Annotated in this window: 88 protein-coding genes, 1 pseudogene and 1 riboswitch (1 of these 90 running past the window's edge); of the genes and pseudogenes, 62 read left to right on the forward strand and 27 right to left on the reverse strand. The window is 72.3% G+C overall.

What is annotated here, in order from left to right; all coding sequences use genetic code 11:
• Window positions 1-187: 187 nt before the first annotated feature.
• Window positions 188-1,186, reverse strand: coding sequence for a TAXI family TRAP transporter solute-binding subunit (locus JXZ78_RS15425; protein ID WP_030020345.1), 999 nt, complete (start codon window positions 1,184-1,186; stop codon window positions 188-190).
• Between the two features lie 78 nt (window positions 1,187-1,264).
• Between JXZ78_RS15425 and miaB the strand changes: the two genes are divergently transcribed.
• Together miaB and JXZ78_RS15435 are read left to right on the forward strand one after the other, a co-directional pair.
• A complete protein-coding gene (miaB, locus tag JXZ78_RS15430; protein WP_030020346.1) occupies window positions 1,265-2,749 on the forward strand; it encodes a tRNA (N6-isopentenyl adenosine(37)-C2)-methylthiotransferase MiaB in 1,485 nt (494 codons plus the stop codon).
• A 106-nt stretch (window positions 2,750-2,855) separates the two neighbouring features.
• Window positions 2,856-3,566 carry a class III extradiol dioxygenase subunit B-like domain-containing protein gene (locus JXZ78_RS15435; protein ID WP_030020347.1) on the forward strand — a complete coding sequence of 237 codons (711 nt, stop codon included), beginning with the start codon at window positions 2,856-2,858 and terminating at the stop codon, window positions 3,564-3,566.
• 322 nt (window positions 3,567-3,888) lie between these two features.
• Here the strand turns inward: JXZ78_RS15435 and JXZ78_RS15440 are convergent, their stop codons facing one another.
• On the reverse strand, window positions 3,889-4,155 hold the full coding sequence (locus tag JXZ78_RS15440; protein ID WP_030020348.1) for an antitoxin: 267 nt from the start codon (window positions 4,153-4,155) through the stop codon (window positions 3,889-3,891).
• Window positions 4,156-4,193: 38 nt separating this feature from the next.
• Window positions 4,194-4,484 (reverse strand): hypothetical protein, encoded by a 291-nt coding sequence (locus JXZ78_RS15445; RefSeq protein ID WP_030020349.1) that lies wholly within the window; start codon window positions 4,482-4,484, stop codon window positions 4,194-4,196.
• 184 nt (window positions 4,485-4,668) lie between these two features.
• On the opposite strand from JXZ78_RS15445, the gene miaA reads away from it, so the two are divergent.
• The 6 genes from miaA (at window position 4,669) to hflX (ending at window position 13,792) form a co-directional block, all read left to right on the forward strand.
• Window positions 4,669-5,607, forward strand: coding sequence for a tRNA (adenosine(37)-N6)-dimethylallyltransferase MiaA (gene miaA, locus JXZ78_RS15450; protein WP_030020350.1), 939 nt, complete (start codon window positions 4,669-4,671; stop codon window positions 5,605-5,607).
• A 107-nt stretch (window positions 5,608-5,714) separates the two neighbouring features.
• Window positions 5,715-6,284, forward strand: a complete 570-nt coding sequence (locus JXZ78_RS15455) for a hypothetical protein (protein WP_030020351.1) — start codon at window positions 5,715-5,717, stop codon at window positions 6,282-6,284.
• 213 nt (window positions 6,285-6,497) lie between these two features.
• The gene (gene dapF / locus JXZ78_RS15460) at window positions 6,498-7,439 is read left to right on the forward strand and encodes a diaminopimelate epimerase (protein ID WP_078624280.1); all 942 of its coding nucleotides are present in this window, start codon (window positions 6,498-6,500) and stop codon (window positions 7,437-7,439) included.
• A 193-nt stretch (window positions 7,440-7,632) separates the two neighbouring features.
• A complete protein-coding gene (locus JXZ78_RS15465) occupies window positions 7,633-9,933 on the forward strand; it encodes a RelA/SpoT family protein (protein WP_030020353.1) in 2,301 nt (766 codons plus the stop codon).
• Between the two features lie 260 nt (window positions 9,934-10,193).
• On the forward strand, window positions 10,194-12,020 hold the full coding sequence (locus tag JXZ78_RS15470; protein WP_078624281.1) for a M1 family metallopeptidase: 1,827 nt from the start codon (window positions 10,194-10,196) through the stop codon (window positions 12,018-12,020).
• A gap of 284 nt (window positions 12,021-12,304) precedes the next feature.
• Window positions 12,305-13,792: a GTPase HflX gene (gene hflX / locus JXZ78_RS15475; protein WP_030020355.1), complete on the forward strand. Its 1,488-nt coding sequence runs from the start codon at window positions 12,305-12,307 to the stop codon at window positions 13,790-13,792.
• Window positions 13,793-14,053: 261 nt separating this feature from the next.
• Here the strand turns inward: hflX and JXZ78_RS15480 are convergent, their stop codons facing one another.
• A complete protein-coding gene (locus JXZ78_RS15480) occupies window positions 14,054-15,241 on the reverse strand; it encodes a trypsin-like serine peptidase (protein ID WP_030020356.1) in 1,188 nt (395 codons plus the stop codon).
• 738 nt (window positions 15,242-15,979) lie between these two features.
• Between JXZ78_RS15480 and JXZ78_RS15485 the strand changes: the two genes are divergently transcribed.
• From JXZ78_RS15485 to JXZ78_RS15505, 5 genes are all read left to right on the forward strand, one after another.
• The gene (locus tag JXZ78_RS15485) at window positions 15,980-17,347 is read left to right on the forward strand and encodes a diaminobutyrate--2-oxoglutarate transaminase family protein (RefSeq protein WP_030020357.1); all 1,368 of its coding nucleotides are present in this window, start codon (window positions 15,980-15,982) and stop codon (window positions 17,345-17,347) included.
• A 424-nt stretch (window positions 17,348-17,771) separates the two neighbouring features.
• The gene (locus tag JXZ78_RS15490; protein WP_238783133.1) at window positions 17,772-20,180 is read left to right on the forward strand and encodes an IucA/IucC family protein; all 2,409 of its coding nucleotides are present in this window, start codon (window positions 17,772-17,774) and stop codon (window positions 20,178-20,180) included.
• Window positions 20,181-20,405: 225 nt separating this feature from the next.
• Complete coding sequence (locus JXZ78_RS15495) at window positions 20,406-21,161, forward strand: GNAT family N-acetyltransferase (RefSeq protein WP_030020359.1); 756 nt, start codon at window positions 20,406-20,408, stop codon at window positions 21,159-21,161.
• A gap of 685 nt (window positions 21,162-21,846) precedes the next feature.
• Window positions 21,847-23,709: an IucA/IucC family protein gene (locus JXZ78_RS15500; RefSeq protein WP_050502512.1), complete on the forward strand. Its 1,863-nt coding sequence runs from the start codon at window positions 21,847-21,849 to the stop codon at window positions 23,707-23,709.
• A 41-nt stretch (window positions 23,710-23,750) separates the two neighbouring features.
• Window positions 23,751-25,724 carry an ATP-dependent DNA helicase gene (locus JXZ78_RS15505; protein WP_030020361.1) on the forward strand — a complete coding sequence of 658 codons (1,974 nt, stop codon included), beginning with the start codon at window positions 23,751-23,753 and terminating at the stop codon, window positions 25,722-25,724.
• Window positions 25,725-25,834: 110 nt separating this feature from the next.
• Here JXZ78_RS15505 and JXZ78_RS15510 read toward each other — a convergent pair whose 3' ends face one another.
• Both JXZ78_RS15510 and lexA read right to left on the reverse strand, forming a co-directional pair.
• Complete coding sequence (locus JXZ78_RS15510) at window positions 25,835-26,137, reverse strand: hypothetical protein (protein ID WP_157851598.1); 303 nt, start codon at window positions 26,135-26,137, stop codon at window positions 25,835-25,837.
• A gap of 292 nt (window positions 26,138-26,429) precedes the next feature.
• Entirely contained in the window at window positions 26,430-27,218 is a 789-nt protein-coding gene (gene lexA / locus JXZ78_RS15515; RefSeq protein WP_030020363.1) for a transcriptional repressor LexA, read from the reverse strand.
• A gap of 543 nt (window positions 27,219-27,761) precedes the next feature.
• Here lexA and nrdR point away from each other — a divergent pair.
• Window positions 27,762-28,292 carry a transcriptional regulator NrdR gene (gene nrdR / locus JXZ78_RS15520; protein WP_030020364.1) on the forward strand — a complete coding sequence of 177 codons (531 nt, stop codon included), beginning with the start codon at window positions 27,762-27,764 and terminating at the stop codon, window positions 28,290-28,292.
• A 118-nt stretch (window positions 28,293-28,410) separates the two neighbouring features.
• Entirely contained in the window at window positions 28,411-31,284 is a 2,874-nt protein-coding gene (locus JXZ78_RS15525) for a vitamin B12-dependent ribonucleotide reductase (RefSeq protein WP_030020365.1), read from the forward strand.
• A 246-nt stretch (window positions 31,285-31,530) separates the two neighbouring features.
• Here the strand turns inward: JXZ78_RS15525 and JXZ78_RS15530 are convergent, their stop codons facing one another.
• Window positions 31,531-32,052: a TerD family protein gene (locus JXZ78_RS15530; RefSeq protein ID WP_030020366.1), complete on the reverse strand. Its 522-nt coding sequence runs from the start codon at window positions 32,050-32,052 to the stop codon at window positions 31,531-31,533.
• 331 nt (window positions 32,053-32,383) lie between these two features.
• Complete coding sequence (locus JXZ78_RS15535; protein ID WP_030020367.1) at window positions 32,384-32,971, reverse strand: TetR/AcrR family transcriptional regulator; 588 nt, start codon at window positions 32,969-32,971, stop codon at window positions 32,384-32,386.
• Window positions 32,972-33,093: 122 nt separating this feature from the next.
• Here JXZ78_RS15535 and JXZ78_RS15540 point away from each other — a divergent pair, with 122 nt between their 5' ends.
• Window positions 33,094-34,518: an amidase gene (locus JXZ78_RS15540; RefSeq protein WP_030020368.1), complete on the forward strand. Its 1,425-nt coding sequence runs from the start codon at window positions 33,094-33,096 to the stop codon at window positions 34,516-34,518.
• 68 nt (window positions 34,519-34,586) lie between these two features.
• The gene (locus JXZ78_RS15545; protein WP_030020369.1) at window positions 34,587-35,192 is read left to right on the forward strand and encodes a YdbC family protein; all 606 of its coding nucleotides are present in this window, start codon (window positions 34,587-34,589) and stop codon (window positions 35,190-35,192) included.
• Between the two features lie 213 nt (window positions 35,193-35,405).
• Here JXZ78_RS15545 and JXZ78_RS15550 read toward each other — a convergent pair whose 3' ends face one another.
• Window positions 35,406-36,110 (reverse strand): TetR/AcrR family transcriptional regulator, encoded by a 705-nt coding sequence (locus tag JXZ78_RS15550; protein ID WP_033037907.1) that lies wholly within the window; start codon window positions 36,108-36,110, stop codon window positions 35,406-35,408.
• A 111-nt stretch (window positions 36,111-36,221) separates the two neighbouring features.
• Between JXZ78_RS15550 and abc-f the strand changes: the two genes are divergently transcribed.
• The 5 genes from abc-f to JXZ78_RS15575 all read left to right on the forward strand — a co-directional run bounded on the left by abc-f (window position 36,222) and on the right by JXZ78_RS15575 (window position 41,282).
• Complete coding sequence (abc-f, locus tag JXZ78_RS15555; RefSeq protein WP_030020371.1) at window positions 36,222-37,841, forward strand: ribosomal protection-like ABC-F family protein; 1,620 nt, start codon at window positions 36,222-36,224, stop codon at window positions 37,839-37,841.
• A 106-nt stretch (window positions 37,842-37,947) separates the two neighbouring features.
• Window positions 37,948-38,607, forward strand: coding sequence for a histidine phosphatase family protein (locus JXZ78_RS15560; protein ID WP_030020372.1), 660 nt, complete (start codon window positions 37,948-37,950; stop codon window positions 38,605-38,607).
• An 11-nt stretch (window positions 38,608-38,618) separates the two neighbouring features.
• Window positions 38,619-39,524 carry an ADP-ribosylglycohydrolase family protein gene (locus JXZ78_RS15565; protein WP_030020373.1) on the forward strand — a complete coding sequence of 302 codons (906 nt, stop codon included), beginning with the start codon at window positions 38,619-38,621 and terminating at the stop codon, window positions 39,522-39,524.
• Window positions 39,525-39,857: 333 nt separating this feature from the next.
• On the forward strand, window positions 39,858-40,559 hold the full coding sequence (gene rnhB, locus JXZ78_RS15570; RefSeq protein WP_030020374.1) for a ribonuclease HII: 702 nt from the start codon (window positions 39,858-39,860) through the stop codon (window positions 40,557-40,559).
• Between the two features lie 66 nt (window positions 40,560-40,625).
• Window positions 40,626-41,282: a hypothetical protein gene (locus JXZ78_RS15575; RefSeq protein ID WP_030020375.1), complete on the forward strand. Its 657-nt coding sequence runs from the start codon at window positions 40,626-40,628 to the stop codon at window positions 41,280-41,282.
• Between the two features lie 451 nt (window positions 41,283-41,733).
• On the opposite strand, the pseudogene JXZ78_RS15580 reads toward JXZ78_RS15575, so the two are convergent.
• Together JXZ78_RS15580 and JXZ78_RS15585 are read right to left on the reverse strand one after the other, a co-directional pair.
• Window positions 41,734-42,253 (reverse strand): annotated as a pseudogene (locus JXZ78_RS15580) (hypothetical protein); the annotation flags it as partial.
• Window positions 42,254-42,486: 233 nt separating this feature from the next.
• The gene (locus JXZ78_RS15585) at window positions 42,487-44,652 is read right to left on the reverse strand and encodes a RecQ family ATP-dependent DNA helicase (RefSeq protein WP_030020377.1); all 2,166 of its coding nucleotides are present in this window, start codon (window positions 44,650-44,652) and stop codon (window positions 42,487-42,489) included.
• Window positions 44,653-44,778: 126 nt separating this feature from the next.
• Here JXZ78_RS15585 and JXZ78_RS15590 point away from each other — a divergent pair, with 126 nt between their 5' ends.
• The 7 genes from JXZ78_RS15590 to JXZ78_RS15620 all read left to right on the forward strand — a co-directional run bounded on the left by JXZ78_RS15590 (window position 44,779) and on the right by JXZ78_RS15620 (window position 56,414).
• Window positions 44,779-46,479: a DUF4192 domain-containing protein gene (locus tag JXZ78_RS15590; RefSeq protein ID WP_030020378.1), complete on the forward strand. Its 1,701-nt coding sequence runs from the start codon at window positions 44,779-44,781 to the stop codon at window positions 46,477-46,479.
• A 215-nt stretch (window positions 46,480-46,694) separates the two neighbouring features.
• Window positions 46,695-48,677, forward strand: a complete 1,983-nt coding sequence (locus tag JXZ78_RS15595) for a glycogen debranching N-terminal domain-containing protein (RefSeq protein ID WP_030020379.1) — start codon at window positions 46,695-46,697, stop codon at window positions 48,675-48,677.
• Window positions 48,678-48,725: 48 nt separating this feature from the next.
• Window positions 48,726-49,490, forward strand: coding sequence for an NUDIX hydrolase (locus JXZ78_RS15600; protein ID WP_030020380.1), 765 nt, complete (start codon window positions 48,726-48,728; stop codon window positions 49,488-49,490).
• Window positions 49,491-49,804: 314 nt separating this feature from the next.
• Window positions 49,805-52,165: an ABC transporter ATP-binding protein gene (locus tag JXZ78_RS15605; RefSeq protein WP_238783134.1), complete on the forward strand. Its 2,361-nt coding sequence runs from the start codon at window positions 49,805-49,807 to the stop codon at window positions 52,163-52,165.
• A 192-nt stretch (window positions 52,166-52,357) separates the two neighbouring features.
• Window positions 52,358-53,290, forward strand: coding sequence for a FadR/GntR family transcriptional regulator (locus JXZ78_RS15610; RefSeq protein WP_030021190.1), 933 nt, complete (start codon window positions 52,358-52,360; stop codon window positions 53,288-53,290).
• Between the two features lie 600 nt (window positions 53,291-53,890).
• The gene (locus tag JXZ78_RS15615; protein WP_275127819.1) at window positions 53,891-55,450 is read left to right on the forward strand and encodes an RNA polymerase sigma factor; all 1,560 of its coding nucleotides are present in this window, start codon (window positions 53,891-53,893) and stop codon (window positions 55,448-55,450) included.
• A 151-nt stretch (window positions 55,451-55,601) separates the two neighbouring features.
• The gene (locus JXZ78_RS15620; protein WP_030021192.1) at window positions 55,602-56,414 is read left to right on the forward strand and encodes a S1 family peptidase; all 813 of its coding nucleotides are present in this window, start codon (window positions 55,602-55,604) and stop codon (window positions 56,412-56,414) included.
• Window positions 56,415-56,643: 229 nt separating this feature from the next.
• Here JXZ78_RS15620 and JXZ78_RS15625 read toward each other — a convergent pair whose 3' ends face one another.
• Window positions 56,644-56,874 carry a DUF7455 domain-containing protein gene (locus JXZ78_RS15625; RefSeq protein WP_003981845.1) on the reverse strand — a complete coding sequence of 77 codons (231 nt, stop codon included), beginning with the start codon at window positions 56,872-56,874 and terminating at the stop codon, window positions 56,644-56,646.
• Window positions 56,875-57,320: 446 nt separating this feature from the next.
• On the opposite strand from JXZ78_RS15625, the gene JXZ78_RS15630 reads away from it, so the two are divergent.
• From JXZ78_RS15630 to JXZ78_RS15645, 4 genes are all read left to right on the forward strand, one after another.
• A complete protein-coding gene (locus tag JXZ78_RS15630) occupies window positions 57,321-59,441 on the forward strand; it encodes a DNA gyrase/topoisomerase IV subunit B (protein ID WP_030021193.1) in 2,121 nt (706 codons plus the stop codon).
• Window positions 59,442-59,623: 182 nt separating this feature from the next.
• Complete coding sequence (locus tag JXZ78_RS15635; RefSeq protein ID WP_030021194.1) at window positions 59,624-60,112, forward strand: hypothetical protein; 489 nt, start codon at window positions 59,624-59,626, stop codon at window positions 60,110-60,112.
• Between the two features lie 73 nt (window positions 60,113-60,185).
• Window positions 60,186-61,376, forward strand: coding sequence for a sensor histidine kinase (locus tag JXZ78_RS15640; protein WP_030021195.1), 1,191 nt, complete (start codon window positions 60,186-60,188; stop codon window positions 61,374-61,376).
• Window positions 61,373-62,050, forward strand: coding sequence for a response regulator transcription factor (locus JXZ78_RS15645; protein ID WP_030021196.1), 678 nt, complete (start codon window positions 61,373-61,375; stop codon window positions 62,048-62,050). The genes JXZ78_RS15640 and JXZ78_RS15645 overlap by 4 nt, the downstream gene beginning before the upstream one ends.
• A 35-nt stretch (window positions 62,051-62,085) precedes the next feature.
• Here JXZ78_RS15645 and JXZ78_RS15650 read toward each other — a convergent pair whose 3' ends face one another.
• The 5 genes from JXZ78_RS15650 to JXZ78_RS15670 all read right to left on the reverse strand — a co-directional run bounded on the left by JXZ78_RS15650 (window position 62,086) and on the right by JXZ78_RS15670 (window position 68,808).
• Window positions 62,086-62,760, reverse strand: a complete 675-nt coding sequence (locus JXZ78_RS15650; protein ID WP_030021197.1) for a DUF7342 family protein — start codon at window positions 62,758-62,760, stop codon at window positions 62,086-62,088.
• Window positions 62,757-64,397 carry an ATP-binding protein gene (locus tag JXZ78_RS15655; protein WP_078624377.1) on the reverse strand — a complete coding sequence of 547 codons (1,641 nt, stop codon included), beginning with the start codon at window positions 64,395-64,397 and terminating at the stop codon, window positions 62,757-62,759. Before JXZ78_RS15655 ends, JXZ78_RS15650 begins: the two co-directional genes overlap by 4 nt.
• A 472-nt stretch (window positions 64,398-64,869) precedes the next feature.
• The gene (locus tag JXZ78_RS15660) at window positions 64,870-65,886 is read right to left on the reverse strand and encodes a ferredoxin family protein (protein ID WP_030021199.1); all 1,017 of its coding nucleotides are present in this window, start codon (window positions 65,884-65,886) and stop codon (window positions 64,870-64,872) included.
• 762 nt (window positions 65,887-66,648) lie between these two features.
• A complete protein-coding gene (locus JXZ78_RS15665; protein ID WP_030021200.1) occupies window positions 66,649-67,278 on the reverse strand; it encodes a GNAT family N-acetyltransferase in 630 nt (209 codons plus the stop codon).
• A 270-nt stretch (window positions 67,279-67,548) separates the two neighbouring features.
• Complete coding sequence (locus tag JXZ78_RS15670; protein WP_030021201.1) at window positions 67,549-68,808, reverse strand: citrate synthase; 1,260 nt, start codon at window positions 68,806-68,808, stop codon at window positions 67,549-67,551.
• A gap of 472 nt (window positions 68,809-69,280) precedes the next feature.
• Between JXZ78_RS15670 and JXZ78_RS15675 the strand changes: the two genes are divergently transcribed.
• Both JXZ78_RS15675 and JXZ78_RS15680 read left to right on the forward strand, forming a co-directional pair.
• Window positions 69,281-70,447 carry a citrate synthase/methylcitrate synthase gene (locus JXZ78_RS15675; RefSeq protein WP_030021202.1) on the forward strand — a complete coding sequence of 389 codons (1,167 nt, stop codon included), beginning with the start codon at window positions 69,281-69,283 and terminating at the stop codon, window positions 70,445-70,447.
• Between the two features lie 59 nt (window positions 70,448-70,506).
• The gene (locus tag JXZ78_RS15680; protein ID WP_238783136.1) at window positions 70,507-71,757 is read left to right on the forward strand and encodes a CobW family GTP-binding protein; all 1,251 of its coding nucleotides are present in this window, start codon (window positions 70,507-70,509) and stop codon (window positions 71,755-71,757) included.
• 211 nt (window positions 71,758-71,968) lie between these two features.
• Here the strand turns inward: JXZ78_RS15680 and JXZ78_RS15685 are convergent, their stop codons facing one another.
• Window positions 71,969-74,416: a DNA gyrase/topoisomerase IV subunit A gene (locus JXZ78_RS15685; RefSeq protein WP_030021204.1), complete on the reverse strand. Its 2,448-nt coding sequence runs from the start codon at window positions 74,414-74,416 to the stop codon at window positions 71,969-71,971.
• Between the two features lie 247 nt (window positions 74,417-74,663).
• Here JXZ78_RS15685 and JXZ78_RS15690 point away from each other — a divergent pair, with 247 nt between their 5' ends.
• The 4 genes from JXZ78_RS15690 (at window position 74,664) to JXZ78_RS15705 (ending at window position 79,572) form a co-directional block, all read left to right on the forward strand.
• Window positions 74,664-76,001 carry a M16 family metallopeptidase gene (locus tag JXZ78_RS15690; RefSeq protein WP_030021205.1) on the forward strand — a complete coding sequence of 446 codons (1,338 nt, stop codon included), beginning with the start codon at window positions 74,664-74,666 and terminating at the stop codon, window positions 75,999-76,001.
• Between the two features lie 20 nt (window positions 76,002-76,021).
• A complete protein-coding gene (locus JXZ78_RS15695; protein ID WP_033038306.1) occupies window positions 76,022-77,389 on the forward strand; it encodes a M16 family metallopeptidase in 1,368 nt (455 codons plus the stop codon).
• 292 nt (window positions 77,390-77,681) lie between these two features.
• Window positions 77,682-77,836, forward strand: a riboswitch (cyclic di-AMP (ydaO/yuaA leader).
• Between the two features lie 13 nt (window positions 77,837-77,849).
• On the forward strand, window positions 77,850-78,647 hold the full coding sequence (locus tag JXZ78_RS15700; RefSeq protein WP_030021207.1) for a M23 family metallopeptidase: 798 nt from the start codon (window positions 77,850-77,852) through the stop codon (window positions 78,645-78,647).
• Window positions 78,648-78,906: 259 nt separating this feature from the next.
• Window positions 78,907-79,572 (forward strand): GntR family transcriptional regulator, encoded by a 666-nt coding sequence (locus JXZ78_RS15705; RefSeq protein WP_372498427.1) that lies wholly within the window; start codon window positions 78,907-78,909, stop codon window positions 79,570-79,572.
• Between the two features lie 308 nt (window positions 79,573-79,880).
• Here JXZ78_RS15705 and JXZ78_RS15710 read toward each other — a convergent pair whose 3' ends face one another.
• Window positions 79,881-80,162, reverse strand: a complete 282-nt coding sequence (locus tag JXZ78_RS15710; RefSeq protein ID WP_030021209.1) for an HPr family phosphocarrier protein — start codon at window positions 80,160-80,162, stop codon at window positions 79,881-79,883.
• A 481-nt stretch (window positions 80,163-80,643) separates the two neighbouring features.
• On the opposite strand from JXZ78_RS15710, the gene JXZ78_RS15715 reads away from it, so the two are divergent.
• From JXZ78_RS15715 to JXZ78_RS15730, 4 genes are all read left to right on the forward strand, one after another.
• On the forward strand, window positions 80,644-83,655 hold the full coding sequence (locus JXZ78_RS15715; RefSeq protein ID WP_238783137.1) for a bifunctional acetate--CoA ligase family protein/GNAT family N-acetyltransferase: 3,012 nt from the start codon (window positions 80,644-80,646) through the stop codon (window positions 83,653-83,655).
• A gap of 90 nt (window positions 83,656-83,745) precedes the next feature.
• Complete coding sequence (locus JXZ78_RS15720) at window positions 83,746-84,333, forward strand: DUF5998 family protein (protein ID WP_003981824.1); 588 nt, start codon at window positions 83,746-83,748, stop codon at window positions 84,331-84,333.
• Window positions 84,333-85,541 carry an alkaline phosphatase family protein gene (locus tag JXZ78_RS15725; RefSeq protein WP_030021211.1) on the forward strand — a complete coding sequence of 403 codons (1,209 nt, stop codon included), beginning with the start codon at window positions 84,333-84,335 and terminating at the stop codon, window positions 85,539-85,541. The genes JXZ78_RS15720 and JXZ78_RS15725 overlap by 1 nt, the downstream gene beginning before the upstream one ends.
• Before the next feature lie 153 nt (window positions 85,542-85,694).
• A complete protein-coding gene (locus JXZ78_RS15730; protein ID WP_030021212.1) occupies window positions 85,695-86,348 on the forward strand; it encodes a thymidine kinase in 654 nt (217 codons plus the stop codon).
• Between the two features lie 144 nt (window positions 86,349-86,492).
• Here JXZ78_RS15730 and JXZ78_RS15735 read toward each other — a convergent pair whose 3' ends face one another.
• Window positions 86,493-87,266: a VOC family protein gene (locus JXZ78_RS15735; RefSeq protein WP_030021213.1), complete on the reverse strand. Its 774-nt coding sequence runs from the start codon at window positions 87,264-87,266 to the stop codon at window positions 86,493-86,495.
• 340 nt (window positions 87,267-87,606) lie between these two features.
• Here JXZ78_RS15735 and JXZ78_RS15740 point away from each other — a divergent pair, with 340 nt between their 5' ends.
• Window positions 87,607-88,443: a sulfurtransferase gene (locus JXZ78_RS15740; RefSeq protein ID WP_030021214.1), complete on the forward strand. Its 837-nt coding sequence runs from the start codon at window positions 87,607-87,609 to the stop codon at window positions 88,441-88,443.
• 113 nt (window positions 88,444-88,556) lie between these two features.
• On the opposite strand, the gene sepH is transcribed toward JXZ78_RS15740, so the two are convergent.
• Window positions 88,557-89,642, reverse strand: coding sequence for a septation protein SepH (gene sepH / locus JXZ78_RS15745; protein WP_030021215.1), 1,086 nt, complete (start codon window positions 89,640-89,642; stop codon window positions 88,557-88,559).
• A 496-nt stretch (window positions 89,643-90,138) separates the two neighbouring features.
• On the opposite strand from sepH, the gene JXZ78_RS15750 reads away from it, so the two are divergent.
• Complete coding sequence (locus JXZ78_RS15750) at window positions 90,139-91,278, forward strand: hypothetical protein (RefSeq protein WP_030021216.1); 1,140 nt, start codon at window positions 90,139-90,141, stop codon at window positions 91,276-91,278.
• Between the two features lie 296 nt (window positions 91,279-91,574).
• Here JXZ78_RS15750 and JXZ78_RS15755 read toward each other — a convergent pair whose 3' ends face one another.
• Together JXZ78_RS15755 and JXZ78_RS15760 are read right to left on the reverse strand one after the other, a co-directional pair.
• A complete protein-coding gene (locus tag JXZ78_RS15755) occupies window positions 91,575-92,963 on the reverse strand; it encodes a D-arabinono-1,4-lactone oxidase (protein WP_078624375.1) in 1,389 nt (462 codons plus the stop codon).
• A complete protein-coding gene (locus tag JXZ78_RS15760; RefSeq protein WP_030021218.1) occupies window positions 92,854-94,167 on the reverse strand; it encodes an MFS transporter in 1,314 nt (437 codons plus the stop codon). Before JXZ78_RS15760 ends, JXZ78_RS15755 begins: the two co-directional genes overlap by 110 nt.
• Window positions 94,168-94,311: 144 nt before the next feature.
• On the opposite strand from JXZ78_RS15760, the gene JXZ78_RS15765 reads away from it, so the two are divergent.
• The gene (locus JXZ78_RS15765) at window positions 94,312-95,493 is read left to right on the forward strand and encodes a ferrochelatase (RefSeq protein WP_030021219.1); all 1,182 of its coding nucleotides are present in this window, start codon (window positions 94,312-94,314) and stop codon (window positions 95,491-95,493) included.
• 102 nt (window positions 95,494-95,595) lie between these two features.
• The gene (locus JXZ78_RS15770; RefSeq protein ID WP_030021220.1) at window positions 95,596-96,396 is read left to right on the forward strand and encodes an inositol monophosphatase family protein; all 801 of its coding nucleotides are present in this window, start codon (window positions 95,596-95,598) and stop codon (window positions 96,394-96,396) included.
• Window positions 96,397-96,497: 101 nt separating this feature from the next.
• Here the strand turns inward: JXZ78_RS15770 and JXZ78_RS15775 are convergent, their stop codons facing one another.
• The gene (locus tag JXZ78_RS15775; RefSeq protein ID WP_167745437.1) at window positions 96,498-96,671 is read right to left on the reverse strand and encodes a hypothetical protein; all 174 of its coding nucleotides are present in this window, start codon (window positions 96,669-96,671) and stop codon (window positions 96,498-96,500) included.
• A gap of 429 nt (window positions 96,672-97,100) precedes the next feature.
• Between JXZ78_RS15775 and JXZ78_RS15780 the strand changes: the two genes are divergently transcribed.
• The 4 genes from JXZ78_RS15780 to JXZ78_RS15795 all read left to right on the forward strand — a co-directional run bounded on the left by JXZ78_RS15780 (window position 97,101) and on the right by JXZ78_RS15795 (window position 100,707).
• Entirely contained in the window at window positions 97,101-97,754 is a 654-nt protein-coding gene (locus JXZ78_RS15780) for a response regulator transcription factor (protein WP_030021221.1), read from the forward strand.
• A gap of 6 nt (window positions 97,755-97,760) precedes the next feature.
• Window positions 97,761-99,014 carry a sensor histidine kinase gene (locus tag JXZ78_RS15785; RefSeq protein ID WP_030021222.1) on the forward strand — a complete coding sequence of 418 codons (1,254 nt, stop codon included), beginning with the start codon at window positions 97,761-97,763 and terminating at the stop codon, window positions 99,012-99,014.
• Window positions 99,015-99,558: 544 nt separating this feature from the next.
• The gene (locus JXZ78_RS15790) at window positions 99,559-99,861 is read left to right on the forward strand and encodes a DUF4193 domain-containing protein (RefSeq protein WP_003982531.1); all 303 of its coding nucleotides are present in this window, start codon (window positions 99,559-99,561) and stop codon (window positions 99,859-99,861) included.
• Window positions 99,862-99,876: 15 nt separating this feature from the next.
• Complete coding sequence (locus JXZ78_RS15795; RefSeq protein WP_030021223.1) at window positions 99,877-100,707, forward strand: hypothetical protein; 831 nt, start codon at window positions 99,877-99,879, stop codon at window positions 100,705-100,707.
• Between the two features lie 123 nt (window positions 100,708-100,830).
• Here the strand turns inward: JXZ78_RS15795 and JXZ78_RS15800 are convergent, their stop codons facing one another.
• Window positions 100,831-101,274: a DUF3093 domain-containing protein gene (locus JXZ78_RS15800; RefSeq protein ID WP_030021224.1), complete on the reverse strand. Its 444-nt coding sequence runs from the start codon at window positions 101,272-101,274 to the stop codon at window positions 100,831-100,833.
• A gap of 58 nt (window positions 101,275-101,332) precedes the next feature.
• Here JXZ78_RS15800 and JXZ78_RS15805 point away from each other — a divergent pair, with 58 nt between their 5' ends.
• From JXZ78_RS15805 to JXZ78_RS15845, 9 genes are all read left to right on the forward strand, one after another.
• A complete protein-coding gene (locus JXZ78_RS15805; protein WP_030021225.1) occupies window positions 101,333-101,926 on the forward strand; it encodes a PaaI family thioesterase in 594 nt (197 codons plus the stop codon).
• Window positions 101,923-102,444: a dUTP diphosphatase gene (gene dut / locus JXZ78_RS15810; protein ID WP_030021226.1), complete on the forward strand. Its 522-nt coding sequence runs from the start codon at window positions 101,923-101,925 to the stop codon at window positions 102,442-102,444. The genes JXZ78_RS15805 and dut overlap by 4 nt, the downstream gene beginning before the upstream one ends.
• Window position 102,445: 1 nt before the next feature.
• Entirely contained in the window at window positions 102,446-103,225 is a 780-nt protein-coding gene (locus JXZ78_RS15815; protein ID WP_030021227.1) for a DUF3710 domain-containing protein, read from the forward strand.
• Window positions 103,226-103,412: 187 nt separating this feature from the next.
• Complete coding sequence (locus tag JXZ78_RS15820) at window positions 103,413-104,444, forward strand: hypothetical protein (RefSeq protein ID WP_238783138.1); 1,032 nt, start codon at window positions 103,413-103,415, stop codon at window positions 104,442-104,444.
• Window positions 104,445-104,768: 324 nt separating this feature from the next.
• Window positions 104,769-104,858, forward strand: coding sequence for a K(+)-transporting ATPase subunit F (kdpF, locus tag JXZ78_RS15825; protein ID WP_032928585.1), 90 nt, complete (start codon window positions 104,769-104,771; stop codon window positions 104,856-104,858).
• Window positions 104,859-104,866: 8 nt separating this feature from the next.
• The gene (gene kdpA / locus JXZ78_RS15830; RefSeq protein WP_030021229.1) at window positions 104,867-106,543 is read left to right on the forward strand and encodes a potassium-transporting ATPase subunit KdpA; all 1,677 of its coding nucleotides are present in this window, start codon (window positions 104,867-104,869) and stop codon (window positions 106,541-106,543) included.
• Entirely contained in the window at window positions 106,540-108,705 is a 2,166-nt protein-coding gene (gene kdpB, locus JXZ78_RS15835) for a potassium-transporting ATPase subunit KdpB (protein WP_030021230.1), read from the forward strand. Before kdpA ends, kdpB begins: the two co-directional genes overlap by 4 nt.
• A gap of 7 nt (window positions 108,706-108,712) precedes the next feature.
• Window positions 108,713-109,372, forward strand: a complete 660-nt coding sequence (gene kdpC, locus JXZ78_RS15840; RefSeq protein WP_030021231.1) for a potassium-transporting ATPase subunit KdpC — start codon at window positions 108,713-108,715, stop codon at window positions 109,370-109,372.
• Window positions 109,373-109,938: 566 nt separating this feature from the next.
• A complete protein-coding gene (locus tag JXZ78_RS15845; protein ID WP_157851623.1) occupies window positions 109,939-111,249 on the forward strand; it encodes a hypothetical protein in 1,311 nt (436 codons plus the stop codon).
• A 104-nt stretch (window positions 111,250-111,353) separates the two neighbouring features.
• Here the strand turns inward: JXZ78_RS15845 and JXZ78_RS15850 are convergent, their stop codons facing one another.
• Both JXZ78_RS15850 and JXZ78_RS15855 read right to left on the reverse strand, forming a co-directional pair.
• Window positions 111,354-111,893, reverse strand: a complete 540-nt coding sequence (locus JXZ78_RS15850; RefSeq protein ID WP_030021233.1) for a GNAT family N-acetyltransferase — start codon at window positions 111,891-111,893, stop codon at window positions 111,354-111,356.
• 297 nt (window positions 111,894-112,190) lie between these two features.
• Window positions 112,191-113,126 (reverse strand): GlxA family transcriptional regulator, encoded by a 936-nt coding sequence (locus JXZ78_RS15855; RefSeq protein ID WP_030021234.1) that lies wholly within the window; start codon window positions 113,124-113,126, stop codon window positions 112,191-112,193.
• A gap of 71 nt (window positions 113,127-113,197) precedes the next feature.
• Between JXZ78_RS15855 and JXZ78_RS15860 the strand changes: the two genes are divergently transcribed.
• Both JXZ78_RS15860 and JXZ78_RS15865 read left to right on the forward strand, forming a co-directional pair.
• The gene (locus JXZ78_RS15860; RefSeq protein ID WP_030021235.1) at window positions 113,198-113,533 is read left to right on the forward strand and encodes a cupin domain-containing protein; all 336 of its coding nucleotides are present in this window, start codon (window positions 113,198-113,200) and stop codon (window positions 113,531-113,533) included.
• A gap of 442 nt (window positions 113,534-113,975) precedes the next feature.
• A protein-coding gene (locus JXZ78_RS15865; protein ID WP_030021236.1) for a DUF4118 domain-containing protein crosses the window boundary here: on the forward strand, window positions 113,976-115,343 show its 5' portion. Its footprint extends 1,200 nt past the window's final position; the window shows 1,368 of its 2,568 coding nt (coding positions 1-1,368); it begins with the start codon at window positions 113,976-113,978; the stop codon falls past the right edge of the window.

Here is a 115,343-nt window from a genome sequence, read left to right on the forward strand (position 1 = left end):
CTCGGCAGGCGCCGGCACCGGCGCGTCGGGCGGCGGCCGTCCGTCCCGGCGCCCCTCCCGCGCCCCCAAGGGGCCGCGCACCCCGCGGGCGCCCAAGGCGTGACGCGCGCCGGGGCGTGCACGGAGTTCCGCGCACGCCCCGGCGCCTCCGGGCCTTCGGAAGCCGCCTCTCCCTGGAAGCGGCCCGCTACGGCTTCTCCGACACGTAGTACCGCCGCGCACCCTCGTGCAGCGGCAGCGGGTCGGTGAACACCGCGGTCCGCAGATCCACCTTCTGCGCGGCGTGCACCTCGGTACCGATCCGGTCCCGGCTCCGTATGACGGTCCGGGTGATCGCCTCCGTCAGCACCGGGTCCTGCCCCTCGGTGGTCACCAGAAGATTCGCGACCGCGATCGTCCTGACCGCCTGCCCCTTCTGGACCAGCGGATAGGCGTCGGCCGGCATCACGGCCGCCCGGTAGTACCGGCTCCGCTCGCCCTGCCGGTGCAGCGCCGGAATCAGGTCCCCGAGCTGGACGAGCCGTATCGGCGTCCGCCGGGCCACCTGCTGCACGGCCGAGGTCGGCAGCCCGCCCGACCAGAAGAAGGCGTCCAGCTTCCCCTCCTCCAGCAGCTTCGGCATCCGGTCGATGCCCACCCGTACCGCCTCGATGTCCTGGTCGAAATCCAGCCCCGCCGCCGCGACCAGCCGCCGGGTGGTCAGCTGGACGCCGGAGCCGTCCGCCCCCACACCGACGCGCAGCTGCCCGAGATCCCTGGCCGAGCCGACCGGTGAGTCGGCGGGGACGATCAGCTGCAGGTAGTCGTCGTACAGCCGCGCGCAGGCCCGCAGCCCGGCCGCCTGCCGCGAATGCAGACGCTGCCGCTCGGCCACCGCGTCCGCCGTCGCGATCGCGAACTGCGCCTTCCCGCTCGCCAGGTGCTCCAGATTGTCCAGCGACCCCGCGCTGTTCATCAGCCGTGCGTCCACCCGCGGCAGGTCCCGGCGCAGATCCTGCTTGAGGAGTTCCCCGTAACGCGCGTACACCCCGGAGCGCACGCCGGTGGACAGCGTGAACTGCCCGCCGGGCGCGGGCGGCCCGGACAACGCGGACGGCAGCCACCACAGCAGACCGAGGACGACCAGCACCGCGGCGACCGCGAGAAGCGCCCGGCGGCCGCCGGAGCGGGGAAGTGCGGAAACCATGGGCGGGATCCTGCCAGCCCGCCACCGGGAAAGGGAGGGGCGAGGCGGCGGCGGGAGCACGTACCCTGGTCGATTGAGATGAGTGCGAAGACATACGAGGTGCGCACCTACGGGTGCCAGATGAACGTCCACGACTCCGAGCGGCTGTCGGGCCTGCTGGAGGACGCCGGATACGTCCCCGCGCCGCAGGGCGCCGACGGGGCCGATGTCGTCGTCTTCAACACCTGTGCGGTGCGGGAGAACGCCGACAACCGGCTCTACGGCAACCTCGGCCAGCTCGCGCCCAAGAAGGCCGCGCGGCCCGGGATGCAGATCGCCGTCGGCGGCTGCCTGGCCCAGAAGGACCGCGACACCATCGTCAAGAAGGCCCCCTGGGTCGACGTGGTCTTCGGGACGCACAACATCGGCAAGCTGCCGGTGCTCCTGGAGCGGGCCCGCGTCCAGGAGGAGGCCCAGGTCGAGATCGCGGAGTCGCTGGAGGCGTTCCCCTCCACGCTGCCCACCCGCCGCGAGAGCGCGTACGCGGCCTGGGTCTCGATCTCCGTGGGCTGCAACAACACCTGCACCTTCTGCATCGTCCCGGCCCTGCGCGGCAAGGAGAAGGACCGCCGCCCCGGCGACATCCTCGCCGAGATCGAGGCACTGGTCGGCGAAGGCGTCTCCGAGATCACCCTGCTCGGCCAGAACGTCAACGCGTACGGCTCGGACATCGGCGACCGTGAGGCGTTCAGCAAGCTGCTGCGCGCCTGCGGGAAGATCGAGGGCCTGGAGCGGGTGCGCTTCACCTCGCCGCACCCCCGCGACTTCACCGACGACGTCATCACCGCCATGGCCGAGACGCCGAACGTGATGCCGCAGCTGCACATGCCGCTGCAGTCCGGCTCGGACACGGTCCTCAAGGCGATGCGCCGCTCGTACCGCCAGGAGCGCTTCCTCGGCATCATCGAGAAGGTGCGCGTCGCGATGCCGGACGCCGCCATCTCCACGGACATCATCGTCGGCTTCCCGGGCGAGACCGAGGAGGACTTCGAGCAGACCCTGCACACGGTCCGTGAGTCCCGCTTCGCGCAGGCCTTCACCTTCCAGTACTCCAAGCGCCCCGGGACCCCGGCCGCCACGATGGACGGCCAGATCCCCAAGGAGGTCGTCCAGGCGCGCTACGAGCGGCTGGTGGCCCTCCAGGAGGAGATCTCCTGGGAGGAGAACAAGAAGCAGGTCGGCCGCGTCCTGGAGGTCATGGTCGCCGAGGGCGAGGGGCGCAAGGACGACGCCACGCGCCGCCTGTCCGGCCGCGCGCCCGACAACCGCCTGGTGCACTTCACCCGCCCCGAGGAGCCGGTCCGCCCCGGCGACATGGTGACCGTCGAGATCACCTACGCCGCGCCGCACCACCTGCTCGCCGAGGGGCCGTCCCAGGCCGTCCGCCGTACGCGCGCGGGCGACGCCTGGGAGAAGCGCAACGCCGCCCCGGCCGACAAGCCGGCCGGCGTCATGCTCGGCCTGCCGACGATCGGCGCCCCGGCGCCCGCCCCGGCCCCGGCCGCGGGCTGCGGGTGCGACTGACGGCCTGAGGGCGGCGCGGCCGCCCCGTACGACCGGCGCCGGAAGCGTCGCGGACCCGCGCCCGGGACCGCGGGCCCGGCGCCGCGGCCTTGCTAGGGTTCCAGCCATGCTTGTCGCCGCCGCCGTCTGCCCGTGTCCGCCGGTGCTCGTCCCGGAGGTCGCCTCCGGAGCCGCACCCGAGCTGGATGGCCTGCGGGCCGCCGCCCTCGACGCGATCGGCGTGCTCGCGGCGGCCCGGCCGGACCGGCTGGTCGTCGTGGGCCCCGCCGAAGAGGCCGGCCGCGGGTGGCACGACCAGGGCGCGGTGGGATCGTTCCGCGGTTTCGGCGTGGATCTGGACGTGCGCCTGGGCGCCGCCGCGACCACCCCGGAACGGTCGCTTCCGCCGTCGTTGTCGGTCGGCGCCTGGCTGCTGGCCCGTACGGACTGGGCCGACGCGCCGGTGGCAGGGCTGGGCGTCGGCGAACCGCTGGCCACCGACCGCTGCGTCCAGGCAGGCCGGGACATCGCGGCATCGGCGGAGCGGGTCGCCCTGCTGGTCATGGGCGACGGCAGCGCGTGCCGCACGGTGAAGGCGCCGGGCTACTACGACGAGCGGGCCGAGGACTTCGACGCCGCCGTGGGGCGCGCCCTGGGAGCCGCCGACACCGAGGCGCTGACCGGGCTGGACGCGGGGCCGGCGGAGGAGCTGAAGGCCTCGGGCCGGTCCTGCTGGCAGGTCCTGGCGGGCGCCGCACAGGACGCGGGCCTGCACGGCGAGCTGCTGCGCGAGGAGGCGCCGTACGGGGTGGGGTACTTCGTGGCGGCTTGGTCGTGAGGGCGTGGGGCCTGTGGGAGCGGCCTGAGGTTTACGGGAGCGGCTTGGGGCTCATGGGAGCGGACTGAGACGTACGGAAGCGGCTTGAGGCTTACGGGCGGCGGCCTGAGGCGTGCGGGAGCGGACTGAGAACGTACGGGAGGCTGCGAGCGCCGGGTTCCGAGCTGTACGGGAGCGGCGGTCGCCGGGGGCCTGAGCTGTACGGACGGAAGCCGCGCCCGCCGGAGCCCTCGGGGACCGCGTGCGACGGCCGCGGAGCGGGTCGCTCCGCGGCCGTGGTGCCGTCCGTCCGGGCCGCCCCGCCGCGGGCCCGGCAGGCAGGTCAGGAGGCCGGCGCCTGCGGGCCGGATCCGCCGGAACCCTGGCCCCCGGAGCGGCGGGACTCCTCGGACAGCCAGCCGAGGGCCTCTTTCGCCTTGCCGGCGCCGGTGCCGATCTGGCTGCTGTACTTGCCCTTGGTCCTCTCGTCGACCGCCCGCGCGGCCCGGTCGAGCCCCTGCTCGATCTTGTCCCCGTGCTGCTGCGCGAGGTCACCGGCCTTGCTCTTCAGAGGACCGATCTTGGCCTTGAGGTCGTCCAGCAGACCCATGGGCACCTTCCTTCACTTTCCTTCGTACGGCGTGCGTCCTACTTGCGGGCGCCTTCCCCGGCTTCCCGGTCCGCAGCCTCCTCGGCCGACTGCTGCTTGGGAATCTCGACCCCCTCGGCGGCCGTCGCCTCGCCGGCCTCCTCCGCGGGCGGCGTCCCGTCCGCCGCTGCCGCCCCGCCCTGCTCCGCCGTGCCGGCGGTCTCGGCGGACCGCCCGGTGGCGGGCTCCCCGCCCTCCGGAGCCGACGGCTCCGCCGTCAGCGTGGCGGCGGCGGCTTCCTCCGTCGATGCCTCTGCTGCCTTGCGACGAAACCGTGAAAACACGCCCATAACTACTCTCCATAGCCTACTCGTGCGGGCGAAATCCCGGGGCGCCCGGAGCGTCCCATTGCGCCGCCCGCGGGCCCCGGTCCGTGAACCGGCGGCCGGAACCTCGCAACAGGCAACGAACACGGAGGCGAGCCGTCACGTCGCTCGTTCGAGATGCGGCCCGCAGGTTTGCGAGACTGGGCCGGTGAACACCGCAGTTCCCGCACCCCGGGTCATCGCCGTCGTCGGTCCCACCGCGGCCGGAAAGTCCGATCTGGGCGTTGCGCTCGCCCGCCATCTCGGTGGCGAAGTCGTCAACGCCGACTCCATGCAGCTCTACCGGGGAATGGACATCGGCACCGCCAAGCTGACGGTTCCCGAACGCCAGGGCGTCCCGCACCACCTCCTGGACCTCTGGGACGTCACCCGGGCCGCGAACGTCGCCGAGTACCAGCGGCTGGCCCGCGCCGAGATCGACCGGCTGCTCGCCGCGGGCCGCACCCCCGTCCTCGTCGGCGGCTCCGGCCTCTACGTACGCGGCGCCATCGACGCCCTCGACTTCCCCGGTACGGACCCGGACGTACGGGCCCGGCTGGAGGCCGAGCTCGCCGAGCAGGGCAGCGGCGCCCTGCACGCCCGGCTTGCCGCCGCCGACCCGGAGGCAGCCCGCGCCATCCTGGCGAGCAACGGGCGCCGCATCGTACGGGCCCTGGAGGTCATCGAGATCACCGGCCGCCCCTTCACCGCCAACCTTCCCGGGCACGAGGCGGTCTACGACACCGTGCAGATCGGCGTCGACGTGGCACGCCCCGAACTGGACGACCGGATCGCCCGCAGGGTGGACCGGATGTGGGAGGAAGGGCTCGTCGACGAGGTGCGGCGGCTGGAGGGCGAAGGGCTGCGCGAGGGGCGTACCGCCTCCCGCGCCCTCGGCTACCAGCAGGTGCTCGCCCAGCTCGCGGGGGAGTGCACGGAGGAGCAGGCGCGGGCCGAGACGGTCCGCGCCACCAAGCGCTTCGCACGCCGCCAGGACTCCTGGTTCCGCCGGGACCCCCGGGTCCACTGGCTCAGCGGCGCCGCCGCGGACCGCACGGAACTCCCGGGGCGGGCGCTGGCGTTGGTCGAACGACCGGTCACAGCCTGATCACGTCCTGGCATCGGGACGCTCCGCCCGTCATCCGGGCCCCCGGGAGCGTGTCATCATCGACCTTCGATCGAGGCGTGCAGTCGGAGTGGGGAGGGCGCGTGGCGATGGAGGCCGGCCCTCGCAACAGACCGCAGCAACCGGACGGGCCGAGAGACGGACAGCGGGACGCGACCGAGTCGCTGACCCAGGACGGGCCCGGGGCCGTGGGCCCGGACGGGGCTGCCCTGGACCACGCGGCGGCGGTCGGGCCCGACGGCCCGGACGCTCTGGGAGAACCGGTTCGCCCGGCGCCCCTGAGTACCGGGGACGGGCCCGCTGAGGCGGCCGAGGGCGGTGAGTCCTTCCGGGAACTGCGCCCGCCGCGCCGGCTGCGCATCTGGCAGCTCGCGCCGATCGTGGGCCTGGCCATCCTCGGCTCGCTGATGTTCGCCTTCCCGCTGGCCTTCGAGTTCGGCGGTGACGGCGGCGCGGTGATCTCCATGCTCGGCCTGCTGCTCTTCGGCTGTGCCGCGGGCTGGGGCATGATGGCCGCCCGCCGGGTCGGCCACACCTGGCCCGGCCTGCCCGCCCGCGGCTCCGGCCGCCGCCCGGACTGGCGCGTCGTCCTGGCGTACGCCGCGGTCGTGGCCGTGCTGGCGCTGCTCGCCGTGTGGCGCGTCGCCCGGTTGCACTGACCGCCGGACGCGCCGGAGCCCGGGGCCCGGGGCGATACCGGTCGCAGACCGCGCGGGACAGGGGGCGGCACTGATCGCCGGACGCCCCGGAGCCGGGGGCGGCGCTGACCGCCGTCCGTGCCGGGGCCCGGACCTGGGGTCTGGGCTGGCGTCGAAACAGGCCCTGACCGGGGCGGGACACGCACTGTCACTGCCGCGCCGTACGATGCAGACATGACCAACGCACAGGGGACCGCAGAGGCCACGGAGGCCGCCGTGAGCGCCGCCACGACCGCCGCGGGCGGCCCCGGCCGGGGCATCGCCTTCCTCAAGGGGCACGGCACGGAGAACGACTTCGTGATCGTCCCCGACCCGGACGGCGTCCTGGAGCTGTCCGCCGCCGCCGTCGCCCGGATATGCGACCGCCGGGCCGGTATCGGCGGTGACGGCCTGCTGCGCGTGGTGCGCTCCGCCGCCGACCCCGCGGCCCGCGCCATGGCCGGCGAGGCCGAATGGTTCATGGACTACCGCAACGGCGACGGTTCCGTCGCCGAGATGTGCGGCAACGGCGTCCGCGTCTTCGCCCGCTACCTCCAGCACGCCGGCCTGGCCGCCGAGGGCGAGCTGGCCATCGCCACCCGCGCCGGTGTCCGTACGGCACGCCTGGCCGCGTCCGGCGAGGTCACGGTCTCCATGGGCCGCGCCGAGCTGCTCCCGGACGGCGTGACGGTCACCGTGGGCGACCGCAGCTGGCCCGCCCGCAACGTGAACATGGGCAATCCGCACGCCGTCGCCTTCGTCGAGGACCTCGACCACGCCGGTGAGCTGCGCGAGGTCCCGCCGTTCGGCCCAGCCGCCGTCTATCCCGACGGCGTGAACATCGAGTTCGTCGCCGACCGCGGCCCGCGCCATGTCGCGATGCGGGTCCACGAGCGCGGCTCCGGCGAGACCCGTTCCTGCGGCACGGGCGCCTGCGCCGTCGCCGTCGCCACCGCCCGCCGGGACGGCGCCGACCCGGCGGCCACCGGCAGCCCCGTCACGTACACGGTCGACGTGCTGGGCGGCAGCCTGACGATCACCGAGCTGCCGGACGGCACGGTCGAGATGACCGGCCCCGCGGTCATCGTAGGCCAGGGCACGCTGGACCCCGCCTGGCTGGTCACGGCCCTGGCCTGAGGCTTGGAGCCAGTGTCATGACCCCGGGCGCCCGGCCGGGGGCATGACACAGGCTCTTACCTCGAATGGGTGATCCGTTTCACGCTGGGCGAGAGCGGGACAGCGCTGCGTGATGGGCTCGGTAGCATCAAGCACCGGCCCGGGCGACTGACTGCGGGAGCCCCACCGCCGGTCGACGCCGCCGGAGGTGCCCATGAGCGCAGAGGCCACGAACCCTGGTAACCCCGTCGCGCCTGCCCAGGCCGGTCCGCCCGACCTGGGGGAAGCCTCTCAGCGCAGACGCGGCCGCCCCCGTCTGGAACTGCGCGGGCTGCGCCGCATCGGCCGGGCCGCACTGCTCGGGCCGGCCCCCCGCGACGGCCTGCCGGACGCCCTGGAGCACGTCGCGAAGGTGCACCGTGCCCACCACCCGGACGCCGACCTGGACACCCTCAGCCGGGCCTACGCGCTCGCGGAGTCCTCGCACCGCGGACAGATGCGCAAGAGCGGCGAGCCGTACATCACCCACCCGCTCGCGGTGACCCTGATCCTGGCCGAACTGGGCGCCGAGACCACGACCTTGACCGCCTCCCTCCTCCACGACACCGTCGAGGACACGGAAGTGACGCTCGATCAGGTGAGCCGGGAGTTCGGCAAGGAGGTCTGCTACCTGGTCGACGGCGTGACCAAGCTGGAGAAGGTCGACTACGGCGCCGCCGCCGAGCCCGAGACCTTCCGCAAGATGCTGGTTGCCACCGGCAACGACGTCCGCGTGATGTCCATCAAGCTGGCCGACCGGCTGCACAACATGCGCACCCTCGGCGTGATGCGCCCCGAGAAGCAGGCCAGGATCGCCAAGGTGACGCGGGACGTGCTGATCCCGCTCGCCGAACGGCTGGGCGTGCAGGCGCTCAAGAGCGAGCTGGAGGACCTGGTCTTCGCGATCCTGCACCCGGAGGAGTACGCCACCACCCGCGCGCTCGTCCTCGGCCACGCCGGCCGTCCGGGCCCGCTCGACTCCATCGCGGAGCGGGTGCGCGCCGTCCTGGACGAGGCCGACATCGACGCCGAAGTCCTCATCCGCCCGCGGCACTTCGTCTCCGTGCACCGGGTGCGCCTGGCGCGCGGCGCGGTCACCGGCGCGGACCTCGGCCGGCTGCTCGTGCTCGTCGCCGAGGACGCCGACTGCTACGCGGTCCTCGGCGAGCTGCACACCTGCTTCACCCCGGTGGTCTCGGAGTTCAAGGACTTCATCGCCGCGCCGAAGTTCAACCTCTACCAGTCGCTGCACACCGCCGTCTCGGACGCGGACGGCGCCATTGCCGAAACGCTCATCCGGACCCATCGGATGCACCGGGTCGCGGAAGCCGGGGTGATCGCGCTGGGCAACCCGTACGCCCCCGCGGACGGCTCGGACCCGTCCGAAGCGGTGGCGGGCGGCGCGGCGGGGGTGCCGGCGGCCGAGGACGGTGAGCGCGTCGACCCCACCCAGCCCGGCTGGCTGTGCCGCCTCCTGGAGTGGCAGCGCGCCACTCCCGACCCGGACACGTTCTGGACCTCGCTGCGCGACGACCTCGCCCAGGACCGGGAGATCACGGTCTTCTGCGCGGAGGGCGGCTTCGACGACGGGAGCGGCACGGTCGCGACGGACCCCGCCGGTACGGGCACGGCGTGCACCGGCACCGTCGGCCTGCCCGCAGGCGCGAGCTGTGTGGACGCCGCGTACGCGCTGTATGGAGAGGGGGCTCACCACTGCATCGGCGCGCGCGTCAACGGACGCCTGGCGACGCTCTCCACGATCCTGTGCGACGGCGACAGCGTGCACCTGCTCATGGCCCCCGACTCCGCCGCCGGGCCCTCCCCGGACTGGCTCGACCACACCCGTACCCCGGCGGCCCGGCTCGCCATCTCGCGCTGGCTGGCCGCTCACCCCGGCGCGGAGGCGGGGGAGGGCCCGGTGGGCGCGGGCACACCGAGCGGAACCGGTGAGACGCGGGGTGCCGGGGCCGCCGCGGCGCCCGGGCGTCACGGCGGTGACACCGCCGACCTGTCCACCGATCTGCCCGGCGCGACCGTACGGCTCGCGGGCTGCTGCACTCCCGTACCGCCGGACCACGTCACCGGCTTCGCCGTCCGCGGCGGCATCGTCACCGTGCACCGCGCGCTGTGTCCCGTGGTGGCTCGGATGGCTGCGTCCGGCCGGCAGCCGGTCGGCGCACGCTGGCGCGGCGCGGGAAACCGCGTACAAGGCTGCCGGGTCACGCTTCTCGCGGAGGCGTTCACCAGGCCGCACCTGCTCGCCGACCTCACGGAGGCGATCGCGGCCGAAGGCGCCGCCGTGGTCGCCGCGGCCGTCGAACCGCCCCGCGAGCAGCGCGTACGGCACACCTACACCCTCCACCTTCCGGACGCGGCCAAACTGCCGTCCCTGATGCGGGCGATGCGGCAGGTGCCGGGCGTCTTCGACGTGCTGCGGGCGGGGCGGGCGCAGTCGACGGTGGTGGCGCGTTCTTGAGGGCGCCCGGCGCGTGCGCGCAGCGCCCTGCCCGGCCCCCGGCGCGTGCGCGGGGTCGTGGCGGAGGCGTGCGCCGGAGCGGCGTCCGGGCGCGCGGGGGCCGGGGCTCGCGGGGCCGGTGCTCCGCGCGGTGCGATCCCCCCGCGACTCGGTGTCCACACCCGCCCCGCCAGTTTCGACGGGCGCACGGATCCCCCCGTTCGGGTGCCGTACTGTCGCGTCGGCCACGGGCGGGCGCACCGCGCTGATAGCGGTTTGTCATGCCGCTTTCCTCGTCCCACCCCGCTCCCGGCCCCGGTTCCGCCCCCGGGCGGGGCCCCGAAGGCGCCACACCCGGCCCGCGTCCGCGCCGCCGCCCCGGTGCCGCCGTCCGCCGCCGCAGCGCCCTCGGCCTGCTCGCCGCCGCCTCACTGGTCGCCGCCGGTCTGCCGGACGCCACGCCGCTGGGTGTCGGCGACCGGCTCTATCCGCACCTCGGCAATCCGGGCTACGACGTCCGGTCGTACGACATCGCCCTGACGTACTCCGGCCGCAACGACCGGCCGCTGGACGCCGTCACGAAGATCACCGCACGGGCCACCGCCCGCCTCAAGCGCATCAACCTCGACTTCGCACACGGCACCGTACGGTCCGTCGAGGTCGACGGCCGGCCCGCGCCCCATGTCAGCCGCGGCGAGGACCTGATCGTCACACCGCACCGCACCGTCCGCGCCGGCACCCCGGTGCGGATCGTCGTCCGGCACACCAGCGACCCGCGTCCCCCCAAGGGCGGCAAGGACAAGGAGGTCGGCTGGCTGCGCACGAAGGACGGGCTGGTGATGGCCAACCAGGTCGACGCCGCGCACCGTGTCTTCCCGGGCAACGACCACCCCTCGGACAAGGCCCTCTACACCTTCCGCGTCACCGCACCCGAGAATCTGACGGTCGTCGCCAACGGAACGCGCGTGGCACGCTACCCGGGCGCTCCGCCGAGGCCGGGGAAGAGCGCGACCCGTACGGGACCGGACGTACGGCAGGAGCGGGCGGCCCCCGCCATGACCACCTGGGTCTACCGTTCCGCCCACCCCATGGCCACCGAAGTGGCGCAGGTGTCCATCGGGCGCTCCGCCGTCGTCCGGCGCACCGGGCCGCGCGGTCTGCCGCTCCGTGACGTTGTCCCGGCCGCCGACCGCAAGCGTCTGGAACCCTGGCTGGCCAAGACGCCCGGCCAGCTCGCCTGGATGGAGAGCAAGGTCGGCCACTACCCCTTCGAGACGTACGGCGTGCTGCTCGCCCAGGCCGAGACCGGTTTCGAGCTGGAGACCCAGACGCTGTCCCTCTTCGAGGAGCGGCTGTTCACCACGGGGCAGTACCCCCGCTGGTACGTCGAAGCGATCATGGTGCACGAGCTGGCGCACCAGTGGTTCGGCGACAGCGTCACCCCGCGCACCTGGTCGGACGCCTGGCTCAACGAGTCGCACGCCACCTGGTACGAGGAGCTGTACGCGCACGAGCACTCCAAGATGTCCATGGACGAGCGGACCCGGCGTGCCTACAGCGTCTCGGACCGGATGCGCGCCGAAGGCGGCCCGCCCGGGGCCCCGAAGGTCCCGGCACCCGGCAACAAGACCGGCATCTTCCGGCCGGTCATGTACGACGGCAGCGCCCTCGTGCTGTACGCGCTGCGCGCCAAGATCGGACACGCCGCCTTCGACCGGCTGGAGCGCGCCTGGGTGACCCGGCACCGCGACGGCGTCGCGGGCACCGCCGACTTCGTCGCGCTGGCCTCCCGGATCTCGGGCCAGGACCTCGGCGGCTTCTTCCGCAGCTGGCTGTACGACGCGAAGACGCCGCCGATGCCGGGCCACCCGGACTGGAAGAGCCATCACCGCACCCCGCAGCCACCGGCACGGAAGCCGGGGGCGAAGCCGGCGGGGCAGCCGGCTGCGAAGCCCGCGGGGAAGCCCGGGGACAGGCCCGGTGCGAAGCCTGCGGGGCAAGGGGCCGGTAAGCCGGGGGCGAAGCCTGCGGGGCAGCCGGCCGGGAAACCCGCGGGGAAGCCCGCCGGGAAGCCGGTGGGCGGGCCGGGCGCGAGGCCGCGCGGGTGAGCCCGTCGTCTGGCCAGGGGAGACCCGGCCAGGGGTGGCCGGGTCCGGGGTGGCCCGGCCCAAGGCGGCCCGGTCCGCCCCCACACGCCCCTCGCATCCCTCCCGCCCCTCCCGCCTCCCGCACGGAAAATCCGTGTGACGGTGACCATCGGTCGTGCGACCATCGTCTGGCCGATGACGGGGCCGGCACCGGGAATCTCCCGGGCGGCCCGGACGTTGTCACGATCGAGAGTCCCGGGGCCGCAGGGCCCCGTACGGGACGTCCCAACGACGCGAAGGATCAAATGACCTCCTCTTCTTCCCTTCCACAGGACCGACAGCGCCTCCCCGAGAGCCGCCGGGCCGACGCCCTGATGGAAGAGGACGTCGCCTGGAGTTACGAGATCGACGGGGAGCGTGACGGCGCACAGTACGACCGCACCGAGCGGGCCGCCCTGCGCCGCGTGGCCGGGCTGTCCACCGAGCTCGAAGACGTCACCGAGGTCGAGTACCGCCAGCTGCGCCTGGAGCGTGTGGTGCTGGTCGGTGTCTGGACCACGGGCACGGTGCAGGACGCGGACAACTCGCTCGCCGAGCTGGCCGCGCTGGCGGAGACCGCCGGCGCGCTGGTGCTCGACGGCGTGGTCCAGCGCCGCGACAAGCCCGACCCCGCCACGTACATCGGCTCCGGCAAGGCCCTGGAGCTGCGCGACATCGTCCTGGAGTCCGGCGCCGACACGGTGGTCTGCGACGGTGAGCTGAGCCCCGGCCAGCTGATCCACCTGGAGGACGTCGTCAAGGTCAAGGTCGTCGACCGTACGGCCCTGATCCTCGACATCTTCGCCCAGCACGCCAAGTCCCGTGAGGGCAAGGCGCAGGTCTCGCTGGCGCAGATGCAGTACATGCTGCCCAGGCTGCGCGGCTGGGGCCAGTCGCTGTCCCGGCAGATGGGTGGCGGTGGCTCCGGCTCCGCGGGCGGCGGTATGGCCACGCGTGGTCCCGGTGAGACCAAGATCGAGACGGACCGCCGGCGGATCCGCGAGAAGATGGCGAAGATGCGCCGGGAGATCGCGGAGATGAAGACCGGCCGGGACATCAAGCGGCAGGAACGCCGTCGCCACAAGGTCCCCTCGGTGGCCATCGCCGGTTACACCAACGCGGGCAAGTCCTCCCTGCTCAACCGCCTGACCGGGGCCGGCGTCCTGGTGGAGAACGCGCTGTTCGCCACCCTGGACCCGACCGTGCGCCGGGCCGAGACGCCCAGCGGGCGGCTCTACACCCTCGCCGACACCGTCGGCTTCGTCCGCCACCTGCCGCACCACCTCGTCGAGGCGTTCCGTTCCACGATGGAGGAGGTCGGCGACTCCGACCTCATCCTGCACGTGGTCGACGGCTCGCACCCGGTCCCGGAGGAGCAGCTGGCCGCCGTGCGCGAGGTGATCCGTGACGTGGGCGCCACCCACGTACCGGAGATCGTCGTCGTCAACAAGGCGGACGCCGCCGACCCGCTGGTCCTCCAGCGGCTGCTGCGCAACGAGAAGCACGCGCTGCTGGTCTCGGCCCGCACGGGCCAGGGCATCGACGAACTGCTCGCGCTGATCGACGAGGAGCTGCCGCGGCCGCAGGTCGAGATCGAGGCCCTGGTGCCGTACACGCAGGGCGCGCTGGTCTCCCGGGCGCACGCCGAGGGCGAGGTGATCTCCGAGGAGCATGTCGCGGAGGGCACCGTCCTCAAGGCGCGGGTCCACGAGGAGCTGGCCGCCGAGTTCCGGCCGTACGTCCCCGCCGCGTGACGCGGCAGCCGTAGGCACCGCACCGCACGCAGTACGGCGAAGGCCCGCCCCCGATCCGGGGCGGGCCTTCGCCGTACACTGCCGCGGGACTGCCCGCGGGGGCGCCCGCGGACAAGGCCGCCGGGCGGTTCGCGGGAGGCTCGCGGTGGCCACGCCCCCGTACCGGTGGTGACCGGCCGAAACCAGTCACCACGGTCGTACGGGTACGCGGCCGTCCACCCGCTCACCCGGCGCGTGCCGGGTGCCCGCCGATCGGGCCGCCTACTTCGACGCGAACTTCTTGCTCATCGCGTTGTACAGGCTCTTGGCCTCCGGGCCGAGGTGTGGGCCCGCCAGCCAGCCGGCCGGACGCGGGCCGATCGAGGTGTTGGACACCAGCGCCGGCTTGCCGTCCGAGCCCTTGGCGAACCAGGGGCCACCGGAGGAACCGGCGGTCATCAGGCAGCCGATGCGGTACATGGTCGGCTTCTTGGCGTCCAGCGACAGCCGGCCCGGCTTGTCGGTGCACTGCTGAAGGGTCGCACCGTCGAACGGCGCCTCGGCCGGGTAGCCCTGGGCGGTGATGCTGTTGATGTCCGGGACCGCGGAGGCGTTGAAGTCGACCGAGTAGGCGCCGCCGGCGACCTCTTCGAGGGACTTGCTGCCCGCGCCCTTCTCCGGCGTGACGTGCATGATCGCGAAGTCGTACGGCGCCATCGGCACGCTGTTGCCCTGCGGGCCGCCCTGGCCGATCCACTGGCTGGAGGTCGACGCGCCGTCGGCCCACCACACGCCCTTGGGGAACATCTGCTCACGCGAGGCGGTCTCCAGCTGGGCCGCGGTCTTGCCGGTGTCGTTGAACGACGGGGCGAAGATCATGTTGCGGTACCAGCCACCGGTCTTGCCGGCGTGCACGCAGTGGCCCGCGGTCCAGACCAGGTTCGACTTGCCCGGGTGCGCCGGGTCCTTGACCACCGCGCCGGAGCAGACCGCGTGGCCTTCGGGCGTGTCGAAGAAGATCTTGCCGAGGCCGGGCGCGTTCTGGCCGAACGGCGGCTTGACGGCCTTGGCCTGGACCGGCCGCGGGTCCGGGTCGGTCCGCCCCTGGTCGCCCGAGATGTCCTTGGGCGTCGGCTCCTTCGGCGGCTTGGCCTTGCTCGCCCGGTCCGGGTCCCACAGCCCCTTGATGATCGGGTTGATGAACTCACTGGCCTCGCGGAGCCACTTGTCCTTGTCCCAGTTCTTCCACTCGCCGTTCTTCCACTTGTCCAGGTCGACGCCGTGTTCCTTGAGCTTGTCCTGGATGTCCTTGGGGATCGTGAAGCCACCCCCGCCCGCACTGCCCTGTTCCGCGGACTGGCTGGGCTTGCCGTCCGCCTGGTTGCCCTCGGGCCCGCAGCCGGTGGCGGTCAGCGCCACCACGGCGGTGAGGGCGGCCGTGGCCAGGACCGGCCGACGTATGGATCGCATGGGTGAACTCCCCCTGGTTTGTTCAGGCTTGCCGTGGGCGCGCGTCCGGCCCCGGGCGGCCGTGCCGCGCCGTGGGTGATCGTGCCGGTCTTGCCCCGGACGTGCCCGCATCTGCTGTTTTGTCATGCACCGGAAAGCCGGGCGCAGGTCCCCACTATGCCGGTGCCGTTGGGGACGGCGGTGAGCGGGTCCCCGGTTCCGGTCCGGTGGGGATCATTCCGTGGGGGGTGGCGCGGAGGTGGTGCGGGGGTTGGGGCGAGGGCGGTACCGGGGCGGCGCGGGGGGAGTTCCTGGGTGGTGCGGGGACGGTATCGGGGTGGTGCGGGAGTGTGCGCGGGGCGCTGTACGGGGCAGGGCGCGCGGGTGGTGCGCCGGTGGGCGCCCCGTCGTCCCGGCGCCCGGACACGGCAAGGATCTTGCGGGAGGCCGTGTTCTCCCGCGGGCACCGTCGTTGATACGTACGGGGGACGGCTGAGCCGTGTCCGGCGGCAGGAAAAGCGGTCCGTCCACCGACCAGGCCCGGCGACCTGCCGGCAGCGGATCAGGCCCGGAGCGCGACGGAAGCGGCCCGGCGGGACGCGGCCGGCGCGCGGCGGGTCCGCCCGCAGTGCACCCGCAGTGCGTTCGGAGCAGATCCGGAGCGCATTCGTGAGCGCATCGGGAGCCCCCCCCGCACGGCATCCGCCGGTGCATCCGCAGTTCAACAGAAGAGTCCAGCAGCAGGAGGACCGAACCGCCGTGGCCTTGACCCAGCCTCTGCCGATGGCACCCCCTCCCGCCCACGAGGGCATCCTGCGGCGGCAGTCGCTTCGCGAGTCCGCCGCCCGTACGTACGCGCGCTCGCTCCCCATCGTCCCGGTGCGTGCCCGCGGGCTGACCATCGAGGGCGCCGACGGCCGCCGCTACCTGGACTGTCTCTCCGGGGCGGGCACCCTGGCGCTCGGCCACAACCACCCCGTCGTCCTGGAGGCGATCCGCTCCGTCCTGGACTCCGGCGCCCCGCTGCACGTCCTCGACCTGGCCACCCCGGTCAAGGACGCCTTCGTCACCGAACTCTTCGCCACCCTGCCGCCCGAGTTGGCCGACCACGGCCGCATCCAGTTCTGCGGGCCGGCCGGCACGGACGCCGTCGAGGCCGCCTTCAAGCTCGTACGGACCGCGACCGGCCGGGACGGGCTCGCGGCCTTCACCGGCGCGTACCACGGCATGACGGCGGGGGCGTTCGCGGCGTCCGGGGGCGCGCGCGACACCTCCGTGATCCGTCTTCCGTATCCGTACGCCTACCGCTGCCCCTTCGGCACCGGCGGCGAACAGGGCGCCGAACTGGCGGCGCGCTGGACCGCGAACGTGCTCGACGACGACAAGAGCGGCGTCGCCAGACCGGCCGGAATGATCCTCGAACCGGTCCAGGGCGAGGGCGGGGTGATCCCCGCCCCCGACAGCTGGCTGCGCCGGATGCGCGAGATCACGGCCGCGCGCGGCATCCCCCTCATCGTGGACGAGGTGCAGACCGGTGTCGGCCGCACCGGCGCGTTCTGGGCCGTCGGACACAGCGGAGTGGTGCCCGACGTTCTCGTCCTCTCCAAGGCGATCGGCGGCAGCCTGCCGCTCGCGGTCATCGTCTACCGCGAGGAACTGGACACCTGGCGGCCCGGCGCGCACGCGGGCACCTTCCGCGGCAACCAGCTCGCGATGGCGGCCGGCGCGGCCACCCTCGCGTACGTCAGGGAGAACGACCTGGCACGGCGCGCGGGCGAACTGGGTGCCCGGATGACGTCCCGGCTGGACGCGCTGGCCGCCGAGCACGGCTGCATCGGTGACGTACGCGGCCGGGGCCTGATGCTCGGCCTGGAACTGGTCGACCCGGACGCCGCCCCGGACCTGTCGGGAGCCCGCCCGGCCGCTCCCGCACTGGCCGCGGCCGTCCAGCGGGAGTGCCTCGACCGAGGCCTGATCGTCGAACTGGGCGGCCGCCACGGGTCGGTGGTCCGGCTGCTGCCCCCGCTCACCATCACCGACGAGCAGGCGGATGCGGTCCTCGACCGCCTCGCCGACGCGCTGGCGGCGGCCGGGACAGCCGGAGCGTCCTCCGGGGGGACATCGTGAGCGGGGGGAGCGGGGTGTTCGGGGGGAGTGAGGGGAGCGGGGGTTCGCTTCGCTCCGGGCGCGCGGAAGCACGGTGCCGGGCGCGCTGTTGCGCGTCGGCGCCCGGTTGCGCACCGGCGCGCCGCCGCGGACCAGCGCTCCGGTCCTTACGCCTCCAACGCGCCGCGCCTCTTCGTACGCGTACCGGTACTCGTGATCGTGATCGTGGTGGCGTGCGCGCTCGCGATCGGGTGCGTGGGTCTTCGGCGGCAGGCGGGCCCGAAAGCCCTGACCAGCCCGGATGTGGAAACCCCTACGGCCGCACCGCTCCTCGTGCGCGCACGGCCGCTCCCCGGCGCGCGCCCGCCCCCTGCTCAACGTCCTCTCATCGCTCCACCACCGTCCAGACCGCGTCGACCGCGCCGACCCTGCGAGGCACACCCCGATGAACGAACGCCCCGGCCCCGACGGGACTCCGGCCGACGAGCGACGTCTGCCCCGTGAACCCCTGGCCCGGCTGCGGGAACCGGCCGTGCCGCGGCAGAACCGGCGCGCCGGCGCCCACGACAGCGGCGAGAACGGCGAGCACGGCGGCCACACCGGCTGTGCCGTACGGCTCGGACACCACGAGCGGCACGGCCTCGAGGACTGCCACGGACTCGGCGCCACCCGGGTCGTCACGGTGTACGGGGACGACGAGACCGACACCGAGATCGACGCCGAGCCCCCGGCCGGGGGCGCCCATGAGAACGCCGCCCGTCAGAGCCCCGCACACGACGGTCCCGCGCCCGAGGGCACCGACCCGGTGCGAGCCCCCGCACAGGACCGGCTGGAACATCAGGACCCGGCCGTCGCCGCCGACGCCGCCGGTGCCGAGAGCCTGCTCCGCTGCTGGATCCGTGAGAGCGGTACGCCCCGCCCGGCCGGCAACCGGCTGCGCCTCCCTCTCGACGCCAGCGCGGCAATTCTGCACGTACCCGTCCTGTACTGGTCGGAGACCGGCTGGCACCGTCTCGGCGCACCCACCTTGGAAGGCACACCCGCCGACGCCGCGCCCCTGGACGCCGTGACCCTCGCCGCCCTGCTGCGCCGCGAGGCCGTACGCGGGGGCGCAGGCGACAGCACCGACAGCGCTCCCGGCAGTACGGACAGGGGCAGCAGTGCCCCCGCCAGTACGGACAGGGGCAGCAGTGCCCCCGCCAGTACGGACAGGGGCAGCAGTGCCCCCGCCAGTACGGACAGCGTCAGCAGCGGCCCCGCCAGTACGGACACCGTCACCCGCGCCCTGACCAGTACGGACGACACCGGCACCGCCTCGCTGCCCACCCCGTTGCCCTCCCCGCGGCGGACCACCCCCCACCGAACCGCCCCCGGTCACCCCGGCGGAACACCGGACAGCGAGAGCGCCGACCTGGTCGGCCGCGTCGCCGACTCCGTACGGCACACCGCGGTGTTCCTCGCCGACCGGCGCGCCGCCCCGGCCGACGACCTCGACACCTCCCGCTTCCTCGCCGCCGAACAGGCCCTGCTCCTCGGCCACCCCATGCACCCGACCCCCAAGAGCCGGGAGGGCCTGACCGACGCGGAGACACGCGCCTACTCCCCGGAACTGCGCGGCGCGTTCCGCCTGCACTGGACGGCCGTCCACCAGGACGTGTTCGCCGCGGCCTCGGCCTGGACCGAGCGCGGCCGGACCGTCCCCGCTGAACAGCTGGCCGCCCGGCTCGCCGAAGGAGCACCCCAGGCGCCCGCCGGCACCCTGCCGCTGCCGATGCACCCGTGGCAGGCACACCAGCTCGGCCACCGCCCGGACATCGCCGAGATGTACGAGACGGGCCACCTCCACGACCTGGGCCCCGGCGGCCCCGCCTGGCACCCCACCTCCTCCGTACGCACCGTCTTCCGGCCCGGCCGCGACGCCATGCTCAAGCTCTCCCTGGGCGTGCGCATCACCAACTCCCGCCGTGACAACCTCCGCAAGGAACTGGAACGCGGCGTCGAGGTGCACCGGCTGCTGCGCACCGGCCTGGCCGCACAGTGGCGGGCGGCCTTCCCCGGCCCCCCGGGCTTCGACATCGTCCGCGACCCGGCCTGGTTCGGTGTCACCGGAGCCGGCGGCGAGCCGGTGCACGGCCTGGACGTGGTCGTCCGGCACAACCCCTTCGACGCCGCCGACGACGCCGTCTGCATCGCCGCGCTCACCTCGCCCCGCCCCTGGCCCGGCCGCACCGGCCTGCGTTCCCGTCTGGCCGACGTCATCGGCAGGCTCACCGCCCGCACCGGGCGGCCCGCGGGCGCCGTCGCCACCGAGTGGTTCCTGCGCTACCTCGAAGCGGTGGTACGGCCCGTCCTCTGGCTCGACGGCACCGCGGGCGTCGCGCTCGAAGCACACCAGCAGAACACCCTGGTGCTGCTGGACCGGGACGGCTGGCCCGCCGGCGGCCGCTACCGGGACAACCAGGGCTACTACTTCCGCGAGTCGCGCCGTACGGAGCTGGAACGGCGACTGCCCGGCATCGGCTCCACCAGCGACACCTTCGTCACCGACGAGGTCACCGACGAACGCTTCGCCTACTACCTCGGCATCAACAACGTCCTCGGCCTCATCGGCGCTTTCGGCTCCCAGCGCCTGGCCGCCGAGAAGGTGCTCCTCGCGGCCTTCCGGCGGTTCCTCACCGACGCCGCCACCGGGCCGGCGGAACACCGTTCGCCGCTGCCCGGCCGGCTCCTGGAAGCCCGCACCCTGCGCTGCAAGGCCAACCTGCTGACCCGGCTGCGCGGCCTCGACGAACTCGTCGGCCCCGTCGACACCCAGTCCGTCTACGTCACCATCCCCAACCCCCTGCACCCCTGACCCCCGTCCGGTCCCGGCCCTGTCCCGCTCCCGACACCTGTCCCAGCCCCCGTCCTGACCGAACCCCGGGCCCGCCTTCAGCCCCTGCTCCACCCGTCCCCGGCCCGGCGCACGGCTGTACCGGGCCCTCCACCCTCCCCACCCCTCAGTCCCGCCCATTCCCCGACTCCCCGTCCGCCCACCCCGTGACCTCGTGAGGAGGCCCGGAAAGGAGAGAGCGCCACCGTGCCCCCCACCGAATCCGGCATCGATCCAGGATCCGAAGAAGCCTTCGACCACCCCCTCGAAACCTCTCCGGACGACGCGCTCGACGACACCCTCGACCTGCACCTGCCGCCCGACATCACGGCGCTCTTCAGCGAAGCGCCCCTCTCCGCCCCCACCGGCCCGGCCGACAGCCCGGGCCGCGGAGTCCTGCTCGACCACGTCGCCGACTGGGGGCCGGCGGCCACCGTCGCCGGGCCGTTCCAACTCGTACCGGTACGCCTCGAACGCGATCTGCCGCTGATCTCCGCCTGGATGAACGACCCCGCCGTCGCGGCGTTCTGGGAACTGGCCGGGCCCCAGACGATCACCGCCGCCCACCTGCGCGCCCAGCTCGACGGTGACGGACGCAGCGTGCCCTGCCTCGGCGTACTCAGCGGTGTCCCCATGAGCTACTGGGAGGTCTACCGCGCCGACCTGGACCCGATCGCCCGCCACTACCCGGCCCGTCCGCACGACACGGGGCTGCACCTGCTGATCGGGGGCGTCGCCGACCGGGGCCGCGGCATCGGGACCACGCTGCTGCGGGCCGCCGCCGATCTCGTACTGGACCACCGCCCGCGGTGCGGCCGGGTCGTCGCCGAGCCCGACCTGCGCAATGTCCCGTCCGTCGCCGCCTTCCTCGGCGCCGGATTCCGCTACGGCGACGAGATCGACCTGCCCGACAAACGCGCGGCCCTCATGGTCCGCGACCGTGTCCACCGCCACCTCCTATGACCGCCCCCGCCCCACGCGCCCGCCGCCGACGTTCCCCCGCCGGCGGTTCCCGCCTGCCCACGTGCCGCCTCTCGGCCTCCAGCTGCCTGCCCTCCAACCCGCCGCCTCCGCCCCTCGCCCGCTCCGTCCCCTCCGCCCGCACCTTTCGCACTGCCCGCGTCTCCACACCTGACCCCACTTCTCCGCGCACTGTCCGTGTCGCTCAGGTCTCGTCCCCAGGAGTCCCGCCTTGCGTCCTTCTTCCGAACCCCTCCATAGCCCCGCTTCCGGTGCCGGCGACTCCGGCGGCGACAGCGCGGGCCCCCGCCACCCCGGCGGCGAAGGCCCCGAGGTCACCGCTCCCGGCGGCAGCCACCACAGCCGCCCCGGAGTAGGCGACCCCGACCCTGACTCCCTCCCCGATCCCGACTTCACTCCCGATCCCGAGGTCACCCCCGACCCCGTTTCCGCCCCCGATCCCGTCTCCGCCTCCGATCCCCTTTCCGCCCCCGCCTCCGTACCCGAGCCCGCCCCCGCACCCGCCTCCAGCCCCCCGAGCGCCGCCGACCCCACGACCGTCGCGCCCACGGCCACCGGCCACGCCTTCCCCACCCCCGGAGCTTCCACCACGTCCGAAGCCCCAGGGGGCGAACCGCCCGGCGACGAGGCGGACAGCCACCGTGCATGGCAGAGAGCCGCTCGCCGGCTGCTCGCCAAGATCCTGGCGGAGTTCGCCTACGAGGAGATCATCACCCCGGAACCCGACCCGAGCATCGCCTCCGTCCCCGGCTGGCGCGACGGACACGGCGCCCCCGGCGGCACCTCCGACAGCACCCCCGGCAGCACCACGGGCAGTCCCCCCGGCCGTACCGCCGGCAGCGCCCCGCATCACGCCCCGCACGCCGGCGCCACTCCCGAGCCCACCACCGACGGCTCCCGCTCCTACCGGCTGCGGCTGAGTGACGACGTCACTTACCGCTTCCGGGCCCGGCGCGGCGCGTACGGGCACTGGCGTATCGACCCCGACTCCATCACCCCCACAGGCGACCCCCTTCACTTCCTCTTCCACGCCCACGACAACGTCCTGAGCCTGTCCGGCGACACGACCGGCCACCTCATCCGCGAGCTGACCGCCACGCTCGCCGCCGACACGCGCCTGGACGCCACGGCCCTCAGCGCGGCGGAACTCGCCGACCTCGACTACGCCGCCCTGGAAGGCCACCAGACCGGCCACCCCTGGCTCGTCGCCAACAAGGGGCGGCTGGGCTTCTCGGCGACCGACGCCGCCGTGTGGTCACCCGAGGCCCGCACCCCGCAGCGGCTGCCCTGGATCGCCGCACACCGCCGGCTGGCCGTCTACCGGGGTGTGCCGGCCCTGGCCACCCCTGATCGTCTCTACGCCGATGAACTCACCCCCGCCGTTCGTGCCGCCTTCGCCCGCACCCTCTCCTCGCAGGGCCTCGACCCCGCCGACTACCTCTACCTCCCCGTCCACCCCTGGCAGTGGGACGAGACCGTCGCGCCCCTCTTCGCCCCCCAACTCGCCGACAAATCCATCGTCCCACTCACCACTGACAACGACCTGCGACTGCCCCAGCAGTCCATCCGCACCTTCCTCAACACCAGCCGCCCCAGGGCCCGTACGGTCAAGCTCCCGCTCTCCGTCCTCAACACCCTGGTCTGGCGCGGCCTGCCGACCGAACGCACCATCGCCGCCCCCGCCGTCACCGCCTGGGTCCACGGCCTGCGCGACGCCGACCCGTACCTGCGCGACGAGACCCGGGTGATCCTGCTCGGCGAGATCGCGTCCGTCACCGTCGAACACCCCCTGTACGACCGGCTACCCGGCGTCCCGTACCAGTACAAGGAACTGCTGGGCTGCATCTGGCGGGAGCCGATCAGCCGCTGTCTGGACCCGGGGGAGCGGGCCCGGACCCTGGCCGCGCTCCTGCAGACCGACCCGCACGGGCGGGCTTTAACCGCCGAGCTGGTGCACCGTTCCGGCCTGGCGCCCCGCGTCTGGCTGCGCCACCTCTTCGCCGCCCTGCTGCCGCCCCTGCTGCACTTCCTCTACCAGTACGGCACGGTCTTCTCCCCGCACGGCGAGAACGCCATCGTCGTCTTCGACCAGCAGGACGTCCCCACCCGCCTCGCGGTCAAGGACTTCGTCGACGACGTCAACACCAGCGCGGAGCCGCTGCCGGAGCACGCCACGATGCCCGCCGACGTCCGCGCGGTCCTGCTCACCGAAGCGCCGGACTTCCTCACCCAGTTCATCCATTCCGGTCTCTTCGTCGGGGTCTTCCGCTACCTGGCCCCGCTCTGCGAGGAGCAACTCGCGGTCCCGGAAGCCGAGTTCTGGTCCCTCGTGCGGGCGGAGATCCTGCGCCACCAGGGACGCTTCCCGCACCTGAAGAAACGCCACGAGACCTTCGACCTGCTCACGCCCCGGATCGCCCGGCTCTGCCTGAACCGCAACCGGCTCCACCTCGACGGATACCGCGACCGTGCCCAGCGCCCGCACGCCGCCGTCCACGGCACCGTGCCGAACCCCCTCCACCACCCGTGACCGAGCAGACTGTCAGTGGGCCCGCGTAGGGTGGCAACGCTATGACGAAGCCCTCCCTCCCCGATCTGCTGCACGCCGCCGTCACCGCTGTCGGCGGCACCGAGCGCCCCGGCCAGGTCGCCATGGCCGAAGCCGTCGCCGAAGCGGTCGAAGACAGCTCCCACCTGCTCGTACAGGCCGGCACCGGCACCGGGAAGTCGCTCGGCTACCTGGTGCCGGCGCTGGCCCACGGCGACCGTGTGGTGGTGGCCACAGCCACCCTCGCGCTCCAGCGCCAGCTGGTCGAGCGCGACCTGCCGCGCACGGTCGAGGCCCTGCATCCGCAGCTGCGCCGCCGTCCGCAGTTCGCCATGCTCAAGGGCCGCTCCAACTATGTCTGCCTGCACCGTCTGCACGAGGGCGTCCCGCAGGAGGAGGAAGAGGGCCTCTTCGACCCCTTCGAGCACGCGACGCCCACCAGCAAGCTGGGCAAGGACCTGCTGCGGCTGCGCGACTGGGCTGACGAGACCGAGACCGGCGACCGCGACGATCTCACCCCCGGTGTCTCCGACCGCGCCTGGGGACAGGTGTCGGTCTCCTCCCGGGAGTGCCTGGGCGCCTCGAAGTGCGCGTACGGCGCGGAGTGCTTCGCCGAGGCGGCCCGCGAGCGCGCCAAGCTCGCCGACGTGATCGTCACCAACCACGCCCTGCTGGCCATCGACGCCATCGAAGGCGCCCCGGTGCTGCCCCAGCACGACGTACTGATCGTCGACGAGGCCCACGAGCTGGTCTCCCGGGTCACCGGCGTGGCCACCGGGGAACTCACCCCCGGCCAGGTCAACCGGGCCGTCAAGCGCGCGGCGAAGCTGGTCAACGAGAAGGCCGCCGACCAGCTCCAGACCGCTTCGGAGACGTTCGAGCGCCTGATGGAGCTGGCCCTGCCCGGCCGCCTGGAGGAGATCCCCGAGGATCTCGGGTACTGCCTGATGGCGCTGCGGGACGCGTCCCGTACGGTGATCTCGGCCCTCGGCTCGACCCGCGACAAGTCCGTCCAGGACGAGGACGCCGTGCGCAAGCAGGCCCTCGCCTCCGTCGAGAACGTCCACGCGGTCGCCGAGCGGATCGCCAACGGTTCCGAGTACGACGTCGTCTGGTACGAGCGCCACGACCGCTTCGGCGCCTCGCTGCGCGTCGCGCCCCTGTCGGTCTCCGGCCTGCTGCGCGAGAAGCTCTTCGCCGACCGCTCCGTCGTGCTCACGTCAGCCACCCTGAAGCTGGGCGGGGACTTCAACGGCGTCGGCGCCTCCCTGGGCCTGGCACCGGAGGGCACGGAGGGTGAGGACGTCCCGCAGTGGAAGGGCCTGGACGTCGGCTCGCCGTTCGACTACGGCAAGCAGGGCATCCTGTACGTCGCCAAGCACCTGGCCCAGCCGGGCCGCGAGGGCAGCCGTACGGACATGCTCGACGAGCTGGCCGAACTGATCGAGGCGGCCGGCGGCCGGACGCTCGGCCTGTTCTCCTCCATGCGCGCGGCCCAGGCCGCCGCCGAGAACCTCCGTGGACGGCTGGACATGCCGATCCTCCTCCAGGGCGAGGAGACCTTGGGCGAACTGATCCGCAACTTCGCCGCGGACGCCCGTACGTGTTTGTTCGGCACGCTTTCCCTGTGGCAGGGCGTAGACGTGCCGGGCCCGAACTGCCAGCTGGTCGTCATGGACCGGGTGCCGTTCCCGCGCCCCGACGATCCCCTGATGAGCGCCCGGCAGAAGGCCGTGGAGGAGGCCGGAGGCAACGGTTTCATGGCGGTCGCGGCGACCCACGCCGCCCTGCTCATGGCCCAGGGAGCAGGCCGTCTCGTACGCGCCACGGGCGACCGCGGCGTCGTCGCCGTGCTGGACCCGCGCGTCGAGCGTGCCCGCTACGGCTCGTTCCTGCGCCGGTCCATGCCCGAGTTCTGGTACACCACCGACCGCAACCAGGTCCGCCGCTCCCTGGCCGCCATCGACGCGGCAGCCAAAGCCGCGGAAGAGGCGTGACCGGCCCTGCGGCCGCCAAACGGAACCTCACCCTCCACCCGGCTCCCCCGAGAGGCATAGCGGCATCACAGGCGCCTCCAGCCGCCGCCCTCAGCCCCCGGCGCAGCTCCTCACGGGATCCGCGCCGGGGATACGTCGGCCACTCCGCGTTCGGCCAGCCACCGCGTCAGCCCGTGTGGACGGAGCAGGGGGCGTTCGCCGCCCCAGCGGTGCCATTCCACTCCTCCGCCGAGGTGGTGGGTCAGCTCGCCGAGGATCTTGCCCATCTCCCCGCGGACGGTGAAGCGCACGTCGCCGGTGCACATGCAAACAAAGGCGGAGTTCGTCGGGACGACTTCCAGCAGACCGGCCAGCTCCGCGATGTCCGCCGCATCGCCCACCAGCACCCCCCGCCGCCCGGACTCCGGTCTCATTAAGCAAGCCTCGACGGAACGGGCACCCGCCCACACCCCGTCGATCCCCCGCAGCCCCACCCAGCCCACCCAGCTCTCCCTCCGCCCCGAGCCCCGACGCCTGAACCTTCAGGCAACTCGCCAACAGCAGCTCTATCAAGCCCGGCCCCCGTCCCACCCCGCAGTAACCCCCACCATCAATTGAGCAACCCCCACGACGCCCAGCCCTCTCCGCGAAAGCGGCGCCGGTTTAGGCGCAAAACAGAGCCCCGGGACCGGCGCAGTGGTCCCGGGGCTCGGTCGAGGGAAGGGGTCAGACCCGCCGCAGCACCGCCACCACCTTGCCGAGGATCGTGGCCTCGTCACCGGGGATGGGCTGGTACGCGGCGTTGTGCGGGAGCAGCCAGACGTGGCCGTCCTCGCGCTTGAAGCGTTTGACCGTGGCCTCGCCGTCCAGCATGGCGGCGACGATGTCGCCGTTCTCCGCCACGGGCTGGCGACGCACCGTGACCCAGTCGCCGTCGCAGATCGCGGCCTCGATCATCGAGTCACCGACGACCTTCAGGACGAACAGCTCGCCGTCGCCGACCAGCTGCCGGGGCAGCGGGAAGACGTCCTCGACCGACTCCTCGGCGAGGATGGGACCGCCCGCGGCGATCCGGCCGACGAGCGGGACGTAGGACGCGGCGGGCTTGCCGGCCGTGTCGGTGGGCGCGCTGCTCGGCTGGTCGGAGCCGCGGACCTCGTACGCCCGGGGGCGGTGCGGGTCACGGCGCAGGAAACCCTTGCGCTCCAGAGCCATGAGCTGGTGGGCGACGGACGAGGTGCTGGACAGCCCGACCGCCTGGCCGATCTCGCGCATGGACGGCGGGTAGCCGCGGCGCTGGACGGAATCCCGGATGACCTCGATGACCCTGCGCTGCCGGTCGGTGAGTCCCGAACTGTCGGCGCGGATGCCTGGAGGACGGCCGGGCAGTGAGCGGGCTGGCTTCTGCCCCTCGGGATTCATGGCGTCGTCCATCGGCGGTTTCCGGGTCGGATCGAATCGGCTCTGGGAGTGGCTCTGGGCGGTGATGGTGGCGCTGTCTGCGGTGGTGGTCACGTCGGCCCCTCTCGGAATGTGCTCCCTAGTTAGCCAACGGTAGTTGCTTTCGAAAGGTTGCGCCAAACACACGTTCGAGTGAAAATTTCCGGATTAGCTGACCTGATCACGGGCTTAGGTGTATAGCCGAAAGGCAATTCGGGTCATTGCGGTACTCTTCGCCCCGAGCTGACGGCCGGGAGGGTGAGCCGTCCCGCCGGGTACGCTCCGGGCGCCGCGACGTGCCGATTCTGTCATCCCCGCCCCGCCGGGCCCGCCCCCGGGTCCTGTCCCGTACCCTCGTCGGCGGCCCCGCGAGTGGCCCCCGACGGCCCGCCCCGCCACGACACGCTGGGGACGCGGATGACCTCCCGACACCACATGTAGTGCTTTGATGACTACAGCCACCTAGAAGTTGTGGTGGTGGTGTCTTTCGGGGCTCCGGGGATCGCCTATGCTTGGGGTCGCTCCGAGGGGCCCGTGAGGGCGGCCCGGAGGTCATCAGCCGTACGCCGGGACCATGGGCGTACGACCGTAATTTTCGAGGGTGAGGAGGGTGAGTTCATGCATTGCCCCTTCTGCAGGCACCCCGACAGCCGGGTGGTCGACAGCCGCACCACCGACGACGGCACTTCGATCCGCCGGCGCCGCCAGTGCCCGGACTGCTCCCGCCGCTTCACGACCATCGAGACGGCGTCCCTGATGGTGATCAAGCGGAGCGGCGTGACCGAGCCCTTCAGCCGCAACAAGGTGATCGCCGGGGTGCGCAAGGCGTGCCAGGGCCGGCCGGTCACCGAGGACGCCCTCGCCAAGCTGGGGCAGCGGGTCGAGGAGGCCGTGCGCGCCACCGGCAGCGCCGAGCTGTCCACCCACGACGTCGGGCTGGCCATACTGGGCCCGCTGCAGGAACTCGACCTCGTCGCGTTTCTGCGCTTCGCGAGCGTCTACCGGGCCTTCGACTCGTTGGAAGACTTCGAGGCGGCCATCGCCGAGCTGCGGGAGCAGAGCGAGCAGGGCCCGCCCGCGCGGGAGTGCGGATGCGAAGGGGGCGCCGGGCAGCCGGCGGTCCCGGTGCCCGCCACCGCCGCCGACTGAGATCGGCACATCACAGACCTGACCAGGGCAAATGCAAGCGCTCTGGTGCCAGACAGACACACACCGTGCCACGGAACAAGTGCGCACATATGGGCGTTTGCCCGTACAGGGAGGCGGAATGACAGAGACGACGAGCGGCCCGGCACGAGGCTCCCGCGCCAAGGGCAGCAAGGCGAGCAAGGGTCTGCGTATCGAGCGCATCCACACCACTCCCGGCGTGCATCCGTACGACGAGGTGGCGTGGGAGCGCCGTGACGTCGTCATGACCAACTGGCGCGACGGCTCGATCAACTTCGAGCAGCGTGGCGTCGAGTTCCCCGAGTTCTGGTCGGTGAACGCGGTCAACATCGTCACGAGCAAGTACTTCCGCGGCGCGGTGGGCTCCGACACCCGGGAGTCGAGCCTGAAGCAGCTCATCGACCGGGTCGTCAAGACGTACACGAAGGCCGGCGAGGAGAACGGATACTTCGCCTCCCCGGCGGACGCCGAGATCTTCGAGCACGAGCTGGCGTACGCCCTGCTCCACCAGGTCTTCAGCTTCAACTCCCCGGTGTGGTTCAACGTCGGCACGAAGCAGCCGCAGCAGGTCAGCGCGTGCTTCATCCTCTCCGTCGACGACTCCATGGACTCGATCCTGGACTGGTACAAGGAAGAGGGGATGATCTTCAAGGGCGGCTCCGGTGCCGGCCTGAACCTCTCCCGCATCCGTTCCTCCAAGGAGCTGCTGTCCTCCGGCGGCAACGCCTCGGGTCCGGTCTCCTTCATGCGCGGCGCCGACGCGTCCGCCGGAACGATCAAGTCGGGCGGCGCCACCCGCCGCGCGGCCAAGATGGTCGTCCTGGACGTGGACCACCCGGACGTCGAGGCCTTCATCGACACCAAGGTGAAGGAGGAGGAGAAGGTCCGTGCCCTGCGCGACGCGGGCTTCGACATGGACCTGGGCGGCGACGACATCACGTCCGTCCAGTACCAGAACGCCAACAACTCGGTCCGCGTGAACGACGAGTTCATGAAGGCTGTCGAGACCGGCTCGAAGTTCGGCCTGCGCGGCCGGATGAACGGCGAGGTCATCGAGGAGATCGACGCCAAGGGCCTGTTCCGCAAGATGGCGGAGGCGGCCTGGGCGTGCGCCGACCCCGGCATCCAGTACGACGACACGATCAACCACTGGCACACCTCGCCGGAGTCGGGCCGGATCACCGCCTCGAACCCGTGCAGCGAGTACATGCACCTGGACAACTCCTCGTGCAACCTGGCCTCGCTGAACCTGATGAAGTTCCTGCGCGACGACGACAAGGGCAACCAGTCGTTCGACGCCGAGCGCTTCGCGAAGGTCGTCGAGCTGGTCATCACCGCGATGGACATCTCCATCTGCTTCGCGGACTTCCCCACCGAGAAGATCGGTGAGACCACCCGCGCCTTCCGCCAGCTGGGCATCGGCTACGCCAACCTCGGCGCCCTGCTGATGGCCACCGGTCACGCGTACGACTCGGACGGCGGCCGCGCCCTGGCCGGTGCCATCACCTCGCTGATGACCGGCACCTCCTACAAGCGCTCCGCCGAGCTGGCCGCGGTCGTCGGCCCGTACGACGGTTACGCCCGCAACGCCGACGCCCACAAGCGCGTCATGAAGCAGCACTCGGACGCCAACGGCACCGCCAAGCGCATGGACGACCTGGACACCCCGGTCTGGGCCGCGGCCACCGAGGCCTGGCAGGACGTCATCCGCCTCGGCGACAAGAACGGCTTCCGCAACGCGCAGGCCTCCGTGCTGGCCCCCACCGGCACCATCGGCCTGATGATGGACTGCGACACCACGGGCGTCGAGCCGGACCTGGCCCTGGTCAAGTTCAAGAAGCTGGTCGGCGGCGGCTCCATGCAGATCGTGAACAACACGGTCCCCAAGGCGCTCAAGCGGCTCGGCTACCAGCCGGAGCAGGTCGAGGCGATCGTCGCCCACATCGCCGACAACGGCAATGTGATCGACGCCCCCGGCCTGGACCCCGCGCACTACGAGGTCTTCGACTGCGCCATGGGCGAGCGCTCCATCTCGGCCATGGGTCACGTACGGATGATGGCGGCGGCCCAGCCGTTCCTGTCCGGCGCGATCTCCAAGACCGTCAACCTCCCCGAGTCGGCCACCGTCGAAGAGGTCGAGGAGGTCTACTTCGAGGGCTGGAAGCTCGGCCTGAAGGCCCTGGCGATCTACCGCGACAACTGCAAGGTCGGCCAGCCGCTCTCCGCCAAGAAGAAGGAGGAGGAGAAGAAGGCCGAGGAGAAGCCGGCCGAGAAGGTCGTCGAGTACCGTCCGGTCCGCAAGCGTCTGCCCAAGGGCCGCCCCGGGATCACCACCTCCTTCACGGTCGGCGGCGCCGAGGGCTACATGACCGCCAATTCCTACCCGGACGACGGCCTGGGCGAGGTCTTCCTGAAGATGTCCAAGCAGGGCTCGACCCTCGCGGGCATGATGGACGCCTTCTCCATCGCCGTCTCGGTGGGCCTCCAGTACGGCGTGCCGCTGGAGACGTACGTCTCGAAGTTCACCAACATGCGCTTCGAGCCGGCCGGCATGACGGACGACCCGGACGTGCGGATGGCGCAGTCGATCGTCGACTACATCTTCCGCCGCCTGGCGCTGGACTTCCTGCCCTTCGAGACCCGCTCCGCGCTCGGCATCCACTCCGTCGAGGAGCGTCAGCGCCACCTGGAGACCGGTTCGTACGAGCCGGTCGACGAGGAGGAGCTGGACGTCGAGAGCCTGGCCCAGTCGGCGCCGCGCCGCCCGGAGTCGGCGGCGTCCTCGACGGCCGAGGTCGTCGAGGAGACCGCTGCCCCGGCCCCCAAGCAGGCGCACACCAACGCGGAACTGGTGGAGATGCAGCTCGGCATCAACGCCGACGCTCCGCTGTGCTTCTCCTGCGGCACGAAGATGCAGCGCGCGGGCAGCTGCTACCTGTGCGAGGGCTGCGGCTCGACCAGTGGGTGCAGCTGACACCGGCACCCTCGGGTGACTGATTGACGCGGGGTGGGGAACCGGAATTCCGGTTCCCCACCCCGCGTCTTCGTGCCCGGACTTCGTGCCCGGACCGCGCGGGTCGCCTCCCCGGACGGACCGCGCGGGGCCGCTCGCAGGATTCAGTGGAATGCCGGTGGTTGTCCGGCTTCCGACGGCGTTTTCACCGACGCCTCGGAGGGTGCGGTTTTTCAGGCACTCATGGCATTCAGGCACCCATGCTTTTCAGGCACCCATGACCGTGACGAACGTTTCCGGGTCGGTGTCGAAGCCCCGTACGGAAGAGTGGAACCGCCACTCGTCCGACTCGTCCCGTTCAAATTCCGCTATCACCGCCGCGGTGGCTCCGGCGACCACCGAGAAGTCGCCCGCCGCCAGTTCGTCGTAGCCCTCGTTGACGCGGAAGACGGTATTGGCTATTTCCCCGAACGTCTTGCGTCCGCCACGCTGCTGAATGGCCACGCCGACGACCACACGTGCGTAGGTGCCCGCCAACCGGTTCAGCTCCAGCACCAGAGCCTCGTCGGTGCCGAAGCCCAGGCCGGTGCGGCTGTCACGGCTGAGGATGATGGTGCCGTCGGGCGAGCGGCTGTCGAAGTGCACGAGGTAGTCGGGTGCCCCGCGCGGGTCGTCCTTGGTGTAGGTCGCGGCGATGAGGTCCAGGTCGTGGGCCGGAGTGCCCGCGGGGCTGGGGTCCCACTTGAGGGTCACTTCGACTTTGCCGATCCCTTTGTTGAGGCTGCTCACAGAGATCCCTTCCGGTGTTGCAACTCCCGGGCTGTGCGAGGCGCTCCACCAATGGTGTCACGTTCCGCAAGCCCTGCCCCGGCGGTCGGGGCGACGCCGTCCGGTCGGCAGGACTGGTACGCGTACTGCTACTCCGACGTGTTGAGTAGGACTGAAGTTCCATCAGTGACCCGTACGGAGTACGCGCGTCGGGGCGGGCGACGGTTGAGGCCCTGGTCAGGGCCGTTGTGTGGCCGCGCCGCGATATGGCCGTCGTAGGCGGCGAGTTGACGCCGGGCGGGACCGGTAGGCCGCGGGCCGCGGGTCGCGGCCTGTGAGTACGGAGTGCCGGTCAGGCGGCCATGTCGCCCCAAAGCCGCGCCAAATGGCTGTCCAGTGCGTCGAGCGCCGCCTCCGGGGCGAGGTGGCCGACCAGGACGTGGGTGGTCAGGCCGTCGGTCAGGGCGAGCAGGGTGCGCGCCTCGCGCTCCGCGTCGGGTGTCGCGGTGGCCTCGGCGATGAGGCGCGTGAACAGGCCGTGCAGGCCGGTGTAGTTGCCGCGCAGGATCTCGGCGAGCGCGGGGCTGACCGCGGCCTGGGCCACGAAGGCGAGCCAGACGCGCGCCTCGGCCCGGTGCTCGGGGCGCAGCAGGGAGATCTCGGTGGTCGCGTGTCCGAGTGCGGTGCGGGCCGATTGTGCGGGGGACTCGGCGAGCCGCGCCGCCACTCGGGCGGAGATCCGCGCTCCGATGTGGCCGAGCGCGAAGACCAGCATCTCCTCCTTGGTGCGGAAGCAGCGCTGCACCGCGCCCATGGAAACGTCGGCGCGCGCCGCCACGTCTCTGAGGGTGACGCCCTCCAGGCCGTGCTCGTCGGCGAGGAGGCAGACGGCCTCGGCGATCTGCCGGCGGCGGCTCTCGTGGTCCACCTGCTTGGGCATGGGGCGCTCCCGTAATCCGATGCGTGTGTATCGATGACAAGGGTACGATGTGATGCACTTGCATCGGAACGGGTGTGCGGCGGCCTGTCCGTCGCGGACGCCCAAGGACGAGGGAGCGCGAAGTGGGAACGCACCAGGCTCTGTGGGAACTGTCGGCCGGGGCCCAGGCGGCCGCCGTACGAAGCGGCGACGTCACCGCCGTCGAGGTGATCGAACGCCACCTGGAACGGATCGCCGAGGTCAACCCGGCCGTCAACGCCGTCACGCAGCTCCTCGCCGACCGGGCACGCGCGGCCGCGGCCGCGGTGGACCGGCGGCGCGCCACGGGGGAGGACCCGGGGCCGCTCGCCGGGGTGCCTTTCACGGTCAAGGAGACCACCGGCATCGAAGGGGTGCCGACCACGTACGGCGCGGAGCGCTTCCGCCACCACGTCGCGCACTCCGATGCGCCCCCGGTGGCGCGGCTGCGCGCCGCGGGCGCCGTCCCGATCGGGCACAGCAACATGCCCACGCTCATTCTCGCGGGCGTCCACACGCGCAGTGAGCTGTACGGGGACACCGCCAACCCCTGGGCGTCCGGTGTCACGCCGGGCGGGACCAGCGGAGGCGACGCGGCCGCCGTGGCCAGTGGCATGGCCGCGATCGGGCTGGGCAACGACTCCGGCGGTTCGGTGCGGATGCCGGCGTCCTTCTGCGGTGTGGCGGGCCTGAAGCCCACGTACGGGCGTTTTCCCGCCGACCACCGGATGGGCGCGGAGGATCCGGCGTTCGCCACACAGACGCTGGTGGTCGACGGGCCGCTGGCCCGTACGGTCGGCGACCTGCGCCTGGCGTACGAAGCGCTCGCCGGCACCGATCCGCGGGACCCGAGGGCCGTGGCGGTGCCTCTGTACGGTGCGGAGATCCCGCGGCCGATGAAGATCGCGATGGTCACCGACCCGGGTGGCGCGGGGGTGCACCCCTCGGTCCGCAAGGCGGTCGAGGACGCTGCTGACGCGCTGCGCGACGCCGGGTACGAGGTGTGCGAGGTCCCGGACGTACCGCGTCTGGATGAAGCCCTGGAGGTGTACGGCCGTATGACGTTGGCCGAATTCGCCCCTACCTGGCCCGTGGTGCGGAACCTTCTGGGCAAGGAAGGGCACCGGTACATCGAGATGTCGATGGAGGCACGGGACGCCGTGCCGACGGACGTGCCGGAATACCTCCGCCTGACCGGCGAGCGGCTCGGCATCCAGCGGGCGTGGGCCGAATTCCTGGACACCTATCCACTGGTGCTGGGGCCCGTCTTCACCGAACCGCCCTTCGAGCCGGGGCTGGAGGTGCGCGACCTGGAGGGGCACGCGCGTGTCCAGCGGGCGATGCGCCTGTGCACGGCCACGAGCTTCGTGGGTGTACCGGCGGTGGCCGTGCCGACCGGAGTGGTCGCGGGGCTTCCGTACGGCGTGCAGCTCATCGGCCGCGCCTACCGGGAGGACCTGTGCCTGGAGGCTGCCGAGGCCGTGGAGCGGAGGCTCGGAGTGATCACTCCCATCGACCCGCGTCCGTAGGGGAGTTCGGGGTGAGGGGAGCGTGACGCGCGGTGATGCCGGGCCCCGTTGGGCCGTACGATGGCGCGGTGCTGGTCAAGTGGATTAGATGCACGGTCGTGGACCGCCGGGGGTTCGAGAGAGGGCAGCGCAAATGGGCGGGGCTGCTCGGTGAGCCGGGCTTCCGTGGGCAGGGCGGCGGGTGGAGCCGGACCCGGCCGTCGGTCGCGCATCTGGTCGCCTTCTGGGAGAGCAGGGCGTTCTACGACTCCTTCATGGCGCGCTCGCACGACCGGCTGGCGGCGTCCCAGGTGGGCACCTTCAAGGACTCCCGGGTCCGCCTGTTCGAGTACGAACTCGACGTGAAGGTGGGCTTCCGGCCCGTGTTCGCCGACGCCGACGTACTGCGGATGGCGCACTGCCAGGTGCGTGCCGACCGGGTCGAGCACTTCATGCTGATGCAGGAGAAGGTGTGGAATCCGGCCATGGCGGGCTCCCCGGGGATGCTGCGCGGGTTGCTGGGGCGCGCGCCGGGGGAGGAGTTCCTGATCCTGTCGATGTGGGAGTCGGCGGCCGAGCGGGGGAAGTACCGGCCGGAGCGGGTGGAACGGCTCGGCCTGCGCGCGCAGACGGAGGCCGACGTGCGGGCCGTGACGGGTGATGTGGCCGATCTCGAACCGTCGTGGACGGTGTGAGCGGCACTGCTGCCGCCGGAGGTGTGCGCGCCCTGTTTCCGGGGGTGCATGCATCCCCGCTTCCGGTGGTGCGTGCACCGCGTCCCCGCTTGCGGTGGTGCGCGCATTCCTGCTTCCAGGGGTACGGGTGCCTCTGCTCGCGGCGAGGCGAGCACCGGCGCGAGCCTCGCCGCGGGCGGTCGGTTCCCGGCTGTGCGGGCGCTCGGCTCACGGCTACGTGGTCGCGTCCTTCTCTTCCGATGCGGTGGCGCCGCTGTCTGACGCGGCGCGCGCCGCGTCCCTCGGCGGGGTGAAAATTCCGGCTTGCGCGGCTGCCACGGCCGCTGCGGCAGCCTGGTCGGCGGTGTGCTCGTCGACCGGTTCGCGGGTGATGAAGAGGCGGAAGAAGAGCGGTGCGCACGCGGCGCGCGAAAGCGCTCCGGCGTCGATGCCTTCTTCTCGGGCGGCCGGCAGCTCGCCGCGTTCGACCGCGCGTTGCACCAGGGGCTCGCAGCGCTTGAAGCGTTCCCCGTAGTAGGCGCTCAGCGCGTCGGCGGCCCGCTGCGACTGGAAAGCGGCCGCGATGATCGCGGAGCCGGACACCGATGTGGACGGGTCGGTGAACGACTCCACCACCTCGCGGGCGAGCGCCCGCAGATCGCCTTCCAGCGACCCGGTGTCGGGTGGTGTCCAGCTGTCTTCGCCGGCCAGGTCGAGCGCGTCGGCCAGCAGCCCTTCGAGGCTGCCCCAGCGGCGGTAGAGCGTCGTCTTGTGCACCCCTGAATGCTCCGCGACGTACTCGACGGTGAGGCCGGGGTAGCCGTGTTCGACCAGTCCGGCCAGCACGGCGTCGCGGACGGCGGTGCGGGTGCGGGCGGTGCGCCCGCCCGGGCGACGGGTGCCGGGGCCGGGGGCGGGAGACTCCGGGACTTCGGGCAACTGCAACTCCTGTTGTATTAGTGCGGCGACCGTGCCATCATCGACGTAATGCTACAAGCGTAGCGTTTGAGTTCGTGGTGCGGTGTCGCACCTACGAGTCGGGGGGCCCGCATGACCACGCAGATCTCGCTTCACGAGGTGACCAAGTCCTACGGCGACCGGCTTCTGCTGAACGGCGTCTCCCTCTCGGTGCGCCCCGGCGACCGGGTCGGCATCGTGGGGGAGAACGGTGCGGGCAAGTCGACCCTGCTGCGGATCGTGGCGGGTCTCGAACGACCGGACGACGGTCGCGTCGTCCTGACCGCCGACGGCGGCACGGGGTACCTCGGTCAGGTCCCCGACCTGCCGTCCGACTGCACGGTCGGTCAGGCGGTGGACGCGGCCCTGGCGGAGTTCCGTGACATGGAAAGCCGACTGCGCGCGCTGGAGGCGCGCCTGGGTGCCGGGAGACCGGAGGACATGGAGGAGTACGGCCGGCTGCTGGGAATCTTCGAACTGCGCGGTGGTTATGAGGCCGACGCGCGTGTCGACAAGGCGCTCCACGGCCTCGGGGTGGGGCACCTGGAGCGGGACCGGCCGTTCGGCAGCCTCTCCGGCGGCGAGCAGGCCAGGCTGGGCATCGCCTGTCTGATCGCCGCGTCACCCGAGGTGATGCTGCTCGACGAGCCGACCAACCACCTCGACGCGGAGGCGCTGGACTGGCTGGAAGGCGCGCTGACGGCCCACCGTGGCACGGTCCTCGCGGTCTCGCACGACCGTCTCTTCCTGCAACGCGTGGCGGGCACGATCGTCGAGGTCGACGCGGATCGCCGGACCGTCGTCCGGTACGGCGGCGGGTACGGCACCTTCACCGCCGCCAAGGCCGCGGCCCGCCGCCGCTGGGAGCAGGAGTACGAGCAGTGGTGCGCCGAGACGGCGCGGCTGGCGGAGTTCGCGGCGGGCACCGCGCGTGACGTCGCCCAGGGACGGGTGATCAAGGACAACAACAAGATGGCGTACGACCGGGCCGGCGGGCGGGTCCAGGCGTCGGTGGCCGGACGGGTGCGCAACGTCCAGGAGCGGCTCCGCCGGCTGCACGCGGCTCCGGTGCCCGAGCCGCCCGAGCCCCTCCGTTTCCGCGCCGGCCCGGCGACCGGGGACGCCGAGGGCGCGCTGGTGGAGCTGGACGGCGTACGGGTGGGGGACAGGCTGTCGGTGGACGCGCTGACCGTCGCCGCAGGGGAGCGGCTGCTCGTCCACGGAGCCAACGGCGCGGGGAAGAGCACACTGCTGCGGGTGCTCGCGGGGGTGCGGGAGCCGGATGCGGGCACTGTCGCGCGACGGGGTCGTATCGGCTATCTGGCGCAGGAAATACCGGTCTCCCGGCCGCGGGAGCGGTTGCTGTCGGCCTTCGGCCGCGGCCTGTCCGGTGATCCGGAAGAGCTGGCCGAACTTCTGCTGTCGTCCGGCCTGTTCCGGAAGGGCGATCTGCAGGTGCCGGTGGGGTCCCTCTCGACAGGACAGCGGCGTCGGCTGGCCCTGGCGCGCCTGCTGGCCCGCCCCGCCGATCTCCTGCTCCTGGACGAGCCGACCAACCATCTGGCACTCGGCCTGGTGGAGGAACTGGAAGCGGCGCTCGCCGTCTGGCCCGGTGCGCTGGTCGTCGTCTCGCACGACCGGCTGCTCGGCCGCCGGTTCGGCGGCCGCCGGTGTGAGATACGGGCCGGGAGGGCGGTGTGCACCGATCGGTGACCGAAGGCCGACCAGGGGAAACGGACGGTGACGGTGTGCCTGCCCCGGCGGCAACGGGGTACCGGGGCATGAGGCATGTACAGAGCAACCGTTTTAGGGTGGCGGCATGGCACGGCCCCGACGCATCGTCCTCATCCGCCACGGAGAATCGGAGGGGAACACCGACGACACGGTCTACGAGCGGGAGCCCGACCACGCGCTGAGCCTGACGAAGGACGGGCTGCGGCAGGCCGAGGAGGCCGGCGGTTCGCTGCGTGCGATGTTCGGCGACGAGGGGATCTCCGCGTACGTGTCGCCGTACCGCCGTACGCACCAGACCTTCCAGGCGCTCGGGCTCGACATGGACCGGGTCCGGGTCCGGGAGGAGCCGCGGCTGCGCGAGCAGGACTGGGGGAACTGGCAGGACCGCGAGGACGTACGCCTGCAGAAGGTCTATCGCGACGCCTACGGTCACTTCTTCTACCGCTTCGCGCAGGGGGAGTCCGGTGCCGATGTGTACGACCGTGTGGGCGCGTTCCTGGAGAGCCTGTGGCGCAGCTTCGAGCAACCGGACCACCCGCCCAACGTCCTGATCGTCACCCATGGGCTGACCATGCGGCTCTTCTGCATGCGGTGGTTCCACTGGTCCGTGGCGGAGTTCGAGTGCCTGTCCAACCCGGGCAACGCGGAATGGCGCTCACTGCTGCTCGGCCCGCACGGCCGGTACACGCTGGACCGGCCGTTCGAACGCTGGTGTGAACCGGAGTCGTACGGCACCACCGGTTAGAGTGCACACCGATGAGCGCCGACCACCGTGACGCAGACCGCTTCGAGCGGGCCCTCGACAGCCTGCGCGGACTTTCCCTGGGCGATGCCCTCGGCTCCCAGTTCTTCGTTCCCGCCAACTACCCCAACCTCAAACGCCGTGAGCTGCCGCCGTCGCCGTGGCAGTGGACCGACGACACGGAGATGGCCTGTTCGGTCGTCGCCGTGCTCGCGGACCACGGCCGCATCGACCAGGACGCCCTCGCCCGGTCCTTCGCCGACCACCACGACTTCGACCGCGGCTACGGCCCGGCCGTGAACCGCATGCTCCGACTGGTCCGGGAGGGCGGCGACTGGCGCGAGCTGGCCTCGGCGCTCTTCAACGGCCAGGGCTCCTGGGGCAACGGCGCGGCCATGCGCATCGCCCCGCTCGGCGCCTGGTACGCGGACGACCCCGAGCAGGCGACGCACCAGGCCGAGATCTCCGCGTACACCACTCACCAGCACCGGGAGGCGGTGGTCGGTGCGATGGCGGTGGCCGCCGCGGCCGCGCTGGCCGCCGCCCCCGGCGGCGCCCCGGCCCCCGAGGCGCTTCTGGACGACGTCCTGGCGCTGATCCCGCGCAGTGCCGTACAGGCCGGTCTGCGGCGGGCCCGGGACATGCTCGACTACGGCAACGCCGGCACGGTCGCCGCGGTGCTGGGCTGTGGGCGTCGGACCAGCGCCCACGACACCGTCCCGTTCACGCTGTGGGCCGCCGCGCGTCACCTCGGCGACTTCGAGCAGGCGCTCTGGGCCACCGCGCAGGCGGGCGGAGACGTGGACACGACCTGCGCCATCGTGGGCGGGATCGTCGCGGCCGGCGGTGCTGCCCCGCCCCAGGACTGGATGGACCGCACGGAACCACTCCCGAGCTGGATGCCGAAGCTCTCGGGCTGATCTCTGGCTGTCCGGCGGAGCCTTTAGCGGGGGAGGCCCGGGCGTCGGCCGGGCCGTGGCTCTCCGGCCGGGCCCGGCGCAGGAGGCCAGGCCAAGCCGCGGCCGGAGATCAAGGATGCCCGTCGGGCGCGTAGTTGATCTCCCCTCGCCGGGAGGGGGCGCCGGTGCGCCTGAGGTGCCGCCTCCCGGAAGCGCCTGATCGCAAAGCCGCTGGTCAGCCCCTGCGTCCCCGTTCCGCGCGGGGTGCCAAGGGTGATCGGCGACGGCAGTGGGACGGTCAGGCGGCACCCGGTGCGCACGGCCGCCACGATTAGGCGTACGCTTGCTGGCGCCATGCCGTACGAGCCCCCAACCCACACCGTCGAGCGATCGCTTCGCGCCACCACGGGCGCCAAGATCATCGCTGGGGTGGACGAAGTCGGACGCGGCGCCTGGGCCGGCCCGGTCAGCGTCTGCGCAGCCGTCACCGGACTGCGCCGCCCACCGGACGGACTCACCGATTCCAAGCTGCTGACACCCAAGCGACGCAACGAACTCGCGGAAGTGCTCGACGGCTGGGTCACGGCGCACGCCCTGGGGCACGCCTCCCCGGAGGAGATCGACGAGCTGGGCATGACCGCGGCACTCCGGCTCGCGGCCGTACGCGCCCTGGAGGCGCTGCCGGTCCGTCCGGACGCGGTCATCCTCGACGGCAAGCACGACTACCTCGGCGGCCCCTGGAAGGTCCGGACGGTCATCAAGGGTGACCAGTCCTGCATCGCGGTGGCCGCGGCCTCCGTGCTGGCCAAGGTCCGTCGCGACACGATGATGGGTGAACTGGTGGGCGTACACGCCGACTTCGCCTTCGCGGACAACGCCGGCTACCCGTCGCCGGCGCACCGTACGGCGCTGGAGGAGTACGGCCCCACGGCCCACCACCGGGTGTCGTGGTCCTACATGGACGCCCTGCCCCGCTGGCGTCACCTGAAGAAGGTGCGCAGCACCCCCGAAGCAGCCGCTCTGGAGGCCGGTGGCCAACTCGGCTTCGACTTCTGAGCGGTGCGGGCATCAATTCGGTACCCGATGACGTGTTCCGCACCTACGTTTGATAGACATCCTTTTATGCCTCTCATCCCCGAGGAGCCTCAGATTCACGAGAGTGTCCCGGGTCCCCGCGCAACTCCGGCCGCCGGCCGCACCGCGTCGACCCCCCGTCCTGTTCCTGGTCCCGGTCCCCGCCCCGCGCCTCCGCGCGGTGCCCCCGCGGCCAGCGCCCGCCCCGGCAAGCCCGGACCCGCCACGCCGTCCCGCGGGCCGGCCGGCGCTCCTCCGGCGCAGCGCCCGGGCCCCCAGCAGCCCACTGCGACCGCCGGTGCCGCCGGCGCCGCTTCCGGAGCGCAGATCCAGCTGATCCCGGCCCCGCAGAACGGCGCGCTCGACGCCGCCGAAGAGGCCGTCGATCTGCTGCTGGACTCCGGACGCGCGCCGAGCGACATCCTGGTGCTCACCACCGGTGAGATGCACCCGTGGGCCGCGCACGAACTGTCCTTCGGCGAAGCGGCCTACTGGGCGCAGCAGGATGCCGCGGACGACGTGTTCTACGCGGACGCCGCCGCCGAGCGTGCGACCGGACGGCCCGTCGTGGTCGTCGCGGTCAACGGTGGCGCCGAGCAGACCGTCGCCCAGGCTCTGCCCGCCGCGATGACCCGGGCCGGTGCGCTCCTGGTCGTCTGCGGTGACCCGGAGCGGATCAACGCCCTCCTGGGCGTGAACGCCTGACCGGCGCAATCAGGGGGTAGCCCGGCGGCCACGGGCCGTCCGGGCATCTCGTGCCGGAGGCGCGGACGTCAGCGGGCCGCGGCGCGCCGTCGCGCCTCCAGTGCGCCGGCCGCGCCGCGCCGTGGTGTGCGCCGTCCGTCGTTGTGCGGCGGTTCCGAAGGGGGCCGCGGTTCTGCGGCGTACGGCTGCGGGCCTGTCACGTGCGTCCGTTCCGCGGAACGGGACCGCTCCACCGGAGCGCCTCGTTCCGGTGAACCGGGCGATGGTGGTCCGGACCGCCGTGTTCCGCCGGTGCGCCCGGGCGCTTCCGGCAGCGCGGCGCTCTCGGCGTGCCCCGTATCATCCGGCGGGACCCGTTCCGATGCCGTTCGCCGCTCGCCCGGACCGTGCGATTCCGGTACGGGGTACTGCTGTTGCCCCGTATCGCGAAGGTGGGCGGGGTGTGTGACGGAGCGCGGCCGCCGGCCGCCGCGCCCTTCGCCCAGCACTTGCCAGCCGCCGCGGGTCAGCGTGATGTACGCGCCGCAGCGAAGCCCGTGCAAAGTGCACGCATCGCGCAGTCCCCACATCCAGGCACCGTCCGCCTCCGTCCAACGCGGGTCGCCCTCCCGGCAGTAGAGCAAGACGGCCGTCCGGACCGGTGCCCGTAAGCGCAGGTCGTGCGGTACCACCCGACGCAGCTGGGTCAGGAGCGCGTTGCGGAACTCCCAGCCGTCCGGGGCTGTGGCGCGCTGAACGAACGACGCGCTGGCGACGACACGTTCCTCGGGCCCGAGCACCGCCACGACGGCCGTCGAGAGGACCGGCAGGTGCCGGTCGTGCAGACCAACGACGACCTCACGCGGATTGCGCAGCAGGGGAATACCGGCCGACGCCCACTCGGACGGCTCCAGCATGCGGCTCAGCCGGGCGGCGGAATCGGCGGACGTGGGCAGGGAAACATCCGGGGGCTGGGCGAAGCCGAAGGTCACGGTCCTCCCTTCGTCTGCGCGTCCGCACACCGGGCGGCGGCGGGCCGTGCGGGCACGGCTCCGGACCGCCGTACCGGGCCGCGGACGGCGGGTACGGGGAAGCAGGTCCAATTCTTACGTTCGTACAGACATGCGGCAATGAACTCGTCGCGCCCAGGGCCGGAATCGGGCGCCGCGTCTGCTCCTTTCATGCCCGCCGCACGGGCCCCTGACGCCCGATCACCCCCTTCACCTCACCCCTGTACGGCAAGGACCAGCGGAAACACTCCGGCGGCTCCCGCCTGACGCAGCAGCCGGGCGGCCACGGCCAAGGTCCAGCCGGTGTCCGCGTAGTCGTCCACCAACAGCACCGGACCGTCCGCCGACGCCAGGGCCTGCGCCAACTCCGGCGGGACACTCAACGACCCGTGCAGCGCGCGCAGCCGCTGCGCGCTGTTGCTGCGCGGAATCCGGGTGTCCGGTCCGTGCTCCCCGTACGCCACCGTCCCCAGGAACGGCATCCGTCCGACGGCGGCGATGCGCTCTCCCAGGGAACGGACCAGCTGCGGCCTGGTGCGGGAGTCGAGCGTCACGACCCCCACCGGACGCGCCGGGGCGTCCGGGGCCCCCGAGGCCCAGCCTCCGGGGCCCTTCGCCCAGTCGGCGAGCACCGTCACCACCGCGGACGCGACATCGTCCGGAATCGGCCCGTCGGGGGCCTGCGCCGTGAGCATCGGACGCAGCCGGTTGCCCCACCCGATGTCGGAGAGCCGTCCCAGCGCACGCCCGGTGGCACCCTGCTCACCTGCCGGAATACGTCCCTTGAGATCGACACCGACGGCAGGCAGCCCGGTCGGCCACATCCGCCGCGGCTCGACCTCCACGCCCGGCCGTCCCAGCTCGCCGCGTGCCGCGTCCAGCGAGGCGGCGGACACCTCCGCGGTGAAGCGTGCTCCCGCGCAGTTGTCGCAGCGGCCGCACGGCACCGCGGCCTCGTCGTCCAGCTGCCGCCGCAGGAACTCCATCCGGCAGCCGGTGGTCGTGGCGTAGTCCCGCATGGCCTGCTGCTCGGTTTCACGCTGCCGTGCCACCCAGGCGTACCGCTCGGCGTCGTACGTCCACGGGCGGCCGGTCGCGGTCCAGCCGCCCTTGACCCGGTGGACCGCGCCGTCCACGTCGAGCACCTTCAGCATGGTCTCCAGGCGCGAGCGGCGCAGTTCCACCAGCGGCTCCAGGGCCGGCAGCGACAGCGGGCGGTCCGACCCCGCCAGGACGTCCAGTGTCCGGCGCACCTGCTCCTCGGGAGGGAACGCCAGCGAGGCGAAGTACTTCCAGATCGCCTCGTCCTCGCGGCCGGGCAGCAGCAGCACCTCGGCGTGCTCGACACCGCGCCCGGCACGACCGACCTGCTGGTAGTAGGCGATGGGGGAGGACGGCGAACCGAGGTGCACGACGAAGCCGAGGTCGGGCTTGTCGAAGCCCATGCCCAGCGCGGAGGTGGCGACCAGCGCCTTGACGCGGTTGCCGAGCAGGTCGTCCTCGGCCTGCTGGCGGTCCGCGTTCTCGGTCTTGCCCGTGTACGAGGCGACGGTGTGGCCGCGCTGCCGCAGGAAGGCGGTGACCTCCTCGGCCGCGGCGACCGTGAGCGTGTAGATGATCCCCGAGCCCGGCAGCTCGTGCAGGTGGTCGGCCAGCCAGGCCAGCCGGTGCGCGGCGTCCGGCAGCGGAAGCACGCCCAGGCTCAGGCTCTCCCGGTCCAGCGGCCCCCGCAGGACGAGCGCCTCGGCGGCCCCCTCGCCCGTGCCCAGCTGCTCGGCCACGTCGGCGGTGACCCGTGCGTTGGCCGTCGCGGTGGTGGCGAGCACGGGGACACCGGGCGGGAGGTCGGCGAGCATCGTGCGCAGCCGCCGGTAGTCGGGCCGGAAATCATGGCCCCAGTCGGAGATGCAGTGCGCCTCGTCGACCACCAGCAGGCCGGTGGCGGCGGCCAGCTTGGGCAGCACCTGGTCACGGAAGTCGGGGTTGTTCAGACGCTCCGGCGACACGAGCAGGACATCGACCTCGCCCGCCGCCACCTCGGCCTGGATCGTGTCCCAGTCCTCGGTGTTGGACGAGTTGATCGTGCGCGCGCGGATCCCGGCCCGGGCCGCCGCCTCGACCTGGTTGCGCATCAGCGCGAGCAGCGGCGAGACGATCACCGTCGGGCCGCTGCCGCGCTCGCGCAGCAGCGCGGTCGCGACGAAGTAGACCGCCGACTTGCCCCAGCCCGTCCGCTGCACCACGAGCGCGCGGCGGTGCTCGGCGACCAGCGCCTCGATCGCCCGCCACTGGTCCTCGCGCAGCCGGGCCGTACCGCCGGGGTCCCCGACGAGGCGGGAGAGGACGGCATCGGCCGAGGCGCGCAGGTCTTCGTTGCTCATGGCTCCATGCAACCCGATGCCACTGACAACGCGCGAACCGCCGCCCGAGGCTGTGGACAACTTCCGTCACCCGCGAGTTATCCACAGGGGTCGCGGCGGTGCGGCGGATCGCGGGATCTTCGAGCCATGAACCAGCACAGCGAATCATCCAGCCAGTCCGAGCAGCCCGAGCAGTCCGGGGGACCCGGTCAGTCCGAGCAGCCCGGTCAGTCCGAGCAGCCCGGTCAGCAGGATCGGCCCGGTCGGCTCGCGAAGCCCGAACGACCCGGCCGTTCCGACCAGCCCCGCCCGTCCGTACCGACACGCCCGCCCACCTCGGCCGCCCCGTCCCGGCCGACCTCGTCCGCCCACCCGGCCCTGACCGCTGCCACGACCGCCGGCACGGCCAAGGGCACCGAGGACGACGACGAGACCGCGGAGGCCAGGGTCACCCTGCGCGGGCCGGCCGAGCTGGCCGACGCGCTGCCGTACCTCCTCGGCTTCTTCCCGGACGACAGCATCGTCCTCGTCGGCCTGCACGGCGAGCGGGGGCGGTTCGGCAGCCGGGCCCGCCTCGGCATCCCGACCGACCGGTCCCAGTGGGGGTACGTGTCCGAGCAGCTCGCGGGCTCGCTCGTGTCGCTCGGAGAGGAGCGCCGCTCCCGCCCCGGAGGAATCATCGTCTACCTCTGTCAGGAACCGGCGCGGGGAGAGAGCGGCCGGGACGTGAAGGAGCGTCTCCGCCCGCTCGCGCAGCTGCTGCGCGTCGCCTGCGGGGCACTGGACGTCCCGGTGCTCGACGCGCTGTGCATCTCCGACGGCCGTTTCTGGTCCTACTGCTGTCCCGACTTCCGTTGCTGTCCCGCCGTGGGTACGCCCCTGACCCCGCCGGGTACGTCGGTGATGGCCGCCGCCGCTGCCTATGCGGGCATCCAAGTTCGCGGGTCACTGCGCGAGTTGGAGTCCCGGCTGGCCGCCTGGACCGGGCCCCGCGCGGCGGGGCAGACCAGCGCGCTGGACGCCGAAGCCCAGGCGCTCGTCCCGCGCATGATCGAAGAGGGCGCGGCGGCGCCCGTACGGGCGGAGACCCTGGCGCGGGCGAGCGACCTGGTCCGCCGGTTCCGTGAGGATGTGCCCACGGGCAGCCGTCGAGCCAGGGACGCCTGCGACGACGCACTCCTGACGGACACCGAAGCCGCCCGTGTCATCCTCGGGCTCCAGGACCGCGTGGCCCGCGACCGTGCGGCGGAGTGGATGGAGGGGCCCGACGCCGAGCCCTCGCTGCGCCTGTGGCAGGCGCTCTCCCGCCGCTGCGTCGGCGGCTACGCCGAGTACGCCGTGGCACCGCTGTCCCTGGCGGGCTGGGTCGCCTGGGCGACGGGGGACCAGCCGTCCGCCCGTGTCGCGCTGGGCCGTGCGCTCACGCTGGATCCCGAGTACCTCTTCGCGCAGCTGCTGCACCGCGGCATCAATCAAGGGCTGGACCCGGAGACACTGCGCCGCTGCCTGCGGGAAGAGCGGGACGAACGAGCCGATGGCGCGTCGGCGAGCGGTGTCGTACTGGCGTCCGGGCGTGACTCCGTACCGGTGCTCGTGGACGGCCCCGCGGCTGCGCCCGACCTGGCCCCGGGGGCGGCCCGGCCGGGAGGGACCGGCCGCGGTGACGGCGCGGAGCGGCCCGCCGTGCCGGACGGCCCCGGCAGGGCGGGGCGCCCCGGTGGCAGTGGACGTTGCGGCGGTTCCGACCGCCCTGGCGGTCCGCGCGGCAGTACCCGTCCCGCCGCCCGTACGAGCACCGGCCGGGGCGGGCGCCGCTCCGTCCGCAACGGTGACCGGAGCCGGCCGTGAGCCCGCCGACGCGCGAGCGCCGGCGTGACCTGGGCGCCGGCCCCGGCGTTCACCTCTGTGGCGCAGTCCGTTTGGAGCCCAGACCCCAGCAGGGAGCGCAGAGAGTGTCAGGCATGGTCCCCACCACTCAGCCGGCCCGCCGGGCACCCGGAGATCACCGTTCCGGGGTGCCCCGGCCACCGGAACCGCAGTCTGTCCACCGGACCTTGATCTGCGTGGCTCTGCCGGCGCTCGCCATCTCCTCCGAACAGGGCCAGCTCACCGGCCGGGGGACGGACGGCTTCTACCGTGCCGGGCGGCGCGTCCTGTCCCGCTGCCAGCTGATCGCGGGCGGCGCCGAACCCGTCATCGTGCAGGGCAGGCTGATCGCGTCGGACCGCGCGAGGTTCGTCGGGACGGTCCGTACGGCCGTCGACCGCGGCCCGGACCCCGAGATGCGCGTGGAACGGCTGCGGTCCGCCGACGGGGTCGAACGCATCACGTTCCACAGCAGCGCGCCGCGCCGGGTGCGGCTGCCGGTGGAGCTGCGGCTGGGCACGGATCTCGCCGACCTCGGCGCGATCGCCGTCGGTGTCGCCGGACCCGAACTGCCCGCCAGCGTGCACGGGTCGGGGTTGCGCTGGTCCGCCGCCGGGGCTCATGCCGTGATCGCCGCGACCCCGGCGCCCACGGACGTCATGGCCTCGGCCGGACTGCTGTGCTGGGAGCTGGACCTGCCGCCCGGCGGCCATCACACCATCGAGGTGCGGGTCCGGCTGGAGCATGCGACGTCGGGAGCCTCCGCCGGCCGGCCGGGTCCGCCGCTCCCGGCCACACGCGGCAGCGAGCAACCGCCTCGCCCGTGGTCGGCGGCGCGGCTCCAGTGCGACGACCCCCGGGCCGACGCGCTGCTGGCGGCAGGGCTCGACGATCTCCACGGCCTGCTGATGCGTGGTCCGGGCGCCCTCACGGACACGTACATCGCGGGCGGGGTCCCCTGGCGCTGTGGCCTCTCGCCGGCCGAGGCCCTCTGGGCGGCGCGCATGTTGCTCCCCCTGGGCACCCGCCTCGCGGCCAACACCCTGCGTACCCTCGCGCATGTCCAACTGACCGGAGCAGGGGCGGATTCCGGCCGAATTCCGGGCGCGCTGCGGGACGCGGGCCCGTACGCCCCACCCAGCTGTACGGGCGTCGAGGCGACGCTGCTGTTCCCCGCCGTCCTCGCCGAAGCCCGCCGCTGGGGCCTGCCCGACCGCGAGACGGAGCAGCTGCTCCCGGCGGCGGAGGGCTGCCTGAGATGGCTGCGTACGGCGGTGAGCGACGGGAACGTACCCGGCGACGGAGCCCTGAGCGGAGGCAGCGGCTACGTCCCCGATCCGGCGCCCGGAGGGCCGTACCGCTGCGCGACCCAGGCTCACGCGCACCGCGCCGCGCTGCTCGGCGCCGACCTCCTCGACGGCTGCGGCAGACCGGGAGCGCCCGCGCTGCGGGAGTGGGCGGCCGGCCTGCGGACCCGGTTCCGTGAGGAGTTCTGGGTGGAGAGCCGCAGCGGTGGCAGCCCGGCCGTACTGCGCACGCCGGGCGGCCGGCTGCTGCCGCACTTCGGTTCCGCGGCCGTCCACCTCCTGGACACCGGGCTGCTCGGCGGCGGGCGCACCGCCGTAGGCCTGCTCGACGCGGCACGCACGGAGCGCCTCGCCCGCCTCCTGGGAAGCCCGGCCATGGACTCCGGCTGGGGCCTGCGGGGGCTCGGCGCGATGGAGAGCGGCTACAACCCCTTCGGTCACCGCAGCGGCGCCGTCCGGGTCCACGAGACGGCGGTGGCCGTCGCCGGCCTGGCCGCCACGGGCCATGAGAAGGAGGCCGCCTCCCTGGTCCGCGGGCTCCTCGACGCGGCACAGAGCTTCGCCTACCGGCTGCCGGAGATGTACGCGGGCGAGCAGCGCACCCGTGACGGCGCCCCCGTGCCGCACCCCGCGGCCTGCCGGCCGGCCGCCGTGGCCGCGGCGGGCGCGGTGCACGCCCTGACCGCTCTGGCCGGGGTGCGCCCCGACGTCCCGGCGGGGACCGTGGCGGTCCGCCCGGTCGGCAGCGCGCCGCTCGGTGCCATGCAGTTCACCGGGCTCAGCGTCGCCGGGCAGCCGTTCGCCGTACGGATCAGCAGACTCGGCCTCGGCCTGGTCGAGGAGGCCGCGAATGGCTTGCAACTGGGGGCGTGAGATGCGTCAGGGCCTGATTATCGTCAGGCGGACGACTATGATCGCGCCATGCCTCCCTACGACCCGTCGGCCTTCCCCCCGTTCGCCGTTACCGTCGACCTGGTCGTGCTCACCGTACGCAGGCACGCGCTGTGCGCGCTGGCCGTGCGGCGCGGCGAGCCGCCGTTCCAGGGGCGCTGGGCCCTGCCGGGCGGGTTCGTGCGGAGCGACGAGGACCTGGAGGCCGCCGCCGCCCGGGAGCTGGCCGAGGAGACCGGGCTGCACGCCCACTGCCCGGCGGGCCCGCCGCCGCCCTACGGCGCGCATCTGGAACAGCTCGCCACGTACGGCGACCCCAAGCGCGACCCCCGTATGCGGGTGGTCAGCGTCGCCCACCTGGTGCTCGCACCCGACCTGCCGGCTCCGACGGCGGGCGGTGACGCCCACAGTGCGCGCTGGGCCCCGGTGGACACGCTGCTCGACCGGGACGGTGGCCTGGGCCGCGAGGGTGAGCAGTCCGCGCCGCTCGCTTTCGATCATGCCCGGATCCTCGCGGACGGGGTGGAGCGGGCCCGCTCGAAGATCGAGTACTCCTCGCTCGCCACCGCGTTCTGCCCCCAGGAGTTCACCGTCGGGGAGCTGCGCAGGGTGTACGAAGCGGTGTGGGGCGTAGTCCTGGACCCCCGGAACTTCCACCGCAAGGTCACCGGCACGCCGGGGTTCCTGGTGCCCACCGGTGGAACGACGACCCGTCAGGGAGGCCGCCCGGCCCAGCTGTTCAGAGCCGGCGGTGCGACCCTGCTCAATCCGCCGATGCTGCGTCCGGAGGTCTGAGCGGCGGGCCGCGCCGGTGCCGGGCTGCGTCGGTGTCGGGTCGCGCCGGTGGGGGATCTGTGTTCGCGAGGACTGCGGTCGCGTGGGGCTCGCCAGGGACGGGGTGCTGTAGCAGCGGGGTGGGTGACGGCTGTTCGGTGGTGGTGAGAGCGGGCGGCCTGCCGTGCGGCGGTCTGGCCGGCGGAGCGTGACACGCGTGGGCGTCAACTGGGGTGCATTACCGACAAAACGGACAGGCGGGGTTACCGTGACCAGGTGAGTCCCCACCTCCTCCCCGCCGCTTCCGTGAGGTCCCGCTCCCCGTGGGGGGCGCGATGATCCAGGCCATCGGGCTGACCGGCGGCTCCCGCGAGGGGCGGCGCCCCGCCGTCGACGACCTCAGCTTCGAGGCCCCCGCCGGCCGGATCACCGTCCTGCTCGGCGACGAGGGGGCCGGAAAGACCACCGCACTGCGGCTGATGCTCCAGCTGGAGAGCGGCCGCGGCGTCGCGCTCTTCCGCGGCCGTCCGCTGCACCGTGTGCCGAACCCGGCCCGCGAGATCGGCGTGGTCTTCGGCGATGTACCCGGTCACCCCGGCCGTACGGCGCGCGGGCACCTGCGGATGCTCAGCGCCGCGGCGGGGGTCCCGGCTTCCCGGGCCGACGACGTCCTGGATGTCGTCGGCCTCAGCGGCCTGGCCGACGAGAAACTCGGAGCCTTCTCGCGGGGCATGGACCGCAGGCTCGGCCTGGCCGCCGCTCTCCTCGGCGACCCGCACACCCTCCTCCTCGACGAGCCCTCCCGGGACGTCTCCCCGCGTGAGGCGGCGTGGCTGCACGGGCTGCTGCAGGGCTATGCGGCGCAGGGCGGTGCCGTACTGGTCACCTCCAGCGACGCACGGGCAGCCGCCCGGCTCGGCCACCGGGTGGTCACCATCGAGGACGGCAGGCTGGTCGCGGACCAGACTGCCACCGACTTCGCCCGGACCCGGCTGCGCCCGCGCGTCGTCGTCCGCTCCCCGCACGCCGACCGGCTCGCGGCACTGCTCGTCGACGAGGCACAGCGCGCCCGCCCGGGGGCGGATCCGCAGGCGCGTCGTGCGGTCGAAGTCGTACGGGAGAGCGGGAGCCGTATCGCCGTCTACGGCAGCAGCTGCGCCGCCGTGGGTGACACGGCGTTCCGGCACGGCATCCTCGTGCACCGGCTCGCCGACGAGGTGGGGGACACCGGACCCGTCGCCCCGCTCCACCGCGCCGACGGCCGCGCGAGGAACCGCGCCGTACCGGCGGCCGCGAATCCCGCCGCAGAGGACGCGGCCGCGCGGAACCCGGTCGCGCAGGTCTCGGCCGCGCAGCATCCTGCCGCACCGTCTCAGGCTGCCCCTCCCCCTGCCCCTGCCCGTCCCGATGTTGCGGCCCCGGGCGGCACAGCTCTCGACGTCACCGAGGCGCATGATGCCGCTGGGTCTGTGGAGGCTACCGCGGCCTTCAGGGCTCCCGCCGGCCCCACAGCTCCCAAGCGCTCCGAGACGCACGCGGCATCGGCCACATCAACCGTCACTGCCGCTGTAGCTCCCCCCGCCCCAGCCCCCGCCTCGCCCTACACCCCCACCCCTCCGCCCGGCCCGGACGACGCGACGTCCTCCGCGTACGTACTCCCGTCGCCCGCCCCCACCCCGGCCGACCCGCGGCTCGCTCCCGCCGTGTCCGTCCCGGCGGGCCCGGACCTGGCGTCCGCCCCGCCCGCCCTGCCTCATCCGAGCGCCTCGCCCCTCCCCGCCTCACCAGCAGCCCGCCCCACCTCCACCTTCAAACCCCTCAGGCCCCTCAAGCCCCTCCGCACCTCCCTCCCCCCAGGCTCTCCCGGTCCCGCCCCGGCATCACCGGAAGACGCGGCCAGGAAGCTCGTCAGCCTGCGGCTGTCCGGCCGTGGCCCGGAATGGCCGCTGCGCTACGAACTCCGCCGCGCCACGACCGACCCCGCCGGTCCGGTCGTGATCGTGCTGGCGCTGGCGGTGGCATTGGTCTTCGCGCTGGTGCTGGCCCGTGCCGGGGACAATTCCCAGGTGCATGTGCTCACCGGTTGGCCGCGTCAACTTCCGTTCCCTCCGGTGGCACTCGCGGCCGGCCTGATCGGGGCGCTCTCCTTCGGCCAGGAGTTCCGCTACCCGGCGCTCGCTCCCGAACAGGGCACGGTGCCCCGCCGCCTCGGTCTGCTCGCGGCCAAGCTGCTGGTCAGCGGCGGCGCGGCGGTGCTGCTCGCGATCGGTACGCTACTGCTCGACGGCGTGGCGGTACACGGCCTGTTCGGTTCCGCGGGCCTGCCGCCAGGGGGCGACCTGAAGGTGCTGGCCGTCAGTTGGGCGGCTCTCCTGGCCGGTTGTGCGTGGGTGGGTGTGCTGGCGGCCGGTGTCTTCCGGTCCACCGCGACGGGGCTGGCCGTGGTCCTGGCCGTACCGGTGACCGTTCTCCCGCTCGTGCAGCACGCGTTGGCTGCTCCGGCAGCCCGGAGCCTGGTGGGATTCCCCGCGCGGTTGCGCTCGGCGGCTCTGGTGCAATGGCCGTCCGGGTTCGACCAGGCCGTCGAGGCGGCGCTGCGGCTGGCGGCCCAACCGGTGGCCGGCGCACTGGCGTTGTCGCTCACTGCGCTGGTCCTCGCCTATGCCCTGACCGCCCTGCGAAGGAGGGCCCGCTGACCGTCATGGGCCGCTTTCGCGCCCCGTCGGCGCGGCGATGGCCGAGGCCTCCCGTGGGGAGCACCTTTCTTTCCGATAAAGCGTCAATTGGGGAATGATGGGCGATCACCCTTTCGTGTGCTTTTCACCAAAGACCTCAAGGGGTCCGGGGGCGTCGCCGACAAATGATGCGTGAGTACCCTTGCGCACACCATGATGACCGCGGCTCGCCCCGCCGACACCGGCCTCGCCGGCCCGGGCGAGCTTGACCGCTACTCCTACGCCGCCGCGGGCGCGCCCGGCGCCGGCGGTGTCGCCCACGCTCCGGGCGCCGAGCGGGCCGACCGCGTGCCGCCCGTCTGGGACGGGCCCGAGGCGGACATGGCCCGGGCCGGCCGCCGTGCGGCGGGCAACCGCGGACGCGGGCTGCACGGCCAACTCGTCCAGCAGCTCGGCCAGATGATCGTCTCCGGCGATCTCGGGGCGGACCGTCCGCTCGTCCCCGAGGAGATCGGCCAGCGCTTCGAGGTCTCCCGCACCGTGGTCCGTGAGTCGCTGCGCGTCCTGGAGGCCAAGGGCCTGGTCAGCGCCCGCCCGAACGTGGGCACCCGGGTGCGTCCGGTCAGCGACTGGAATCTGCTCGACCCCGACATCATTGAGTGGCGGGCGTACGGCCCACAGCGCGACGACCAGCGTCGTGAACTGTCCGAGCTGCGCTGGACCATCGAACCCCTCGCCGCCCGGCTCGCCGCCGGCCACGGCCGCGACGACATCCAGCAGCGTCTCGCCGACATGGTCGAGATCATGGGCCACGCCGCCGCTCAGGGCGACGCGCTGACCTTCGGCCGCGCCGACGCCGAGTTCCACACCCTGCTGCTCCAGCTCGCCGGCAACCGGATGCTGGAGCACCTCTCCGGCATCGTCTCCTCCGCCCTGCACGTCTCGGGCGGCCCGTCCGGCGGCTGCGAGCGGCCCGCCGAGAAGACCGTGGGCCAGCACATGCGGATCGTCGACGCGATCGGCGCCGGCGACGCGGCGGGCGCCGAGTCCGCGATGCGCGCCCTGCTGACCGCCCACGGCGAGGCCGGCGGCCAGAGCGCCGGCGGTGCCGGGGATCACACCGTGCCGCCGCCCCGCGAGCACTGAGGAGCCGGTGCCGCCGAAGATCCCCGCCCACCCGGAGGCCCGTACCGGCCGGGAAGGCCCGGCCGAGAGGCGCGCACCCGTACGGGACGCGAGGCGCGTCCTTACGGGACGGAGGCCCGTCCGTACGGCGCGGACCGGCTGAGAATGTGCGGGCCACCCGGGCGCGAGGCGCAGACGCCAGGCGCGCAGAGTGCAGGGGGGCGCACGGGGCGTGCGGACGCCGGCGGAGCGCACGGACGCGGGCGCGGGGCCCGCGACGGTGCGCCGCCGCGAGTGAGCGGCGAGCGTGGGCCGATGTACGTCAGGCCGCCGGGCCCGGGAGCGTGATCCGGGCCCGGCGTTTGCTTGGGAGGATTGCGCACCGTAGAGGGGGGAATGTCTCGTTATGCGGTGTGACTCGGGCCACGCAGATTGGGCGTAACGCTCGCCGGGGAGGCGCGATGACTTAAGAGGTGATAGCCGAGGAGGGAATGCGAGCGGCGTTTTCGGCGCTGTTCAACTCCCCGGCTTCCCCTGCGCCGTCGGTCCATCCCCGCCGACGGTCGTCGGCTCCGATCCACCGTGGACGGGGTCGGAAGCCGTTTCCATCGTTCCGAGAGGTTGTTCGTGTCGGCCAGCACATCCCGTACGCTCCCGCCGGAGATCGCCGAGTCCGAGTCAGTGATGGCGCTCATCGAGCGGGGAAAGGCTGATGGGCAGATCGCCGGCGATGACGTGCGTCGGGCCTTCGAGGCTGACCAGATTCCGCCAACCCAGTGGAAGAACGTTCTGCGCAGCCTCAACCAGATCCTCGACGAGGAGGGTGTGACGCTGATGGTCAGTGCCGCAGAGGCGCCCAAGCGCACCCGCAAGAGCGTCGCAGCGAAGAGTCCGGCGAAGCGCACCGCCACCAAGACCGTCGCGGCCAAGACGGCCACGGCGAAGAAGGCCACCACCGCGGCCGCCCCGATGGGTGACGTGTCGTACGGCGAGGCCGAGGGCGGGCCCGAGAAGAAGGCGGTGGCCAAGAAGGCCGCCGCCAAGAAGACGGTCGCGAAGAAGACCGCCGCCAAGAAGACCGTGGCGAAGAAGTCCGCCGCCAAGAAGGACGTCGACGAGCTCCTCGAAGACGAGCCGATCGAGGAGGCGGCGCCCGCCGGCAAGGGCGGCGAGGCCGCGGCCGAGGTGCCCGAGGGTGCCGAGAACGCCGGGTTCGTCCTGTCCGACGACGACGAGGACGACGCCCCCGCGCAGCAGGTCGCCGCGGCCGGCGCCACCGCCGACCCGGTCAAGGACTACCTCAAGCAGATCGGCAAGGTCCCGCTGCTCAACGCCGAGCAGGAGGTCGAGCTCGCCAAGCGCATCGAGGCGGGCCTGTTCGCCGAGGACAAGCTGGCCAACTCCGACAAGCTGGCGCCGAAGCTCAAGCGCGAGCTGGAGATCATCGCCGAGGACGGCCGCCGCGCCAAGAACCACCTGCTGGAGGCCAACCTCCGTCTGGTGGTCTCGCTGGCCAAGCGCTACACCGGCCGCGGCATGCTCTTCCTGGACCTGATCCAGGAAGGCAACCTGGGTCTGATCCGTGCGGTCGAGAAGTTCGACTACACGAAGGGTTACAAGTTCTCCACGTACGCGACGTGGTGGATCCGCCAGGCGATCACCCGCGCGATGGCCGACCAGGCCCGGACGATCCGTATCCCCGTCCACATGGTCGAGGTCATCAACAAGCTGGCCCGTGTGCAGCGCCAGATGCTCCAGGACCTGGGCCGCGAGCCCACCCCGGAGGAGCTGGCCAAGGAACTGGACATGACCCCCGAGAAGGTCATCGAGGTCCAGAAGTACGGCCGTGAGCCGATCTCGCTGCACACCCCGCTGGGCGAGGACGGCGACAGCGAGTTCGGTGACCTGATCGAGGACTCCGAGGCGGTCGTGCCGGCCGACGCGGTCAGCTTCACGCTGCTGCAGGAGCAGCTGCACTCGGTCCTGGACACGCTCAGTGAGCGTGAGGCGGGCGTGGTCTCCATGCGCTTCGGCCTCACCGACGGCCAGCCGAAGACGCTGGACGAGATCGGCAAGGTCTACGGCGTCACGCGTGAGCGGATCCGTCAGATCGAGTCCAAGACGATGTCGAAGCTGCGTCACCCGTCGCGCTCGCAGGTTCTCCGCGACTACCTGGACTGATCCGGAAGCGGCCGTTCCGGACGGCCGTACGAGTGCATTGCGGGCCCGGTCCCCCTCGGTGGGGGCCGGGCCCGCGGTGTGTCCGGGTGCGTGATGCGCCCAACTGTCTCACCCTGGGTGTGCGAACACTTCCGCACAGTCAGGAGCGTGTATGCGTGCCTACCTCCGGGCCGTCCTCGGGGCCCTCGTCCTGATTCTCGCCGTACCGGTCACCGCGCAGGCGGACGCGGCGGTGGTGGGGGGCCGGCAGGTGAAGGTCTCCGACAACCCGTGGATGGTCGCCGTCGCTTCCCGCTCGCGGTTCGGCTCCGACCGCTCGGGGCAGTTCTGCGGCGGTGTGCTGGTCGGCCGCGCGACGGTGGTCACGGCGGCGCACTGCCTGAGCCGTGCGGTGCTGGGTGTGGAGTGGCAGCAGGTCAAGGACCTGCGGATCATCGTGGGGCGCGAGGACATGCGGGGCAGGGGCGGGGAGGAACTGGTGCCGCGGCGGGTCTGGGTGAATCCGTCGTACGACAGCTACAGCAATGCCGGCGACATCGCGGTCCTCACACTCGGCAAGCAGATGCCGAAGGGCCGGGCGCTCCCGATGGCCAAGGCCGGTGACGCCGCGTACAAGGCGGGTACGAAGGCGAACGTGTACGGCTGGGGCGACACCACCGGCAACGGCTCGTACGCGTCCACGCTCCGCTCGGCACAGGTCCAGATGTTCTCGAACGCGGCATGTAGCAGGGCGTATCCGGGCAATGCGGACGGTAGGTATCTGTCCGGTTCCATGCTGTGCGCAGGAGCGCCGAACGGTGGCCGGGACGCCTGTCAGGGCGACAGTGGCGGGCCGCTGGTCGCCCGCGGGCGTCTGGCGGGACTGGTGTCCTGGGGGACGGGCTGCGGCAGGGTGGGCAAGCCGGGCGTCTATACGCGCATCTCGGCGATGATCAAGCATGTGACCGCCCACGGGGCCGGCTGAGGGCCGCGGAGTGGGTGTCCCGGCCCGAGGGGCGGAATCCGGGGCGGCAGGGCCTGAGGGTGCCACGAGGGGCGCGTGAGGGTGCAGCCGTCGCGGCGCTGCCAGAGGCGCCGGCCGACGGTGGCGGAAGTGCGGGAGCAGACGAGTGCGGGCGGTCCCCCGGTGGTGCCGGGGGACCGCCCGCCGCACGGCCCTAGGCCGCTACTCGCTCGTCGTCGGATGCGATGTGTCAGCGCTCCTCATCGGAAGCAGACGCGGGAGAGGCGGTCAGCCGCTCCGTCTCGTCCTGTATTTCCGCGGCGATCTTCTTGAGTTCTGGCTCGAACTTGCGGCCGTGGTGGGCGCAGAAGAGCAGTTCGCCGCCGGACATCAGAACGACGCGCAGGTATGCCTGGGCGCCGCAGCGGTCGCAGCGGTCAGCGGCCGTCAGCGGGCTCGCGGGGGTCAGAACAGTAGTCACGTCGCCTCTTCTCTAGCTCGACGAGCTGTCGTACCAGGGTCAACATCCAACCAGGCCGAAAACGTTCCCGCTCGTGCCTATTCCCTGAAAATTTTTTTCCAAGGGGGCCGGGTGTTGCCGGGTGGCGGCGAATGAGCCGTATTGCGTGGTGGTCTGATTCACGTTGGTTGCTGGGCTTTTGTCCTCCCGGCTGGCTTGCCGGTTGTTCAAGAGGACGTGCCCGGAGCCTAAATGGTTCATGCCTCGAAGGGAACGTGATGTGCGCGGCACTGCGCTCTCACTCCAACGAGGGATCGAACACCTGAACGAAAGTCTACTACCATGGACACCGTCACGGGTGGCGTCACATCGGCTCTACCGGGCCTCGGTACGCTCTCACCGGCGACACCGCCACGACCGGGTCCGCGGAATGCGGACCACCAGTAATTCAGCGAGGAGCGAACCGCGTGACCGCCGAGATGTCCGTGCCGTCCACCGCCGTGCTGACCGGGGCTGACCGGGACGGGTCCAACTACACCGCGCGGCATCTGCTCGTCCTGGAGGGACTGGAGGCCGTCCGCAAGCGCCCTGGCATGTACATCGGCTCGACGGACAGCCGTGGCCTGATGCACTGCCTCTGGGAGATCATCGACAACTCCGTCGACGAGGCGCTGGGCGGCTACTGCGATCGTATCGACGTCGTCCTCCACGACGACGGCTCGGTGGAGGTCCGGGACAACGGCCGCGGCATCCCGGTCGACGTGGAGCCCAAGACCGGCCTGAGCGGCGTCGAGGTCGTGATGACCAAGCTGCACGCCGGCGGCAAGTTCGGCGGCGGCTCGTACGCGGCCTCCGGCGGTCTGCACGGCGTCGGCGCCTCGGTGGTCAACGCGCTCTCCGCCCGGCTGGACATCGAGGTGGACCGCAACAGCAAGACCCACTCGATCAGCTTCCGCCGCGGCGTGCCCGGCATCTTCACCGAGTCCGGCCCCGACGCCCCCTTCGATCCGGCCAACGGCCTGCTCAAGGGCAAGCGCATCCCCAAGACCCGGACCGGCACGCGGGTGCGGTACTGGGCCGACCGGCAGATCTTCCTCAAGGACGCCAAGCTCTCCCTGGAGACGCTGCACGCGCGGGCGCGCCAGACGGCCTTCCTGGTGCCCGGCCTGACCCTCGTCGTACGGGACGAGCGCGGCGTCGAGAGCGAGGGCCCGACGGAGGAAACCTTCCGGTACGACGGCGGCATCAGCGAGTTCTGCGAGTACCTGGCGCAGGACAAGGCCGTCTGTGACGTGTTGCGGCTGACCGGGCAGGGCACCTTCAAGGAGACCGTGCCGGTCCTGGACGACCGTGGCCACATGACCCCCACCGAGGTGACCCGGGAGCTGGGCGTCGACATCGCGCTGCGCTGGGGCACCGGCTACGACGCCACCGTCCGGTCCTTCGTCAACATCATCGCCACCCCCAAGGGCGGCACGCACGTGTCCGGTTTTGAGCGGTCCGTAGCCAAGACCGTCAACGAGGTGCTGCGGTCGGCCAAGCTCCTGCGCGTCGCCGAGGACGACGTCGTCAAGGACGACGCCATGGAGGGGCTCACCGCGGTCGTCACCGTACGGCTCGCGGAGCCGCAGTTCGAGGGGCAGACCAAGGAGGTGCTGGGCACCTCGGCCGCCTCCCGGATCGTCGCGCAGGTCGTCGCCAAGGAGCTCAAGGCGTTCCTGACCTCCACGAAGCGGGACGCCAAGCAGCAGGCCCGAGCCGTCCTCGACAAGATCGTCGCGGCGGCCCGTACCCGCATCGCGGCCCGGCAGCACAAGGAGGCCCAGCGCCGTAAGACGGCTCTGGAGTCCTCCTCGCTGCCCGCCAAGCTGGCCGACTGCCGCAGCGACGACGTCGAGCGCAGCGAGCTGTTCATCGTCGAGGGCGACTCGGCGCTGGGCACCGCCAAGCTGGCGCGCAACTCCGAGTTCCAGGCGCTGCTGCCGATCCGCGGCAAGATCCTCAATGTCCAGAAGTCGTCGGTCTCGGACATGCTCAAGAACGCCGAGTGCGGTGCGATCATCCAGGTCATAGGAGCGGGTTCCGGCCGCACCTTCGACATCGACGCGGCCCGTTACGGCAAGGTCATCTTCCTCGCGGACGCCGATGTCGACGGCGCGCACATCCGGTGCCTGCTGCTGACGCTCTTCCAGCGCTACATGCGTCCGATGGTCGAGCAGGGGCGGGTCTTCTCGGCCGTGCCGCCGCTGCACCGGGTCGAGCTGACCCAGCCCAAGAAGGGCCAGGACAAGTACATCTACACGTACTCGGACAACGAGCTGCGCCAGACCCTGCTGGAACTGCAGCGCAAGAACATCCGTTACAAGGACAGCATCCAGCGCTACAAGGGTCTGGGCGAGATGGACGCCGACCAGCTCGCGGAGACCACCATGGACCCCCGCCACCGCACCCTGCGCCGGATCAACATCAGCGACCTGGAGGCCGCCGAGAAGGCCTTCGACCTGCTCATGGGCAATGAGGTCGCGCCGCGCCGGGAGTTCATCACCAGCTCCGCCTCCACGCTGGACCTCTCGCGCATCGACACGTGACGGGCCGCCGCGGGGGCGCGCGAAGCGCCTGCGCGCGCCGGTACGGGCGCCTGTCCACCCACGGGTGGACAGGCGCCCGCCGCGTTTTCCACCCGGAGCCCACCCGCACGCCGATCCGGCCGGTGGGGCCCGCTCCGTAGCGTCGGGACGGTTGTTGTTCCCCTGCCACGGAGGCCCAGGCCATGAGCGACTTGCTCAACGTTCTCGTCATCGTCGCGGTCATCGCGTTCGTCGTCGTACGGCAGTTCAAGCCGCAGCGGCTGACGTCGGAGGGCAGGCGCTGGTGGCTGCTGCCCGCCGTCCTCGCTTTCCTGGCGGTCCGCGAACCCGGCCTGATCGACCACGCGCACCCCGACGGGTCGGTCGCCCTCCTGGCCGTCGGCGTACTCCTCGGCCTGCTCACCGGTGCCGCCTGGGCCTGGACCCTGCGGATCTGGACGGACGCGGACGGGCAGGTCTGGTCCGCCGGGCGCGCGGTCACCGCCGTGGCCTGGCTCCTCGGAGTGGGACTGCGTTTCGGCCTGTACGGGATCGCGGTGCTGGTGGGGATCCACCTGGGCACCCAGGCCACGATGCTGAGCGTGGCGGCCACGCTGCTCGCCCGTACGGGCACCCTGACATGGCGCGCCCAGCAGCTCCGGCCGACGTACCGTGTTGCTGCCGGTGGCTGAGACCACGGTCCCGCGTCCCGGCCGTACGGGCCGGCGGCCCGGCCCCGGGAGCACCGTGCCGGAAGGATCGTTTGTGCCGCTGAATTTCTGGACGAGCTGGCCCTCGCGGGAAGCGCTCTCCCGCGATGCTTCGAGCAGGACACGGGTGTGGATCGGCAGGGCCATCCGCGCCGTGATCATGGCCGGTCTGCTGTGGAGCGCGCTGGCGGACCAGGCGTTCCGGGACACGGGAGCGGTGCTGGGGCTGGCCGCGGTCGCACTCTGCGGCCTGCTCCTGTGGGGATTCTTCCGTACGACCTTGGAGCACCGACTGTGGCCGGCGCTCGGCCTGCTGGCCCTTCTGGAGGCAGGCGCGTTCTGGTTCCACACGGAAGGCGCGAGAGTGCCCGCGGCCGTGGTGTGGGGCGCGTGCGCCGTCCTCTCGATGGCGCGGCTTCCGCTGGCAGTGGCCGTGCCGTGCATGGTGGTGTCCCTGGCCGCGTACGCCACACGCAGCCCGGACAGCTGGCTGTCGATCACGGCGACCGTCATCGGGCTCGGGCTGGCCGGATACGTCTCACGGCTGGACTCCGAGGCACGGGGCAACGCGCAGCGGCTGCTGGCCCAGGAGCGGGCCGCCCGTAAGGCCGAGGCCGAGACGGCCGCGCTGGCCGAGCGCGGCCGCATCGCCCGTGAAGTCCACGACGTGCTCGCGCACAGTCTGAGCGCGCAACTCGTGCACTTGGAGGCGGCGCGGCAGCTGATCCAGCGCAGCGGTGACCTGGAGGCGGACCGACAGCAGATCCTGGAGCGGGTCGTGGCGGCGCGCGGCATGGCCAGGGAGGGCCTGGACGGCACGCGTCAGGCACTGTCGGCGCTGCGCGGCGAGATGGCACCGGTGGAGGACTTCCTGCGCCATCTGACAGCCGCTGAGAACGCCCGCCTGGAGGTGACGGGGGAGCGGCACGAGCTGCCGCCCGAAGCCGGCCTCGCGCTGCGCAGGGTGGCCCAGGAGGCGCTCACGAACGTACGGAAGCACGCGCCGGGCGCGCGGGTGACCGTACGGCTCGCCTATGCGGAAGCCGAAGTGGAGCTGGAGGTACGCGATTCCGGGACGCGCAGGAGACCCCGCGGAACCGGGCCGGGGACCCTCGACGATCTCGGCTCGTCCGGTTCCGGGTACGGTCTGCTGGGGATGCGGGAGCGCGCCGAACTCCTCGGTGGAACGCTGGATTCCGGTCCTGCCGAGGAGGGTTTCGTGGTGCGGTTGAGGGTGCCGGTATGACGGCGCGCGTCGTGGTCGCCGACGATCAGACGGTGGTGCGTGAGGGCATCGTGATGCTGCTGGGGCTGCTGCCGGGCATCGAGGTCGTGGGCTCGGCCGGGGACGGCGAGGAGGCGGTACGGCTCACCGCCGAACTGGCCCCGGACGTCGTCCTGATGGACCTCCGGATGCCCCGCTGCGACGGTGTCGAGGCCACCCGGAGGATCCGGACGGAGCACCCGGGCACCGAGGTCGTCGTCCTGACGACCTACGCGGACGACGACCATCTCTTCCCCGCGCTGGAGGCCGGCGCCCGGGGCTACCTGACGAAGGACGCGGACGGCGACGAGATCGTCCGGGCCGTCGAGGACGTGCTGTCGGGCGCGGCCGGGCTGTCGCCGAAGGTGCAGCGGCGGCTGCTGGAGCGGTTCGCGGAGCCCGTGCGGACAGCCGCCCCCACAGCGCCGGCCGATCCCCCGGACGGGCTGACCGCGCGCGAGGTGGAGGTGCTGAGGCTGGTCGCCGAGGGACTGTCCAACCCGGAGATCGCCCGGTCGCTGCACGTCTCGAACGCGACCGTGAAGACCCACATCAACAATCTCTTCGCCAAGGCCGGGCTGCGGGACCGGGCCCAGGCGATCCACTACGCCTACCGGCACGGTCTCGCACAACCGCCCGGCTCGTCCATCACCTGATGGGGTGAAGAGCCCGCGAGAACGGCGCCCGGCCGTCAGACCCAGACGTAACGGTGTTCGGGGCGGCCGGTCTCCCCGTACCGGAGACTGAGGCGGACCCGTCCGGCCCGTTCGAGAAGCTTGAGGTAGCGCTGCGCGGTCTGCCGGCTCAGGCCCGCCTGCCGGGCCACCTCCTGGGCGGACAGCGGCGCGTCCGCCGAGCGCAGAACGGACCGCACCCGGTCGGCGGTGGCCGTCGAATGCCCCTTGGGCAGCTCCGCGGGGCCGGCGTTGACGGCACCCAGCGCCCCGAAGAGCCGGTCGACTTCGGACTGTTCGGCCTGGCCACCGCCCTCGAAGGTGCGGTGCAGGGCCGCGTAACCCTCCAGCTTGGAGCGGAGACCGGCGAACGTGAACGGCTTGACCAGGTACTGCAACGCCCCGTGACGCATGGCCGCGTGGACGGTCACGATGTCACGCGCCGCGGTCACCATGATCACATCGGTCTGCAAGCCGCGCTGCCGTAGCCGTGCGACGAGCTGGAGGCCGGTCTCGTCGGGCAGGTAGTGGTCCAGCAGGACGAGATCGACGGAGGCGGCCTCCAGGGCGTCCAGGGCCTCGGCGGCGGAGTGGGCGAGGCGGCTGACGCGGAAACCCGGGACCTTGGCGACATACGCGGCATTGATCTCGGCGACCCGTACGTCGTCGTCCACGACCAGTACGTCGATCATCGCGCGCCTCTTGAGCCGTCACCACGGCCGTCGCGCCTACGTCCCTCCGGGGCGCGTGCGCCCGCATCGGCGCCACCGCCCGGGATCTCCTCCGAGAGCGCGTCGGACAGCGCATCAGGGAGCGTGACGGTGAACTCCGCGCCACCGCCGGGGCTCCCGGTCACCTCGGCGGTGCCTCCGTACCGTTCGGCCAGGCGGCGTACGAGTGCGAGGCCGATCCCGCGCTGCCCGTGAGCAGGGGGTTCCTTGGTCGTCCAGCCTTCGGTGAAAATGTCCGCGCGCCGAGCCTCCGGCACTCCGGGTCCGTTGTCACGGACCCGGACGACCGCGGTGCGGTCCTCGGCGCGCATCTCGACCTCCACGCACGCCCCGGGGCTGCCTGCCGTGGCGTCCAGCGCGTTGTCGACCAGGTTGCCCAGGACGGTGACCAGGCTGTGCGGATCCACCACCCGGTCCGGCAGGCGGCTGCCGGGCGCGATGCTCAACGAGACGCCGCGCTCGGTGGCGACCGTCGCCTTGCCGACCAGCAAGGACGCCAGCAACGGATCGTGCACCCGCTCGGTGACCTGCTCGGCCGTCGCCCGGTGCACGCCCACCGCCTGGGTCACGAACTCCACGGCCTCCTCGTGCAGCCCCAGTTCCAGCAGACCGAGCAGAGTGTGGAGGCGGTTGGCGTGCTCGTGGTCCTGGGCGCGCAGGGCGTCGATGAGCCCCCGGGTGCCGTCCAGCTCACGGCCCAGCCGCTCCAGCTCGGTACGGTCGCGCAACGTCACCACGGCCCCTCCGTCGTCGGTCGGCATCCGGTTGGCCACCAGGACGCGCTGCCCGCTGACGGTGAGCAGGTCGGCGCCGCTGACCCGCCCGGAGAGCACTTCCGCGGTACGGCCGGGCGGCAGCGCTTCCGCCAAGGGGCGGCCGGTGTCCTCGGAACGCAGGTCCAGCAGGCGCTGCGCCTCGTCGTTCAGCAGACGGATACGGCCGTGCGCGTCGAGCGCGACAAAACCCTCCCGGATGCCGTGCAGCATCGCCTCGCGCTCGGTGAGCAGTGCGGAGATGTCCGAGAAGGCCAGGTCATGCGTACGGCGCTGGAGACGTCGGGCGACCAGGTAGGCGGCCAGCGCCCCGACGGCGAGCGCCCCGCCCGCGTAGGCGAGCAGCTGGGGCACGGTGCTGAGCAGCCGCTGCTGCACGCTCTCGTACGCGATGCCGACCGAGACGGCGCCGACGATCTTCCCCGCTTCGTCCCGCAGTGGCACCTTCCCGCGCGCGGAGCGGCCCAGAGTGCCCTCGTCGATCTGCATGACCTCGTGGCCCGCCAGGACGCCACGGGGATCGGTGGAGACGTGCCGCCCGATCTCGTCCGGATCGGTGTGCGACCAGCGCACTCCGTGCGTATCCATGATCACGACGTACTCCGCTCCGGTGGCACGGCGGATCCGTTCCGCCTCGTTCTGGACGGGGCCGCCGCGGCCCGGGCGGGAGCTTTCCAGCGCGTCGTCGAGACGTGACTCGGCGGCGGTGGTCTGGGCGATGGCCAAGGCGCGGCGCATCGCCTGGTCGTCGAGCTGGGCGCTGAGCGGAGCGAGGAAGAGGCCGGTGGCGAGCGCCGTGACGCCGGCGGCGATGGCCAGCTGCATCAGCAGCACCTGCGCGAAGACGCGGCGCGGCCAGCCCACGCGGAGACGCAGCGCCGACAGCACGGCACGCAGCGTCGACAGCGCGGCAGGCGGCCCGCCGCTCTCGGCCTTTTCGCTCATACGAACGAACAGTAAGCGGGGCGGGGTGTGGCTCGGTAGTCGCGGAGATCGTGGGCGGGGTGGCCGAGGCGCCTGTGGGCAAGTGGCGAGGCAGTTGTCCACAGGGCTTTCGCGAGCTTCCTCGGCGTGGTTAACCTCGGAGAGTCACAGAGAGTTACCAAACGCTAGCGATGGAGGGGCCGGCGGTCGGCGGGGAGTTCCACCGGTTCGGATCAAGGAGGGCGTCATGGGGGCGAAGGCGGCGGGCGGGGCTGGAAGGTGCCGCGGAGGGCTCGGGAGATGCGGAAAAGGCGGAGAGTACGGAGAACGACGGATCCGCAGAGGTCGCAGAGGGTGCGGTCAAACGCTTGGATCAGTTGAGCGGGCGTACGGAGAGCACGGCCATCCGGGCGGGTGTGCCGAGCGGAGAACCGCAGCTGACCGGCGCCGAGGTGCCGTCGGCGCGCTGCTGGACGGTGACCAGCCAGGACCGGCCGTCGCTGTGCGTGACGGTGACGACCCAGGTGGGGGCGGGCTCCTCGTGGCGGGCGGCCGCCGGGGGCATCGGGGCCGCCGCAGTGGTGTCCTTGCGGCGAAGCCCTTCCGTCGTCTCGTCCGCGTGATCACCGTCGCGGTCAGGAGGCGGTACGGATTCGCTGTGCACGACGTCGATCGCGTCCGCCCGGTCCTCGCCTGTCAGCTCGCGAACGGCGAGGTCGGCAGCCTGCGCCGGGCGCTCCCAGGTCGAGCGGCCACGGCAGTGGTCCAGGAGGATCCGACCGTCCCGTGCCGACGCCACGGCCTCCTTGACCAGCGGAGCGGAAGCCCGCCCGTAGGCGTAGCCGTACGGGAGGACGAAGAGGGTGGGGGAGAAGCGGTGACCGCCGATGTGGGTGACCTCCCACGCCTCGGTGCCGCTGTCGGCGAGTTCGGAGGCCAGCGGACGTCCGAGGACGGCGCAGCAGCGGTCCCGCTTGCCGTTGGTGCAGACGAAGACCAGCGGCTCACCGTCATACGCATCCCAGAGCCCACCGTGCTCGCCCGCGCCCAACCGGGCGAAGTCGAGGTGCAGCAGGGCTTCCGGGTCGGCGACGGAGGTGGTCCGGATCCAGGAGTGGCTGGGTGCGGTGTGGGCGAGAAAAGCCCTGCGGGCGGGGGCCCCGTGACAGTCCGCGTGCCGGCCCGGCCGGCGGACGAGGGCCACGCGTACGCCCGTGTTGTCCGCCGCCGCTTCCAGGGCCCGGCCGATGCGAGGGTCGAGGTGGCTCTCGGTCAGCGCTTCGGTGCCCCAGGGCCCGGTCTGCTCGACGAGCAGCCAGGTCCGGGCGGTGGCCGAAGTGCCCGCGACGGGCTCGGCGGCATCGCGGGAAGCGGTTGCGCACGTGCTCACATAGGTAACCCTAACCTGCCCCGGAGCGACGGGAATCCCGAACCGAAACCGCGTGCAGCGGGGACCGGAGACGCGCGGATCGGGAGACGTACAGGGAGTCGAGCGGGGTGGGTGCCGAACCGAATTGAGGATCGGGTTACTTCGCCGATGGGGCGCTTGCGGTTGTCGCTCGGGGCGGGCGTCCCCGGGACACGCCTCGCCACCCCGGTCTCGGCGCGCAGCCGACAGGCCAGCGCCTTGACCTCGGCGGCTTGCAGTGGTGTGAACGAGGCGGGACGGCCGCAGCCTCTGCGGTCTTTGATCCCGGGGAAGCCCTCCTGGACGAACCGGCCTCGCCGGCGGCGCGCGGTGTCCAGGTGCAGTACCGTCTCCCGGGCGATGCGCGCGTTGGAGCGTCCGCGAGCGCCGTGGAGCACCACCTGGGCGCCCGCACCCGCAGCTGGTGCTTGGTCTCGTGGCCGTAGGCCATCTTCTTCAACAGCACGCGTTCGGCGGCGCTCAAGGCTCTTCGGGCAGGCAGCGCGGACGGGCATGGCGGGCGAACCGATCGGCCGAAGTGGATCACTGGCACGCCACAGCCTGCCCCGCCCGCGGAGGCGGAGCCCAGACGTCGTGGCTGGGCTCGGCATCCCGTGCCATGAGCACCGGGTGGGGGCAGACGGCCCTGACCGCAGTTGTGTGAAGGCCGGAGCGGCGACTGCCCGGAGGCCGTTGGGGCTCTGGGGATTCCGCCCACCCCCGCGTACGGCCAATGCTCCTGCTTCAGGGCCGGTAGACGCACTCCGCCAGCGTCGCGTGCTTCTTCCAGCCCAGCGTCTCGTACAGCGCGCGCCCGGCGTCGGTCGCGCCGAGAACGCCGAGGACCGCGCCCTCCTCCAGGGCGCGGTCGGCAAGCGTACGCATCACGAAGTCGCCCAGCCCACGCCGCCGATGGGCCTCCTCGGTCACCACCCGGTCCACGACCGCAGCTCCCCCGAGGGACGCCATCTGCCCCTGGGCCGCCTGCTCGCCCGCCGCATCCAGCACCCGAGCGTAGGTGACGGCTCCCATGGTCTCCACGGTCGCGGTGTACCCCTCAGGCGCGACCGGATCCGTGGCCATCAGGTCAACGGCCATCAGGTGGCCGCTCTCCTTCCAGGCCCACCCCTGGGGCAGCCAGGGCTCGATGTCCTCCGGCTCCGCGGGCATCTTCATCCAAGTCCGCGGCTCGGAGACCGAGGCCGTGGCGCTGCGGATCGACAACTCCTCGGCCTCGGGCAGGACATGGCGTCCCACTTCGTCGGCGTTGCCGGCCACCTCGACATAGAACCCCCAGGGCTTCTCGACGGGCGGGGGCGTCCGCCGGGACACGGCCCAGCCCGCCACCCAAGTCCCGACTATGTCCGCAACCATCAAGTCCTCCCGAAGGTGTGGCCGTACAACGGCCAGGTAATAGACAGCGGCCGGGATCACGCATTAGGTCGTCGTGCAGTCCGGGGCATCTGTTTTGCCGGGGTGCAGCTCCTGAAGGGCAGTCGTGAAAGATCGCAAACAGCAGAACCGCCACCGGCCGGCAGCCATGACGAGGACACCGCCGCCCTGTTCACCTGCAGCCCGAAGGCACCCTGGACTGCGCCTCCGGGCCGGGGGAGCCGCTACTGGGGGGTGATGCTTCTGGGTGGGTCACGGTAGGGGCTGTGGTGGGCGTAGGCCTGTGTAGTGGCCGCTGGGGCGCAGGCGCATGGGGCGTTCGTCGTACTCCTCCAGCGCGTGGGCGATCCAGCCGGCGGTTCGGGCCACCGCGAAGACGGTTTCGCCGGCCTCGGGGATCATGCCGGACGAGACGGTCAGTACGCCCAGGGCGAGGTCGACGTTGGCGTGCAGCGTGGCGTGGCGGGCGGTCGTGGCGGCCACTTCGCGTGCGGCCCGCAGTGCTGGGCCGGCCTGGGGTACGTCCTCCAGGAGCCGGAACAGCGCGCGGGCGCGGGGGTCTTCGCCCTGGTAGACGCGGTGGCCGAGGCCGGGTACCCGGCGTCCGGCGCGCAGGTGGTCCGCCACCACGGCCGCCGCGCTGCCCCGTTCCAGTACCTCTTGGAGCATACGGTGGGTGAGGCTGCTCGCGGCGCCGTGCAGTGGGCCGTCCAGGGCGCCGAAACCGGCCGATACGACGGTGTACGGGTGGGCTCGCGCGGAGGCGGCCACCCGGGCGGCCAGGGTGGAGGCGGCCAGGTCGTGGTCGATGAGGAGGACGAGTGCCGCGGCCAGCACTCGTAGTGACGCCTCGTCAGGATGTTGTGCGGTGAGGCGTGACCACAGGCGGCGGACGATCGGGGAGGAGGTGCGGTCCGTACCGCTCTCCAGGCGGGGCAGGGCGTCGACGAGTACGGGGATGAGGGCGCGCGCCGTGCCCAGGACGGCGTCCTCGGACAGGTCGAAACGCAACGGGTCGGCGGAGGCCGCCGCCACCACCGCGACGCGCAGCCGGTCCATCGGGCCGCTGTGTGCGGGGAGTGCGTCGACTGCCCGTCGGGCGGCCGCGAGGGCTTCCTCCGGTGCGGTGAAGTGGGTCCCGGGGCGCAGTACGCCGGTCCAGAGCCACTCGGCGACCTCTTCGTAGCCGTAGTGGTCGGCCAACTCGGTCGTGTCCACGCCGCGGAAGTAGCAGCGGTCCGCGTCGATGAGGGTGATGCCGGTACGGAGGGCCAGGTCGCCGCTGCCCGCGGGCGGCTCGCGGCGGGCGCCGCGGCGGGCGAGGGCGTCCACTTCCGCGGCGTCGAAGGTGCTGCCCCGGCCGCCGGGGGCCCGTCGGCTGGTCAGCTGGCCGCGGCTGACGTATGCGTAGATCGTCTCCGGCTTCACTCCGAGCCGGTCGGCCGCTTCCCTGGTGGACAGCCGCCGCTCGCCGCCGGTCCTCTCTGGGGGGCTGCCTACTTCGCTGCCGATGTCTCCTTCACTGCTGACGCCCGCTGCGCTGCCGGTGCCTCCACCGCCACTGACGTCATGTCCGCCGGCATCGCCGTCTTTTCCTCCGGGGCCGCCAGTGCCACCGGCGCCGGTGGCGGCGCCACCGTTGCCTTCGCCGGAGCCGCCGCCGATGCCGGTACCTCCGCCGAGACTTCCGGCGTCCTCGCCGTCCTTGCCGCCATCGGCGCCTCCGAGATCGCGCGCGCCGCCCTTGCCGCCGTGGGCCTTTCCGAGACCGTCACCGCCGCATGCGTCGTCGCCAGGCCCTGCAGCCGCGCCACCCCCGGCCTCCTCAGCGCCCCCGCCATCATCCGTTTTGTGCTCCGCCATGCCGTCCACCCTATCGATTGGCCCTGTACTCATATTGATTCAATCAATATTGACAGCGATACAGTCCAGAATAGACAGTCGGATCAATGGGGAACGCCCAGGAAAGACAGGGAGGACTGCCATGTCGATTGCCGAGGCCGGTGCGACGTTCGACGCGCCCCGTGGGCTTGCGGGAGTGATCGTCACCGAGACCGAGCTGGGGGATGTGCGGGGCGGGGAGGGCTTCTACCACTACCGGCAGTACTCCGCCGTGGAGCTTGCGCAGAGTCGTTCCTTCGAGGACGTCTGGCACCTGATGTTCCGTGGGTACCTGCCGGACGCGGAGCAGCGCGCGGCCTTCGAGGCGGAGACCGTGGCGCTGCGTCATCTGCCCGACGCCGTACGGGACGCACTGCCCGGTATCGCCCGTGCGAGTGCCCGCAGCGGTCCGCTCGCCGGTCTGCGTACCGCGCTCTCCCTGTTCGGGGCGGCAGCGGACTTCCAGCCTCTCTACGACATCGACACCCGGCAGCGTGGCGTTGACGCGCTCGCCGCATGCGCCGCGGTCCCCACCGTGCTCACCGCGCTGCACCGCATCGGACGCGGCCTGGAGCCGGTCGAGCCGCGGGACGACCTCTCGTACGCCGCCAACTATCTGTACATGCTCACCGGCGAGGAGCCCGACCCCGCGCGCACCAGCGCCATCGAGCGGTACCTGATCTCCACCGTCGACCACGGCTTCAACGCGTCGACGTTCACCGCCCGCGTCATCGCCTCCACGGGCGCCGACCTCGCGGCCTGCCTGGCGGGGGCGGTCGGCGCGCTCTCCGGGCCGCTGCACGGCGGCGCGCCCAGCCGGGCGCTGGATGCTCTCGACGCCATCGGCAGCCCGGACCGTATCGACGCCTGGATCCGCGAACGGGTCCGTTCGGGGGAGCGGATCATGGGTTTCGGGCACCCGGTCTACCGCACCGAGGACCCGCGTTCGCGGATGCTGCGCGATGTCGCCCGGGGGTTCGGCGGGCCGCTCGTGGACTTCGCGGTGCAGGTGGAGGAGCGGGTCGAGGCGCTGCTCGCCGAGCTCAAGCCCGGCCGGGAACTGCACACCAATGTCGAGTTCTACGCGGGTGTGGTGATGGAGCTGTGCGGCCTGCCGCGTGAGATGTTCACTCCCACCTTCTGTGCGGCCCGGGTGGTCGGGTGGAGCGCCAATATCCTGGAACAGGCGGACGACTCGAAGATCATCCGCCCGGCGGCCCGCTATGTCGGTCCGCCCCCGCCGCAGCCGGTACCCGCCGCGCTGAACTGACGGCGTGCCGGACCGACGGCGCGCCGCCGACACCGACGTACGACGATGGAGGCGCCCCCTTGGCCCCGCAGGCCCCGCGACAGATTCCGGTCATCGTGCTCGCCGGATTCCTCGGTTCCGGCAAGACGACCCTGCTCAACCATCTGCTGGGCCGCAGCGGCGGCAGCCGCGTCGGAGCGGTGGTCAACGACTTCGGCAGCATCGAGATCGACGCCATGACGGTGGCCGGGCAGGTCGACTCGATGGTTTCGCTGGGCAACGGCTGTCTCTGCTGCGCCGTCGACACCAGCGAGCTGGACGAGTACCTGGAGCGCCTGGCCCGGCCGTCGGCCCGTATCGATGTCATCGTCATCGAGGCGAGCGGTCTGGCCGAGCCGCAGGAACTCATCCGCATGATCCTGGCCAGCGAGAACGACCGGATCGTCTACGGCGGGCTGGCCGAGGTCGTCGACGCGGCGGAGTTCGGGGCCACCCGAGCCCGGCATCCGGAGATCGACCGGCATGTGGCCATCGCCGATCTGGTGGTGCTGAACAAGGCCGACCGGATCGGGGAGGCGGAGCAGCGGTCACTGCTGGAGACCCTCGCCGAGCTGAGCCCGGGGACGCCGGTCGTGCCCGCCGCGTACGGGCGGATCGACCCGGAGCTGTTCTTCGACCGCAAGCCGCGCGACGCGGACGACGAGGCGGTCCGTCAGCTGTCCTTCGAGGACCTGTTCCGTGCGGAAGCGGAGGCCGAGGCGGAGGCGCAGGCGGAGGCCGGAGCGGGCGGAGAAGCGGCCGGGGAACACGCGTGCGGCGAGCACGGACCGGGGTGCCACGGCCACGGCCACCGGCAGCATCTTCACGCCGCCTACGAGAGCGTCGCATTCGAGTCGGACGAGCCGATGAACCCGCGCCGGCTCATGGCCTTCCTGGACAGCAGGCCCGCCGGCCTCTATCGGATCAAGGGGTTCGTCCACTTCGACGTGCCGGAGAACCGTCAGAAGTTCGCCGTGCACGCGGTCGGCGACTTTCTGCGCTTCTATCCTTCGCCGTGGCAGCCGGACGAGGAGCGCCGCACCCAGCTCGTCCTGATCGGCAGCGGGATCGATACGGCGGCGGTACGCAAGGAGCTGACCGACTGCCGGGAGACGGGCCCGGAGCGCGCCGACGTCAACAGCATGTGGGGCGTACTCCGGTACGTACCGTCCAACGGAGAGCCCGGTGCGTCCGGTGAACCCGGCGAGCCCGACGACTTCGCCGGTCCGCAGGAGTCGGAGCCGCAGGAGTCGGAGCCGCAGGAGTCGGAGCCGCAGGAACCGGATCAGTAGGAGCCGGATCAGCCGAGGAGCCCGACGACCGGTAGCCGCAGCCCACGCCCCCGTCCGGACACCGAGCCCCCGTAAACAGCACGACAGGCCTGACGCCCCGATGCCCCGACGGGCGCGACGAGTACGGCGACGCCTCCGGCCCGGCCCCAGCCGTCCCGGAGGCGTCGCCACCCGTATCACCGTCCCGGGCGCAGCACCGCGCCCGCGCCCGCTACACCGGCCCGGCCAGCGCGCTGACCGGCTTCGTCAGCGGGACGCCGGAGCCGTCCCGGCGCGGGTCCGGCTCCGGCAGGTCGACCGGGACGCCCTTGGCGTTCGCCGCCCGCACCGGCGCGGCGCCGGCCCAGGCCAGGGAGAGGCAGTCCTCGCCCTTCAGGAACCGCTGGCAGCGCACGCCACCGGTCGCCCGGCCCTTGCGCGGATACTGGTCGAAGGGGGTGAGCTTGGCCGTGGAGACCGAGTCGTCGAGCGTGCCGTGCGAGCCGGAGACGGTGAAGACCATGGCGTCGGCGGCCGGGTCGACGGCCGAGAAGAAGATGACCTTCGCGTCCGGGCCCAGTTTGATGCCCGTCATGCCGCCCGCGGGCCGGCCCTGCGGCCGTACCTGGCCGGCCGGATAGCGGAGCAGCTGTGCCTCGTCGGTGATGAAGACCAGGTCCTCCTCGCCCGTACGCAGCTCCGCGGCGCCCACGATGCGGTCGCCGTCCTTGAGGGTGATGACCTCCAACTCCTCCTTGTGGGAGGGATAGTCCGGCACCACGCGCTTGACGATGCCCGCTTCCGTGCCGAGGGCCAGCCCCGGTGAGGATTCGTCGAGCGTCATCAGGCAGATCAGCGTCTCGCCGTCCTGGAGGCTGAGGAACTCGGAGACCGGCGCGCCGCCCGACAGGGTCGGCGCCGCGATGGTGTCCGGGAGCTGTGGCAGATCGACCACCTGGAGCCGCAGCAGCCGGCCGGTGGACGTCACCGCGCCCACCTCGCCGCGCGTGGTGGCCGGCACCGCCGAGACGATCACGTCGTGCTTGACGCGCTTGGCCTCCGCGTCGAAGTTCACCTCGCCGTTGGCCGTACGGGCCAGCAGGCCCGTGGAGGACAGCAGCACCCGGCACGGGTCGTCGGCGACCTCCAGCGGCACCGCCGCCACCGGGGCGCCCGCCGACTCCAGCAGGACGGTGCGCCGGTCCGTGCCGTACTTCTTGGCCACCGCGGCCAGCTCGCCGGAGACCAGCTTGCGCAGCTCGGCGTCCGATTCGAGGATCTTGGTCAGCTCCTCGATCTCCGCCTTGAGCCTGTCGCGCTCCGACTCCAGCTCGATGCGGTCGAACTTGGTCAGGCGGCGCAGCGGGGTGTCGAGGATGTACTGCGTCTGGATGTCGCTCAGCGCGAAGCGGTCCATCAGCCGCTCCTTGGCCTGGGCGCTGTTGTCGCTGGAGCGGATGAGGCGGATCACCTCGTCGATGTCGACCAGGGCCGTGAGCAGGCCCTCGACCAGGTGGAGACGGTCGCGCTTCTTGGTGCGGCGGAATTCGCTGCGCCGGCGCACCACGTCGAAGCGATGGTCGACGTACACCTCCAGCAGCTCCTTGAGGCCCAGCGTCAGCGGCTGGCCGTCCACCAGCGCGACGTTGTTGATGCCGAAGGACTCCTCCATGGCCGTGAGCTTGTAGAGCTGCTCCAGGACGGCTTCCGGGTTGAAGCCGTTCTTGATCTCGATGACCAGGCGCAGGCCGTGCTCGCGGTCGGTGAGGTCCTTGACGTCCGCGATGCCCTGGAGCTTCTTCGCGCCCACCAGGTCCTTGATCTTGGAGATGACCTTCTCGGGGCCGACCGCGAACGGCAGTTCGGTGACGACCAGGCCCTTGCGGCGGGCGGTGACGTTCTCCACCGCGACGGTGGCACGGATCTTGAAGGTGCCGCGCCCGGACTCGTACGCGTCGCGGATGCCGCCCAGGCCCACGATCCGGCCGCCGGTCGGCAGGTCGGGGCCCGGCACGTAGCGCATCAGCGTGTCGAGGTCCGCGTTCGGGTGCTTGATCAGGTGGCGGGCGGCGGCGATGACCTCGCCGAGGTTGTGCGGCGGCATGTTCGTCGCCATGCCGACCGCGATGCCGGACGCGCCGTTGACGAGGAGGTTCGGGTAGGCGGCCGGCAGGGCGACCGGCTCCTGCTCCTGGCCGTCGTAGTTCGGTGCGAAGTCGACGGTGTCCTCGTCGATGGACTCCGTCATCAGGGAGGTCGCCGAGGCCATCTTGCACTCGGTGTACCGCATGGCGGCGGGCGGGTCGTCGTTTCCGAGCGAGCCGAAGTTGCCGTGGCCGTCCACCAGGGGCAGCCGCATGGAGAAGGACTGCGCCATCCGCACCAGGGCGTCGTAGATGGAGGCGTCGCCGTGCGGGTGGAGCTTACCCATCACCTCGCCGACGACACGGGCGCACTTGACGTAGCTGCGCTCGGGGCGCAGCCCCATCTCGTTCATCTGGTAGAGGATGCGGCGGTGTACGGGCTTGAGGCCGTCGCGGGCGTCCGGGAGGGCGCGGGAGTAGATGACCGAGTACGCGTACTCAAGGAAGGAGCCCTGCATCTCGTCGACGACGTCGATGTCGAGGATCCTCTCCTCGAAGTCGTCCGGCGGCGGGGTCTTCGTGCTACGGCGGGCCATCGCGGCTGCGGCTCCTTCGCTTGCGTCCTGCTGCTTGCCGATGCGGGATCAACGTTCGGGTCTTTCGCGGACCATTGTGGCCCGCCCCACTGACAACGCCGACCGCGACCCTCCCCAGGGCCCGGACGAGGTCACCGCGAAGTCCGCTCGTACGAGGCAGCCCGGCCGGGAACTTCGCCATAGCTCGGCACGCTTGCATACAGTGACAGAACTTCCTCGCAAGCGGATCGAAGGGACGTACATGCCCATGGGTCACACGGCCACAGAACAAGCCGGCTCCGGCGGCCTGACAGCGACCGAGCACCGGCTGGCCAACGGCCTGCGTGTGGTGCTCTCCGAAGATCACCTGACCCCGGTCGCCGCGGTCTGCCTCTGGTACGACGTCGGCTCGCGCCACGAGGTCAAGGGGCGCACGGGCCTGGCCCACCTCTTCGAGCACCTCATGTTCCAGGGCTCCGCCCAGGTCTCGGGCAACGGCCACTTCGAACTGGTCCAGGGCGCCGGCGGCTCCCTGAACGGCACCACCAGCTTCGAGCGCACCAACTACTTCGAGACCATGCCCGCCCACCAGCTGGAGCTCGCGCTCTGGCTGGAGGCCGACCGCATGGGCTCCCTGCTCACGGCGCTCGACGAGGAGTCCCTGGACAACCAGCGCGACGTCGTCAAGAACGAGCGCCGCCAGCGTTACGACAACGTCCCCTACGGCACGGCCTTCGAGAAGCTGACGGCCATGGCCTACCCGGAGGGACACCCGTACCACCACACGCCCATCGGTTCGATGGCCGACCTGGACGCCGCCTCCCTGGAGGACGCGCGGGCCTTCTTCCGTACGTACTACGCGCCCAACAACGCGGTGCTGTCGATCGTCGGCGACATCGACACCGAGCAGACCCTCGCCTGGGTGGAGAAGTACTTCGGCACCATCCCCGGCCACGAGGGCAAGCAGCCGCCGCGCGACGGCTCCCTCCCGGAGGTCATCGGCAAGGAGCTGCGCGAGGTCGTCGAGGAGGACGTCCCCTCCCGCGCCCTGATGGCCGCCTACCGCCTCCCGCACGACGGCACCCGCGAGGCCGACGCGGCCGACCTGGCGCTGACCGTGCTCGGCGGCGGCGAGTCCTCGCGGCTGTACAACCGGCTGGTGCGCCGTGACCGTACGGCCGTGGCGGCGGGCTTCGGCCTGCTCCGGCTGGCCGGCGCCCCCTCGCTGGGCTGGCTGGACGTGAAGACCTCCGGCGGCGTCGAGGTCTCCGGCATCGAGAGCGCCGTCGACGAGGAGCTGGCCCGCTTCGCCGAGGAGGGGCCCACGCCCGAGGAGATGGAGCGCGCGCAGGCCCAGCTGGAGCGCGAGTGGCTGGACCGGCTCGCCACGGCCGCCGGGCGCGCCGACGAACTGTGCCGGTTCACGGTCCTGTTCGGCGACCCGCAGCTCGCCCTGACGGCCGTGCAGCGCGTCCTGGACATCACCCCGCAGGAGGTGCAGGAGGTCGCCAAGGCCCGGCTGCGCCCCGACAACCGCGCGGTCCTCGTGTACGAGCCGACCGAGCCGACCGCCGCCGAGGACAACGACGAGGAGGCGGCCCAGTGAGTGACGCCGTCAGCAGCACGATGACCTTCCACCCGCAGCCGGTCGGCGGCGACCCCAAGCCGTGGGCCTTCCCGGCCCCTGAGCGCGGCCGGCTCCCCAACGGCCTCACGGTCCTGCGCAGCCACCGCCCGGGCCAGCAGGTCGTCGCCGTCGAGATCGACGTCGTCGCGCCCCTGGAGGCCGAGCCGGCGGGCCTGGACGGCGTCGCCACGATCATGGCGCGCGCCCTGTCCGAGGGCACCGACAAGCACGACGCCGAGGAGTTCGCCGCCGAGCTGGAGCGCTGCGGCGCCACTCTCGACGCGCACGCCGACCACCCCGGCGTCCGGGTGTCCCTGGAGGTCCCGGCCTCCCGGCTGGACAAGGCGCTCGGCCTGCTCGCCGACGCTCTGCGCGCCCCCGCCTTCCCGGACGGCGAGGTCGAGCGCCTGGTGGCCAACCGCCTCGACGAGATCCCGCACGAGCTGGCCAATCCGGCTCGCCGCGCCGCGATGGCCCTGTCTAAGGAGCTGTTCCCGGCCGACTCCCGGATGTCCCGGCCGCGCCAGGGCACCGAGGAGACCGTCACCCGTATCGACGCGGCGGCCGTACGTGCCTTCTACGAGGCCCATGTGCGCCCCGCCACGGCCACCGCCGTCGTCGTCGGCGACTTCTCCGGCGTCGATCTGGACGCGGCCCTCGCGGAGACCCTCGGCGCCTGGACGGGGTCGCCCGCCGAACCGGTGAAGGCCAGCCCGATCACCGCCGACGACACCGGCCGCGTCGTGATCGTCGACCGCCCCGGCGCCGTACAGACCCAGCTGCTGATCGGCCGGATCGGCGCCGACCGGCACGACCGCGTCTGGCCCGCGCAGGTGCTCGGCACGTACTGCCTGGGCGGCACCCTCACCTCCCGCCTGGACCGGGTGCTGCGCGAGGAGAAGGGCTACACCTACGGGGTGCGCTCCTTCGGGCAGGTGCTGCGCTCCTCGGCCGACGGCGACGGCGCCGCGATGCTCGCCATCAGCGGTTCGGTGGACACCGCCTCGACCGGCCCGGCGCTGGAGGACCTCTGGAAGGTGCTGCGCACCCTCGCGGCGGAGGGCCTGACGGACGCCGAGCGCGACGTGGCCGTACAGAACCTCGTCGGGGTCGCGCCGCTGAAGTACGAGACGGCGGCGGCCGTCGCGGGCACCCTCGCCGACCAGGTCGAGCAGCAGCTTCCGGACGACTACCAGGCCCGGCTGTACGAGCGGCTTGCGCAGACCGGCACGGTCGAGGCGACCGCCGCGGCCGTCAACGCCTTCCCGGTCGACCGGCTGGTGACGGTCCTGGTGGGCGACGCCGCCGCGATCGAGGAGCCCGTCAAGGCGCTCGGTATCGGGGAGGTGACGGTCGTCAAGGGCTGAGGCGCGACGCGCCGGCGCGGGACGGACAGCCGGTGACCGGTGGTGGCCGGTGATGGCCGACGGCTGCCGCGATGGCTGACGGCCGTGACCCGGACGAGTGACGAACGGTCACATAAGGGATCCAGTGGTGCGCAGGCGCCACTGGATCTTCTTTATGCCCCAATTGTTGGGGGTGGTTGCACGGTGCCCGTGTGGCGTACGGCACAAAACCGGGGTTCTGTTTGCCGATTGAAAGTTGCCCCGTTTAGCGTCGATCCGGCTGTCCGCAGGATCACCGCCGCAACCGCGGCACGGACAGTCATCGCCGAGTCCCCGTACGGCGCGAGTCAGGGGAGCCGGGGACCCAAGTCCCCCGGGGTGAATCGGACGCCTTCCCGGAGGCGCCCGTAGGAGACCTTCCTGCTCCGAACCCGTCAGCTAACCCGGTAGGCGAGAGGGAAGGAAAGGACACAGCCAGCCCATGGCGTTCACCCGTGCCACCGGGAAGCACCGTGGTCCGAGCCGCAGCGCGCGGACGACCCGTAACCTCGCCGGCATAGCCACGCTCGCCGCCTCCGGCGTCATCGCCTCCGTCGCCTCCCCGGCTCTGGCGGCCGGCAACCCGGACGATGCGAGCAACCACGACACCGGCCTCCACCACGCCGTCGTCCTCGGCGACGAGCTCGCCGAGCAGATCGAGGCACAGGCCGACGCGCAGCAGGAGGCCGCCGAGGCCGCCGCCGCGCAGGCGAAGGCCGAGGCCGAGGCGCGCAAGCAGGCCGAGGAGGCCAAGCGTCAGGCCGAGGCCGAGGCGAAGAAGGAGCGGGAAGCCAAGGAGCGCGCCGCCCGTGAGGCCGAGCGCAAGCGCCTGCTCACGTACGTCTCGCCGGTCGACGGCTCCTACGTCTCCACCAGCTACAAGGCCTCCAGCGGCCTGTGGTCCTCGGGCAGCCACACCGGCATCGACTTCCACGCCGCCTACGGGACCACCGTGCACGCCGTCGGCTCCGGAACCGTCGTCGAGACCGGCTGGGGCGGCGCGTACGGGAACAACGTCATCATCAAGATGAACGACGGCACCTACACCCAGTACGGCCACCTGTCGTCCATCAGCGTCTCGGTCGGCCAGACGGTCACCCCGGGCCAGCAGATCGCCCTGTCCGGCAACACCGGCAACACCACCGGGCCGCACCTGCACTTCGAGGCCCGCACCTCCGCGGAGTACGGCTCGGACATCGACCCGGTCGCCTACCTGCGCTCGCACGGTGTGAACGTCTGACGCACACCCGTCACGCTGGCTCACTCCCGTCGCACCCGTCCCCCGTACGATGCCCCGGCCCCCGCGGCCGGGGCATCTGCGTTTCCGCCCGGGGAGCACCTGGCCAAAAAATATCCATGAATGCGCCGCGGCCGTCGGAGATCTGCTTTCTGTCGCCTAGAGTCACGTCGAAAGCCGCCGTCCGGCGGCATTTCCCGGAAGTTTCCAGTGAATTACGGCGGAGGCGCATACGGTGCGAGGTCCTCTTTCCGCGCATGTGGTGTGCACGGCGATCCGTGACGACATCGTGTCCGGTGTTCTTCCGCCGGGCAGCCGGCTGATCGAGGAAATGCTGGCCGGCCGCTACGGGGTCTCGCGCGTTCCCGTGCGTGAGGCGTTGCGTACGTTGCAGTCGGAGGGCTTCGTCGTCATCCGGCACCACGCGGGTGCCTGCGTGGCCGAGCCGACCGAGCGCGAGGCGGTCGACGCCCTGGACGTCCGGGCGCTGCTGGAGCCGCTCGGCGCCGCGCGCGCCGCCGCCCGCCGCACCGCGGCCCACATCAAGGTGTTGCGCGGCGTCGTGCGGCTGGGCCGTGAGCGCGCCCTGCACGGCCACCACGTCGAGCTGCGCCAACTCGACGGCTGGTTCCACGAGACGCTCGCCCAGGCGTCCGGCAGTACCGGCCTGGCGACGCTGCTCACCCAGCTGCGGCGCAAGATCGACTGGATGTACATGGTCGAGCTCCCGGCCTGCGACGAGCGCTCCTGGGAGGAGCACGGGGCGGTGCTGGACGCGGTGAGCCGCGGGGACGCCGAGCGGGCCCGCGCCCTGATGGCGGCGCACGTCGAGCGCTCGCGCCCGGCGTACCGGCTGCGCCCGGTGGTCCTCGGGCCGGCGGTGAGGGATACGAAACAGACCGTAAACACGGCGCGCGAACGGAATTAACAGGCGGGCCGTATACAGGCGGTAGGTGATTTCACGCTATGCCGGGGAGTGGGTGCGAGTTCCGCGGCGGCACGGTGGCTGCGAGAAAGCGCGGGCTAATTTCCACGAAGGGCCGCAGAGAGTGCAGAAGAACTGCGGGTGAGGCGTGAGAGGAATTCCTCGACGTGTCCCGAGTAGTGGCGTGCGAGTTTTCCGGGGTGCCGCTCACCGGCCGTGGCGTAGGAGAACGCACGAAAAACGGCTCCGCCCCGGCGCCGGTGGCCCGGCTACCGCGGCGGAGCCGCGAACACAGTGACCCGCGAAGCGGTTCAGACGGTCTCCGGGAGCTCCTCAAGGCCCTCGGCGACCAGCTTGGCGAGGCGGTCGAGCGCGGCGTCGGCGCCCTCGGCGTCGGAGGCCAGCACGATCTCCTCGCCACCCTGGGCGCCCAGGCCCAGCACGGCCAGCATGGAGGCCGCGTTGACCGGGTTGCCGTCGGCCTTCGCGATCGTCACGGGAACCCCGGCGGCGGTGGCCGCACGGACGAAGATCGAGGCGGGGCGGGCGTGCAGACCCTCGGCCCAACCGACATTGACGCGGCGCTCAGCCATGGTGTTGCCCTTCAAGTCGTAACGGTTGTCTAGACCAGTGTCTCATGGCACTGGGAGTGCTCCGGCAGTCCGCGGCGGCGCTCGGGGCAGCGCTTTCCGCAGGCCGGGGGCACGTTACCGGCGGCTCTCCGGCATGCGCCCGTACCGTCCGCCATCCGGGATCCGTCACTCGGGACCACCGGGCCCGCCATCCGGGACCACCGGGCCCGCCACTCGGGGCCACCGGGCCCGCCACTCGGGGCCGCCGTCCCGACCGGCCGTCCGGGACCGTCGGTCCGGCCACTCAGGACCTCTGCCCCGACTGGCCGCCCGGGACTCCGGACCTACCGTCCGGACCCACCATCCGGACCTACCGTCCGGACCCGCCGCCGACCAGTCATCGGCCCGCCGTCCGGGACCGACCGTCCCGTCCCGCCCTGCCCCGCCCGCACGGGCCCGCACACCGAGCCGGTTGTCAGTGGCCGGCCGTACGCTGTCCCCCATGCAGAGCCCGTCGGACAGCGTCTACCCGGCCCACTGGGAGGCCGATGTCGTGCTGCGCGACGGCGGCGCCGCGCGCATCCGCCCCATCGCCCCCGACGACGCGCAGCGCCTGGTCTCGTTCTACGAACAGGTGTCTGACGAGTCGAAGTACTACCGCTTCTTCGCGCCCTACCCGCGCCTGTCCGACCGCGACGTGCACCGCTTCACCCACCACGACTACGTCGACCGGGTGGGCCTGGCCGCCACCGTGGGCGGCGAGTTCATCGCCACGGTCCGCTACGACCGCATCGACGACCGCGGCCGCCCCGCCAAGGAGCCGGGCGCCGACCAGGCCGAGGTCGCCTTCCTCGTGCAGGACGCCCATCAGGGCCGCGGGGTGGCCTCCGCCCTCCTGGAGCACATCGCCGCGGTCGCCCGGGAGCGCGGCATCCGCCGGTTCGCGGCCGAGGTGCTGCCCGCCAACACCAAGATGATCAAGGTCTTCACGGACGCCGGGTACACCCAGCAGCGCACCTTCGAAGACGGCGTGGTGCGCCTGGAGTTCGACCTGGAGCCCACCGAGCAGTCCATGGCCGTCATGCGCGGCCGCGAGCAGCGCGCCGAGGCCCGCTCCGTGCAGCGCCTGCTGGCGCCCGGCTCGGTCGCCGTCATCGGCACCGGCCGGACCCCCGGCGGCGTCGGCCGCTCCGTCCTGCGCAACCTCCTCGACTCCGGCTACCCGGGCCGGGTGTACGCGGTCAACCACGCCTTCCCCGAGGGCGGCACCCGCCTCGACCCCGAGGGCGTGCCCGGTCACCGCTCGGTGCCGGAGGTCCCCGAGCCCGTGGACCTCGCGGTGCTCGCAGTCCCCGCCGCCCAGGTCCCCGACGTGGTCCGCGACTGCGGCGAGCACGGCGTACGCGGCCTGGTGATCCTCTCCTCCGGGTACGCCGAGTCCGGCCCCGAGGGGCGCGAGCGCCAGCGTGCCCTGCTGCGCCAGGCCCGCTCGTACGGCATGCGGCTCATCGGACCGAACGCCTTCGGCCTGATCAACACCGCGCCGGACGTCCGGCTGAACGCCTCGCTCGCCCCCCAGATGCCCGGCGCCGGGCGCATCGGCCTGTTCACGCAGTCCGGGGCGATCGGCATCGCCCTGCTCAGCGAACTGCACCGGCGCGGCCCCGGCGACGGATCGATCGCCGGCATCTCCACCTTCCTGTCGGCCGGCAACCGCGCCGACCTCTCCGGCAACGACCTGCTCCAGTACTGGTACGATGACCCCGCCACCGACGTCGCGATCCTCTACCTGGAGTCCATCGGCGACCCGCGCAAGTTCATGCGCCTCGCCCGCCGAACGGCCGCCGTCAAGCCCGTCGTCGTCGCCAAGGGCGCCCGCCACACCGGCACCGCGCCGCTCGGCCACACCGTCCCCACGGTGCGCATCCCCGACAGCACGGTCTCCGCCCTGATGCGCCAGGCCGGCGTGATCCGGGTCGACACGGTCACCGAGCTGATCGACGCCGGACTGCTGCTCGCCTCCCAGCCGCTGCCGGACGGCCCGCGCGTCGCCATCCTGGGCAACAGCGAGTCCCTCGCCCTGCTGACGTACGACGCCTGCCTCACCGAAGGGCTGCGTCCGCTGCGTCCGCACGTCCTCGCCGCCGCGGCCACCCCGGACGACTTCCGTACGGCGCTGTCCGCGGCCCTGGCCAACGGGCTCTGCGACGCCGTCGTCGTCACGGCCATTCCCTGGGTGGGGGAGGAGGGCGTGGCCTCCCCGGGCGAGGGTGCCGACCTCGCCGCGGCGCTGCGCGAGGCGGCCTCGTCCGCCGCGCCCGCCAAGCCGGTCACCGTCGTCCACCTGGCCATGGACGCCCTCGCCGATGCGCTGGCGGCTCCGGCGCCGTCCGGCGAGGCCCTGACGCCGCCCCAGGACGTCCCGTCGCCCTCCCACAACGCCTCGCCACGGCTCGACGGCGCCCCAACCCACCCAGGAGCCCCCGGGCCCCCCGGCGACGCCACCGCAGCCCCGCAGGACCCCGCCACACCCCCGCAGAGCCCCGCCACATCCCCACCCCGCCCGGCCACCGACAGCGCGCCCACCGCCTCCCCGTCCACCGGCTCCCCAGCCCCCGCCTCCCCGCCCACCCCCCTCGTACCGGCCTTCCCCGCCGCCGAGCGCGCCGTCCGGTCGCTCGCCCAGGCGGTGCGGTACGCGAAATGGCGCCGGGACGCCGCCGACCCGGGCCGGGTGCCCGAGTTCGAGGACATCGAGGAGGCCGCCGCCGGCGCCGACATCGACCGGCTGCTCGACGAGCTGGCCCGGCACGCCGACATCACCCGCTCCGTCCCGCTGCCGGCCGACGACGCCCACGCCCTGCTGGCCCGGTACGGCATCCCCGTACGCCCCGCCCACCCGGCCCCCGACCCGGACACCGCTGTACGGGCCGCCGCCCGCCTGGGCTACCCGGTCGCCCTGAAGACCACCGCACCGCACCTGCGACACCGCCCCGACCTCGGCGGCGTCCGCCTCGACCTGACCGGCGAGGCGGAGCTGCGCCGCGCCTACGCCGAGCTGACCGACTTCCTCGGCAAGCCGGAGGAGCTGCGGCCGGTCGTCCAGCCGATGGTGCCGCGCGGCGTCGACACGGTCGTCCGCGCCGCCATCGACCCGGCCGCCGGCGCCGTCCTCTCCTTCGGCCTGGCCGGCGCCCCTTCGCAGCTGCTGGGCGACACGGCGCACCGCCTCGTCCCCGCGACCGACCGCGACGTCGCCGAACAGATACGGTCCATCCGCACGGCTCCGCTGCTGTTCGGCTGGCGCGGCAGCCAGCCGGTGGACACCGCCGCCCTGGAGGACCTGCTGCTGCGGGTCTCCCGGCTGGTCGACGACCACCCCGAGGTCGTCGGCGTCGACCTGGAGCCGGTCGTCGTCGCGCCGCACGGCGTGGCCGTGCTGGACGCCACGGTCCGCCTGGCCCGTCCGCCGGCCACCACCGACCTGGGCCCCCGCCGGATGCCCGCCTACTGAGAGCCGGTACCGGGACCCCTGCCGGGGGTCCGGGGCCCGGACGCGGCCGCTCGGACCCGCCCCGGCCGGTACGCCCCGTAAGATGGCCGCATGGCTAAGACCGGTACGACGACCCAAGGGCTGCGCGCGGCGATCGAGCGCAGCGGCTATTACCCGGCCCTGGTGGCCGAGGCGGTGCAGGCCGCGGTCGGCGGCGAGCCGGTGGTGTCGTACTTGGTCCATCAGGAGACGACCTTCGACGCCAACGAGGTCCGCCGCCATGTCACGGTCCTGGTCCTGACGGGCACCCGCTTCATCGTCAGCCACACCGACGAGCAGTCCGCCGACGACACCTCCCCGTCGCCGTACGCGACGACCTCCACCGAGTCCGTGAAGCTCGGCCGGATCTCGTCCGTCGTCCTCAGCCGGGTGGTCGCCAATCCCGAGTCCTACACCCCGGGCCGGCTGCCCCGCGAGGTCGTCCTGACCATCGGCTGGGGCGCCGTCGCCCGTCTGGACCTGGAGCCCGCCACCTGCGGCGACCCGAACTGCGAGGCCGATCACGGCTACACCGGCTCCTCGACGGCCGACGACCTGTCGCTGCGGGTCAGCGAGGCCGGCGACGGCCCGGACACCGTGCGGCAGACCCTCGCCTTCGCCCAGGCGCTGTCCGAAGCCACCGCGGCCACCACCCGCTGATGGCGTACGCCGCCCCCGCCTGGCCGGAACCGGAACCCCTCGACCTGGCAGGCGCCCCGGTGCCCCTTTACGGCACCGGCTCGCTCGCCGACCTGCTGCCCACCGTCACCGCGGGCCAGGGCCTGACCCTGCCCGGCGCCGGGCAGGCGGGTGCTCCGGGCATGCCGCTGGATCCCGCCGACCGCGTCTGCGTCTTCCTCATCGACGGCCTCGGCTGGGAGCTGCTGCGCGCCCACCCGGACGAGGCGCCGTTCCTGACGTCCCTTCTGGACAGCTCGTTCAACCGCACCGGCCGTCCGATCACCGCGGGCTTCCCGGCCACCACCGCCGCCTCGCTGGCCTCCGTCGGCACCGGGCTGCCGCCGGGTGAGCACGGCCTGGCCGGCTACACCTGTCTGAACCCGGACACCGGCGAGCTGATGAACCAGTTGCGCTGGTACCCGTGGACCGACCCGTACGCCTGGCAGCCGTACCCGACCGTCTTCCGGCAGGCGCACGCCGCCGGCATCCACACCTGCCAGGTCTCCGCGCCGACCTTCGAGCGCACCCCGCTCACCGAGATCGCGCTCAGCGGCGGCACGTTCCACGGCCGGCTCTCCGGCGAGGAGCGCATGGACCTGGCGGCCGAGCAGCTCGCCGGCGGCGACCGCTCGCTGGTCTACACCTACTACGCCGAGGTGGACGGCGCCGGGCACCGCTACGGCGTCGACTCCGACGCCTGGCGCGGCCAGCTGATGTACGTCGACCGCCTCGCCCAGCGCCTCGCCGAGCAACTGCCGCCGCGCAGCGCCCTGTACGTCACCGCCGACCACGGCATGATCGACATCCCGTTCGGCCCGGACCACCGCATCGACTTCGACGAGGACTGGGAGCTGCGCGCCGGAGTGCGGCTGCTGGGCGGCGAGGGGCGCGCGCGGCATCTGTACGCGCACCCCGGCGCGGCCGGTGACGTGCTCGCGGTATGGCGCGAGGTGGTCGGGGAACATATGTGGGTGGCGAGCCGTGACGAGGCCGTCGCCGCCGGGTGGTTCGGCCCCCGGGTCGACGACCGGGTCCGGGCCCGCATCGGTGACGTCGTCGTCGCCGCGCACGCCGACATGGTGGTCGTGGCGAGCGAGACGGAGCCGCGCGAGTCCGCGATGGTCGGGATGCACGGCTCGATGACGCCGGCCGAACAGCTCGTACCGCTCCTCGAAGTCCGCACCTGAGCCCCGCACCCGAGCCTCGTACCCGGGCCGAGCGCCTGAGCCCGGCCGCCCCGCACGCCCTGCCCTGCCCGCCCGCCGCCCGGTGAGCCCACCCCCACGTGCGCTCCCGACCGTCCCCCACTCGATACGAGCCCGAAAGGCCCGCGTTCTCCCATGCCCGAGCTGGTGTTCTTCTCCGGAACGATGGACTGCGGAAAGAGCACCCTCGCTCTGCAGATCGAGCACAACCGCTCGGCCCGCGGCCTGCAAGGAATGATCTACACACGCGATGACCGGGCGGGCCGCGGCAAGCTCTCCTCCCGCCTCGGGCTGGTCACCGAGGCCGTCGAGGCGACGGACGAGATGGACTTCTACGCCCACATCGTCGCCGCCCTGAGCTCCGGCGGCCGGGTGGACTACGTCATCGCCGACGAGGCGCAGTTCCTCGCCCCGGACCAGATCGACCAGCTCGCACGCGTCGTCGACGACCTGGAGCTGGACGTCTTCGCCTTCGGCATCAGCACCGACTTCCGCAGCAAGCTCTTCCCCGGCTCGCAGCGCCTGGTCGAACTGGCCGACCGGGTAGAGGTCCTCCAGGTCGAGGCGCTGTGCTGGTGCGGCGCCCGCGCCACGCACAACGCCCGCACCCTCGACGGCCAGATGGTCGTCGAGGGCGCGCAGGTCGTCATCGGCGACGTCCACAGCGCTCCGGCCGAGGTCGGCTACGAGGTGCTCTGCCGCCGCCATCACCGGCGCCGCCAGACCTCGGCCGCCGCCCACGCGGCGGCGCTGTCCCCGGACGTCCTGCCGGTGTACAGCGTCGAGTAGTCCCGGCCGGCGGAACCGGGGGGCGCGCGGCGTCGGTACGGCGCCGCGCTCAGCTCCGCGCGCCCCCCGGCCGCGCGCTCCGGCCGCGCCCCTTGAGCACGCCTCTTCGGCCGCACCCCGAACGCGCCCCCTCCGGCCGTCCGCTCAGCCCGGCTGCTGGAGCACCGCGAACACGGCCCCCTCGGGGTCGGCGACCGTCGCCACGCGCCCGTACGCGGTGTCACGGGCCGCCCGCACCTCCTGGCCGCCCAGTTCCGCCACCCGCCGGACCGCGGCGTCGGTGTCCGAGACGGCGAAGTACGTCACCCAGTGCGGCCCCAACTCCCTCGGCAGCGCGTCACCGACACCGTGGACGCCTGCCACCGGCCGCCCCTTCAGATGCAGCGTCTGGTAGCCGGGGATCGTGCCCTCGGGTCGGGTCTCGTACCCGAACACCGCTTCGTAGAAGGCGGTCACCCCCGTCTCCCGGGTCACCAGCTCGTTCCACACCGGCGCCCCGGGCACGCCGACCAGCGCCGCGCCCACCATCTCCTTGCCCTGCCACAGCCCGAAGACCGAACCCTGCGGGTCCGAGGCGATCGCCATCCGCCCCGCCTCGTCGTCCGCGTCCAGCGGCCCGACGGCGACAGTGCCGCCGCAGCCGCGGATCTGCTCGGCCGCCGCGTCCGCGTCGTCACTCGCCAGATAGGTCGTCCAGGCGACCCGCAGCTGGCGGTCGGGTGCCAGTTCCCCGATACCGGCCACCTCCCGCCCGTGGAGATACGCCCGGACGTACGGACCGAAGTGCTGCGGTCCCGGTTTGAACTCCCAGCCGAACAGCGCGCTGTAGAACTGCTCCGTCGTGGCCAGGTCGTGCACCATGAGACTCACCCAGCAAGGCGCGCCGGGCGTCCGCCGAGTCGTTGCCTCGGTCGTCATCGTCACTCTCTCCTCGGACCATCGGGGTGGTGGCCGTGCGGGGACCGGGCGCGAGTGCGCCGTCCCGTGCAGATGCTCGCACCCCTCATCCGCTGTGCGCCCCGGCCGCGCCGTCTTCGGCGCGTTCCCATGGGAGAATGCCCGATTTGATGTTTCGCATCCGTTTCGGCGGCGTTGCCGTTCGGGGACGCGGGAGGTGAGCCGCCGGCGAAGCCCTGTAAACCCCGGGGGAGGCCCGTAAACCCCCGTAAGCCCCCGGAGAAGTTCCGTGAGCCGGAAAAGATCCGCAGCAGCACGGACACCTTCAGAACCGGGCCCCTCCTGCGCGAGGATGAGCCCCATGAATGCCCTCATCACCACCGCCGAACTGACGGACGCACTGGCCTCCGGGACCCCGCCGGTCCTCCTCGACGTCCGCTACCGGCTCGGCGGCCCGCCCGGCCGCCCCGAATACGAGGCGGGGCACGTGCCCGGTGCCGTCTACGTGGACATGGACGGCGAACTCGCGGGCCCCGCGGGACCGGCCGGCCGCCACCCCCTCCCGGACCTCGACGCCTTCGCCGAGACGATGCGCAGGGCCGGGGTCTCGGCGGACCGCCCGGTCGTGGTCTACGACGGCGGGCAGGGCTGGTCCGCGGCCCGTACGTGGTGGATGCTGCGCTACACCGGCCACCCCTCGGTGCGGGTCCTGGACGGCGGCCTGGCCGCCTGGACCGCGTCCGGGGGAGCCCTGAGCACCGAGATGCCGTCCCCGGAGCCCGGCGACTTCACCGCGGCGCCCGGCGCGCTGCCGCTGCTGACGGCGGACGAGGCGGCGGCACTGGCCCGGCGGGGCGTCCTGCTGGACGCGCGGGCCGGGGAGCGCTACCGGGGCGAGGTGGAGCCCATCGACCGCGTCGCCGGGCACATCCCGGGCGCGCTGTCCGCGCCGACAACGGAGAACCTCGCCGCCGACGGCACATTCCTGCCGCCCGCCGAGCTGGCCGCGCGCTTCACGGCCCTCGGGGCCACCGCGGACGCCGAGGTGGGTGTCTACTGCGGCTCGGGCGTCTCCGCCGCTCAGGAGGTGCTGGCCCTCGCGGTCGCCGGCGTCCCGGCGGCGCTGTACGTGGGCTCCTGGAGCGAGTGGTCCGGCGACCCGACGCGGCCGGTGGCCACCGGCGCCGAGGCGGGCTGACACCCGGCCGGAATTGTTCGTACGCCCGTCCGTGACGACGGGCGGGCGTGCGGAGTGGTGCACGACGGCGCCCTGACCGGCAGGCCGCCGTCCGTACGCTCTCCGCTGCTCCGCTACTCCGGTTTCTTCCGCCGCGTCCCGAAGACGATCTCGTCCCAGCTCGGTACGGCGGCGCGCCGCCCGGGCCGTACCCCGTCGGCCTCGGCCTGGCGGTCGGTCGTGCCCGTGAGGCGGTCCCGGTGGCCGGCCACCGCTCGTGGCATGAGCACGTCGGCGTAGGCCGAGCCCGCGCCCGCGCTCGCCGCCGGAGCGGCCGGCTCCTCCAGCTCCTCGTCCTCGACGGAGTCCTCCTGAGCCGGTGCCTTCACCGGCTCGGGGACGACCATGTCGCCGCGGAAGCTCGGCACCGCCTCCAGGAGGCTGGTGAGGGAGTCGCGCTCCCGCTCGCCGGAACCGTCCTCGGCCCGTGCCGGCTCGTCGTCCTCGCCCGCACGGTCCCGATCGCGATCACGGTCCCGGTCCCGGTCCCGGTCCTGGGACGTCTGGCGGTCCAGGGCGCGGTCCAGCGGCCGGTCGCGCGGCAGCCGCGCGATCCGCGGCACGAACGGGAAGCTGGGCTCCGGGGTGTCGTCGGTCTCGCCGATCAGCGCCCGCGCCTCGTCGTCGACGGCCTGGACCAGGCGCCGCGGCGGGTCGTAGGTCCAGCTCGCCGAGTGCGGCTCGGCCGCGACGCGGTAGACCAGCAGGACTTCCCAGGTGCCGTCGTCGCGCCGCCAGGAGTCCCACTGCACGGAGTCCTTGTCGGCGCCGCGCAGCAGCAGCCGCTCCGCGACGGCCTCGCCGAGCTGCGGGCCGGTGTTCTCCCCGGGGCGGCGTACGGGTGTCTTACGGGCCCGCTCGGCCATGAACGCGCGCTCGGCGAGGACCGGCCCCTCGAAGCGGCGCACCCGGTCGACCGGGATGCCGGCGAGCTGGGCGACCTCTTCGGCGGAGGCACCTGCTCTTATACGCGCCTGGATGTCCCGCGGGCGCAGGTGGCTCTCGACCTCGATCTCGATCTGGCCGAGCCGCGCGCGGTCGTTGCGGACCGCGGCGCGCAGCCGCTCGTCGATCGGAAGCGTGTACTCGGTGCTGTCCGCAGCTTTGAGCACCAGCCGTGTGCCGTCGTTGGAGACGGCCACGACACGCAGTTCGGGCATGGGGACCTCCCGGGTGGTGCCTGCCGACGTCACGTGCGTCGCTGCTTCCGCTAGTCGAGTGTGGCCTGCCCGGGTGCAGCCTGCCACAACATTGCCGAGTTACCCGGCGTGTCGAGGCTTGGCCCAGAAACGCCGTTATGACACGGTTACCTGTTCGCAACGCTCAGTGACCATGTCTAGTTCCTGCTCCCAGTCACCCGTGCCCGGTGGCGGCACCCGGGGGTGAGTGCCACCTTCCGGCCCCCTCCCGTGTATCCGGGCAGCCGGACGGGATTCCGGGGCCAGGGCTCGCCACAGTACTCCATTCGGGCCACTGAGGTGGACCGCCGCGCCGCCGAAGTTCACCTGCGCCAAGGGAGTTGGTCGCCTTGTCGATCTCTCTACACGGTGTGACGGGTGGCGAGGTTCACAGAATCCGCAGAATCGGAACTACCGGCTTCGCCCATAGGTCACTTGTCCGTGCAAGATGGATCGAAGGGGCGATCAAAGGCTGGAGATGGACAACAAAAGCGATACCGACACGAAAAACAAGGAGAAACGGCTCGACCTGAGCGTTCCTCAGGTCGCCGGCAGTGCCCTGGCGGCCGCCGTCGCCGCCTTTCTCGCCGGCAAGCTCGGCGTGTACGGGACCATCATCGGCGCGGGCGTGGTGAGTGTCGTGGCCACGACCGGCGGCTCGGTCTTCCAGCATCTCTTCCGGCGGACCGGCGAGCAGCTCAAGGAAGCCGCCACCGTCGGCACCCGGCCGAAGCCGCGCCGGTCCTCGGTCTCGCGCAGAACGCCGGGAGCCGGGTCCGGCACCGGCATGGTGCTGCCCACCTTCGACCGGCAGGGCGCGGAGGACGAGATCACGTCCGTCGCGGCCAAGGACGAGGGCCGGGCCGGTGGCACCGACCGTACGCAACTGTTGCCGCAGGCCGGGGACCCGGACGCCGACCGTACGCGGCTGTTGCCGCAGGCCGATCCGGCGCGGACCTCCGGGGCGGACGCCGGAGCCGCGGACAAGACGCAGCTGGTGCCGCGCCTCGACGACCGGACCATGGCGCTGGGGCAGGCGAGGCCCGGTCACCCGCCGGCCGGCGCCACCGCGGTGCCGCAGCGGGCCGACGAGGTCAGCACCGCCACGTACGGCACCCGGCTGCGCGGCTGGAAGCGGCCGGCGCTGGCCGCGCTGGCGATCTTCGTGCTGTCGATGGGCGCCGTCACCTGCGTCGAGCTGGTCACCGGCAAGGACGCGTCGGGCGATCCGGGGACCTCGGTGAGCAACGTCTTCGGCGGCAACGGGCACAAGTCCGAGCCGAAGGCCCCGCCCGCCACGGACTCGCCGTCCCCCGGGACCTCCCACGGAGACGGCACGACGGGCGGCACCGGCGGCACGCCGTCGCCCGACCCCAGCGGCTCCGCCGGCACCGGTGACGGCACTGGCAGTACGGGCAAGCCGTCCACGCCGACGCCGAGCCCGGACGCGAGCCGGAGCGGCAAGCCGACGCCGCCGCCGAGCCCGCAGCCGTCGAAGTCCGGCGGCGGTACCGGGGACGACGCCGGCAAGAGCGGTGACGACTCCCAGGGCGATTCCGGCGACCGGAACAAGCAGGAGCCCGGCGGACAGCAGGCGCCCGACCCGAAATCCTCGTGAACACGGGACGGAAATCCGCACCCGGGCGGGACGTAATGCCGTCCCGCCCGGGGACCGAATCCCCTTAACCGGCGCGGAATTTCCGTCCACGACGGGGACCGAATGCCTTTCGGCGGGAGAACGGACGGGGCCGCCCCGCGCGGCCGGCGGCCGAACCGGCCCGGACCCGGCAGCACGCCGGGTCCGGGCCGGTGTGCTGCCGGGCTCCCGGGCCTGCCGAAGCGTTCATCCCTGCGGGACGTTGGGCCGAATGAGCGTTTCAGCCGTCCGGGCGGTCCCGCCGGCCCGGCCCGGCCTCACTCGCCCAGCACGCGCCGCAGGTAGGCGTTGGTGAACAGGCGCCGCGGGTCCAGCCGGTCGCGCAGCGCGGTGAACTCGCCGAATTGCGGGTAGACACCGGAGAGGTACGCGGCGTCGCGGCTGTGCAGCTTCCCCCAGTGCGGCCGGCCGCCGTGCGCGGTCATGATCCGTTCGGCCGCGGTGAAGTACTCCCGGTACGGCGTCCCCCGGTACATGTGCACGGCGAGGTAGGCGGTGTCCCGTCCGGAGGCGGTGGACAGCGGGATGTCGTCGGCGGGCGCGGTCCGCACCTCCACCGGAAAGCTCACCCGGAAGCCCGAGCGCTCCACCAGCGCCCGCAGCTCGCGCAGCGCCTCCACGGCGGCCGCCCGCGGCAGCGCGTACTCCATCTCCACGAAGCGCACCCGGCGCGGGCTGGTGAAGACCTTGTACGGGATGTCGGTGTACGTACGGGCCGACAGCGCGCGGCTGGAGAGCCGCGCGATCCCCGGGACGCTGGCGGGCACCGCCCTGCCGACGGCGCACGCGGCGCGGAAGACCCCGTTGGAGAGCAGTTCGTCGTCGATCCAGCCGCTGACCCGGCCGAGCGGGGCGGCGGGGCCCTGGCTGCGGTTGTTGCGCTTGGTGCTGCAGTTTCCGGTGTGCGGGAACCAGTAGAACTCGAAGTGCTCGTTCTCGGCCACGAGCTGGTCGAATTCGGCCGTCACCCGGTCGAAGGACATCGGCTCCTCCCGGGCCGACAGCCAGAACTGCGGCTCCACGGCGAAGGTGACGGAGGCGATCACGCCCAGCGCCCCCAGGCCCACCCGGGCCGCCGCGAAGACCTCCGGGTTCTCGGCGGCGGAGCACGTGAGCACCGAGCCGTCGGCGGTGACCAGTTCGAGCGCGGTGATCTGGGCGGCTATGGACGCCGAGTCGCGGCCGGTGCCGTGGGTGCCGGTGCTCGCCGCGCCGGAGACCGTCTGCTCCATGATGTCGCCCATGTTGGCCAGTGACAGGCCGTGCGCGGCGAGGGCCCGGTTGAGCTGCTGGAGGGTGGTGCCGGCCGCCACGGTCACGGTGCCGGCGGCGCGGTCCACCTCCCGTACGCCGGTCAGCCGCTCGGGACGGATGAGCAGCCCGTCGGTGGCGGCGACCGCGGTGAAGGAGTGGCCGGTGCCGGCCGCCTTGACCGTGAGCCCGTCGGCGGCCGCCGCGCGGACCGCCGCGGCCAGTTCGCCGGTGGAGGCCGGCGAGACACTCCGGGCCGGCCGCACGGCGACGGTCCCCGCCCAGTTACGCCAGGCGGGCCGGGGCCTGGTCCCCCGTATCGCCCGGACCGTGCGGGCCGCTCCCGTCCGTACGGCTGTCCTGTTCCTGCCGGTCGTCCTCTGTGCCTCGGCCATCTGCGCCCGTCCCCTCCCGCTGCGGCGCCGGCCGCAGCCGGCGGTATCCGAGGAACGCCACCGCCGCCGCGAGCGCCCCCGCCACGGCCGGCACCAGGTAACCGCGCCCGGCTCCGGCCGCGTCCACCACCCATCCGGCGGCCGACGAGCCGAGCGCCACTCCGACCGCGAGCCCGGTGCTGGTCCAGGTCATGCCCTCGGTCAGGTTCGCGCGCGGTACGTGCTGCTCGACGAGGGCCATGGTGGTCACCATCGTCGGCGCGATGGACAGGCCCGCGAAGAAGAGCGCCACGGCCAGCAACGGAAGGTTCCCGACCAGTTGGAGCGGGATCATACTCACGGCCATCGCACACACGCCCACCAGCCACCGGCGGGCGGCCGGACCCTTGAAATGGATCATCCCGAAGACCACGCCGGCGGCGCACGACCCGAGCGCGTAGGACGCCAGCACCAGGCTGGCGGCGCCCTGGTGGCCCTGCTCCTCGGCGAACGCCAGCGTCACCACGTCGGTCGCACCGAAGATCGCGCCGGTCGCCACGAACGTGACCACCAGCACCTGGAGACCGCGCGAGCGCAACGCCGAGCCCTGGGCGAGGTGTTCGCGCGGATGCGGCGCGGGCTCGGTCGCCCGCTGCGCCGTCAGCCAGAAGACCCCCGCCACCAGGAAGACCGTCGCCAGCAGCGGGCCCGCCTCGGGGAACCAGGAGGTGCACAGGCCGATGGAGAGGATCGGTCCGACGATGAAGCACGCCTCGTCGACGATCGACTCCCAGGAGTAGGCGGCGTGCAGCAGGCGCGGGGAGCTGTGGTGGACGGCCGCCCAGCGGGCCCGGACCATCGAGCCGACGCTCGGCACGCAGCCCGCGCAGGCCGTGAAGACGAACAGCGTCCAGTCCGGCCAGCCCTGTTGCGCGCTCAGCAGCAGGCCCGCGATCGCCGCCGCCGAGACCAGGGTCACCGGGCGCAGCACCCGGCGCTGGCCGTGCCGGTCCACCAGCCGGGAGACCTGCGGGCTGAGCACCGCCGAGGCCAGCGCGACGGTCGCCGCCAGGGCGCCGGCGAGGCCGTACCTGCCGGTGATCAGGGAGACCATCGTGACGATGCCGATGCTGGTCATCGACAGCGTCATCCGGCCCAGGAAGCCGGCGGCCGTGAACGATCTGGTGCCGGGCGTGTCGAAGAGCGCGCGGTACGGGCTAGGCATGGGGAGCTCCGCCGGTGAAGAGCCGACGCCCGGGAGGTCCGGAAATCGGTAAGGCATGACTGAGGCCGAGACAGCTTACGCGCGCGGTCCTGGTGGCCGCCTCCGGTTTTCCGCCTGTCAGTGGCTGGTGGCAGGATCGAAGACATGCCCGAACAGTGCGATCCGCCCCTTCCGTCCGCCGCGGGGAGCCCCGCTCCCTACGACGCCCTGTTGCTGCTGTCCTTCGGAGGCCCCGAAGGCCCGGACGACGTCGTCCCCTTCCTGGAGAACGTCACCCGTGGCCGCGGCATCCCCCGCGAGCGCCTGAAGGAGGTCGGGCAGCACTACTTCCTGTTCGGCGGCGTCAGCCCGATCAACGCGCAGAACCGTGAGCTGCTGGACGCGCTGCGCAAGGACTTCGCCGAACACGGCCTGGACCTGCCGGTCTACTGGGGCAACCGCAACTGGGCGCCGTACCTGACCGACACCCTGCGCGAGATGGTCCGCGACGGTCACCGCCGTATCGCCGTCCTGGCCACCAGCGCCTACGCCTCGTACTCCGGCTGCCGGCAGTACCGCGAGAACCTGGCCGACGCGCTGGCCACCCTCCGGGCCGACGGCCTGGAGGTGCCGCGGGTGGACAAGCTCCGGCACTACTTCAACCACCCCGGCTTCGTCCGCCCGATGGTCGACGGCGTGCTCGCCTCCCTCGCCGGGCTGCCCGCCGATGTCCGCGACGGCGCCCACATCGCGTTCACCACCCACTCCATCCCGACCGCGGCGGCCGACACCTCCGGCCGCCGCGAGGACCACACGGGCGACGGCGAGGGCGGCGCGTACGTCGCCCAGCACCTGGACGTGGCCCGGGTGATCGCCGACGCGGTCCGCGAGGAGACCGGCGTCGACCACCCGTGGCGGCTGGTCTACCAGTCCCGCAGCGGCGCCCCGCACATCCCGTGGCTGGAGCCGGACATCTGCGACCACCTGGAAGAGGTGCACGGCGCGGGCGTCCCCGCGGTCGTCATGGCGCCCATCGGCTTCGTCTCGGATCACATGGAGGTCAAGTACGACCTCGACACCGAAGCCACCGCCAAGGCCGCCGAGCTGGGCCTGCCCGTCGCCCGCTCGGCCACCGTCGGCGCGGACCCGCGCTTCGCCGCGGCCGTCCGCGACCTCGTCCTGGAGCGCGCCGCAGCCGAGCAGGGCCGCGCGCCGGCCCGTTGCGCCCTCGGCGAGCTGGGGCCGAGCCACGACCTGTGCCCGGTCGGCTGCTGCCCGGCCCGCACCCCGCGCCCGGCCGCCGCGGGCGCGGACTGGGCGGGCCCGGTGGTGGAGGCCCAGGCGTAGGCCCAGAGGGCGGCCCCGGAGCCGTACCGAGACGACAGACGGCGGCGCCGCGCCGCCCCGCAGGGCGGTCACGAGCGGCCGCCCGGACGAGCAAGGAGCACCGTGTCCGATCCGCTGCAGGACGAACTTCTCGATCTCGCCCTGGAGGCCGCCCGCCGCGCCGGTGAGCTGCTGCGCGACGGCCGCCCCGCCGACCTCGGCGTGGCCGCCACGAAGACCAGTCCCATCGACGTCGTCACCGAGATGGACATCGCCAGCGAGAAGCTGATCACCGGCTTCCTCGCCGAGCGGCGTCCCGACGACGGTTTCCTGGGGGAGGAGGGCGCCAGCGTCGCGGGCAGCAGCGGGGTGCGCTGGGTCATCGACCCGGTCGACGGCACGGTCAACTACCTGTACGGACTGCCCTCCTGGTCCGTGTCGATCGCCGCTGAGCGGGACGGCGAGGCCGTCGTCGGCGTCGTCGCTGCGCCGGTGCGCGGCGAGACGTACCACGCGGTCCTGGGCGGCGGCGCGTTCCGCGACGGGGAGCCGGTGCGCTGCCGCCCCGCGCCGCCGCTGTCCCAGGCCCTGATCGGTACGGGCTTCGCCTACATCGGCGAGCGCCGGGCCGCCCAGGCCGAGGTGCTGCGCACGCTGCTGCCGCAGGTCCGCGACATCCGGCGCGGCGGTTCGGCCGCGATCGACCTGTGCGACGTGGCCTGCGGCCGGCTCGACGGCTACTACGAGCGCGGGCTGAACCCGTGGGACATGGCCGCCGGCGCCCTGATCGCCCGCGAGTCCGGCGCGCTGACCGGCGGCCGCCCCGGCGAACCCGCCTCGAACGACCTGACCGTGGCCGCCTCGCCGGAGGTGTTCAGGACCCTCCAGCCCCTGCTGGACGAACTGGGCGCCTGGCACGACTGAGCGCCGGAGCCGGACCAGGCCGGGCACCCGCCGGGAACGTGACAGCGCCCCGGACCCTTCGCGGGTCCGGGGCGCTGCCGTCGTTGGCGGCCGGGAGGTGGTCAGGCGCTGGCTGCCGTGACCTGCACGCCGTGCTCGGCGGCAAGGCGCTGCAGGTCCTCCAGCTCGGCCTGCTCCACCTCGACGAGGAAGTCGTCGCCCGACTCGCGGGCCCGGTCCAGGTCGGCCTCGGTGGTCCGTATGCGCTGCAGAATGCCTGCGGTGAACGCGTCCATGGTGCGCCCCCTCGTCGTGGGTCGGTGGCACGGGGGTGTGCCGACGGGCGGGGCGATCACGGCGTGGTCCCTGCGAATGGATCAGAGCGCGGCATGGCGCCGTACAGGGCGTGATCGCGGGTGTGCAGACGTCCTCCCCATGGGCAACCTCACGGAAACCTCAAGCGGCACGGGAATTCGAAAACGACCCGGAAGGCACGGTTCCGGGACTCCCGGCGCCTCGGGCCGGGCCCCGCGGCCCGCCCGCCCGGCCCTTGCGGCCTGCTCGCCAGGGGGCCACGGCCCGCCCGCCCGGCACCACGCGGAACGGGGCCGCGAGCCCTCACCCACCCCTCTTACTGCCGGTTTACAGCTGTTCGGGGCAGGATGGAGGGGCTCCGAGTTTGCCGTGCCCCGGAACATCCAGGGCCGTGAGGAAGGATTTGCGACGTGCGTGTTCTCGTCGTCGAGGACGAGCAGCTGCTCGCCGATGCGGTGGCCACCGGACTGCGCCGGGAGGCCATGGCCGTCGACGTGGTGTACGACGGCGCGGCCGCCCTGGAACGCATCGAGATCAATGATTACGACGTGGTGGTCCTGGACCGGGACCTCCCGCTGGTGCACGGCGACGACGTCTGCCGCAAGATCGTTGAGCTGGGGATGCCCACCCGTGTCCTGATGCTCACCGCCTCCGGCGACGTCAGCGACCGTGTCGAGGGCCTGGAGATCGGCGCCGACGACTACCTCCCCAAGCCCTTCGCCTTCACCGAGCTGACCGCCCGGGTGCGGGCCCTGGGACGCCGTACGACGGTCGCCCTGCCGCCCGTCCTGGAGCGGGCCGGCATCAAGCTGGACCCGAACCGCCGCGAGGTCTTCCGCGACGGCAAGGAGGTCCAGCTCGCGCCGAAGGAGTTCGCGGTGCTGGAGGTCCTGATGCGCAGCGAGGGCACGGTCGTCTCGGCCGAGCAGCTGCTGGAGAAGGCGTGGGACGAGAACACCGACCCCTTCACCAACGTCGTACGGGTGACGGTCATGACCCTGCGCCGCAAGCTGGGCGAGCCTGCGGTGATCGTCACGGTGCCCGGGTCGGGCTACCGGATCTGATCGACGATGCCCGCTTCCTCCAAGGCGTCCGCCCCGCCCCCCGCCACACCGCCCATGCCCACCTGGGATCCAAAGCCGGTCAACGTCCGGCCCTTCCCCTGGCTGCGCCCGACCATCCGGATACGGCTCACCCTGCTGTACGGCGGCATGTTCCTGATGGCGGGCATCGTGCTGCTCACGATCATCTACATGCTGGCCGCCAACGCGCTCCAGGAAGGCAGCGAGCTGCCCGTCAAGATCCTCCGGGGCAACTTCGCCGCCACCAGCAACGTCTGCGACCTGCCCAGCCAGACCTCCGGAGAGATCTTCACCCAGGCGATCCAGAGCTGCCTCCAGCACCAGCGGGCGCAGGCCCTGAACACCCTGCTCAACCGTTCCCTGCTGGCGCTGCTGGGCCTGACCGTCGTCGCGTTCGCCTTCGGGTACGCGATGGCGGGGCGGGTGCTGTCGCCGCTGGGGCGGATCACCCGGACCGCGCAGCGGGTGGCGGGCTCGGACCTGCACCGCCGCATCGAGCTGGGCGGTCCGGACGACGAGCTCAAGGAGCTGGCCGACACCTTCGACGAGATGCTGGACCGGCTGGACCGGGCCTTCGAGTCGCAGCGCCGTTTCGTGGCCAACGCCTCGCACGAGCTGCGCACGCCGCTGGCGATCAACCGGACGCTGCTGGAGGTCCAGCTCGCCGACCCGGACGCCTCGCCGGAGCTGGCGCAGCTGGGCAAGACGCTGCTGGCGACCAACGAGCGCAGTGAGCAGCTGGTCGAGGGCCTGCTGCTGCTGGCCCGCAGCGAGAACAAGATCGTGGACAAGAAGCCGGTGGATCTGGCCGAGGTGGCCTCGCAGGCCGTCGACCAGACCCGCGCCGAGGCCCAGGCCAAGGGCGTGGAGATCCGCGGCGTGCGCCAGCAGGCGTTCGTCCAGGGCAACGGCGTACTGCTGGAGCGCATCGCGCTCAACCTCGTGCAGAACGCGGTGCGCTACAACACGGCCCAGGACGGGTGGGTGGAGGTCATGACCGAGCCGCAGCAGGGCTGCGCGGTGCTGGTCGTCTCCAACACCGGCCCGGCCGTCCCGGCCTACGAGGTGGAGAACCTCTTCGAGCCGTTCCGCCGCCTGCGCACGGAACGCACCGGCAGCGACAAGGGCGTCGGCCTCGGCCTGTCCATCGTGCGGTCCGTGGTGCGCGCGCACGACGGCAGCATCACGGCCACGCCGCGCGAGGGCGGCGGACTGGAGATGCGGGTCGTCCTGCCGCTGTGAGGGCCGCAGACGGGCGGCGAGCCGCGGGTGAGGGTGCGGCCCCACCCGCGGCTCCCGGCGCGCCCTGCTGTCCTTTTTGACCCGGGACCCCACCTCTTGGCACTCTTGGTCGCCCTCCGCACGCCGGTCACCCCGGCTTGACGTGACGGCGGGCGGCCATGGATCCTTCGCCGAGTTCGCTTTGCGCTGAATTCCTCCGGTCCGCCCGACGGCCCGTCCGTGTGTGATCCCTCACAGGCGCGAGATTCGCGCCACCCACTCTCCGTGATCGGAACGGTTGGCGGAAGGCCGGGAAAATCCGGGTTTCCAGGGGCCTTGATCACGGGAAGTACACGTGATGGCGTGCGCGAGGTGCGACATTCGGACCGTGTACGGTCCTGATCGCCATCCAAACCGATCACCTCTTCAGGGGTGCGGTTGGGTGTCGATTGAGTAACAGACCTTGATGTGAGGCAAAATCTCCGCCTCAGGTCGGGCACAAGTCCGGCCTCTCACGCGTTACGTGCGCTGGAGACACCGCAGACACCCAGAGGGGGAGAGCGACATGGCTACGGATTACGACACCCCACGCAAGACAGATGACGACCTCAACGAGGACAGCATCGAAGAACTGAAGTCGCGGCGGAACGACAAGTCCGCCTCGGCCGTCGACGTCGACGAGTTCGAGCAGGCCGAGGGCCTGGAACTGCCCGGCGCCGACCTTTCCAACGAAGAACTCGCCGTCCGGGTGCTGCCGAAGCAGCAGGACGAGTTCACGTGCATGAGCTGCTTCCTGGTCCACCACCGCAGCCAGCTGGCCGCCGAGGACAAGAACGGCCAGCCGATCTGCCGCGACTGCGCGGCCTGAGGACCGGTCGACGCCGTGGCAGGCGTGAACCCGTTCCGTAAGGGACGCAAGGGCGAGAAAGGCCCGGCGGCCGGCGCACGATCACGCGACGAAAACGCGCCCGTGCCCGCCGACCCGACCGCCCTGCCCGCGGAGCGGACGACCGACGCACCGGAGGAGCGAGGCCGTGCGGCCTCGCTCGTGGCGGCCGTGGGCCGCGGCACCAGGAAAGGCGGCGCGGGCGCCCGCAAGGGCCTGACGACGGTCGCCGAGCGCATCATCGACAACGTCCCGCGGATCCCGGTCCGTGACCTGGCGACGTTGCGCCGGCAGTTCCCCGGTCTGACCCCCGAGGAACTGGCCGACAAGCTGGTCGCCGGTGCCACCCGGGGCACCGCCACCGTCGGTGCGGGGGTGGGCGCGGCGGCGATGCTGCCGGTACCGCCCGCCATGCCGGCCGAGCTGGCCGCCGAGATCGTCGGGGTGGCCTCCGTGGAGATCAAACTCATCGCCGAGCTCCACGAGGTCTACGGCCTGCGCCCGCCGGGCACGCTCCGGCAGCGCGCCACCGCCTACCTGACGTCCTGGACCGGGGAGCGCGGCATCGACGTCACCAAGCCCACGACCGTCAACGCGGCGCTGGGCGGCCAGATGAAGCGCGAGCTGCGCCAGCAGATCATGAAGCGCACCCTGCGCAACCTGCCGAACCTGACACCGTTCATGGTCGGCGCCGCGGTCGGCGCGGTGATGAACCGCCGGGACACCGCAAAGCTCGCGGACAAGATCCGCAAGGACCTGCGCGCCAGACAGGTGCCGTGGGACGCCCTGCCGCACGCCGAGGCCCTGCCGCCGGAAGACGGCCGCTGAGAACCCGGCCGGAGGCCGAACGGGTCGCTCCGCAACCTCCGGGACGCCGTCCCGCACCCTCGGGAAGGCCCCTGTGCCGCCCGACGGCGCCCTGCCTGGCCCGGCGAGCCCCCCGGGGTCGGTTCAGGTCCGTACGGCCGCCAGCGCGGCCACCAGGCGCTCCGGCTCACGGGTCGAGAGGTACGCGTACGGAGTCGGGTCCGCCGGGTCCGTGATCTCCACCCGCACAGCGGTGCGGATGTAGCTGCGCAGCAGCATGAAGGCGCGGGTGTCGGCCTTGTGCGTACGCCACGCCACCGCCTCCTCGGGGTCCAGCGCCCGGGCCTCGCCCAGCGCCGCCACCGGGATCCGGGCGTCGCCCGCGATCAGCGAGTCACCCACGACGCGGATCCGTACCGAGCCGTACGAGCTGACCGCCACCGCGGACAGTGCCGCGCCGCCGATCAGCCCGCCGAGCATCGGCAGCGTGCCCAGCGGGAGCAGCATCAGGGCGCAGGCCACGCCGATCAGGCCGGCGATCACCCACCAGGAGCGGGGCGCGGTGAGGCGTTCTTCGTACGACTGCATGGCTCCAGCTTGGCACGGCGGCGCGGGCCGGTTACGCGCGCGGGTAGGGTCTGCACTCGTGAGTGGAACCGACAAGGCCCCGACGCGGCTGACGCCACCGGCCGACGCCGTCGCCCCGGTGCGGCACCCCGACGCCCCCGCGCCCGGAGAACTCCTCGGCGCGCACTACGACCACTGCTTCGGCTGCGGCGCGGCGCAGGCCCACGGCCTGCAGCTGCAGGCCCGCGCCGAGGACGGCGTGCGGGTGACCGCCGAGTTCACGGTCAAGGAGGCCCACCAGGGCGCTCCCGGCCTCGCGCACGGCGGGGTGCTGGCCACCGCTCTGGACGAGACGCTGGGTTCGCTGAACTGGCTGCTCCGGGTGATCGCGGTGACCGGCCGGCTGGAGACCGACTTCCTGCGGCCCGTACCGGTCGGCACGGTGCTGCACCTGGACGCGGAGATAACCGCCGTCCACGGCCGGAAGATCTACTCGACGGCGGTGGGCCGGATCGGCGGACCCGAAGGACCGGTCGCGGTGCGCGCCGACGCCGTCTTCGTCGAGGTCAAGGTCGACCACTTCATCGACAACGGAAGGCCGGCCGAGATCCAGGCCGCGATGGCCGATCCGGACCAGGTCAGACGAGCTCGTGCTTTTGAGGTGAACCCGTGAGTCAGGTACGCAATCCGGTGGATGTGCTGATCCGGCGTCTGGACCCGGAGGTGCCGATTCCCGCCTACGGTCATCCCGGTGACGCGGGCGCCGACCTGGTGACCACCGAGGCGGCGGAACTCGCGCCGGGGGAGCGGACGGTGCTCCCCACCGGAGTGTCCCTCGCCCTGCCCGACGGGTATGCGGCGTTCGTGCACCCCCGCTCGGGCCTGGCCGCCCGGTGCGGAGTGGCGCTGGTGAATGCCCCCGGGACGGTGGATGCCGGGTACCGTGGGGAAATCAAGGTGATCGTGGTCAATCTGGACCCGCGCGAGAGTGTGCGGTTCGAGAGGTTCGACCGGATCGCCCAACTGGTCGTCCAGCAGGTCGAGAAGGTGCGCTTCCACGAGGTGGCGGAACTTCCCGGCTCGGCGCGGGCCGAGGGGGGATTCGGTTCCACCGGCGGTCATGCGGCGGTGGACGGCTCCACGGGTGGGAATGGATACGCATCGGTCGGTGCCGACCGGGAAGGACAGTGACGTGTTCGGTCGTCGCAAGAAGAACGAGGCTCCCGCAGAGTCGGTCCCAGCAGCGGAAGCCGCCGACGAGACGGCCTCGGACGAGACCTTTGCGGACGAGGGTGCCGGGTCCGGCGAGGAGCAGCGGGTGAACCTGCCCCCGGCCCCCCGTCCCGACGGCCCCTGGGACCTCTCCGAGGTCACGGACGCCGCCGAGGGCCGGGTGGACCTGGGCGGCATGTTCGTGCCCGGCGTCGAGGGCATGGAGCTGCGGGTGGAGGTCGCGGGCGACGCGATCGTCGCGGCGACCGTGGTCCTCCAGGACAGCGCCGTGCAGCTCCAGGCGTTCGCCGCGCCCAAGAAGGAGGGCATCTGGGGCGAGGTCCGCGAGGAGATCGGCGTCGGGATCACCCAGCAGGGCGGCGTCATCGACGAGGTCGAGGGCCCGCTGGGCTGGGAACTGCGCGCGCAGGTCCCCGTACAGCTCCCGGACGGCACCAACGGCGTCCAGGTCGTGCGCTTCGTCGGCGTCGACGGCCCGCGCTGGTTCCTGCGCGGCGTCATCTCCGGCCAGGGCGCGGTCCAGCCCGAGGCGGCCGGCATCCTGGAGCACATCTTCAAGGACACCGTGGTCGTCCGCGGCGAGGCCCCCATGGCCCCTCGCGACCCGATCGTCCTCAAGCTCCCCGACGACGCCCAGATGGTCCCCGACGGCGTCCAGCAGGAGCCCGCGGAAACCTCCCGCTTCGGCGGCGGCGTCGAACGGCTGGAACGCGGCCCGGAAATCACCGAGATCCGCTGACGTGCGGCGTCTTCCGACGCCCCTTCACCTCGCTCCCGTAACCCTCGCGGTTGCGGGAGCGACGTGCGTAACGGCCCGCCGGAGCACTCCCGCTACGGGGCGGACGGTCCCGGTGTGCCACGCTTCCTCCGATTCGAGGGCGGTGCTCGCCTGCCCTCCCGGACCGTGAATCGGAGGAAGCACTTCCGTGCGCGTTCTCATATCGCCTTCCTACGGGAGTCCAGCGACACGTCGCCACTGGACCGACACCGTCGATCAGCCCGTGGCCTTCACCGACGACAAGTACGCCGATGCGCTGACCGCAGATCAGCGCACCCGGCTGCAGGCTGCCCATCCGGACGGCACGGCGTGTTTCTGGGGCGCGGTGCCCAAGCACGATACGAAGCTGCACGATGTCGTGCCCGGCGACATCGTGTTGTTCACCGGGCAGAACAAGGTGCGGGCGGTGGGGGAGATCGGGACGATCTTCCGCAACGCCGAACTGGCCGACCTCTTATGGCCTCCGACGCGGGGCGGCCCCAGCTGGCACACCATCTACACCGTGCTGGACCTGGCCGAGGTGGACATCCCGTACACCGAACTGAACGCCGTGCTCGGTTACCAGCCGCACCACACCCACCCGGGACTGAAGGTCCTGCGCGGTGACAAGGCGCAGTCCGTTCTGGACGCCTTCATGATCACTTCTGGTCTGTTCTTCAGCCGGGCTTGCGCGGAAACGGTCCCCGCACCGACCGCGGACGAGGCCCGCGAAGCCGTCCGCCGGGCTGCGGCGGAGGAACTGCGCACCTCCTCGACCACGTACCGGAGGACCGGGCGGCTCATCGTCGTCGACCGCCGGGAAGCCCGGCTGGTGGCTGCCTACCGGGAGCACCTCGCGTCCTGCGGGCGAGGACCAGCGGACCGCTTCTACTGCCGGTCGGGCATCAGCGATCTCTACCTCGACGATGCCGAAGGCGCTGAGCTCATCGAGGCCAAGAGCGACGCCTCGCACCAGTGCGTCCGCCAGGCGCTCGGTCAGCTGCTGGACTACGCGCCGTACTGCCCGGCGCCGCCCGATCGCCTGAGTACTCTGCTCCCGTCCCTGCCGGCGCGCACAGACCTCGCTCTCCTGCATCGCTACGGCATCGACTGCATCCACCGGAACACCTCGGGGGCTTTTGTGCGGGCCGAGGCTCCGGCGGAGCGCCGCGAACTGATGCGGTCGCTCTGGTCCTCCTGACCAGTGCCGCCACCGGCGCTCCTCCCAGAGCGCCCGATCGGCTCGAAACCCGCGCCCCGATGGGCCGTACTCCCTTTCGACGGGGTGCGGCCCATCACCGTTTCCGCAGGTCAGATCGGTAAGCGTATGAGAATCGTCAACGGTGCGCTAATGGCCGTAAGGGAGGCGTCAACGGCGGTCGGAAACGGTCATGTTGGCGGTTTGCTCTAGGTGTCCGTTCAACCGAACCCACTAGGAGCACCCGATGGCCGACGTGGCCTTCGTCGTCACCATGCTCGCGGTCTTCGCGCTGGTGGCCCTCGTCGCCAAGGGGGTGACGAGGCTGTGACCGTCGAGAACGTCGTCGGGCTGGTCGTCGCGATCGCCCTGCTCGGCTACCTGGTCCTCGCCCTCGTCTTCCCGGAGAGGTTCTGAGCGTCCCGATGAGCCCCATCCTGGCCGGCGTGCTCCAGCTCACCGCGCTCGTCGCGGCGCTCGCCCTGGCGTACCGTCCCCTCGGCGACCACATGGCCGCCATGTACAGCTCGCGCAAGCACCTGCGCGTCGAAAAGGTGATCTACCGCTGCATCGGTGCCGACCCGGACGCGCAGATGCGCTGGCCCGCGTACCTGCGCGGGGTTCTGGCCTTCTCGCTCGCCGGTGTGCTCTTCCTCTATCTGCTGCAGCGCCTCCAGGGCGGTCTGCCGCTGTCGCTCGGCTTCGCGTCGATCAGCCCGGACCAGGCGTTCAACACGGCGGCGTCGTTCGTCGCGAACACCAACTGGCAGTCGTACAGCGGTGAACAGGCCATGGGCCACGTCGTGCAGACGGCCGGCCTGGCGGTGCAGAACTTCGTCTCGGCCGCGACCGGCATGGCCGTCGCGATCGCCCTCGTCCGCGGCTTCGCCCGCACCCGTACCGGCGACCTGGGCAACTTCTGGGCCGACCTGGTGCGCGGCACCGTGCGCATCCTGATACCGATCGCCGTCGTCGGCGCGCTCGTCCTCGTCGCGTGCGGCGCGATCCAGAACTTCTCCGGCATCCACGGGGTCGGGCAGTTCCTGGGCGGCACCCAGCAGACCAACGGCGGGGCGGTCGCCTCCCAGGAGGTCATCAAGGAGCTGGGCACCAACGGCGGCGGCTACTTCAACGCCAACTCGGCCCACCCCTTCGAGAACCCGAACGGCTTCACCAACCTCTTCGAGGTCTTCCTCATCCTGGTCATCCCGCTCGCGCTGACCCGTACCTTCGGCCGGCTCGTCGGCAACGTACGGCAGGGCTACGCGATCCTGGCCACGATGGGCGTCATCTGGCTCGGCTTCACCGCCCTGATGATGTGGACCGAGTTCGCGCACGGCGGCCCGGCGCTCCAGGCGGCCGGCGCGGCGATGGAGGGCAAGGAGAACCGCTTCGGCATCGGCGGCTCGTCGATCTTCTCGGTCGCCACCACCCTCACCTCGACCGGCGCCGTGGACGGCTTCCACGACTCCTTCACGGCCTTCGGCGGCGGCATCCAGCTGCTGGGCATGATGCTCGGCGAGATCGCGCCCGGCGGCGTCGGCTCCGGCCTGTACGGCATGCTCGTGATGGCCGTGATCGCGGTGTTCCTCGCGGGGCTGATGGTGGGCCGCACCCCCGAGTACCTGGGCAAGAAGCTCGGCACCCGCCAGATCAAGCTCGCGGCCTGCTACATCCTCGTCACCCCGACCCTGGTGCTCGGCTTCACCGCCGCCTCGATGGTGCTGCCGGACGCGCTGGGCTCGATGCTCAACACCAAGGCGCTGGGCGCCGGTCCGCACGGCTTCTCCGAGGTGCTGTACGCGTTCACCTCCGGCGCCAACAACAACGGCTCGGCCTTCGGCGGCCTGAACGCCAACACCCCCTGGTACAACACCACGATCGGACTGGCGATGCTGCTGGGCCGCTTCCTGCCGATGGTGTTCGTCCTCGCCCTGGCCGGCTCGCTCGCCGAGCAGCAGCCGGTCCCCGAGACGGCGGGCACGCTCCGTACCGAGAAGCCGCTCTTCGCGGGGCTGCTGGTCGGCACGATCCTCATCATCACCGGCCTGACGTACTTCCCGGCGCTGGCCCTCGGCCCGATCGCGGAGGGGTTGTCATGACCACCGACGTAAATGACGTGAACGACGTGCAGCAAGAGGAGCGCCGCTCCGTGTCCACCACGACCCCGACCCGCGCGCCCCACCAGGACGTACCCGGCGGGCACCCGCCGGACGGCGGCCGCGTCGGCGGCGGCCTCTTCGACCCGAAGCAGTTGGTCAAGTCGCTGCCGGACGCGCTGCGCAAGCTGGACCCCCGGGTGATGATCAAGTCCCCGGTGATGTTCGTGGTCGAGGTCGGATCGGTCCTGACCACCTGCTTCGCCGTGGCGTCTCCTTCGGACTGGTTCGGCTGGGCCATCGCCGTCTGGCTCTGGCTCACCGTGATCTTCGCCAACCTGGCGGAGGCGGTCGCCGAGGGCCGCGGCAAGGCCCAGGCGGACACGCTGCGCAAGGCCAAGACCGACACCGTGGCCCGGCGGCTCAACGGCTCGGCCGAGGAGCGGGTGCCCGGCACGGAGCTGCGCATCGGCGACCTCGTCGTCTGCGAGGCCGGCGACATCATCCCGGGCGACGGGGACGTGGTCGAAGGCGTCGCGTCGGTCGACGAGTCCGCCATCACGGGCGAGTCGGCCCCGGTCATCCGCGAGTCCGGCGGCGACCGGTCCGCGGTGACCGGCGGTACGAAGGTGCTCTCCGACCGCATCGTCATCAAGATCACGACGAAGCCCGGCGAGACCTTCATCGACCGGATGATCAACCTGGTCGAGGGCGCCGCCCGGCAGAAGACGCCGAACGAGATCGCGCTGAACATCCTGCTCGCCTCGCTGACCATCGTCTTCCTGCTGGCCGTGGTCACCCTCCAGCCGTTCGCGATCTACGCGGGCGCCGAGCAGCCCATGATCGTCCTGCTGGCGCTGCTGGTCTGCCTGATCCCGACGACGATCGGCGCGCTGCTGTCGGCCATCGGCATCGCGGGCATGGACCGGCTGGTCCAGCGCAACGTACTGGCGATGTCCGGGCGCGCCGTCGAGGCCGCCGGCGACGTCTCCACGCTGCTGCTCGACAAGACCGGCACCATCACCCTCGGCAACCGCCAGGCCGCCGAGTTCGTCCCCGTCAAGGGCGTGACCGAGGCCGAGGTGGCGGACGCCGCCCAGTTGTCCTCGCTCGCCGACGAGACCCCCGAAGGCCGTTCCATCGTCGTCCTGGCCAAGGAGAAGTACGGCCTGCGCGAACGCCACCAGGGCGAACTGGCCGACGCCGAGTGGGTGCCCTTCACCGCCCAGACCCGTATGTCGGGCGTGGACGTGACCGAGCACGGCGCCGTACGCAAGGTCCGCAAGGGCGCGACCGGTTCGGTCATCGCCTGGGTACGGGAGCAGGGCGGCACCGTCCCCGACGACGCCGACCGGCTGGCCAACGACATCTCCGAGGCCGGCGGCACGCCGTTGCTGGTCGCCCTGGAGGACGAGCGGGGCGCCCGGGTGCTCGGCGTCATCCACCTCAAGGACGTCGTCAAGGACGGCATGCGCGAACGCTTCGTCGAGCTGCGCAAGATGGGCATCAAGACCGTCATGATCACGGGCGACAACCCGCTGACGGCCAAGGCCATCGCCGACGAGGCGGGCGTGGACGACTTCCTCGCGGAGGCCACTCCCGAGGACAAGATGGCCCTGATCAAGCGCGAGCAGGCGGGCGGCAAACTCGTCGCCATGACCGGCGACGGCACCAACGACGCGCCGGCCCTGGCCCAGGCGGACGTCGGCGTGGCCATGAACACCGGCACCTCCGCCGCCAAGGAGGCCGGGAACATGGTGGACCTGGACTCCAACCCGACCAAGCTCATCGAGATCGTCGAGATCGGCAAGCAGCTGCTGATCACCCGGGGCGCGCTGACCACCTTCTCGATCGCCAACGACGTCGCGAAGTACTTCGCGATCATCCCGGCGATGTTCGCGGTGGCCTACCCGGGCCTGGACACCCTCAACATCATGCGGCTGCACAGCTCACAGACCGCGATCCTGTCCGCGATCATCTTCAACGCACTGATCATCGTCGCGCTCGTACCGCTGGCCCTCAAGGGCGTGCGCTACCGCCCGGTGAGCGCCGACCGGATGCTCCGCCGCAACCTCGGCATCTACGGACTCGGCGGCCTGATCGCCCCCTTCATCGGCATCAAACTCATCGACCTGCTCATCTCTGCGATCCCCGGGATCGGGTGACATCCTCATGAACAACTCGGTACGCAACACCGCCCGCCTCCTCGGCGCCGGCCTGCGCGCCCTGCTCGTCCTGACCGTGGTCTGCGGCGTGCTCTACCCCCTGGTGGTCACCGGCGTCGCCCAGGCCGCCTTCCACGACAAGGCCAACGGCTCCGAGGTACGGCAGGACGGCAAGGTCGTCGGCTCCGAACTCCTCGGCCAGCGCTACGACAAGGGCACCGACGCCAAGGGCAACCCGATCCCCGACCTGCGCTACTTCCAGCCCCGCCCGTCCGCCGGCCTGGGCAGCAACAAGACCAACGGCGTCAACCCCCAGTACGACCTCCAGGTCTCCGGCGCCACCAACCAGGGCGCCACCAACACCGACCTGATCGCCGCCGTCAAGGAACGCAAGAAGTGGGTCGCCGAGACGTACGGCGTCCCCGAATCGAAGGTCCCGGCCGACGCCGTCACCTCCTCCGGCTCCGGCCTCGACCCGGACATCTCCCCGGCGTACGCGGAACTCCAGATCACCCGGGTGGCGAAGGAGAACCACCTGGACCGCGCGAAGGTCGAACGCCTGGTGAAGGACACGACGGAGGGGCGGGTGCTGGGATTCATGGGGGAGCCTCGGGTGAATGTGCTGCGGTTGAACGTGGGGGTGAAGGAACTGCTCGGCGCGTCCTGATCTCGCCGCTGCCCCGATCTGTCCGGCCGGCCCCTGAATCCTTCATTCAGGGGCCGGCCCCCGCTTTTTTCCTGTACGGCTGTACGGGGTCGGGAACCGATGGTGAAGGAGCCTGGATGCGCGTACCGGAAGACCTGAGCCCGCCTGAGCGCCTGCTGTGGGCAGCCTTCAACGAGGGTGGCCGACTCGATCTGGCGGAAGGCCGTGACGCGCACACCGATGTACGGCGGGCGGCCGAGTGGGGGCCTGAGCGCCGCGTCCGGGCTGCGGCACTCACCGCACTGCTTCGCGGCGTGCCCGAGGCGTCCGGAGGGGTAACCGCCCTGTGCCTGAACGGGGCAAGGATCACGGGAACCCTCTGCTTACGGCACCTCAGGACCGAATGCTCGCTGCTCCTTGAGAACTGCTCCTTCGACGAGCCCGTGGACATGGCCCACGCCGAGGTGTTCTCCCTGTCGTTGCGAGGCTCACGGATACCCGGGGTGGACGCTTACGGTGTGCTCATCCGCGGCGACCTGGTACTCAGCCACGTCACCGCGGGCGGACTCGGCCTCTTCGGGGCACGTGTGGAGGGCCGGCTGTGGCTGGTCGGGGCCCGGCTCACCCGCGCTGACGGGTACGCCCTCGACGCGCCGGACATGGTGGTGTCGGGGGGCCTGTACTGCGGCGGCGGTTTCACGGCGCACGGTGGTGTGAACGTGTACGGCGCCTCGGTAGGGGCGGGTTTCGACCTGGACGGTGCCAGGCTCGTCAACTCACGCGGATTCGCCCTCCGAGCCCCCAACCTCGTCGTCGCGTCGGACCTGACGTGCCGCAACGCGGTGTTCATGGGTGGCGTCAACGTGTTCGGGGCGGAAGTCGGCGGACAGTTCTGGTTGAATGCGACCCGATTGACGAACACCGACGGGTGGGCGCTCAATGCTCCCAACGTGAAGGTCGGAGGCGGGCTCTACAGTCGTGGCGGCATGGTGGCCGAGGGTGGCGTGAACCTGTACGGCGCGAGGATCGGAGCCGGCGTCGAGTTGCAAGGCGGCAGGCTCGTCAACCGTCGAAGTGCCGCGCTCAGAGCGCCGCACATGACGGTGGCAGGAGATCTCACATGCGGCGACGGGTTCAGCGCGGTCGGTGGTGTCGAGCTGTCGGGCTGCCGCGTCGAGGGCCGGCTCTCCTTCCGGGGAGCCGACCTGAGTGACGCCGAGCCCGGGGCGCTCACCTGCACGGATGCTCAGGTGCGCGCGTTCTTCCTCGACCGGCTCCGGTCCGCCCCCGGCGTTGTCTCACTGTCGGGGACCACCGTCGAGGTGATCCATGACGATGGCGGCTTCCAGCCGGAACACCTCGACCTGGACCGAGCCCGATACGTCGTGCTCACCCCGTACCGGCCTGCCCGGGAACGCATCACGTGGATCCGGCGCGGCCGGACTGGTTACCAGCCATGGTGTTACGAGCAACTGGCCGCCTATTACCGGCGCATCGGACACGACGAGGACGCCCGCACCGTACTGCTGGCGAAACAGCGGCACCGGCGGGAGACGCTGCGTCTGCCGGCGAAACTGTGGGGGCATCTGCAGGACGTAACGGTCGGTTACGGGTACCGTCCGCTGCGCGCGCTCGGCTGGCTCGGGAGCGGAATCGCGGCAACGGCCGTCTTCTTCGCGATCCATCCACCGAAGCGCGCCACCGAAGAGGGCGCTCCGCACTTCTCCGCACCGGCCTACGCGGCGGATGTGTTCCTGCCGGTGCTCGACCTGGGGCAGCAACGTGCGTTCACCCCTCAGGGGGTGGGGCAGTGGGTGGCCTGGGCGGCTGTGCTGGCGGGGTGGGTCCTGGCCACGACGGTGATCGCGGGCGTCACCAGGAACGTGGTCCGCGCATGAAGAGCGCGACTCCAGTCGGCTGTCGGCAAGAACCCGGATCAGCACTCGGGCCGCAGGCCGGCCGGGAGCCGCCGCCAGGCGCCCCACCCCACCCCCGGCACCGCCTACCAGACATCCCCACTCCGCCAGTCGCAAGCCAGTTGCCCCGTGAGATCCAGCGGGACCTCGGTCCGGAGGACGTGGATGGCGCCGTCCTCCTCCTTCGTGGGGCGCAGGCCGGTGGGGGAGAGGACGGCGGACGGGCCCTGCCAGAGGTGCCAGCCGCGGGCCGCGTAGAAGTCGGCGGCGCCTTCGGAGGCGCTGAGGGCGCCCAGGTCGTAGGCGGTGCGTACGACCCGTTCCAGGGCCGTCATCATGGCGGCGCCGTGGCCCCGGCCGCGCCGGTCCGCGCGGACGCCTACGCCCTCGACGTAGCCGCAGCGCAGGGGGCGGCCGGCGTGCAGCATCTGGCGTTGTACGACGGAGGCGTGGCCGATCAGCTCGTCGCCCTCCCACACCAGGGCGTGCACGCCGCCCAGTGCGTGGTCCCAGTCCTCCTCGGTCATGTCGCCCTCGAAGACGTCGTGGAGGAGTGCCTTGGCCGCGGCGCGGGTACGGGCGTCGAGTTCCGCTGTGTGGGCCAGGTGGGTGCGTGCGTCGGTCATGGCTGCCATGATCGTGGAGCTGGCGGGGGAGAGCCAGCCAGGGGCGGAGGGGGCAGGTGGCGCGGTCCCGGGTGCGTTGTCATGTACTGCCCCATCGTGACGGGACGGCTCCGTGAGCACACCCGCAGCCCCGTCGCATCCGCCCGACCAGCCGTACGTCCGGCCCGGAGGCCCGCCACCGCACTCGGGCGCGGAACGGGAACCGCGACCGAACCGCTCGTGGCGGTTGCCTCGCGGCCCGGGGGGGTGAGACGGCCGAGCGCCTCGCCCCCTTGCACCTGTGGCCTGTCCGGCGGATCACGGGACCCGGAACGCCCGCCGGTAGGCCCCCGGGGTCGTGCCTGTCGCAGAACGGAAGCGGCGGCGCAGGTTGACCGCGGAGGAGAGACCGACGCGGGCTGCGATCGCCTCGACCGGCAATTCCGTCTCCTCCAGCAGGGTGCGTGCCGCGGCCACGCGACGGGAGAGCAACCATGCACCCGGGCTGGTGTCGAGCCGGTCGGCGAAGCGTCGTGCCAGGGTGCGGGACGAAACGCCGAGGTACGCGGCCAGGTCATCCACCGACAGCGGTGTGCCGAGGCGCTCGTCGGCCCATGTGAGCAGGCCGTCGAGCGCGTGCCCGGGCGGTGGAGGCGGCGTGTACGGTACTTGGCCGGCCTCGCGGTGTGGCGGCAGCACCATGTGCCGCTTGAGCGCAGCGGCGTACGCGGCCCCGTGGTCCTTCTGGACGAGATGCAGGCACAGGTCGAACCCGGCGCCCGCGCCGGCGCTGGTGGCGACGTCACCGTGATCCACGTAGAGGCTGTCCGGTTCCACGCGCACCCCGGGAAACTCACGCCGCAGTTGCTCGGCGCGCGCCCAGTGTGTGGTGGCCGAGCGGCCGTCCAGCAGTCCGACGCGGGCCAGCGCGAAAACCCCGGAGCAGATCGTGACCAGCCGGGCCCCGCGCGCGTGCGCCCGCAGCAGGGCCCGGCACACGAGGTCGGAGGGCGGCTTTTCCACCGGGAGCCAGCCCGGGATGATCACGGTGTCCGCGGTCTTGAGCGCCGAGAGGCCCTGCGACACGGTCATCGCATACCCGCCCGTGGTCGGCACGGGGCCGGGCGTCTCCGTGCACGTTTCGAACGTGTAGTGCTGCGGCACCCCGGGCCGCTTCGTGCCGAAGACCTCGATGGCGCAGCCGAGTTCGAAGACCGACTGCACCGGCTGTACCAGAGCCACCACGCGATGCATGGCAGGAAAGTACCCTAGGACGTCATGGCGGTCTCTGCCCGCCCCGGCCCGCGCACGGCATCGTTGCAGGCATGCATCCTGAGATCCTTGCGCAGGAGGGTTACACCTCCACCTCTGTCGACGAAGCCCCGGTCCATGAGCTGTTCCCCGGGATCCGACTGCGTCCCCTGTGGCGGGGACCGGACGGCGCGCACGCCAACGTGCTGGAGATGGAGGCGGGCACCTCCTGGCCGCACCGCGATGTCCACGAGCCGGGCCCGGAGGAGGTGTACGTGGTCGCCGGCACCTTCAACGACGGAGCGCGCGACTACCCTGCCGGTGCGTTCCTGCACGCCCCGGCCGGGTCGTGGCATGTGCCCTCGACCGCCACCGGCTGCACGCTGTTCCTCTTCTACCCAGAGGGTTAGGCCCTGTGATGACCGGGTCTGCTGACTCGTTGTTCCCTTCATGGGGCAGAGGGCCCGACGAACACGGAGTGGGCTGAAGGCCGGCGTCTGCCACGGCACGTCACCGCCGCGGCCCGGTCTCGTGGTCCTGGCCTCCGGAGCCCGGGGGCCGGCGGCGATCGGGAGTTCGGGCGGTCCGGACGCCGCGAACACGGCCGTCAGCATGGTCAGGGTCCTGGTGGTCGCCGTCGGACTGCTCAGCCCGTGGGCGGGCAGGCGGCGGCACGGCACGGGCCGGGCGTCGGTACGGTCCCGGCCCGGCGTCCGCCCCCACCCCCGTATCAGAGTCGCGTCAAGACCTGCTCCCCACCCGTCACCTGCGGCTTTTGTGCGGGTGTGGGGTCGGTAGGGTCGGCTCAGGTTCAGCCCGGTGGGGGCGGCCTTCACGTAAGACAATGGGGCCATGGCACGCGGCAAGCTACGGATCTATCTCGGCGCTGCACCGGGCGTCGGCAAGACGTACTCGATGCTGTCCGAGGCGCACCGGAGGGTGGAGCGCGGCACGGACGCCGTGGTGGCGTTCGTCGAGCACCACGGCCGGCCCCGCACGGAAGTCATGCTGCACGGTCTGGAGCAGACCCGGCGCGCGGAGCTGGAGTACCGGGGCTCGGTCTTCACCGAGATGGACGTGGACGCGGTGCTGCGCCGCGCGCCCGCGGTGGCCCTCGTCGACGAGCTCGCGCACACGAACGTGCCGGGTTCCCGCAACACCAAGCGCTGGCAGGACGTCGAGGAGCTGCTGGAGGCCGGGATCGACGTGATCTCGACGGTCAACATCCAGCACCTCGAATCGCTCGGTGACGTCGTCGAGTCGATAACGGGGGTGCGGCAGCGCGAGACCGTGCCGGACGAGATCGTCCGCCGGGCCGACCAGATCGAGCTGGTCGACATGTCGCCCGAGGCGATCCGGCGCCGGATGGCGCACGGCAACATCTACAAGCCGGACAAGGTGGACGCCGCCCTCTCGAACTACTTCCGGCCGGGCAATCTGACCGCTCTCCGGGAGCTCGCGTTGTTGTGGGTCGCCGACCGGGTGGACGAATATCTGCAGCAGTACCGTTCCGAGCACAGTGTTTCCAAGATCTGGGCGGGGCGCGAACGCATCGTCGTCGGTCTCACCGGCGGGCCCGAGGGGCGTACGCTCATCCGCCGCGCCTCCCGGATGGCGGCCAAGGGCTCGGGCAGCGAGGTTCTCGCCGTCTACATCGCGCGCAGCGACGGACTGACCTCCGCCTCGCCCAAGGAACTCGCCGTGCAGCGGACCCTCGTCGAGGATCTCGGCGGCACGTTCCACCACGTCATCGGCGACGACATACCGAACGCGCTGCTGGAGTTCGCGCGCGGGGTCAACGCCACCCAGATCGTGCTGGGCTCCAGCCGCCGCAAGACCTGGCAGTACGTGTTCGGGCCGGGCGTCGGCGTCACCGTCGCCCGGGACTCCGGGCCCGACCTCGACGTCCACATCGTCACGCACGACGAGGTCGCCAAGGGGCGCGGGCTGCCGGTGGCGCGCGGCGCCCGGCTCGGGCGGGCCCGGATCATCGCCGGGTGGCTGGTCGGCGCCGTCGCGCCCGTACTGCTGTCGCTGCTGCTCACCGCCATCGACAACGGCCCCGGCCTGGCCAACGACGTCCTGCTCTTCCTCTTCCTGACCGTCGCCGCCGCGCTGCTCGGCGGGCTGATGCCGGCGCTCGCCGCGGCCGCGGTCGGGTCCGTGCTGCTGAACTTCTACTTCACCCCGCCCACCCACTCGATCACCATCGCCGACCCC

The sequence above is a fragment of the Streptomyces monomycini genome (assembly GCF_022271435.1).
Taxonomy (GTDB): Bacteria; Actinomycetota; Actinomycetes; order Streptomycetales; family Streptomycetaceae; genus Streptomyces; species Streptomyces monomycini.

Excerpts from the sequence above, each read along its gene's own strand:
- JXZ78_RS15425 (WP_030020345.1), bottom strand. The coding sequence starts at position 1,186 with ATGGTTTCCGCACTTCCCCGCTCCGGCGGCCGCCGGGCGCTTCTCGCG.
- miaB (WP_030020346.1), top strand. The coding sequence starts at position 1,265 with ATGAGTGCGAAGACATACGAGGTGCGCACCTACGGGTGCCAGATGAAC.
- JXZ78_RS15435 (WP_030020347.1), top strand. The coding sequence starts at position 2,856 with ATGCTTGTCGCCGCCGCCGTCTGCCCGTGTCCGCCGGTGCTCGTCCCG.
- JXZ78_RS15440 (WP_030020348.1), bottom strand. The coding sequence starts at position 4,155 with ATGGGTCTGCTGGACGACCTCAAGGCCAAGATCGGTCCTCTGAAGAGC.
- JXZ78_RS15445 (WP_030020349.1), bottom strand. The coding sequence starts at position 4,484 with ATGGGCGTGTTTTCACGGTTTCGTCGCAAGGCAGCAGAGGCATCGACG.
- JXZ78_RS15455 (WP_030020351.1), top strand. The coding sequence starts at position 5,715 with ATGGAGGCCGGCCCTCGCAACAGACCGCAGCAACCGGACGGGCCGAGA.
- dapF (WP_078624280.1), top strand. The coding sequence starts at position 6,498 with ATGACCAACGCACAGGGGACCGCAGAGGCCACGGAGGCCGCCGTGAGC.
- JXZ78_RS15465 (WP_030020353.1), top strand. The coding sequence starts at position 7,633 with ATGAGCGCAGAGGCCACGAACCCTGGTAACCCCGTCGCGCCTGCCCAG.
- JXZ78_RS15470 (WP_078624281.1), top strand. The coding sequence starts at position 10,194 with ATGCCGCTTTCCTCGTCCCACCCCGCTCCCGGCCCCGGTTCCGCCCCC.
- hflX (WP_030020355.1), top strand. The coding sequence starts at position 12,305 with ATGACCTCCTCTTCTTCCCTTCCACAGGACCGACAGCGCCTCCCCGAG.
- JXZ78_RS15480 (WP_030020356.1), bottom strand. The coding sequence starts at position 15,241 with ATGCGATCCATACGTCGGCCGGTCCTGGCCACGGCCGCCCTCACCGCC.
- JXZ78_RS15490 (WP_238783133.1), top strand. The coding sequence starts at position 17,772 with ATGAACGAACGCCCCGGCCCCGACGGGACTCCGGCCGACGAGCGACGT.
- JXZ78_RS15505 (WP_030020361.1), top strand. The coding sequence starts at position 23,751 with ATGACGAAGCCCTCCCTCCCCGATCTGCTGCACGCCGCCGTCACCGCT.
- JXZ78_RS15510 (WP_157851598.1), bottom strand. The coding sequence starts at position 26,137 with ATGAGACCGGAGTCCGGGCGGCGGGGGGTGCTGGTGGGCGATGCGGCG.
- nrdR (WP_030020364.1), top strand. The coding sequence starts at position 27,762 with ATGCATTGCCCCTTCTGCAGGCACCCCGACAGCCGGGTGGTCGACAGC.
- JXZ78_RS15525 (WP_030020365.1), top strand. The coding sequence starts at position 28,411 with ATGACAGAGACGACGAGCGGCCCGGCACGAGGCTCCCGCGCCAAGGGC.
- JXZ78_RS15535 (WP_030020367.1), bottom strand. The coding sequence starts at position 32,971 with ATGCCCAAGCAGGTGGACCACGAGAGCCGCCGCCGGCAGATCGCCGAG.
- abc-f (WP_030020371.1), top strand. The coding sequence starts at position 36,222 with ATGACCACGCAGATCTCGCTTCACGAGGTGACCAAGTCCTACGGCGAC.
- JXZ78_RS15560 (WP_030020372.1), top strand. The coding sequence starts at position 37,948 with ATGGCACGGCCCCGACGCATCGTCCTCATCCGCCACGGAGAATCGGAG.
- JXZ78_RS15565 (WP_030020373.1), top strand. The coding sequence starts at position 38,619 with ATGAGCGCCGACCACCGTGACGCAGACCGCTTCGAGCGGGCCCTCGAC.
- rnhB (WP_030020374.1), top strand. The coding sequence starts at position 39,858 with ATGCCGTACGAGCCCCCAACCCACACCGTCGAGCGATCGCTTCGCGCC.
- JXZ78_RS15575 (WP_030020375.1), top strand. The coding sequence starts at position 40,626 with ATGCCTCTCATCCCCGAGGAGCCTCAGATTCACGAGAGTGTCCCGGGT.
- JXZ78_RS15585 (WP_030020377.1), bottom strand. The coding sequence starts at position 44,652 with ATGAGCAACGAAGACCTGCGCGCCTCGGCCGATGCCGTCCTCTCCCGC.
- JXZ78_RS15590 (WP_030020378.1), top strand. The coding sequence starts at position 44,779 with ATGAACCAGCACAGCGAATCATCCAGCCAGTCCGAGCAGCCCGAGCAG.
- JXZ78_RS15600 (WP_030020380.1), top strand. The coding sequence starts at position 48,726 with ATGCCTCCCTACGACCCGTCGGCCTTCCCCCCGTTCGCCGTTACCGTC.
- JXZ78_RS15605 (WP_238783134.1), top strand. The coding sequence starts at position 49,805 with ATGATCCAGGCCATCGGGCTGACCGGCGGCTCCCGCGAGGGGCGGCGC.
- JXZ78_RS15610 (WP_030021190.1), top strand. The coding sequence starts at position 52,358 with ATGATGACCGCGGCTCGCCCCGCCGACACCGGCCTCGCCGGCCCGGGC.
- JXZ78_RS15620 (WP_030021192.1), top strand. The coding sequence starts at position 55,602 with ATGCGTGCCTACCTCCGGGCCGTCCTCGGGGCCCTCGTCCTGATTCTC.
- JXZ78_RS15635 (WP_030021194.1), top strand. The coding sequence starts at position 59,624 with ATGAGCGACTTGCTCAACGTTCTCGTCATCGTCGCGGTCATCGCGTTC.
- JXZ78_RS15645 (WP_030021196.1), top strand. The coding sequence starts at position 61,373 with ATGACGGCGCGCGTCGTGGTCGCCGACGATCAGACGGTGGTGCGTGAG.
- JXZ78_RS15650 (WP_030021197.1), bottom strand. The coding sequence starts at position 62,760 with ATGATCGACGTACTGGTCGTGGACGACGACGTACGGGTCGCCGAGATC.
- JXZ78_RS15655 (WP_078624377.1), bottom strand. The coding sequence starts at position 64,397 with ATGCAGCTGGCCATCGCCGCCGGCGTCACGGCGCTCGCCACCGGCCTC.
- JXZ78_RS15665 (WP_030021200.1), bottom strand. The coding sequence starts at position 67,278 with ATGGTTGCGGACATAGTCGGGACTTGGGTGGCGGGCTGGGCCGTGTCC.
- JXZ78_RS15675 (WP_030021202.1), top strand. The coding sequence starts at position 69,281 with ATGTCGATTGCCGAGGCCGGTGCGACGTTCGACGCGCCCCGTGGGCTT.
- JXZ78_RS15685 (WP_030021204.1), bottom strand. The coding sequence starts at position 74,416 with ATGGCCCGCCGTAGCACGAAGACCCCGCCGCCGGACGACTTCGAGGAG.
- JXZ78_RS15690 (WP_030021205.1), top strand. The coding sequence starts at position 74,664 with ATGGGTCACACGGCCACAGAACAAGCCGGCTCCGGCGGCCTGACAGCG.
- JXZ78_RS15695 (WP_033038306.1), top strand. The coding sequence starts at position 76,022 with ATGACCTTCCACCCGCAGCCGGTCGGCGGCGACCCCAAGCCGTGGGCC.
- JXZ78_RS15700 (WP_030021207.1), top strand. The coding sequence starts at position 77,850 with ATGGCGTTCACCCGTGCCACCGGGAAGCACCGTGGTCCGAGCCGCAGC.
- JXZ78_RS15710 (WP_030021209.1), bottom strand. The coding sequence starts at position 80,162 with ATGGCTGAGCGCCGCGTCAATGTCGGTTGGGCCGAGGGTCTGCACGCC.
- JXZ78_RS15715 (WP_238783137.1), top strand. The coding sequence starts at position 80,644 with ATGCAGAGCCCGTCGGACAGCGTCTACCCGGCCCACTGGGAGGCCGAT.
- JXZ78_RS15720 (WP_003981824.1), top strand. The coding sequence starts at position 83,746 with ATGGCTAAGACCGGTACGACGACCCAAGGGCTGCGCGCGGCGATCGAG.
- JXZ78_RS15725 (WP_030021211.1), top strand. The coding sequence starts at position 84,333 with ATGGCGTACGCCGCCCCCGCCTGGCCGGAACCGGAACCCCTCGACCTG.
- JXZ78_RS15730 (WP_030021212.1), top strand. The coding sequence starts at position 85,695 with ATGCCCGAGCTGGTGTTCTTCTCCGGAACGATGGACTGCGGAAAGAGC.
- JXZ78_RS15735 (WP_030021213.1), bottom strand. The coding sequence starts at position 87,266 with ATGACGACCGAGGCAACGACTCGGCGGACGCCCGGCGCGCCTTGCTGG.
- JXZ78_RS15740 (WP_030021214.1), top strand. The coding sequence starts at position 87,607 with ATGAATGCCCTCATCACCACCGCCGAACTGACGGACGCACTGGCCTCC.
- sepH (WP_030021215.1), bottom strand. The coding sequence starts at position 89,642 with ATGCCCGAACTGCGTGTCGTGGCCGTCTCCAACGACGGCACACGGCTG.
- JXZ78_RS15750 (WP_030021216.1), top strand. The coding sequence starts at position 90,139 with ATGGACAACAAAAGCGATACCGACACGAAAAACAAGGAGAAACGGCTC.
- JXZ78_RS15755 (WP_078624375.1), bottom strand. The coding sequence starts at position 92,963 with ATGGCCGAGGCACAGAGGACGACCGGCAGGAACAGGACAGCCGTACGG.
- JXZ78_RS15760 (WP_030021218.1), bottom strand. The coding sequence starts at position 94,167 with ATGCCTAGCCCGTACCGCGCGCTCTTCGACACGCCCGGCACCAGATCG.
- JXZ78_RS15765 (WP_030021219.1), top strand. The coding sequence starts at position 94,312 with ATGCCCGAACAGTGCGATCCGCCCCTTCCGTCCGCCGCGGGGAGCCCC.
- JXZ78_RS15775 (WP_167745437.1), bottom strand. The coding sequence starts at position 96,671 with ATGGACGCGTTCACCGCAGGCATTCTGCAGCGCATACGGACCACCGAG.
- JXZ78_RS15785 (WP_030021222.1), top strand. The coding sequence starts at position 97,761 with ATGCCCGCTTCCTCCAAGGCGTCCGCCCCGCCCCCCGCCACACCGCCC.
- JXZ78_RS15790 (WP_003982531.1), top strand. The coding sequence starts at position 99,559 with ATGGCTACGGATTACGACACCCCACGCAAGACAGATGACGACCTCAAC.
- JXZ78_RS15800 (WP_030021224.1), bottom strand. The coding sequence starts at position 101,274 with ATGCAGTCGTACGAAGAACGCCTCACCGCGCCCCGCTCCTGGTGGGTG.
- kdpA (WP_030021229.1), top strand. The coding sequence starts at position 104,867 with ATGAGCCCCATCCTGGCCGGCGTGCTCCAGCTCACCGCGCTCGTCGCG.
- kdpB (WP_030021230.1), top strand. The coding sequence starts at position 106,540 with ATGACCACCGACGTAAATGACGTGAACGACGTGCAGCAAGAGGAGCGC.
- kdpC (WP_030021231.1), top strand. The coding sequence starts at position 108,713 with ATGAACAACTCGGTACGCAACACCGCCCGCCTCCTCGGCGCCGGCCTG.
- JXZ78_RS15850 (WP_030021233.1), bottom strand. The coding sequence starts at position 111,893 with ATGACCGACGCACGCACCCACCTGGCCCACACAGCGGAACTCGACGCC.
- JXZ78_RS15855 (WP_030021234.1), bottom strand. The coding sequence starts at position 113,126 with ATGCATCGCGTGGTGGCTCTGGTACAGCCGGTGCAGTCGGTCTTCGAA.
- JXZ78_RS15860 (WP_030021235.1), top strand. The coding sequence starts at position 113,198 with ATGCATCCTGAGATCCTTGCGCAGGAGGGTTACACCTCCACCTCTGTC.